Below are 110,024 nucleotides of genomic sequence, written 5' to 3'. Positions count from 1 at the left end.
CCGCGAGACTGCATTTCGAGCACGAGATCACTGTCATTACCCGTGATCTCGTGCGAGAGATGCAGTTTCGCGGTCCGCTGCCGCGCCCGGGGCGCAGAGGTGATCGGATGCAGGGCGCGTCGGATCCTGGGTCTCCCCTACCCCTCTTTCCCCGTCCCCTCCCCCGAGAATGCACTTCGAGCACGAGATCACTGTCATTACCCGTGATCTCGTGCGAGAGATGCAGTCTCGCGGAGAGTGACCGAGCGAACGCGCCGGAAGCGGGCCGAGCGAACGGGCGCTAGGCGCGGGGCGCGGCGTCGCCGTCGGCGGAGTCGGATGCGGGGCCGTCGCCGGATGCGTCCTCGGACTCCTCCTTGGGCAGCAGCACCGCGCGATCGACCGTACGGTTCACCTGCGCCGGGTCGACCGCGAGCATGAGCAGCGCGATGATCACGAGCGTCGCGATGAAGGTGATCCCCGCGACGATGCCGCCGACCATGAGGGCATGGCCCGACTGCCCGGCGACCCGGTTCTGGAAGAAGCCCATCGAGATGAGCGTGACGACGCCGGCGAAGACGGCGGCAGCGAGAGCGAGCCCGATCAGCTGAGCGGGCTTCATGAGGTCGCGACGGGTGGGCTTGTCTGTCATGCCGCCTCCTCGGGCGCGGGGGCGGGCTCGCGGCGCGGGGAGAAGCCCGCGATCCCCAGGTAGACCGCGACGATCGCCGCATAGCCGCCGAAGAGTCCGACAGCGATCGTGATGCCGGTGAGCGTGAAGGAGCCGGCCTCTTCGATGCTGTACTGCAGCGCGTAGGCGGGCTGGACGGCAAGGGTCCCGAGAGCGAGCAGCACGCCCACGATTCCGACCGTGAGCGCGTCACGCGCCTCGGAGCGAGCAGCGCTGCCGCGGTCTGCGGCGCGAAGGGCCCGCAGGCCCGCAATACCCTCGACGAGGCCCGTGACCAGGGCCCACGAGATCACGATCACGAAGAAGGCCAGCGTCGTGCGCAGCGTCGGGATGCCGGAGACTCCCCCGGCGATCAGGGTGAGAGCACCCAGCAGGATGGGCAACCGGCGCTGACCGGGTCCGTACACGAGCCATGCCGAGAGCAGCCAGACGATCGCCGACGCCATCGCGAAGCCGCTGAACACCGAGAGCCCCACGGCGGCCGAGTGGTCGGGCGAAAACGTGATCATCACGGCCGCAACAGCCGCGAAGAGGGCTCGCACCAACTGAACGTGGCGCGGCTCGAAGGCGCGCGCGGAAGAACTGCTGGTCATGGCTCGACTCGTGGGGTGGGTACGGCGGCGGAACGGATACCACCAGTCTAGGTCGTGCTGATGAGGAGCCCGCCGTGAACGGGCGACGACGGCCGCCACGCGCCACAATGAGGTGTGCCGATTCTCAACAAGGACATGACCCTGTGCATCTCGCTGGCCGGGCGCCCCTCGAACATCGGGACGCGCTTCCACAACTACCTCTACGACGAACTGGGCCTCAACTTCGTCTACAAGGCGTTCACCACCGACGACATCGCCGGGGCGATCACCGGAGTGCGCGCCCTGGGAATCCGCGGGTGCTCCGTGTCGATGCCCTTCAAAGAGGCCGTCATCCCCCTGCTGGACGAGATCGAGCCCTCCGCCGCTGCGATCGACTCGGTGAACACGATCGTGAACGACGGTGGCCGGCTGTCCGGGTCGAACACCGACTACGAAGCCGTCGCGCAGCTGCTCGCCGAGCACGCCGTCGACCCCGCCGCATCCGTGCTCGTGCGGGGGTCGGGCGGGATGGCGAAGGCGGTCGTGGCAGCGTTCCACGGCGCGGGCTTCCGCGACCTCACCGTCGTCGCCCGCAATGCCGAGGCGGGCGAGGCTCTCGCGGAGCGTTACGGTTTCCGCGCGGTCACGGAGGATCCGGCGCCCGGGCACGCGGTCATCGTGAATGTGACCCCGCTCGGCATGAACGGGGCGGATGCGGACGCGCTCGCCTTCAGCGCGGCGCACATCGAGGCGTCGCAGCGTGTGTTCGACGTGGTCGCCTTCCCGTCCGAGACCCCGCTCATCCGCGCCGCGCGCGAACGCGGCGTCGCGGTCATCACCGGCGCCGAGGTCATCGCGCTCCAAGCGGCTCGACAGTTCGAGCGCTACACGGGCGTCACACCCACGCCGGAGCAGGTCGCGCGGGCGTCGGAGTTCTCCCGGGCCTGAGTTCGACTCACGCCTCTCGGCGCATCGAAACGATCGCTGCGGCGATGCGCGAGATGAGCTCGATCGGCAGCTGCCGCGCGTGCGGGAGGACGAGCGAGTCCTTGCCGGAGCGCAGCGGGGCGACCTCGCTCTCGAGCGCTTCCGCGAGCGGCGGCACGGGATACAGGCCGATGTGCGCCTTCCATCCGGCGTAGTGCAGGGCGTACCGCCCACCGAGCATGACCGCGGCGATGCCGTAGCGCATCCGTTCCTCGGCGTCCGGTCCCACCGCATCCAGGAGCGCGACGCGGATCAGCCGCATCCGCGCCGCGACTTCCGGCGGGAAGCCGTCGATGTAGGCCGCGATGTCGGAGGCGCCGTCGTCCATACCGCCATGCTGGCAGCCGCGGCGCCCGCGGGGAACCAGGCGGCCACGCGTTGCGGATTGGACCCCGAGGCGACGAGCCGCGCGCGGGCAGACTCGGGGAATGACGCGATCCGCCGCATCCGGACTGCTCTGGGGAGCGCTCGGCGTGCTGGCGTTCTCGTTTACGGTGATCTTCACCCGCATCGCCGTCACCTCGCTGTCTCCGCTGTTCGTCGGGGCGGGACGTGCGGTCGTGGCCGCCGCCCTCGCGGCCGTCGCGCTGGCCGCGACCCGGTCGCACCTCCCACGCGGCGGACAGTGGATGCGGCTCGTCGTCGTCGCCGGCGGCGTCGTCGCGGGCTTCCCGCTGCTCACGTCGTACGCGCTCACGGTGGCACCGGCCAGCCACGGCGCCGTCGTGATCGCGCTCCTGCCCGCCGCGACCGCGGTAGCCGCGGTGCTGCGGGCCGGCGAGCGCCCCGGCCGGACGTACTGGCTTCTCACCGCAGCCGGCGCCGTCGCCGCGACGGTGTTCGCGGTCATCGGCGGCGGATGGGGCGGCTTCCACTGGTCGGACCTGCTGCTGCTCGGAGCGGTCGTGTCGGCGGCGATCGGGTACGCGGAAGGGGCGCTGCTGGCGCGCGAGCTCGGCTCGTGGCAGACGATCTCGTGGGCCCTCGTGGTGGCGGCTCCGGTGATGGCGGTGCTGACGGCGGTGTCGGCCGTCGCGGATCCGCCGACGGCGACGCCGGGCCAGTGGGCGGCATTCGGCTATCTCGCGGTGGTGAGCATGTTCCTCGGCTTCTTCGCCTGGTACCGCGGGCTCGCGATCGGGCCCATCACGCGGGTCAGCCAGCTGCAACTGGTTCAGCCGGTGCTCTCGATCGTGTGGGCGTCGTTGATCCTGGGCGAACCGTTGACCTGGGCGACCGTGCTCGGCGGAGCCGCGGTCATTCTGTGCGCCGCCGGCGCCGTGCGTAGCCGCGCCCGCTGAGTGGCTGGCATGATCGCCTCGTGGCGACGCGCGTCGAGGGTCCGGATCTGGCGACGATCGCGCAGCTGCGGCGAGCGCGCGACCGCATGGATCGCGACTACGCGAAGCCGCTCGACGTCGAGGCGCTGGCGCGCAGCATCCCGATGTCGGCCGGTCACTTCAGCAGACAGTTCCGTCGCGTGTTCGGCGAGTCGCCGTACCAGTACCTGATGACCCGACGCATCGAGAGATCGATGACGTTGCTGCGCCGCGGCGATCTGAGCGTGACCGAGATCTGCTTCGCGGTCGGCTTCTCCTCGCTCGGCACCTTCAGCACGCGGTTCACCGAGCTGGTCGGCGTGCCTCCCAGCGTCTACCGCACGCAGGACCCGCCGTTTCGCGAGGGGATGCTCCCCTGCATCGCCAAGCACCTCACGCGTCCGGTCAGGAATCGAGAAGCGTGACGGATGCCCGGCGCCCTAGCGTGAGCGGCATGGACATCACGATTCACTCCAGCTTCCTGCCGCACACCGATGCGGATGCGTCGCTGGCCTTCTACCGCGACGTGCTCGAGTTCGAGGTGCGACTCGATGTCGGCTTCGAGCAGATGCGCTGGATCACCGTCGGACCCGTCGGTCAGCCCTCGACCGCCATCGTGCTGCACCCGGCGAGCGTGGGGCGCGATCTGACCGACGAGGAGCAGGAGTTCCTGCTCGCGCTGATCGCCAAGGGCAGCTACTTCGGCGTCAACCTCGCCACCGACGATCTCGACGCCGTCTTCGCGCGCGTCGAGGCCTCCGGGGCAGATATCGTGCAGGAACCCATCGAGCAGGACTACGGACTGCGGGATGCGGCGTTCCGCGATCCCGCGGGCAACCTCATCCGCATCCAGCAGAACAAGGAGCAGCAGGCATGAGCACAGGATTCTCCGCGCAGGAGCGCGAGGCCATGAAGCAGCGGGCCGCCGAGCTCAAGGAGATGAAGGGCGTCAAGGGCGCCGCGAAGCGGGCCAAGGAGTACGACGCCTGCCTCGAGGCCATCGATGCGCTGACGGGCAGCGACCGTCAGATCGCCGAGCGACTGCACGTGATCGTCACCGAGGAGGCACCGGAGCTCGCTCCGAAGACCTGGTACGGGTTCCCCTCCTACGCGAAGGACGACAAGGTCCTGGTGTTCTACCAGCCCGCCTCGAGGTTCGAGACCCGCTACGGCTCGATCGGCTTCAACGAGACGGCGGCGCTCGACGACGGCGAGATGTGGCCGACATCCTTCGCCGTGCTGGAGATGACCCCGGCGGCGGAGAAGACGTTCCGCGAGCTCGTGCGTCGCGCCGCGGCCTGAGGCACAAGCGCCGCCTAACCTTCGTGGTGCCGGCTTCGCTCGGGGCATAGCCTGACGGCGTGAGCGCATCCGCCGCGTACGGGGTACATCCCGACGAACCGCACCGTCAGGGTCTGTCGCAGCGCCTGAACTGGCTGCGGGCGGGTGTGTTGGGAGCCAACGACGGGATCGTCTCGACCGCCGCCGTCGTGGTCGGCGTCGCAGGCGCGACCTCGGAGGTCGCCCCCGTGTTCCTCGCCGGCGCCGCGGCCCTCGTCGGAGGCGCCATCTCGATGGCACTCGGGGAGTACGTGTCGGTGTCGAGCCAGCGCGACTCCGAGCGCGCACTCATCGCGAAGGAGACGCGGGAAGCTGCGAGAGCAGCCCGAGGAGGAGTTCGACGAGCTCGTCGGGCTGTATCGCGCGCAGGGTCTCAGCGAGGAGACGGCGACCCGTGTCGCCACCGAGCTCACGGCGAAGGATGCACTGAAGGCGCACCTGTCGGCCGAGCTCAACATCGATGCCGACGACGTGGTGAGCCCGTGGCACGCAGCCCTCGCATCCGCCATCGCGTTCTTGGTCGGTGCGCTGCTGCCGATGGCCACGATCCTGCTCGCGCCGCATCCGCTGCGCATCGCCCTCACCTTCATCGCGGTGCTCATCGCCCTCGCCGTGACCGGCTACGTCGCGGCGTGGATCGGCGGGGCGAACCGCCCCCGAGCGATCGCGCGGACCGTGATCGGCGGCGCGCTCGCGCTCGCGGCGACCTACGCGGTCGGCAGCCTGTTCGGCACCACGATCGGCTGACGTCCCCGGCCCACCACCCCGGCTCGCCTGTCACAGATCGACGCGACGCCGTCGATCTGTGACAGGCGAAGTGGGTCCGGTACTGTCGGGGCAGTCGACCGAGGGGGAGAAGTGACCGCATCCGAGCAGCCGATCCGCCGCCGCAGACCGAAGCTGGATGCGTGGGGCACGACCGGCGTCGCGATGGCGGCGATCGCCATCCTGCCGACCGTCGGCATCTTCCTCATCGGCTTCATCCCCGACATGAACCCGATCTGGTGGCTGGGGATCCTGCTCATCCCGATGCTGGCCGTCATCGGCGCCCTCGTGCTGCTCCTGGGTGCCGTCGGGGCCGTCGTCGGCGCCCGCCGCGGTACCTCTTACGGGCTGTCGATCGCCTCGATCGTGCTCGGCGTCGTCATGATCGCCCCCATCGCTTGGCTCTGGTTCAGCGGCGCCTGACGGGGCTCCCCCGCATCCGCCGGTCACCGCCGGTCTCCCGCCGGTCGGAGATTCGCGCGCATGTCGGAGGATTCCCGCCGGATCCTCCGACCGGAGCGCGTTTCTCCGACGCCCGACGCGCGCCTCAGCCCGCAGTCAGCGCCGACCCCTGCGCGCCGCCGCGGATGCGGGCGAGAGCGCAGAGCCCGAGGGCGATCGCCGCGATCGCGGTCAGCACACTCGTTCCCGCCGCCAGCAGCAGGACGATGGCCGCGAGTCCGAGCAGCACGGCGTGAGAGATGCGGGCGACGGATGCGGTGGGCCGCGGCATCCGGCGCCGTTCCAGGCCCGCGAGCGCCCACGCCACCGCTGCGGTCAGCGACAGCGCGACGACGAACCACGGCAGACGGGTGAGCCACCAGGCGGGGCTCGAGGGCTCGGGCAGCGCGAGCCCGGTGGTGAGGGCGACGAGCGCCGACACCCCCGCCATGGCGAGCAGCACCGGCATGTGCCAGAGGTAGATGGTCATGGTGCGGGCCGTCACGAACCCGGTGAACGCCGCCACGGCCGGGCGCCGACTCGCTGCCGCGAGCGGCGCCCGCAGGAGCGAGAGCAGCGCGGTCTGTGCGATCCCCACCAGCAGCAGTGCCGTCGTGGGCGGGTTGAGGTTCTCGTAGAGATCCGCCGAGAACACGCCGCCGATCATGCTCGCCGCCAGCACGGCGACCGCGGCGACGCCGATGACGATGCGGGTGCGCCGGCGCAGCGCGTCGATCGTGCCGTCGGCCATGACGAAGCCGAGCTGCTGCAGCGCCAGCCACACGAACGCGAGGTTGAGCATGCCGATGGCGTCGATGCCGGTGGCAGCGCGCAGCGCGTCGACGGCGCCGGCGGCAGCCACCAGCAGGAGGATCGTCCGCAGCGGCGCGCGTTCGTGGGCGGCGAGCAGCGCGGGAAGCAGCGCCTGGCAGAGCAGGAAGACGGCGAGGAACCACAGCGGCTGCGCGTATCGGAAGCCGGCGATGCGCACGAGCTCGCCGTCGACGCCGGCGGCAAGCAGCGCGGCGAGCGCGACGGCGACGACCGCGAAGGTGAGAAGCGCGGGCACGAGCAGGCGGTGCACGCGTGCCGCGACGAACGCGCCCGCGGTTCCGCCGGTGCCGCGCATCCGCCGGTAGGCGAGCGCACCCGCGTAGCCCCCGATGACGAAGAACAGAGGCATGATCTGCGCGACCCATGTCAAGGGCGCGAACCAGGCGGTTCCCTCGGCGGCGTTCGCGAAGACGGGTCCTGCGGGAGTGACGGTCACGCCGACCATGACGGCGTGGAGGAGGACGACGATGACGACGCAGATCGCGCGTGCGAGATCGATCCCGGTGTCGCGGCCCGCGGCGGGTGCGATCGGCGTCCGCGGTGCGGTGAGCGTGATGACCATGCGTCCTCCTCGAGTGGGTCTCGAGAAGGCTATGGACGCCCCGGCGGGTGGGGCATCACACCCAGGGGTCGTCGTACCCCCTACCGCGGGGTGAGATTCAGGATGCGGGCTCGGCGAGGCCCGCGTCGTAGGCGAAGATCACGGCTTGCACCCGATCGCGTGCACCGATCTTGCCGAGCAGCTTGCCGACGTGCGTCTTCACGGTCTGCTCCGCGATGAACAGCTCGCTCGCGATCTCGGTGTTCGACATGCCCTTCGCGAGCAGCACCAGCACCTCGCGCTCTCGGTCGGTGAGCTCCGCCAGCTGCGCCCCGCCCCGTGGCGCGCGCGGTTTCTGGGTGGCGAACTGGGAGATCAGCCGGCGCGTGACGCGGGGCGAGAGCAACGCGTCTCCGGCGGCGACGACCCGGACGGCCTGCACGAGCTCCTCGGGCAGTGCGTCCTTGAGCAGGAAGCCGCTCGCTCCCGCCTGGAGGGCGTCGTAGACGTAGTCGTCGATGTCGAAGGTCGTCAGCATCAGAATGCGCGGCACGTGGGCTGCGGGATACGCGGGCCCGAGGATGCGGCGGGTCGCCGCGATCCCGTCGAGCTGCGGCATCCGCACATCCATGAGGATCACGTCGGGGTCGAGGCGCGCCGCGAGCGCGACCGCCTCTTGACCGTCGGCCGCCTGACCGACGACGCTGATGCCGTCCTGGGCATCCAGGAGCGCGGCGAATCCCGCGCGCACCATCGCCTGGTCGTCGGCGATCAGCACGGTGATGCTCATGGGGTCTCCTCGCCGGCGGTCGGCAGAGCCGCCGCCACGGTCCATCCTCCCGCGGGATCGGCGCCGACGGTGACCGTTCCGCCCAGCAGTGCGACGCGTTCGCGGATGCCGCGGAGCCCGTGACCTGCTCCGGAGGCGTCGACCGGCTGCTCGGGGGACGTGCTGTTGTGCACGCGGATCGTGACCTGCCCGTCGCGCGCCTCGACCCTGACCTCGATACTCGCCCCCGGGGCGTGGCGCACGGCGTTGCTCAGCGCCTCCTGCACGATGCGGTACACGGCGATCTGCACGCCCGCGGGCGGCGGGGTCGTCATGACGGCGAGCGACAAGCCCACCTGCACGCCCGCGCGACGGACGCTGTCGACGAGCCCGGGGATGTCCGCCATCCCCTGCTGGGGCATGAGCTCGGGAGTCTGCTCCTCGGTGCGGAGCACGCCCAGGAGCCGGCGCATCTCTCCCAGCGATGCACGGGCCGAGGCGGCGATGTCGTCGAACTCCTGCACCGTCTCGTCGGACAGATCGATGAGGCGGTATCGGGCCGTGGAGGCCTGCACCTGGATCACCGACATGCTGTGGGCGAGCACGTCGTGCAGCTCGCGGGCGATGCGCGTGCGCTCTTCGACGAGCATGCGCCGGGACTGTTCGGATGCGGTCAGCTCACGCTCGCGGGTCAGCTGCTCGTTCAACCGGATGCGGCCCGCCAGGAGCACCCCGATCAGCAGCACCGCGGTGGAGATCGACGCGGTCACGATGAGGTTGGCGGTGGCGGCGGGCGCCGCATCCGTGATCACCAGCGGCGCGACGAGCGAACCGAGGTTGCCGATGGCCCACGGCCACCGCCCGAGACGCCAGCCGTGCAGGGTCGTGATCACCAGGACCAACACGAGGAAGGCGATCATCGCGGGCACCGACCACGGCCAGGGCCACGCGCCGTCGTGCGGCACTCTCACTACCAGCGGGAGCATGAACGCGCTCACGCCGAAGACCACGATGGCGGTGCGTGGGCGGGTGATCGAGATCCACGGCGCCGCGCACACTCCCGCACCCAGGAGCATCGCGAGCGGCAACGGAGTGCCGTAGAAGACGGCGTGCAGCGGCACCAGCGTGCTGAAGAGGGCGACGCCCGTGACGGCAAGCGCGACGAGCCCGAGGATCTGCGAGCGCGAGCGTGGGCCGGAGCGCGAGATCTCGGTCATGCTCTCAGTGTGGCCGACACGGGCCCCGGCTCGATCGTCTCGGGGATCTCGCGCGCGCGGCGACGAAGTGCGGCGACGCGGTCGATGACGATCCCCACCCCGAGGGCGAGCGCGACGCCGATCACGGCGCTCAGCACCGGCTGATGTCCGAGCCATTGCCCCGCGAGGGTGCCGATGACGACGCTGTACAGCGCCCAGCTGATCCCGCCGACGATGCTCAGCGGAGCGAACCGGCGCCACGGGTACCCCAGCGCTCCGGCCGACATGTTCACCGCGACCCGGCCGACCGGGACGTAGCGTGCGCCGAGGATGAGCGGGGCGCCGCGCGTGGTGAGGGCCGCACGGGCCCGTTCGAAGGCCGCCGCGACGCGTCGCCGCCGCATCCAGCCGTAGCGGGTCGTGCCGACTCTGCGGCCGATCGCGTACGCGACGTTGTCGCCGATCGCGGCGCCGAGGGCGGCCACGAGGCACAGCGCGACGAGCGTGGGGACGTCGCCGGTGGCTGCGGCCACGGCCGCGGCAGCGACGAGCACGGTCTCGCTGGGCATCGGCGGGAAGAACCCGTCGATCACGGCCGCGGCGAACATGACCGGAAGCAGCCACGGCGAGGCGGCGGCCTGGAGGATGAGATCGGTGACGACGTCCACCCTTGGACGCTACGAACCGGGTCGCCGCCTCCGCATCCCCCGCAAGTATCGCCCGCGTGATACTTCCGAGGGGTTCCTGTGCCGGTTGTCGCCCCCCTCGGCTCCCGTCGGAGATTCGGCCCGATGTCGGAGGATTCCGGCCCGAACCTCCGACCGGAGGCCGATCCTCCGACGTCCGAGCGCGGCGCCCGGACCGGGCGCCGGCTGCCGCCGGTCAGCCCGCCGCGACGACCCGCGCGACCTCGCGCGCCAACTCCGGATGCCACATCGCACCCGTGGCGCTCATGACCGCATCCGCTCCCTCCGCGCGGTACGCCAGATAGTCGGCCGCGCTCGCCACGCCGCCGGTGCCCACGATCGCGAAGTCGGCGTCACGCAGCGTGCGGATGCGGGCGAGCCGGCGGGTCATCTCGAGCCCCGCCCACCAGATGGCGGCGCCGCACACGCCGGCGCTCTCGCGTCCGGCACCGAGCGCGGGCGCTCCGGATGCGGTCACGAGCCGGGCGGGAATCGTGTTGACCGCGGCGTAGCCCGCCACGAACTCCGCGGTCGCGTCGACGAAGCGTTCGAGGTCCGCATCCGCCTCGAAGTACGCGAGCTTGACGAGCAACGGGATGTCACCGATCTCGTCTTTCACGACCGCGAGGATGCGGCGCGCGCGCGGAGTGTCGAAGCAGAGCAGGGACGCGGCGCCCTCGTTCGGGCAGGACAGATTGAGCTCGAGCACCGGGGCGCCGGTCTCGACCACGAGCCGGGCGGCGCGGAGGTGATCGGCGACGAGCGCCAGCTCGCCGGCGGAACCGCGCGTGCCCTGGAAGCTGCCGACGAGCAGTTGACCGTCCCCCGCGGCGGCGACGGCCGCGGCCATGTCGGGCTGCCAGATGTCTGGATCCCGCGAGGGCACCCCGAACGAGTTGCTGATCGACAGGGGCTCGGTGAAGTCGCCGTCCGCGCGGACGGCACCGGCATCCGGGGAGAGGTCGCCGTCGACGTGCACGGCAAGCACGTTCGGATACGGGTTGCTCGGGTGCGCGCGCGTGCGCACCGTCTTGTAGACGGCGAGGTCGTAGCCGTGCGCGAAAGCCGCCGCCACGAAGCGGGCGTTCAGCAGGGGGCCGGCGGGGATGCCGAACGGGATGCCGACCGACCGGCCGACGAAAGTGCTCCCGAGGGATGGAGGCGCCGCATCCGCCACCGGATCGGCGAATGCGCCGAACGGCCCGCGCGCATAGTTCTGCTCGTAGGTCAGGGTCGGATCGTAGAAGGGGTGCACCGCCGACGAGCGTAGGCACCGGCGTCGGCGGAGCGATCCGGCGCGGGCCGTGAGAAGGGCGCGTTCTCCGTCGCGAGGGGGATCCGCAGGGCGGTGGAGCGCTCGTAGGCTCGCGACATGAGCGACCGGAAGCAGTCCTGGAACTCGACGTACCTGGCCGTGGCGATCCCGTTCCTCGCGATCGCGGTCACGTTCTGGCTCACGATGGACAACATCGCCCTCGCGCTGCCCTTCTTCGTGCTCGCGATGAGCTTCTTCGTCATCGGGATGACGCTGAAGGGCGGAGATTCCGAGGAGACCGACGGGGCCGACGACACCGAGAAGGAGTGATCGCGCGTCAGCTCTCCGGCACGATGGTGCCCTGGTGGAAGAGCATGCGCGGGCCTTGTGCGGTCAGCGTCCACAGGGACGAGTGTCGACTGACGGTCGTCGCCGCGCGCAGGCGATACGTCACGAGGACCGTGCCCGGTGCGACGTCGACGAACCGCCACTCGTCAGTGGACGGGGTACCCCGAACCGGTTCCGAGGCGAGCGCCTCAAGGATCTCCGCTCGCGTCCAGTGGCGTCCGGAGCGCCCGATCTCGGTGAAGTCGGGATGCAGCAGTCTCGCCGCCGCATCCCGATCACCGCGGATCTCGCTCGAGAGCAGGGCGGTCTCCGCGGCGCGGATCGCCGCGAAGCGTTCGTCCGAATCCGCCATGGCGAGAATCTAGCGCCCGCTCACGCCGACCGGGTCGTCGGCGAAGCGGGTGGCTAGCTCGTAGGCGTCGCGCCCTTCCTTCGTCCAGTAGGCGCCCGGGTAGACATGGAAGCCGTCGGGGGCGATGACCAGTCGCACGCGGCTGCCCGCCCGCTTCGCCTTCGCGGCGAAGAGCTGCGAGTCGGCGAGAAAGATGTCGCGCCCGCCTTGGAAGAGGAGAGTCGGCGGCAGATCGGCGAGAGAGTCGAAGAGAGGGCTGATCTGCGGGTCGTCGGTCGGCAGGCTCCCCGCCCACGCGATACCGGCCGCCCGCAGGCCCGCGCAGCGCAGCGACGGATCGCGGCGCTGAAGCCGCGCCGCCTCCGGATTGCGCATCGTCGGGTCGACCCACGGGGCGAGCAGGATGAGGCCGTCGATCGGCCTACGCTTCTCGTCGCGCACGCGCAGCGCCAGGGAGAGGGCGATGTTGCCGCCCGCGGAGTCCCCGGCGACGAACAGCTGCGTGGTGTCGGGGTCGTCGGCGACCTGCGCGTAGACCGCATCGACGAAGGCGCGCGCCTGTTCGTACGTGTGCTCGGGGGTGAGCGGGTAGTCGGCGATCGTGACGGCCGCGCGCGTGTGCGTCATGAGCCGGCGGATGATCCACCAGTGCGCCGTCGCGAGCGGGCTCACGAATCCCCCGCCGGGAAAGTAGATCAGCTCGCGGCCCGCGACATGATCGACGGGTCGCCACCGTCGGACGAGGCGGCCGTCGATCTCCTGTGCGGTCATCTCGCCCCAGCGCGCCGCGTCACGCGGGACGCGTGCGGGTGCGCGCGCTGGATCGAGGCTCTGCAGGTAGGCGCTGCCCGAGAGGTCCCGCCGCGTCTTGCCCGCCGTCAGCCAGAGCAGCCCGGAGGTGAGGGTCATCAGCAGCGTCACGTGCTCACCCTACGAGAGGGATCGTGTTCATCCCGGGCGCATCAGGCCGTCCTGCGGGACTCCACCGGCCGTCATCGCTTACCGCGGAACTCACCCGACGACCCCGGCTCTGGTCGTTGAGCGAGCTCCGCGAGACGAAACGCCGCCGCGCGATCAGCCGGCGTAGGGCGCCTGCACGTCGACGACCCAGGTCACGCCGAAGCGGTCGGTGAGCATGCCGAACCCGGGGCTCCACGCGGAGGCGGCCAGCGGCTCGATGATCTCGGCGCCGTCTGCCAAGCGCTCCCAGATCGTCGCCATCTCCTCGAGGGACTGGCCGCGCACGGACTGGAAGAAGGTGCGATCGGTCAGGGTCACGCCGTTCGCGCGGCTGGTCGTTCCGGCGTCCGCGGCGCCCGCATCCTGGCCCGGGATGTCATAGGCCATGACGTGGAACCCGTCGGCGCTCTCGAGCTGGCCGAAGACGATGCGGTCGGCGCCGGGCGCATCGCCGGGCATGCCCATCTCTGCGTAGGTGGCCACGATCAGCCGGCCGCCGAAGACGGACTGGTAGAACTCGAGCGCCTCGCGTGCGGCGCCGCGGAAGTTGAGGTGGGTGGTGGTCGTGATCGTCATGGTGTGTCCTCGGTCGATGGGATGCGGCGAGCGCCGCGAACTCCACGATCCGCGCCGTAGAGGACGCTTTCTGTCCTCTTCTCGAGCGAGAATAAAGACATGTCCGCGACGTCGTCCCGCATGCTCGCGCTGCTGTCTCTGTTGCAGGCCCGGCGCGACTGGCCTGGCGGGGTGCTCGCCGAACGCCTGGACGTCACCCCGCGCACGGTGCGGCGCGACATCGAGCGGCTGCGTGCGCTCGGATACGTGATCGACGCCACGAAGGGCCCGGACGGCGGTTACCGGCTCGCCGCGGGATCCGAGCTGCCGCCGCTGCTCTTCGACGACGAGCAGGCTGTCGCGATCGCCGTCGCGCTCCAGAGCGCTCCCGCGACGGGTGTGGATGTGGCCGAAGCGGCCGCGCGCGCCCTCGCCACCGTGCGGCAGGTCATGCCGTCCCGGCTGCGACACCGGATCGACGGCATCCGTTTCACCGACGCGGCGGGATCGGGTGCGGTGGACCCCGCCGTGCTGGAGGCCGTGAGCGCCGCGACCGAGCGACGGCGCATCCTGCGCTTCGACTACCGCGACGACCTCTCTCGCCGAGTCGAGCCGCACGCCGTCGTCGCCCGCGACGGCCGGTGGTATCTCGTCGCGTGGGATCTCGACGCCGACGACTGGCGCATCTTCCGCCTCGATCGGATGGTGCCCCGGATCCCGCTCGGGGCGGAGTTCGTCCGACGTCCGATCCCTCACGGGGACGCGGCGGCGTTCCTCTCTGCGCGAGCGAAGGGGTCCGACGATTCGGAGAGATGGCCCGTGTACGGCGAGGTCCTGGTGGAGCTGGCGCTTCGCGATGCCGCGCCGTGGCTCGCGGATGCGGAGGCCGTCGCGGTCTCGGACGGCACGTGCCGCATCCGAATCGGGTCCTGGTCGTGGGCCGGAGTGCTCGCGTGGGTCCTGCGTTTGGATGCGCCGTTCACCGTGCTCGGCCCGCCGGAGTTCACGGCTGCGGCGCGCTCTTTCGCCGCACGCGTGGCGGATGCCGCGACCGCCGGTCGTTGAACGAGGGTCACGAGTCGAAACGCCCGCGCGTCAGGACGGCGCGACCGGCTGGCGCAGGATCGTCCGCAGCTTCTCCGGCGCCGTGCGACGCGGATCCCCGAGGTAGATCTCGTGGTGCCGACCGTTCCACGTGAAACCGAGTTCCGGCATGAGCTCGTCGTGGAGGTGCGCCAGCACCGGCGCTTCGTCGTCGTAAGAACCGATGTGAAGTGTCTGGAGGCAGAGGCCTTCGGTCATCGTGAGGTTGGTCACGAGCGGCAGATCCGGCTTCTTCGCGGATGCGGCGGCGAGCCCCTCCGCGACATCCTCCGTGCTCACGGGGGCCGGCAGCGGGATCAGCATGGTCCAGTCCCAGTCGCTCTTCCTGCCCTGCACGAAGGTGGTGGGGTCAACGCTCGACCACAGTCCTTCGAGGGGTCCGACGACGAAGTCCGACTCGGTGCGTCTCTTTAGCGCACCACGGACCTGGTAGGCCGACACGTACAGCGCCTCGACCGCTGCCCGATAGGCAGGCTCCGTGTTGGGATCGCCGTGCCCGTCGATCGCGAGATATTGCATCTCCGGCACATCGACCTGGACGAACCGGCCCGTCGGAGGCCTGTACAGCGCCCCGAGATCCCGCTTGAGGTCGTACCGCATCCCCTGCTCCCTCGCCTCGGTCACGCGGTGGCGCTTCGTCTCGCGCCCTTCACTCAACGTACAGAAGCATCCAGACATCGAGTGCGCAGCAGGCACATGCCCTCGAGAATTGCGTGACCGTGCAATGACCCTGGGTATTTCCGGAGAGTTCCTTGGTCCCCCCGCAGCACCATGGCATCGTGGCTGCCGCGATCGCCTCCAATGCGAGCGCTATGCATACGCGATGAGAATATACGGAAAGTGTGATGATGCGAAAAAAGACGATAGCCGCAATCCTCGGGTCGACGGTGCTCGCGTGCACGGTCGGATTTTCAGGCACAGCGGTGGCCGCCGAATCGACGGTGGACGACGAGCAATTCGCGTGGTACGTCGACAATGGAGTGGAACCCGGCGTAGCGCAGGATTTGATCGAGAAGTTCAATTCCGGCGTTCTTCCCGACTCCATGACGGGAACAGAGCCGGTAAGCAGCACGACCAGCGATGAAGCCGGTTGGATTGTCACCCGGGACACATTCGCTGACGGGTCGATAAGCATTTCCAAGCTGGAGACCCCTCAGGCCGCGGAACCGTCGGGTGACGCCACGGCGAAGAGTGTCGGGTCATGTAGTTCTTCCGTCGGCGGGTCCGGGTTTGCGAATTACTACGACTGCGCCGTAACCGGTTCCAACGGCGTGTATCTGGATGTCGAGTTCCGCGCCGACTACACGAGAGTCTCGAATGGTGCAGGAATCATCAATGCGGTGCGTTCACCGTACGCTTACGCGATCGGCGGGCAAGCAACGACCCCGGTGTTGCGAATCGATCGCAGCAACGGCAACATGAGCGACCCCGCTCGCGCGACGGCGACATCCCAATACTCGTCGACCGCGACCTCTTTCACTACCGTTGTCACTCTCAAGGTGAACGGGCAGCAGGCATGGTCCGAGCAGAACTTCAACTGATAAAGAGCGGAGACCACAGATGATGAAGAAGAGAACGATCACTAAAGCTTGTTTGGCCGTCGCCACGGCGGGAGCCATGGTTTTCCTGGGTGCGACCTCAGCCAGTGCGACCAGCCCCACCACCGCCGACGCTGCAGCATTCGAGGAGTTCTACGACCGGTACGGCGTCGACGAAGCGACGCAGAACGAACTTCTCGAACAGCTCGCTGCCGGTGAGATCCTCGACTCGATGACGAGCGGCGCCGAGCCGGTCACGACGTATGAGAGAGATTCCGCCGAGCAGACAGAGTATGTCAGCGTGTTCGAGGACGGTTCAATCTCCGTGACCGGTTTCGAGAAGCCGGTCGAAGAGGTCAATGAGGGCGGAGTGGGAACACGGGCGGTTTCTGATTGCACGAGTTACAGCGGCGGCGGGTACGCGAGTTACGCGAATTGCCTCGTGAGTAACGGCAACGGAACTATGAGCCTTCAGTTCCGCGCTGACTATTCGCGTTGGGCAAGCGGGGCGAGCATCTCCAATGCCCGCGACGCGCAGGTCGTCGCTCACTATGGGACCGCGACCGCACCCACCCTCACCACGGTGCGGGCGAACGCGACACCGCAGCAGGAGGCAGTTGTCACCATGTACTCCCGCTTCACGTCTTGGAATGGCCTCTCCAGCGAAGATCTGTATCTGTCGTTGCGGGTCAACGCAACACAGGCCTGGACGACCACCTACTGATTGGGAATGGGCGCCTCCCGTGGCATGCATAGGCTTGCCACGGGAGGCTTCATATGAATGAGACAAGCGAAACCGCTCTTCATCGGCGGGGCCCCGTGGACGGTAGAGCGATTCTGGGGCTCGTCGCCGCCGTCGCGTCGATGGCTCTCATCGCCCTCCCTCTTCTCGCGGTAGCCGCTGCTGTTGTCGCCATCGCGCTGGCGATATCGTCGCGATCTCGGTTGCGCTCGCGGCCGGAATTGAGAGGGGCGAGAGTCGGAGTCGCGGCGATGCTTGTGTCGATCGTCACGCTCTGCCTCACCGCTATCCCTGCCTTGCTCAGTGTGATCATCGTCGCCACGGGCGCGAGATTCTGACGTTTCCCCAGTGGCGCGGAATCGTCCACAGCTTCTCTACGCCGTACGACGTGCTCGTCGACGGGATCACTCCCCTTCTCCGGTGTGACGCGCGGCACCCGCATCGACATCGGACCGCTTCCGTTCACCGGGAGTCCGCGTGTCGGTCACTGCGCCGGGGTGTGATCGCAGGGCGTGCGCCGTGCCCGCGAACCCCCTGGAGAAGACCCCTCATGCCCCGCATCCCCTCGCGGCGTCGCCGCGCAGCCGCCCTCACCGCTTCCACACTCGCCGGGCTGCTCGCCGTCGGCATCGCCGCGCCGGCGCACGCCGACCCGGTCGACCCGATCGCCGCGCACCCCGACGCGTGGGGCCGGTACTACGTCGACGCGTACACGACCAACACGAGCGACAACAAGACGCCGGAGACGAACGCGGCGATCGGGCTGCTGTCGCCGATGCTCGCCTACTGGACGCCCGCCGTCCCGCCGACGCCGGCGTTCGACGCGAACGGCAAGTTCCTGCCCGAGAGTGTCGGAACGATCCTGAACCACACCGTGCTGGACGCGAACATCGCCACGGTCGCCGAGATCACCCAGACGCGCACCGCCGCGCAGGCGCAGGCCGCCTACCTCTACGACCGGCGCAATCAGAACTACTCCGCCGTGCAGGGCCTCGGCCCGTGGGCCGATGCGTTCCGCGCCGGCACGAACGCCGGCACCAGCATCCCCGACCAGATCCCTGCGGACGCGACGAGCGTGAAGTATGACGACACGGGCAACGCGTCGGGGTCGTGGGCGGATCAGAACTCGACGTACGGAGCGATGGTCTCCCTCGTCGAGGTGTTCCGCGGCTCCTCGGCGTCGACGAACCCGTCGAAGGCGTACTACAACTATGCGCGGCCGTTCCGCTGGAGCTCCGACGTGCAGGTTCTGCCCACGCTCGTTCCCGCCAAGCAGCCCGACGCCAATGCGCTCAACGACGGCGGCTACCCCAGCGGTCACACCAACGCGGCCTACCTCGCGTCGCTCGCACTCGCCTATGCCGCGCCCGAGCGCTTCCAGGCCATGCTGACCAGCGCCTCCGAGATCGGCAACAGCCGCATCGTGGCGGGCATGCACTCGCCAGGAGACGTGATCGGAGGCCGCATCCTGTCGACCGCCGTTGCCGCCGCCGCGCTGAACGATCCGAAGAACGCGGAGCAGCTGAGCGCGGCGCGCACCGCCGCCGAGGCCCTGCTCGCCACACCGGGCGCGGGTGCGGATGCCTACGCGGACCACGACGCGAACGCGAAGCTCTACACCGAGCGGCTGACCTACGGGCTGCCCCGCACGGGTGACACGACCCTTCCCGTCACCGTGCCGAAGGGGGCGGAGGTGCTGCTAGCCTCCCGCCTGCAGTATCTCAGCGCCGACCAGCGCCGCTGGGTGCTGCAGACCACGGGGCTCGGTTCCGGCTACGCGTTCCTCGATGACGCAGAAGGATGGGGACGCCTCAACCTCTTCGCCGCCGCCGACGGCTACGGCGCGTTCACCACGGATGTGTCCGTCGACATGGATGCCGCGCAGGGCGGATTCAGCGCGGCCGACTCGTGGCGCAACGACATCACCGGTTCCGGCTCGCTGACCAAGTCCGGCACCGGTGCGCTCACGCTCACCGGCGACAACTCCTTCACCGGCGGGACGACGGTCAATGGCGGCACACTGGCGGCGGCGTCCGCCGACGCTCTCGGCACGGGCTCGGTCTCGGTCGCGGACGGCACCCTGGCCGACACGTCGTCCGCCCCGGTGCAGGTCGGCGGCGACCTGACCCTCTCGTCCGCGAGCACGCTCGACCTGACGGTCGACAGCCCGGCCCCGGCGCTCGTCGTGAACGGCACCGCGTCGGTCGCCGGTGCCGTGAAGATCTCGTTCGCGAACGGCGTCGTCCCCACCGATGACACCGTCGTCGCCACCTTCCACGGAGTCAGTGCGAGTACGACGTTCGGCAGCGTGCAGGTCGACGGGCTGCCCGCCGGCTACACCCCGGCGCTGCGGGTCGAGAACGGCGCGCTGCACCTCGTGAACACGACACCGGTGGGAGTCACGCTGACGGCCGGCACACCGGCGATCAGCGGAACGCCGGCCGCCGGACAGACGCTGACCGTGACGCCCGGCGACTGGGCACCGGCTCCGGTCGCGCTCTCCTACCAGTGGTTCCGCGGGAACATCCCGATCCCGGATGCAACGGCCACCACCTACACCGCGGGCTTCGCGGATGTCGGACAGACGCTCAGCGTTCAGGTCACCGGCTCGAAGGACGGCTACGCGCCGCAGACGCGGACGGCGACGGCATCCGGCGTGACGACCGCGGTCGTCTCTCTCGGCGACACGACCGTCACCGCCGGCGGCAGAGTCACGATCACGGGCGCGGGCTTCCAGCCCGGAGAGACGGTCACGATCGAGCTGCACTCGACGCCGGTGCAGCTCGGCACCGCGGTCGCCTCGGCGAACGGCACGATCGGGGCCACCGTCACCGTGCCGGCAAGCACCCACGCCGGGGCGCACACGATCGCCGTCACGGGTGCGGCGAGTGGGGTGACCGCGTCGACGCCGATCACCGTCACCGCGGCATCCCGCGCTGCCGCGCTGGCCACGACCGGCGGCGCGCCACTGCCCCTGGTCGTGCCGCTGCTCGCCGTCGGGCTCCTGATGATCGGCGCGGTCGCGCTCATCGTGCGGCGCCGGATCCGACGCGCCTGATCCATCTCCGACCCGCGGGTGGGGTCGCGTCGGCCGTATCGATCGGCGGCGCGGCCCCGCCCGCGTGTGGGCTCCACGGGGCGAGGCTGAGGGCACGCGCGTCAGCCTCGTTCGCCACCTCAGTTGGCGAGCTCGACGATCGTGTAGTTCCGCTCGATCCCCGCGGTTGCGGTACCCCATTCGCTCGCCGCCACGCGCTCCTGGTGGGCGCGAAACGCCTCCGCCGTGGCGAACAGCTCCGCCACCTCCCACACCAACGGGTCGGCCGTGGGCGTCACGTCGAATCGGATGCAGCCCGACTCCGCCCGCGTGAGCTCGATGTGACGCGAAAGGTGCGTCGCGACGATCGCCGCCTGCTCGTCATTCGTGCAGATCAGGGTTCCGGCCAGCTGGATGCGGGGCATTCGTCCATTGTGCTTGCGGGAAGGGATGGCGACGCGTCGACGTCTTACGAGTTCCGATCCCGCGCGAGCAGCCTCACAATGGCCTGATGACCCGTCGCGCGAAGAAGCCCACAGCCACCATCCCGTGGATCGTGCTGGTCCCGTTCGCGGTGTCGGGCGTCATCCATCTCGTACGGCCGGGCGTCTTCACGCCGATCATCCCCCACGCGCTTCGGCGGTGGGACACGGCGCTCGTGCTGGTCTCGGGCGTCGCCGAGCTCGCGTGCGCCGCCGGTCTCGCCATACCGGCGACGCGTGTGGCCGCGGGGCGCGCGAGCGCGGTGGTGCTCGCCGCCGTCTGGCCCGCCAACGCGCAGATGAGCATCGATCTCGGACGTCGCGCCGCTCGTCGGCGCACCCTGAAGGCGTGGGCCGCGTTCGCGGTGTCGCTCGTGCGGCTGCCGCTCCAGGTCACCCTGATGCGGCGGGCGGTCGGCCACTCGCGCTGATCGACGCCCGGGCTCACGCCCAGACGATGAACCCGAGTACCGCCGCGGCGACGGCCAGCAGCAGGAGCACGAGGTTCATCGGCACCACCTTCGCCTCGCCGCGGCGCAGGTGGAAGACGACGGCACCGAGCTGAACGAGCACGAGTCCGATCGCGGCGAGGGGCGCCAGGATCGGGGCGCTTCCGGTGAGCGGCGGCAGGATCAGGCCGATCGCGCCGAGCACCTCGACGACTCCGATCGCGCGGACGGCGGCGAGGGGAACGTCAGTGGCCCAGCCGATGCCCGAGGCGACAAGGGCGTCCGGGGAACGAAATGTCTTCATGGCCCCTGCGGCGAGGTAGGCGAGGGCGAGCAGACCGGCGACGATCCAGTAGGCGATCAACATAGGAGGGGTTCCTTCTCTTCAGTGTGGTGTCGTGTGGGTGCGGAGAGCACTCAACCGCGCGGTGCGCGGGCGTTCCAGATCAGCGGAGCCCGGCGCAGCCACGTGTCGTCCTCGAGGGCGTCCAGGAGGAATCGGGCGACCTCGGCGCGGCTGACGCTCATGCCCGGCTTCTCCGTGCCGGCGAGCGCGGCGCGAAGCGGCCCGCTCGGCGGCGCATCGCTCAGGGCGACCGAGCGGGCCAGCACCCACTCCGCGTCCGAGGAGCGGATCACCGCATCCACGCCATGGTGGTCGTTGTAGCCGTGACGAATGCCGGAGATCTTGATCAGTGCCTTGAAGAGCGGGTTGAGCGTCGGCCAGGAGTCGCCTGCGCCCACGGTGGATGCGACGGAGATCCGGCGGATGCCGTTCTCTTTCATCACCGTGAGCGTGTCGCGCGTCGCATCCGTCATGAAGCTCGGCGGGCTGACGGACTTCGCCCAGGGGTTGTCGCTGGCCCGCGAGTTGTTCAGGGCGCTGACGACGGCCTCGACACCGTCCGCTGCGCGGCGAATGTCGTCGATGTTCGCCGGCGTCCCCGCGATCAGTTCCACTCCGGCGGGGGCATCGAGTGCCTCGGGACTGCGCACGAGCGCGCGCACGCGGTGACCGCGCTCGGCGGCCTGCTGCAGCACGTGGATACCGGTGCGGCCGCTGCCGCCGAGAACGAGGAGGGTTGTTATTTACGGTCCTTTCAGCATGTTGCGCACTGATCGTGTGGCAACATGATGATGAATATGTCGGCTACAGAGGAGGTCGGAAGATGGCGTCACCGAGGACGATCAGCGGTCCGTGTCGGGCGTGGCCGGAGGAGAGCGGGTTCATCCGCGAGGTGCTCGATCGCATCGGCGACAAGTGGACGGTGCTGGTCGTGAGCACGCTCGGCGGGGGGCCGCTGCGCTACTCCGACCTGCAGGCGAGCATCCCGGGCATCTCGCAGCGCATGCTCACCGTGACCCTGAAGGCGCTGGAGCGGGACGGCCTGCTCACCCGTACGGCGTACCCCGAGGTGCCGCCCCGGGTCGAGTACGAGCTGACCGAGCTGGGGCGGTCGCTGCTGGATGCCGTCATGGCGCTGGCCGGGTGGGCGGCGACCCACCACCCCGCTGTCGCCGCCAGTCGTCGCGAGCACGAGATCACCGGGGTCGGACGAGGAACCGGGGCGCTCGCGCTGCGCTGACGAACGTCCCGCATCCGGTCACTTCTTGACGACCAGCTCGTGCACCGCGCGGGTGTGGTGCACATCCCAGTACAGGGGCGCGATGTCGTCGGCCGGGAGGAAGTCGACGCCGGGCGCGGGAGCCTGGTCGGCGATCATCAGCGCGATCGCGACGTGGGCCACATGCACGCCGGTTCCCGACAGCGCCTGGCCGAGGTTGAGCGCCCAATTGCGCAGCGCGGCTCCGTCGGCGGTGACATTGCCGTACTGGGCGACCGGATAGAGCGAGCCGGCGCCCGTGGTGAACAGCAGCGTGCCGGCGCCGGACGCGAGCAGGTCGGGCAGGATGACGTCGGCCGCCGTCATCGCGCCGTAGAGGTAGTACTCGATCTGCGGCTGGACGTTCTCGGGAGTCGCATCGCGGATGTCGACGGGCGCGAGAGGTCCGGCGGACGCATCGGAGGGCGAGTACTCCAGCACGTCGATGCCGCCGAAGTGCGCCTTCGCGGACTCGAGGGCTGCACGCAGCGCGGGACGGTCGAGCACGTCGGCGGCGAAGCCTGCCGCGGTGATCCCGTCGGAGGCGAGCTCAGCCACCAGGGCGTCGAGCTTGGTCTTGTTGCGTGAGATGAGCGCGACGCTGAAGCCCCGCGCGCCGAAGGTTCGGGCGAGGGAGAGTCCGAGACCGGTGCCGGCCCCGACGATGGCGATGGTGGGCATGATGTTCCTTGGTTCGTCGATACGTGTGGGTGCGGCGGTCACGAGTTCATGACAGCCGGGAGCGCGCAGGCATCCCCGTCGGGATCGCAGGCCGCCGCATCCGCGTCACCCACGGTCTGCAGTACAGGCTTGGCGCTGGCATCCGTGCTCACGCGGCATCCTCCGAGTTCTCCGCCGCGACGGTGTCGAGCACACGTGCGTACGCCTCGACGGACTGCGCGCCCGAAGCGGCGAAGCGGCGACCGAACACCGCGAACGGCACACCCTGGTCGCCGAGCTCTTGGCCTTCCCGAGTGTCGGCGCGCACCGCGTCGGCGTACTCGTCGCTCGCCAGGACCTGCCGGACACGCTCGCCGGACAACCCCACCTCTTCGGCGACCTCCGCGAGAACGTCGGCGTCGAACGGGTTGACCTCCCCGGCGAAGAAGCGGTCCTGGGCGCGGGAGAAGAACTCGAGACCCTTGCCCGCCTCATCCGCGTAGTGCGCGACGCGGTGGAAGTCGAAGGTGTTGGCGTTCAGCCGGTCGAGCGAGAACGGCAAGCCTTCCCGCTGCGAGAGCGCTTGGATCTGACGTTCGGCCTGCAGGACGGCGTCGGCGTTCCCACCATGCGAGCGGATGAAGGCGCTCTCGATCATCTCCGGCGTGTGCGGAGCGTTCGGGTTGAGTTCGAAGGATCGGATCTTCACCTCGAACCGATCGGCATCCGGGCGTGCGTCGATCGCTCGCTGCAGCCGGTGCTTGCCGACGTAGCACCACGGGCAGCCGAGGTCAGCCCATACTTCGATGACGATCGGGGCCTCATTGGATGACATGATCAATACCTCACTTCTGGTTCGTAACCAGATTGTGAGTCATCCGGATGGGCCTTACAAAAGGCACTTTGAAGTGCCTCGTGGAGGTTGCTGTTCTTAGCCGCAGTTCAGTGAGGCGGCATCCCGAGGTCGCTGAGGAGGCCGTCGAGCAGCGCGATCTGACGCTCCGGCGGATAGGCGGCGGGGTCGAGCACCGCCTGAACCGTCAGGCCGAGCACGAATGAGTGCAGTGTCTCGGTGACGCGGTCGACCCGCTCGTCGTCGCGTTCGCCTTCGGGAAGGAACTCGAAGACGAGGCCGGCAACCTTCGCCCGACTGGCCCGATAGCGATCGGCGTGCTCCGCGGCGTGATGCTCGTCGGCGAGAGCGGCGTCCCAGGAGGAGATCCAGATGCGATTCGAGGTCTGCGAAACAGCGTCGAGCGGGAGCATGTCGAGGAGCGCGGAGCGCAGGTCGGCGGGCCCCGTGGCGGTGGCGGGGCGTGCTCGTGTTGCCGATCTCTGGGCGAGGAGTTCGAGCGCGAAGCTCGTGAGCTCCCGCTTCGACGGGAAGTAGTGCGTCACGATGCCGGTGGTCGCGTCGAGTTCGCGGGCGACCGCGCGCATCGACAAGCCTGCGAACCCCGCTTGGTCGAGGACGCGCCAGACCGCCGCAGCCACGTCCTCGCGGCGCTGCCGGTACGCATCCGATCTCGTCACTCGCTCAGTCTGGACGACATAACACTCGTTATGCAACGCTGGTCTCATGTTCCGACATGAGCTCGATGCGACCGCCCACCTGAGCCCCCTCGAGATCTGGCAGGCCGAGGAGTTCGCTGACCATCTCGACCGGGCGCGAGAGTTCATCCGCCCCTGGGTCGGACCGTCGTTCGTGACGGATTCCATCGAGGGCGCCGCGGCGACCCTTACCCGCTACGCGAACTCGGCCGCAGCCGACGGCGGGCGTCTGTACGGGATCTGGGTCGACGGCGTGCTGCGCGGCGGCGTCATGTTCGTGAGTTTCAGTGCCGCAGCGGGAGTCTGCGAGATCGGGTGCTGGCTCGAGCCGGCCGACGAGGGACGAGGACTCGTCACGCGCGCGGTGACCGCGCTCCTCGACTGGGCGCTGCTCGATCGCGGGCTCAACCGCGCCGAGTGGCGGTGTCGCGCCGACAACGTCCGGAGCGCGGCGGTCGCAGAACGCGTAGGGATGCGGCACGAAGCCACCCTCCGCGGCGCGTGGCGGAACGGTGGCGTCTTCCACGACAAGCAGGTCTGGGCGATCCTGCGCTCCGAACACCTCGCCCGGCGGGATGCGGAAACCGCCGAGTAGGGAAAAGATGCTCCTGGTCTGGTCGATGCCGGACCCCCGGAGTACCGTCATCGCCATGACTCCAGCCGAACTGTTCCTGCACGCCGATGCCGCGCTGCGCGAGGTCATCGATCAGCTCGATCCCGCCGACTTCTCCGCGCCCGTGCCGAAGGAGTGGAGCCAGCTCGAGTCACCCACGCTGCTCGGCATCCTCGGGCGACATGCCTACGACGAAGCCTGGATTCCCGATGTCCTCGCCGGCCGCGCAGCCGCCGACGGCGACCCGTACGCAGACGCAGACCTCTTGGGTGACGACCCCATCGCGTCGTACGACGCACTCAACGACACGGCGACGGCCGCGGTGCGATCCGGCCAGATCGCCGAGACCTTCCGCTTCACCTACGGTGACTACCCGGCCGACGAAGGCTTCGCGCACCTCGCGACCTACCGCGCTTTCCAGGCGTACTCAATCGCAAAGCACTTCGGCATCCCGTTCCACCTCTCCTCCGAGTTGATCGCCGGGTTGAACGAGCACGTCACCCCGCACGCGGACGAGTGGCGGCAGTGGGGCGTGTTCCCGCCCGCCATCGAGCCGCCGGCGGACGCCGATGCGCGGACATCCGCACCGCGCTCGACTCGCTTCCGGAAGGCCGCACGCCGACGAAGAAGGACTGGGCCCGCCTGTCCCGCATGTGGCGTGAGGAACTCGACAGCCGCATCCGCTCACTCGAACGTCTGCGCAACGACCTCACCGGATGCATGGGCTGCGGCTGCCTGAGCTTGCGGACCTGTTCGCTGCAGAACCCCGCCGACGCCCTCGGCAGCGAGGGCGCCGGCCCCCGCCTCTGGGAGGACGAGGGCGCGAATCGCTGACTACCGGGGAGAGATGACCACGGCGCCGCTTCGTAGCGCTGATCGAACCCCGCTACATCCCCGCAGCCATGTCGGTGAAGCGCGAGAAGTGGCCCTGGAAGGCGATCTCGATCGTCGCGGTCGGGCCGTTACGGTGCTTCGCGATGATGAGGTCGGCCTCGCCGGGGCGCACGTCCTTGTCGTACACCGAGTCGCGGTGCAGCAGCATGACCATGTCGGCGTCCTGCTCGATCGAGCCGGACTCACGCAGGTCGCTCACCTGGGGGCGCTTGTCCTGACGCTGTTCGGAACCACGGTTCAGCTGCGACAGAGCGATGACGGGAACCTGCAGCTCCTTCGCGAGCAGCTTGAGCGCACGCGAGAACTCGCTGACCTCCTGCTGGCGCGACTCGACCTTCTTGCCGCTGGTCATCAGCTGCAGGTAGTCGATGATGACCATCTTGAGCCCGACGCGCTGCTTGAGGCGTCGGCACTTGGCGCGGATCTCGACGAGCGTCATGTTGGGGCTGTCGTCGATGTACAGAGGCGCGTCGTTGATGCGGCCACGGGTGGCGGCGACCGTGGTCCAGTCGCGCTGGTCGAGGGTGCCCTTGCGCATGTTCTGCAGCGGGATGGCGCCCTCGGCGCTCATCAGACGCATGGCGATCTCGCTGCGGCCCATTTCGAGCGAGAAGAAGATCGCGGGCATGTTGTGCTTGATCGCGGCCGCGCGGGCGAAGTCGAGCGCGAGGGTCGACTTACCCATGGCGGGGCGGGCGGCGACGACGATCATCTGACCGCCGTGCAGGCCGTTGGTCAGCTCGTCGAGCTGGGCGAAGCCCGTGGGCACACCCGTCATCGAGCCGTCGCGACCGCGAGCGGCCTCGATCTCCTCGACGGCCGCATCCACCGCCGTTGTCAGGGGAACGTAGTCTTCGGTGGTCTCGGTTCCGGTGACCGAGTAGATCTCGGCCTGAGCCGAGTTCACGATCTCGGTCGCCTCACCCTGACCGGCGTAGCCCATCTGCACGATGCGCGTGCCCGCCTCGACGAGGCGGCGCAGCAGTGCCCGCTCGGAGACGATCGAGGCGTAGTAGCCGGCGTTCGCCGCGGTCGGAACGATCGAGGTGAGCGTGTGCAGGTAGTCGGCGCCACCCGCGCGCTGCAGGTCACCGGTCTTGATGAGCTCGTCGGTCACGGCGATGACATCGGTCGGCTCGCCGTGCGAGTAGAGCGTGAGGATGGCCTCGAAGATCAGCTCGTGCTTCGGGACATAGAAGTCCGCGCCGCGCAGGCTCTCGATGACGTCGGCCACCGCATCCTTCGAGAGGAGCATGCCGCCCAGGGTGCTCTGCTCGGCGAGCACGTCATGCGGGGGCGTTCGTTCGTACTCGCGTCGGGGCTCGAGGCGGTCCGCTGGGATGTCGGCGATGGACACGAGTGCCCACACTCCCCTCTGGCGCCGGAAGGCGTCGCTGTTCGAACGTGATCGACCCGCGTTCCGCGCGCCCGCGCACACGAAAACGGACGATGCGTAAGCACATCACCCGCCTCCGACATCGCGTCTCCCCTGACGCACGCGGGCCCTTTTCTCGGGCCGGCTCTGAAGCCTCCCCCACGCTAAAGTCGGCTCATTCGACACGCAAACGGCCCTGTGGATAACCCTGTGGGGAAATTGCGCGAAACGCCGCGCACCCTGTGGACGGATACTGTGGATAAGTGGATAACCTCGGTCTCGTGCTGCGAGTTTTATTGCTTCTGACCGGGGTATTCTCGTTACCCACACCCGCGGAATGTCATGTGGTTGAAGTCATGCTTTAAGGTTGCGAATCGACCCGAGTTGTGCACAGGAGCAGCCGCCCGATGACCTGTTCGAAGAGAAGCCGACTGCCACTTTTTCCGCCGTTGCGCAAGCCCCCCTGCGACACGCCGACGTACCAGTAAGTTGCCGGGCACAACTGACCTGCCAGTGACGCACAGGGGGTGACGTGGACGAGTCAGTGAACGGATCATCGCGACGCGCGGGCCGGATTCTCCTGCTCGCCGCCGGCGTCGGCCTGCTCTGGGCGGGCGTCTCCGTGCTGACCTCCACCTCCTCCGCGCACGCGGACGACGACGATCGCGGCGGCCTCATCGGGCTCGTGGGCGGCATCACAGGCGCGGCGTCAGACCTCGTCGGCGCGACGACGGGCGCCGTCGGCGACATCCTTCCGCCCGTCGCCCCCGTGACGGATGCGGCCTCGCAGACGGTCTCGACCGTGACGACCGCCGTGTCGGACACCGTCGCCTACGTGCCCGAGGTCGTCCCGGAGCTTCAGCCCGTCGTCGAGCCCGTCGTCACAGAGATCGTGCAGCCCGTCGTCACCGACGTCGTGCAGCCGGTCGTCGACGGGGTGGGTGGGATCGTGGAGCCGGTTCCCGTCGTCTCCGACGTCGTCGGCGCGATCGACCTTCCGAGCGTGGTGGGCGTCGTTTCCGGCGTGGTCGGCGCTGTTCCCGGTGTGGTCGGCTCGGTGGACGACACGGTCGGCACCGTCATCGGCACGCCCGGTCAGCCGACGAACGGGGGAGTCGTCCCGTCCGTTCCCCTTCCGGGCACGGATGAGGTGGCCGAGCCCGGCGCGAGTCCTCACCCGACGCAGGAAGCGGCCACCGCAGCCCTCGTGGCCGCGCTGACAGCAACGGTGGACGCGCGCCATGCGAGCGTCGCGGGAGCCGGCGGAGCCGCGTTCGCCACGCCGAGTGCGGCCGCGCCCGCCCGCAGCCTGGATCTCTTCGGCGCACCGCCGCTTCCCGGACACGCGGCTCCCTGGGAGAGCTCTGCGCCCTCCGGCTCGTCTTCTTCGGGCTCCTCCTCTGGCTCGTTGAGCTTCGCCCTCGGATGGGTGGAGAGCTCCGCGTGGCCTGGTTCTGCAGGCTCGGCCGTCGCTCCCCGCGACGGCGACGATGATCTTCCCTCATCCCCGGTCTTCGACACCGACGTCGCCCCCGACTGACCGATTCGGGTCGCGTCTCGCACGCGACACATCCCTGCACGCTCGCGTGCATCCGCGCTTGCGCGCGGTCCGAATCGATCAATCAGGAGACAGAATCATGCGTACATTCGCAAAGCGAGTGCTCCTCGGAGCGCTCATCGGCGGCGGCATCGCCATCGCCGGAGCAACGGTCGCCAACGCGGCCGAGACAGACGGGCAGGACGGCCTGCTCTCGGGCACCCAGGGCCTGATCAACGTGGCGGTCCCCGTCACGGTCAGCGGCAACGCCATCTCCCTGCTGGGAGACTCCGCGTCGCAGGATGCGGCGACCGAGGTGGCCGCGCCCACGGCCAGCACGGGCTCGAACGAGACGTCAGGCACCGACGGGATCGCCAGCGGCACTCAGGCGCTGGTCGATGTGACGATCCCCGTCACCGTCAGCGGCACGAGCATCTCGCTCACCGGCGACAGCACGTCGTCCGGCGCCGAGACGGCTCCCGCCGCGCCGACGTCGGATGCGGGATCGCCCGCCACCACCGACGGAACCGACAGCGTCGCCGGCGGTACCCAGGTGGTCGCACCCGTCACCGCCCCGGTCACCGTCAGCGGCAACGCCATCTCGCTGCTCGGTGACAGCGACACCACGGACGCCACCACCGCCACGGGAACCACCGAATCCGGCAGCGCGGACGGCGCGATGACCGGCGGCTCCGACGGTGCCGTCAGCGGCACCCAGGTCGTCGCACCCGTCACCGCCCCGGTGACGGTCGGCGGCAACGCCATCTCGCTGCTCGGCGACAGCACGAGCAGCGACGCCGCCACGGCACCCGCATCCACCGGGTCGGGCAGCGCGGGCGGCGCGATGACGGACGGCACCGACGGCATCCTCGGCGGCACGCAGGCGGTCGCCCCGATCGCGGCTCCCGTGACCGTGGGCGGCAACGCCATCTCCCTCACCGGAGACAGCACCACCGCCGACGCCACCACGGCTGCCGGAACCACCGGTTCCGGCAGCACCGACGGCGCGATGACGGACGGCACGGACGGCATCCTCGGCGGCACGCAGGTGCTCGCACCCATCGCTGCTCCGGTCACCGCGGGCGGCAACGCCGTCTCGGTGACGGGCGACAGCACCTCCACCGACGCAGCAACGGTCGCTCCGACCGGCAGCGGCACGGTCCCGGCGCTCACCTCGGGTGAGGACGGCATCCTGGGCGGCACCCAGCTGGGTCTGCCCATCACCGCGCCGATCACCCTCGGCGGCAACGCCATCTCGGTGACCGGCGACTCGACCACCGAGAACCCGGGAACCACGCCGGGCACCCCCGGCGAGCCCGGAACGCCCGGTGAGCCGGGCACCCCCGGTGAGCCCGGCACCCCCGGAGAGCCCGGCACGCCCGGAGAGCCCGGCACGCCCGGCACCCCGGGAACGCCCGGAACCCCCGGTACCCCGGGAACGCCCGGTGCGAACGGAAGCCCCGCTGCGGTGACCGGTGTCGTCAGCGCCGGCGCCCGGACGGCTGACGGCTCGCTCGCGATGACGGGCGGAGCGGATGTGACGGGCCTCGCGCTCGGCGCCTTCCTCCTGGCAGGGCTCGGCGCGCTCATCGCGCTCATCGCCCGCCGCCGTCACGCTCGGATCTGAGGGTGGCAACGGCGGATGGCGGGGAGTCTCATCGACTCCCCGCCATCCGGCATGCCCTGAAGGCGTTACTTCGCGGCGACCACCTGGAGGGAGATCACGGCGGTCACGTCGTCGCGCAGACGAACCGTGGCCTCGTGCACACCCACCGACTTGATCGGCGACGTGAACTGCACCTTGCGCTTGTCGATCTCGCCGATACCGGCGGTCTTGACGGCGTTGGCGACGTCCTCGGTCTTGACCGAGCCGAACAGACGACCCTCAGCGCCCGCCTTGACGGTGAGCTTGACCTTGTCGGCCTCGAGAGCGTTCTTCAGTGCGACGGCGTCCTCGTGGTCGTGGATCGCGCGAGCCTCGCGGGCAGCGCGGATCGACGCGACCTGCTTCTCGCCACCACGGGTCCACGCGACAGCGAAGCCCTGGGGGATGAGGTAGTTGCGGGCGTACCCGTTCTTGACCTCGACCACGTCACCGGCGCTACCGAGCCCGGTGACCTCGTTCGTGAGAATCAGCTTTGCCATGTCGGTACCCCTTACCGGCCTGCGCCAGCGTAGGGCAGGAGCGCCATTTCACGGGCGTTCTTGATCGCGCGGGCGATCAGACGCTGCTCCTGCACCGAGACACCGGTGATACGACGGGCGCGGATCTTTCCACGCTCCGAGATGAACTTGCGAAGCGTGGCGACGTCCTTGTAGTCAATGACGCCGACGCGGATCGCCTTCGCGGGAGCAGCGTTCTTCGCGCCCTTCCGCGGCTTGCGGCGGTCGCCGCTCGACTTTCCAGCCATGTTGTTTCCTTAAAAAGAAGTGTGTTGTCAGAACGGGGTGTCGTCGCCGTAGGCGCCGGGGGCGCCCCATGCGTCGGCACCGTTCGCCGTGTTGTTGCCGCCGGCAGGCGAGCCGGGGGTCGCCCACGGCTCGTCGGCGACCTGGGCACGCGGCTGTCCGCCGCCACCACCGCTGTTGCCACCGGCCGCGCGCGTCACCTGAGCGGTGGCGTAGCGCAGGCTCGGGCCGATCTCGTCGACCTCGAGCTCGATGGAGGTGCGGTTGTTGCCCTCACGGTCCTGGTAGGAGCGCTGCTTCAGGCGGCCGGTCGCGATGACGCGGCTTCCCTTCGTCAGCGAACCCGCAACGTGCTCGGCGAACTCACGCCACACCGATGCACGAAGGAACAGCGCTTCGCCGTCCTTCCATTCACCCGACGCGCGATCGAAGTTGCGCGGCGTGGAGGCGATCGTGAAGTTCGCGACGGGGAGCCCGTTCTGCGTGTAACGCAGTTCGGGATCGGCCGTGAGGTTACCCACGACGGTGATGACGGTTTCGCCGGCCATGAGCCTTAGGCCTTTGCTGCCTTCGCGGGAGCGGCGGCCTTGCGGGCTGCCTTCTCCTCGGAGCGCTTGGCTTCGGCGGCGACCTGAGCGATCGCCTCTTCGGCGCGGAGGACCTTGGTGCGCAGGATCGACTCGTTCAGCTTCAGCTGACGGTCGAGCTCCTGGGTGGCCTCGCTCGTGGCGACGAAGTTGACGACGGCGTAGATGCCCTCGGACTTCTTCTGGATCTCGTACGCGAGACGACGACGGCCCCAGACATCGACCTTGTCCACCGAACCGCCATCGTTGGTGATGACCTTCAGGAACTTGTCGAGGTTGGGGGCAACCTGACGCTCGTCGATCTCGGGGTCGAAGATGACCATGAGCTCGTACTGGTGCGAGTGCGTCACTAACCCACCTCCTTCGGACTAGAACGGCTGCCGGGCACTTCCCGGTAGCAGGAGGGTGTAATGCACGTGCCGGGACACAGACGTATCCAGACAACCTCAGAAGTCTAGCGGATGCGGCTCGCCGCCGCATCCGGGCCTGATCGCGGCCGGTAGCGTGGCGGCATGGAGTGGACCCCGGACGTCTCTGTCGGCGATTGGCTGCGCGAGCGGACGGACGATCCGTGGCAGGGGACGATGCACGACGTCGTTCCCCGCGGCTTCGCCGCCTATGCCCGCGTGTTCCACCCGACGACCCGGTCGCGTCCGGTCGGGATGGCGTGGCCGCCTCTTCCGCAGGACGAGCATCGTCGTGCGTGGGACGCCTTCGCCGACGCCCAGCCCGAGATCGACACCGAGACCGCCCGGTGGCGTGACGCCGCCGCATCCTTCGGCACAGAACTACACCCGACGGCGCAGTGGGGCGCGCTGGTCGGCCGCGCACCGGTCGACGGGCCGGTCTACGGCGCGCGCTCGCGCTCCGACGACGGGTGGGAGTACGACGCCCCGCGCGAGGGCGAGCTGGATGCGGCGACACTCGCCGTGATCGGCCGGCACCTCAACGCCCGCGGCACCGCCGTCGGATACGCCGCGGTATGGGAGGGCTGGGGCGGCCTGGTCGGCCATCTCGGGATCGCACCGTCGCGAGCGTTCCTCTCCTCCTCGTCCGACGAGCCGGACCTCGAGCGACACCAGGAGATGCTGGCCCACGCGATACACGACCCCTTCAATCGCCCGTACGCGAAGGAGAAGCTGGCAGCCCGGCATCCTCGACGACGGCGTCTCGCGTGGGCCACGGTTGTCGCTGCCCGGACGCGACTACGTGCTGTTCTGGGGCCCGCTGGACGTCTTCGCCGATCCCACCTGGCCGCACGAGGTCCCGTGGCGCGATACGGAGCTGGAGCGCGCCGGATTCGCGCAGTTCGCCGCATCCCCGTCGCTGATGTGGCCGTCGGACCGGTCGTGGGTGCTGGCCACCGAGGTGGACTTCGACTCCACGATCGTCGGCGGCGACACGGAGCTGATCGAGGCCCTGTGCGCCGACCCCGCGCTCGAAGCGCTCCCGCTGCCGGCGGGCTCGTCGCTGCAGTGGGATGCGGATGCGGTCAACCGATGACCCTGGACACGACGCCGCTCACCGACCCGATCGACCCCGCCCAGCTGAAGGAGTTCACCCGGAGGAATCCCACCAGGACGGGGCCCGACGACGGGACCCTCGGCAACGCGATGTTGCTCGTCGGAGTGGGCGGGACCGCCTTCGCGCTCTTCGTCGTCTTCGTCGGTCTCGTGGGCGAATCCCTCGAGGTCACGCTTCTCTGGGGAGTGCTGCCGTTGATCGGTGCCGTGCTGCTCGCTGCCGGCGGGTGGAGATTGGTCGGTGAAGCTGTCGAGCGGCACCAGGTGTTCAAGTACCGGACCGACATGTTCGCGCGGGCCAACGGGCTCGTCAACGAGTGGAAGGAGATCGACCGCGATCTTCCGGGCGTCATCTTCCACCTGGGCAAGTTCCGCGCTGCTTTCCCGGTCCTTCGCCGCGAGAGCGGGCGCTTCGTCGAGTTCGCGAACTATCGTTACTCGACGCAGCCGGGTTCCAGGTATCCCTGGGGCTACGTGGCCATCAAGCTCGACACCGTGTTGCCGAACATCGTGCTCGACGCACTGGGCAACAACGGCCTGTGGGGACAGTCCAACCTGCCCGTCACGCTCGGCCCCGAGCAGCGCCTGAGCCTCGAGGGCGAGTTCGACCAGTACTTCGCGTTGTACTGCCCAGAGGGTTACGAACGCGACGCGCTCTATCTCTTCACGCCGGACATCATGGCGCGCTTCATCGACAACGCGGCCCAGCTGGACGTCGAGATCGTCGACGACTGGCTGTTCCTGTACGCGAAGCGACCCCTGGTCACGACGGACCCGGAGACCTGGACCTGGTTGATGACCACTGTCGACGCCGTCACGCAGAAGCTCGACCGGTGGACGCGCTGGCGCGACGACAAGCTGCCGGAGACCGCATCCGCCGAGCCGCTGCCTCCTCTGGTCACCCCGCCGACCGCCGTCGCCGCCGGCGGTCGGCGCCTGCGGCAGAAGCGGGAGCTCGTGAAGGGCCTACTCATCCTGGCGGCTTTCGCCGGCGCCTACGTGCTGGCGCTCGTCTTCCTCTTCTCCCTCCCCCGCTGACCCCAGACCGCAAGACGTGCCCCTCGAACCCGCCCTCTCCCTGTTCGAGGGACCCGAAGTGCGGGCTTTCCGGCCCCGGGACCGCAAGACGCGTCCCTTCAACGCACCCACCCCCCGTTCAAGGGACCCGAAGTGCGGGCTTTCCGGTCCCGGGACCGCAAGACGCGTCCCTCGAACAGAAGAGTCGGTCCCTCGAACGCACGTCGGTCCCTCGAGCGGAGGTGATCTCCTCGAGCGCACTCAAGTCGCGCGCAGGGCGGCGCGGGTCAGGCGAGGGCGCCTCCGCGGCGTTCGCGCTCGAGGAACCGGATCGTCTCCGGATGCTGCGGAGCATCGAACACCTGCGCGGGGGTGCCCTGCTCGATGATCGTGCCGCCCTGCATGAACACGATCCGGTCGGCCACCTCGCGTGCGAACGACATCTCGTGCGTCGCCATCAGGATGGTGGAGCCGCGGGTCTTGAGCTCGCGCACCAGATCGAGCACCTCGCCGACGAGCTGCGGGTCGAGCGCGCTCGTGATCTCGTCGAGCAGCAGGAGCTCGGGATCGGTCATGATCGCGCGCACGATCGCGACGCGCTGCTGCTGCCCGCCCGACAGGCGGTCGGGGAACTCACGCGCCTTCGCGCCGAGACCCAGCGTCTCGAGCAGCTCCATGCCGCGCGCACGCGCCTGCTCACGCGGCACCCCGTGAACGCGGCGCGCAGCAAGCGTGACGTTGTCGATCACGCGGAGGTGCGGGAAGAGGTTGAAGTGCTGGAACACGACGCCGATGCGGGCGCGCACCGCATCCTGATCGACCGTGGGATCGGTGATGTCGTCGCCGCTGAGCAGGATGCGGCCGTCGTCGACGCGCTCGATGAGGTTGATCGTGCGCAGCAGTGTCGACTTGCCGGAGCCGGAGGCGCCGATGAGCACCACGACCTCGTGCTGGGCGAGGCTGAGATCGATGCCGCGCAGCACCTGGTGGTCGCCGAAGTCCTTGCGCACGCCGATGACGTCGAGAACGCTCACACGACACCTCCGGTCTGCTCGCGGCGGGCGAGGCGGGCCGAGACCCAGTCGGTGAGCCGGATCATCGGCAGGCTCATGGCGACGAACAGGAGCCCCGCGACGATGTACGGGGTGAAGTTGTAGGTGGCGGCGACCTGGATCTGGGCGGCACGCACGGCGTCGACGGCGCCGAGGACGGAGATGAGTCCCACATCCTTCTGCATCGACACGAAGTCGTTCATGAGGGCCGGCACGACTTTGCGCACGCCCTGGGGGATGACGACGATGCGCAGGGTCTGTGCATGGCTGAGTCCGAGCGAGCGGGCGGCGATCCGCTGCGAGGGGTGCACCGCCTCCATACCGGCGCGCAGCACCTCCGCCACATACGCGGAGTAGGTGAGCACGATCGCGATGGTGCCCCAGAGAACCACCGGCACGCGCCCGAAGATGCCGAGGGCGGGGATGCCGAACCCGACGAGGTACAACACGATCAGCAGCGGCATGCCGCGGAACAGGTCGGTGTAGACGGTCGCCAGCGCGCGGAGCGGGAAGAAGACCGGCCCGCGCAGCGAGCGCATCACCGCGAGCAGGGTGCCGATCACGGCGACGGCGAGGGCGGCGACCAGCAGCACCTGGATGTTGACCCACAGCCCGGCAAGCACCGAGGGGAAGGCGGCGAGCGCGATGTCGACGTCGAAGAAGCTGCGGCGCACGTCCTCCCAGCCGGGGCTGGAGACGACCGCGTAGCCGACGATGCCGACGAAGACGACGGTGCTCGCGAGCGCGATGAGCACCGATTTCGTGGACTGCCGGCGCCGCGTGGCGCGCCGGGCGAGCTCGAGCTCGCTCGGCTGCCACGCGGCGTCGGTCGTGGTCATGTTCAGCCGAGGACCGGAACGTCGACGGCTTCGCTGAGCCAGGTCTTCTGCAGCTCGTCGAGCGTGCCGTCCGCGCGGAGCTCGTCGAGCGCCTTCGACACGGGGTCGGTCAGCTCCGAACCCTTGGGCAGCACGTAGGCGAGCTGGTCGCCGCCGGTCGTGTCGGCGAACTGGCCGAGGATCTTGCCGCCGTCGAGCTCGGCGTTCGCGAGGTAGAAAGCGGTGGGCAAGTCGATCACGAAAGCGTCGATCTGGCCGGACTGGAAGGCAAGCACGACGTCGTCGTTGTTGTTGAAGACGCTGAGCTTGTCGGTGCCGAGCTCCTCGGCGGCGACGGTGTAGCTGGTCGTGCCGCTCATGACGCCGACCGTGTAGCCCTTGAGCTGGTCGATCGTCGTCGCGTTCGCTGCGGCGGAGGTGTCCGAGGTCACGACGGCCTGCGATGTCGTGTAGTACGGCGACGAGAAGTCGACGGCCTGCTTGCGCTCGTCGGTCACCGAGAACTGCTGGATGTTGAGGTCCCAGTCCTTGGGCCCGGGCGCGATCGCGCTGTCGAACGTGGAACGCACCCACACGACGTCGTCGGCCGAGAAGCCGAGCTTCTCCGCCAGCGCGTAGGACACGGCCGACTCGAAGCCCTTCTGGTTGGAGGGGTCGTTGTCGACGACCCAGGGGTCGTACGCCGGCTCACCGGTCGCGATGGTGAGCTTGCCCGCGGTGAGGGTCGGCAGAGATCCGTCCTCGGATGCGGCCGGAGCGGACTCACCGGCGAAGGCGCAGGCGGTCAGGGCGAGCGCTGCGACGGCGCCGAGGGCGGCGCCGACGGTCAGACGCCGGAGGCGGGAGGTCGTGATCACGGGGACTCCAAGCAGGAAGAGGGGGTGTCGGGTCGGGCGTCGGCGGGTTGCTGTGTCCGACGCCGCGCTCAGCCTAAATCACGGGCGAGGCGCCAGTCCTCGAAGCTGAAACCTGGCGAAACGACACAGCTGACGAGCACCTCGACCTCGCCGCCGAGACGGGCCGACTGCCACACGCCGGCCGGCACCGTCACCTGCGCCAGGTGTCCCGCCGAAAGGTCCGGGCCCAGGGTGACGGTGCGCTCTGCGATCGGCTCCTCGCCGTCGCCCCCGAAGCTCAGCTCGAGGGTGCCGGGTCCGTGCCAGAGCCAGATCTCGTCGCTCGTCACGACGTGCCACGCGCTGTGCTCGCCGGGGGTCAGCAGGTAGTGGATGCAGGTGGCTGCCGGCCTCGGACCGGCCGGCGTCTCCACGCCCGCGGTCGCGGTCCACATCCGACGGAACCAGCCGCCCTCGGGATGCGGGGCGAGATCGAGGGTGACGGCGGTGGCGGGGCGGGTGCTCATGCGCTGACTCCGGTGTGCTCGGTGAAGGACGGGGTCGTGTGCCGGAACCCGCCGCTGATCACGGTGGCGGCGGCGTGACCCGCGCCATCGGTGGCGAGGTGCTCGATCGTGTCGTCGATCGTCGTCACGGCGATGTCGATGAAGGCGAGGTCCGCGAGGGCTCCGACCGCCAGGTAGCCGGTGCGATCGGGGCCGGTGTCGATGCCCATCGCGTGTGCACCGCCGAGGGTTGCCGCCCGGAGCAGCTGCGCCGCGAGTCCGCGGTCGGAGTAGCCCTGCGCCCGGGCGATGCGGTGCAGCGCCGCCACATCCGCCAGCAGGTCGAGCGAGGGACTCGAGGAGAGCGAGTCGGTGCCGACGGCGATGCCGTTGCCCTCGGCGAGGTAGGCCGCCACGGGAGGCTCGTCGAGGCCGATGACCGCGTTGGAGCGGGGGCACAGCGCCACCGAGGTACCGCGGGCGCGCAGCAGCGCGCGATCGCGCGCGGTCATGTAGACGCCGTGCGCGATGTGACAGTCCGGCCCGAGCACACCCAGCTGGTCGACGAACTCCGTGGCGCCCGTGCCGAAGCCGTCGCCGCGCAGCTCGCGGAAGCTGCCGGCGCGACGTTCCTGCCACGGCATCGGATGCGGAGCGCCCGACTCGCGCTCGAACGCGGCCTCACCGAGGTGCAGATGGATGCGGCCGCCGCGCTCGCGCACGATATCGGGGATCTCCAGCAGCGGCTCGACGTCGAGCGAGTACGGCGCGTGGGGCGAGAGCCCGGTGCCGGGCGGGGAGGGAAGCGCGTCCAGCGCCGCCTCGACCTGCGCTCTGCCGGTCGCCGCCCAGTCGGCGTTCGTCCAGCTCATCACCTCCCAGTAGGTGATGCCGTGAAGGCCCGCGTCGTGCAGCACACCGGCGGCGGGCGCGTCGGTCACGATGTCGGCGACCGCCGTCGTGCCCGCCTCGATCACCTGGCGCGCTCCGGCTGCCGCATCCGCCTTCCAGTCGTGCCCGCGCTCGTAGACCGGGTCGAAGGCCGCCGCCCAGTCCTCGAAGCCGCGGTAGCTGCCGCGTCCGACCTCGGCCATTCCCGTGTACTGCAGGTGCGAATGGGCGTTGACGAGTCCCGGCAGGAGCACGCCCGGCCAGTGCACCTCGGTGAACGAGGCGCCGCGGGCGGTGAGCTCGCGACGCACCCAGTCCCGGTCTCCGACGTGGCGGATGCGGCCGCCGCTGACGGCGATCGCCCCCTGCGGGATCGGCGGGGCGGTGATGGGCAGCACCAGATCGGCCGAGTACAGCACGACGCTCATCCGCGGGTCCCCTCGTACCGGGCCGAGCGCCAGTCTGCCTCGGTACCCGCGATCGCGGTGGACTCGTCGATCCGCACGCCGCGGGCGGCGAGCGCCGCCAGGCCCACACGCTCGTCGATCTCAGGCGGGAGGGCGTGCACGCCGACCCCGGGGCGGGTGCGCAGCAGGTGGTCGAGGGCGGCGAGCTGCACCGCGAATGACAGGTCCATGATCTCGATCGGGTTGCCCTCGGCGGCGGTGATGTTGATCGCTCCGCCACCGCCGAGCATGAGCGCGGCGGATGCGGCCGCTGCCGCCGTCACCTCCCCCGGGACACCACCCGCGACGGCGACCGCCACCGCACGCTCGGCGATCGCCGCATCGATCGTGCCCGCGACGCCCGTGGCCGACACGACGAGCGCGCCGTCCGCCAGCTCGGATGCGGGGCCGACCGCATAGCCGTCGTGGCGCGCGGTGAGGGCCCGCACCGGGTCGATCTCGGCCACCGCGACGGTCGCGCCCAGGGCGCGCAGGTATGCCGCGACGCCCTCGCCGACGGGGCCGTAGCCGATGACGAGAGCCGGTTGATCGCGAACCGTCAGCCCGCGCTGCTCGAGAAGATCCGCGATCGCGAGAACGCAGGAGAACCCGGTGCCGTACCGGTTGTCGAACCGGGTCTTGGCGGCGGCATCGTTGACAGCCAGGACCGGGGTGCGCAGCAGCCCCGCCGCATCCATGCGCCGCAGCGGCGTGAGCCCGGAGGTCGTCTCCTCGTTCGCACCAATCCAGGATGCGGCGATCGCGGGGTCGATCTCGTGGGCGAGGCGGATGAGGTGCGAGCCGTCGTCGATGAGAATGTCAAAGCCGCGGCGCAGGAAGCGCTCGGCCGCCGAGCGCTCCTCGAGACCCGAAAGATCGGCGCCGCCGTCGACCGGGATGCCCATCGACGCGAGCGCCGCGGCGACGGCCGCATCCGTCTCGTCGGGGTGCCCGTAGACCGCGACGTCGGCTCCGCGGGAGCACAGCAGAAGCGCCAGCTGGGCCGTCTTCGGCTCGAGCACCATGCACACGCCGATGCGGAGGCCGGTGAGGTCGATCTGATCCGCGAGGGCGGCGGAGACCGGCATGTGGGCCGCGGCGAAGGCGATGCGTGCGGCGGCATCGGGCCGTTCGGGCAGCGGCGCACCGCCCAGGAGCACGGGCACGTCCGTGGGGTCCGCGTCGGCGGCGAGCGCCGTGAAGTCGAACCGCAGCATCCCCGCATCCGAGGCCGAGCCTGTCGTGACGACCGCACCCAGATCGTGCAGCAGAGTCGTGAGTCGCTCGGCGACGGCGCGATGTGCGGGCGACGCGTCGACCCGCACGGTGCGCGAGGCGATCATGAGATTCGTGCGGCGGGCGAAGCGGCGCACGATCGCCTCCGCGATGCGCGTCGTATCCACCGCCATAGCCTACGTCGATCCTTAGCACAGAATGAGATCCCTCTCACGGGGGGACGTCGGGCGGGGGCCGCCGCTTAGCGTGAGGAGCGGGGGCGTCTTCCGTGACGGAGGCGGACCCACGTCCGCACACGCAGCACACGGAGGAACCTCATGCGCAAACTCGCCCCCCTCGCCCTTTCGGCCATCGCCCTTCTCGCCCTCGCCGGTTGCGCGGGCGGCGCCAACGGCGGCGGAGACGCCGGCGCCTCGTCCCAGTCCGTCCAGGAGGCGTGCTCCATCGCCCAGGACAAGCTCAGCGACGCCCAGAGCAAGCTGAGCGAGTCGATGTCGGCAGCGGCCTCGGGCGACAGCGAGGCCACGACCGATCTGTTCGAGACGGTCCAGAAAGGGCTCGACGACGCCCTTGCCGAGATCACGAACGCCGACGTGAAGAAGCCGCTGCAGGCGGTCTCGGACGAGTACAAGACGATCGGTGAGTCGATGTCGGCTCTCGCCGCCGCGGGCTCCGACCCCTCCAAGATCGACGAGCTCACCAAGATCAACGATGACGTGCAGGCCTCGAGCGAGCGCCTGAAGACGGCATCCGACGAGCTCACGAAGCTCTGCGCCTGAGTCTCGCGCTCCACACGACGAAGGGATGCGGCCCGCCGGGGTCGCATCCCTTCGTCGTTGTCGTCGGTGACCGTTCGTGCGGCGGAACCGACAGATTCTGCGCCCGTGGACGTCAAAGCCTCCCCCGCCTGATGGACTCCCTGCGGCTTCGTCGCGCGGGACCGGGATGCAGGTGCGCGGCGGAGCCCTCGGAAGGAGTCACGGATGTTCGCAGGAATCCGACGGGGATGGACCCGTTTCGCCGACGCCCGCCCCACGTGGGCGCAGCTGATCGTGTTCTCGCTGCTCAACGTCGGTATGACCGTGCTCCAGCTCGTGCTGATGCCCGTGTTGAAGGCCGTCTTCGCCCTCACGCCGCTCGTCGACACCGGCTTCCAGGCACTGCCCGTCGGCTCGGACTACTTCATCTTCGACTACGCGGCCGGCGCTCTGCCGGCGGGCGGGGGCGGGCTCGCCTACTTCCTCGCCGTCCAGCTCACGCTCGCGATCGCGCAGGTCGTGAACTTCTTCGCGCAGCGCAACATCACCTTCAAGTCCAACAGCAACCCGTGGTGGGCGGCGCTCTGGTACACGCTCGCCTACGTCGTGATCACGTTCGGCGCCGCCGCACTGCAGGGCTTCTACAAGGCGCCGGTGTACGACCTGTTCATCACGGTGTGGGCGATGGGAGCGACCGGCGAGACGCTGGCCGACGTCGTCACGATGCTGATCAACGCCCTCATCTCCTGCGCCGTGTTCTTCCCGATCTTCAAGATCATCTTCCGCCGCGATCCCGACCCCGAGATCGTCGTCGCGCCCGCACCCACGCGCGAGCGCGTGAGCGTCTGATCACCTCGCCGCGAGGCCGAAGGCTTCGAGTTCGGCGGGCTCCAGCATCCGAGAGCGGATGAGGAACCGCATGCCCGTCGGCGCCTCCACGCTGAATCCGGCACCGCGCCCCGGCACCGCGTCGATCGTCAGGTGCGTGTACTTCCAGTACTCGAACTGCGACTCGGACATGAAGACCTCGATCGGCGCGAGGTCGGCGACGCGCAGCGCGCCGAGTCGCACGTCGCTCGGTCCGGTGAGGAACATGCCGACGGGGTAGCACATGGGTGCGGAGCCGTCGCAGCATCCGCCGGACTGGTGGAACATGAGCGGCCCGTGTTGCGCGGTCAGCTTCACCAGCAGGGATGCGGCCGCATCCGTCACCGCGACGCGCTCCGCCGCCGGCTCGATGGGCGTCTCATCCATCCCTCTCCCCTTCCCTGCATGTCCCACTTCCCGCATCCCGTGTCCCACTTCCCGCAGGTTTCACCCCTGATTTCTGCAGAAAGTGGGACACGGATGCGGCCAGCCTGCGCGAAGTGGGACATGCACCCGCGCGGGTGGGCCCGACTCAGAAGAAGCCCATCGGCCCTTCGGCGTAGGAGACGAGCAGGTTCTTCGTCTGCTGGTAGTGATCGAGCATCTTCAGGTGGTTCTCGCGTCCGATGCCCGACTGCTTGTAGCCGCCGAAGGCGGCGTGCGCCGGGTACTGGTGGTACGTGTTCGTCCACACGCGCCCGGCCTCGATGCCGCGCCCGGCGCGGTACATCGTGTCGGCCGAACGGCTCCAGACCCCGGCGCCGAGCCCGTAGAGGGTGTCGTTGGCGGTGTGGATGGCGTCGTCGAAGTCTTCGAAGCTGGTGACCGAGACGACCGGGCCGAAGATCTCCTCCTGGAAGATGCGCATGCTGTTCTGGCCCTCGAACACCGTGGGCGCCACGTAGTAGCCCTCCGACAGATCGCCGCCGAGGTCGACACGCTCTCCTCCCGCGAGCAGCTTCGCGCCCTCTACCTTGCCGATCTCGATGTACGACAGGATCTTCTCGAGCTGGTCGTTCGAGGCCTGCGCGCCGATCATGGTCGCCGGATCCAGCGGATTGCCCTGCACGATCTTGCCGACGCGCTCCAGGCCGTCGCCGAGGAACTCCTCGTAGATCGAACGCTGGATAAGGGCACGGCTCGGGCATGTGCAGACCTCACCCTGGTTCAGGGCGAAGAACGTGAACCCCTCCAGTGCCTTGTCGTAGTACGCGTCGCGGTCGCGGGCCACATCCTCGAAGAAGATGTTCGCGCTCTTGCCGCCGAGCTCCAGCGTGACCGGGATGAGGTTCTGCGAGGCGTACTGCATGATGAGCCGGCCCGTCGTGGTCTCACCCGTGAACGCGACCTTGCGGATGCGCTTGTGCTGCGCCAGCGGTGCCCCCGCCTCGATGCCGAACCCGTTGACGATGTTCACGACGCCGGCCGGCAGCAGGTCGCCGATGAGATCGAAGAGGAAGAGGATGGATGCCGGTGTCTGCTCGGCGGGCTTGAGCACGACGCAGTTGCCGGCGGCGAGGGCGGGCGCGAGCTTCCAGGTGGCCATGAGGATGGGGAAGTTCCACGGGATGATCTGGCCCACCACGCCCAGCGGCTCGTGGAAGTGGTACGCGACGGTGTCCTCGTCGATCTGGCTGAGCGAGCCCTCCTGCGCCCGCAGGACCCCCGCGAAGTACCGGAAGTGGTCGACGGCGAGCGGGATGTCGGCGGCGAGCGTCTCGCGCACCGGCTTGCCGTTCTCCCACGTCTCGGCGACGGCGATCTTCTCGAGGTTCGCCTCGATGCGGTCGGCGATCTTGTTGAGGATGACGGCGCGGTCGGCGGGTGTCGTCTTCTTCCAGCTTCTCGAACGCCTGCCATGCCACATCCACGGCGCGATCGATGTCCTCGCTCGTGCCGCGGCCGACCTCGCAGAACGGCTTACCCGTGACGGGGGTGATGTTCTCGAAGTACTGGCCCTTGATCGGCTCGACGAACTCGCCGCCGATGTAGTGGCCGTAGCGGCTGCGATACTCGGCGACCGATCCACGGGATCCGGGGGCGGCGTAGACGCTCGAGACGCCGTCTTCAACGATGGTCATGTCATCTCCTTCGACGATCAGGACGGAGGCGGCATCCACGCCGCGCTCGTTGCCCGACACCGTAAGCGCGCCCGGGTTGCATCGGGTTGCGCGTCGGGACGACTACGCGCCGAGCTGCTCCAGGCGCGCGACGATCGGCGCGCGCCGCGGCGAGCGCGGGGCGAGCATCTCGAGGCAGAGCCGCAGCGCGTCCGCATCCTCTCGTCCCTCGTCGGTGTCGACATAGGCCAGCAGCACGTCGAGCCCCGCCCCGGCGAGGAGGGATTCGCGCAGGGCGGCCTGCACGCTCTGCCGGAGCTCCTCCACACCGGGCGCGCGGGAGTCCGGCAGCACGGGGCCGCGATACGCCGTGAGGGCCACACGGTGCGCGCCGCGATCGAGCAGCGACACGACGTGGTCGGCGTCGGTCTGCAGGGCGCTCGTGAGCCGGTAGGGCCGGGATGCGGGGATCAGCGCGGGGGCCACCGCGTCGAGCACCCGGCGTAGGCGCACCATCTCGGGGCGCAGGGTCTCCACGGGCGCGCTCTCGCCGTACACCAGGGCGGCCAGTCGCTCCGCGGAGAGTCCCTGCTGGTGCACCGCCAGCATGAGCAGGATCTCCGCGTGCCGCGCGCTCAACTCGGTCACGGTGGCGCCCCGGTCGTCCACGACGTCGAGCACGGCGAGGTCGCGCCCGAGCACGCGGAGCGTGGCATGTTCGGCCGCCCCGCGCGTGCGCCGTGTCGAGTGGCTCTTCGCGGCCGGCTCGGCGCGCGCCCGCAGCCTGGCCACCAGCAGCTCCCCCTCGATCGCCCGCGCGGTCGCGTCGACGAGCAGCTGCGCCTGCGGCGTCGTGGCCTCGGCGCCACCGGTCACATCGATGACACCGAGCACGCGCCGGCTCTCGGGGTCGCGCACCGGCGCCGCCGTGCAGGACCACGGCTGGACGAGCCGGTTGAAGTGCTCGGCTCCGCGGATCTGCACGGAGCGCTCGAGCGCGAGGGCCGTGCCCGGCGCCGAGGTGCCCACGGCGTCCTCCGACCAGTTCGCCCCCGCGACGAAGCCCATATCGCCGGTGAGGTCGCGGATGCGGCGATCGCCCTCGACCCACAGCAGGCGGCCCGCCGCATCCCCCACCGCGACGACGACGCCCGACTCGTCCTCGTCGCCCGGCAGCAGCAGCTGGCGGATCATGTCCATGACGCTCGCGAGGGGATGCGTGCGGCGGTACTCGTCGAGTTCGTCCGAGATGAGATCCAGGGGAGGCACGGCCTCCACGCCGACCAGGTTGCGGGCCGAGCGTTGCCAGCTCTCGCGGACCAGACCGCGCACGGCCCTGACCCGTGGATCCTGCGCGTTGCCGCCGACGAACTCCTCGTGCGCGCGCTCGATGAGCAGGCGCGAGCTCTCGGCCGACGCCTCGCGACGCAGGGACCAGGGCGAGGGCACAACGACTCCGATCGACGGTGATCAGGTGGCTTCAGTGTAGGCACGCCGCGCAGGAGACGACAGGGCGGTTGTGCGACACACGGTACCGTACTGCTCGCACTACTGTGCAGTGCGTGGTACCTTGCTTCGCAGACGAGAGAGGGGCGCGGATGGACACCACGCAGCTGTTGAAGGGGGTGCTGGATGCCGCCGTGCTCGCGGTCGTCCAGCACGAGGACGCCTACGGGTACGACATCGTGCGTCGCCTGCGCGACGCCGGCCTCGGAGAGGTGGGAGACGCATCCGTCTACGGCACGCTTCGCCGGCTCTACAGCGCCGGCTCGCTCTCGAGCTACGTGGTGCCCTCTGATGGCGGTCCGCACCGCAAGTACTACGCCATCAATCCGCAGGGGCGCGCGGCCCTCGATGCGCAGCGCGAGGACTGGGCCTCGTTCTCGCTCGCGCTCAGCACGCTGCTCGACGCCTCTCGTAAACCCGCCGCGCTGCGCACGATCGGAGAAGGACGATGAACGCCACGACTGAGCCCCGGGTCGACATCCCGGCCTTCGCCGCCGCCGTGCGTGCGGAGCTGAACGATCTACCCGCCGAGGAGGTCGACGACCTGATGGACGGTCTCGAGGCAGACCTGTCCGAGCAGGCCGAGGACAGCGGCGAGGCATTCTCCCTGCCGGATGCCGCGACCTACGCCGCGGAGCTCCGTGCGGCCGCGGGACTTCCCGAGCGCAGCGCCGGTCGGGCCGTGAAGGTGCCGGTGCGCGAGCGGCTGGAACGCGTCCGGCGGGCGGCGGCGACCCGCATCCGCGCCTCCCGGCTCGGATCGGCGACGCTGGACCTGCTCGTGTCGCTGCGTCCGGTCTGGTGGATCGCACGCGGGGTGGCGTTCTACCTCTTGCTGGTGTTCTTGACCGTGCCGTTCACCGGCGGCGCGAACTACGTGCCCGCGAACGTCGTGGCGTGGGTCGTCCTCGCCGCCCTGGTGCTCGTCAGCATCCAGTGGGGTCGCGGGATGTGGCTGCCGCATCGCTGGGTGCGGGGTCTCCGCGGGGCGCTCAACGTCGTGGCGAGCATCGTGGCGGCGATCGCTCTCATCGCGGCGCCGACCGTCCTGCCGCAGTACTTCGCCGCACAGGCTGCGTACGCCTACGCGTACCCGGCCGACACGAGCCAGCCCGGTCTCGTGCTCGACGGCCAGCGTGTGCGCAACATCTTCGCGTACGACGCCGCGGGCAACCCGATCACGGACGTCCAGCTGTACACCGATCAGGGCACACCGTTGACGACCGTGGGCAGCGAGGGGCTCGCGAACGGATGGTGGTGGGACGAGTACTTCCTCGGCGGCGGCGGTCCGGTCACGTCCGCCTACCAGGGCACCGGGCGCTCCCCGCTGTGGAACGTGTTCCCGCTGCGCGAGTCGGTCGGAGTCAGCTCGTGGGATGTGAACTCGGCGATCCCGATCGAGCCGAAGGAGCCGTTCGCCCAGGTTCCCGCGGTGCCGGCGCAGCCGGAGTCGGATGACGCCTCGACCCCGGAACCGAGTCCGACGCTCGGGGCCAGCACCGGGACGGACACGGCACCGGTTCCCGAGCCCGCTCCCGAGACGGAGGTGACGCCGTGAGCATGATCGGGCAGGGACGTCCGGATGCGTCCGCCAACGGCGACGCACCTGCGGCTCCGCCGCCGGCCCCCGCGGGACCCGCGCGGATCGTGAGCATCGACATCAGTCACCTGGTGCGCGAGGCCCTCGACTCCTCGCCCCGCGACTGAGAAGCCTCCCGCCCCGGGTCCCTTCCGGCGCCGAGGGCCTCCCTCCCGAGGTCCCACCACCCCTGTTCCCCTGTCATAGATCGACGTCTTCCCGTCGATCTATGACGGGGAACAAGGGTGTGTGCGGGTCATCGACGACCATGTCCCACTTTCCGCAGTTTCGGGCCCCGATTCTTGCGCCAAGTGGGACATGCCCTGCGGGAAGTGGGACATGCTGACAGCGGGCGTGCGCACTGGCGGGAGGCGGACATGCGCACCGCACCGGGCGAACCACGGGCAGGCGCACCCGGAGGAAGCCGGGGTAGGCGCACCGGCGGGTGCGGAGGGCGTGGGGGGCGGGGTCAGCGGGAGGCGGAGAGGTTGCCGTCGGCCCAGGCACCCAGCTGGGCGAGGATCGGCACGAGGCGAGCCCCGGCATCCGTCAGCGTGTAGGAGACCGCGACCGGCGGGCCCGCATCCACCTCACGGACGACCAGCCCGGCATCGGCGAGCTCGACGAGACGATCCGAGAGCACGGCGTCGCTGATGCCGGTGACGGCCCGGCGCAATCCCACGAACGACAACGCCCCCTCGCCCAGAACGTCGAGGATCATGCCGTTCCAGCGCTTGCCGAGAACAGAGAAGGCGCGCGAGACGGCGGCGTCGCACTGACGCTCATCGTGCTGGTCTCCGGCCACGCCCCTCAGTCTAGTCGTGCTAGCGTACACGTAGTCACTCTCTTTTTCATAGCCGCTAGGTCGATTGGAGCATTATGTCCCTCTTCCGTCTGGATGCGAGCATCCTTCCCCCACCTCCGCCAGCCGCGCCCTCGGCGACATCGTCGAGACCGAGTGGCTCGCCACGCACACCGACCAGACCGTCGTCCGCCGCGACCTGTCTGCCGAACCGATCCCCGCCACCGCATGGGCGGCAGCGGTCACCGGCAGGAACCTCCCCGAAGCCGACCGCACCGCCGAGCAGCGCGAGGCCCTCGCCCTGGCGACGCGTCTCGCCGACGAGCTCATCGACGCCGACGCGCTCCTGCTGACGATCCCCCTCTACAACTACGGCGTCTCGCAGCACGCGAAGACCTGGTTCGACCTGGCCTACACCGACCCGCGCATCGACCCGCAGGGCACGGCGCTGCGCGGCAAGCCCGCCGTGCTGGTCACGGTGCTCGGCGGCAACTACGACGCCGGCACGCCCAAGGAGGGCTGGGATCACTCCACCGCGTGGCTCCGTCGCGTGCTCGAAGACGTCTGGCGCCTCGATCTGCGCGTCGTGCAGCGCTCCTTCACCCTCGTGGGCGTGAACCCCGCGCTCGATCAGTTCTCCGAGGTCGCCGCCGACATAAAGTCCGCCGCCGAGGAGGCCGCGCGCGAGGGCGGTCGTGCCATCGCAGAGGCCGCGTCCGCCACGGTCTGACCCGCCGCATCCCTCCCGCCGGAGATCTCCGCCCGTCAGGACGATTCACGTCAGATCGTCCTGACGGGCGGATATCTCCTGTTGAGCGGATGCGGCCACGTCAGCGGATGCGGCAACGCACCCGCCGCGGCCACACGCCCGCCGCGACGGGTCAGCCGCGCGCGGCCCACCAGTCGCGCAGACGGCGCTCGCTCTCCTCGGGCCCCAGCACGCCCTCATCCAGCCGCAGATCGAGGAGGAATCGGTACGCCTCGCCCACCTCTCGGCCGGGTGAGATGCCGAGGATGCGCTGGATCTCGTTGCCGTCGAGCTCCGGACGGATGGCGTCCAGCTCCTCCTGGGCCCGAAGCTCGTCGATGCGCCGCTCGATGTCGTCGTATGCCAGACGCAGCCGCGTCGCCTTGCGCTTGTTGCGCGTGGTCACGTCGGCCCGGGTCAGGATGTGGAGCCGCTCCAGCTCGTCGCCGGCATCGCGCACATAGCGGCGCACCGCCGCATCCGTCCATGCGCCCTCGGCGTAGCCGAAGAAGCGCAGATGCAGCTCGATCAGCAGGGCGACGGAGTCGATCGTCGCCGAATCGAACCGCAACTCGCGCAGGCGCTTGCGCGCCATCCGCGACCCCTTCACGTCGTGGTGGTGGAAGGTGACCGCACCGCCCGGCTCGAGCCGGCGCGTCGCGGGCTTGCCGATGTCGTGCAGAAGGGCCGCGAGCCGCAGCGGCACGTCGGGCGCGGTGTCCGGGTGTCGGGTGCGCTCGAGTTCGATCGCCTGCCGGAGCACGGTGAGCGAGTGCTCGTAGACGTCCTTGTGGTGGTGGTGCTCGTCGACCTCGAGACGCAGCGCCGGCACCTCCGGAAGGAACTGGTCGATCAGCCCCGTCTCCACCAGCAGCCGCAGGCCGCGGACCGGATCGTCGGTCTGCAGGAGACGCACGAGCTCGCTCTGGATGCGCTCCGGGCTCACGATCCGCAGCGTCTCACGCAGCTCGGTGATCGCCGCGACCGCGTCGGCGTCGACCGTGAAACCGAGCTGCGACGAGAAGCGCGCCGCACGAAGCATCCGCAGGGGGTCGTCGCCGAAGCTGATCCGCGCATCGGCGGGGGTGCGCAGCACACCCGCGACGAGGTCCTCGATGCCGCCGTGCGGATCGACCAGCTGCGGTCCGGGCACCCGCAGCGCCATCGCGTTGACGGTGAAGTCGCGGCGGACGAGATCGGACTCGAGCGAGTCGCCGAACGCGACGACCGGCTTGCGCGTCTCGCCGTCGTAGGCGTCGGCGCGGTAGGTGGTGATCTCCACCTGCTCGCCGCGGATGCGGGCGCCGATCGTGCCGAACGCCCGGCCGATGTCCCACTGCGCGGTCGAGATCGGCGTGACGATGCGCAGGATCTCGTCGGGGTCCGCATCCGTCGTGAAGTCCAGGTCGTGTGTCGTGCGACCCAGCAGCGCATCGCGCACCGGGCCGCCGACGACGGCGAGCTCGCGCCCCGCAGCGGTGAAGGCGTCGGCGAGCACGACGACGACGGGTGAGGAGGCGAGAGTGCCCAGCCGCGCGAGACCCTCGGCCATATTGAGCATGCAAAGAGCCTAATCGGCCACGTCGTGCGGCACTTCCAGCATCCCGGTCAGCACGAGCTCGCGAACCCGCGGAAGCAGGTCCGCACGGAGTGCTGCGGCATCGACCTCGAGCAGATCGGCGATCGCGTCGATGAGCACGCCCACGGGCAGTTCCCCGTCGCTCGCTCCCACGAGTGCGGCGAGCGCCGGATCGGCGGACACCGTGCGCGCGAGGCCGCCTCCCTGTCGCAGCTCGATCACGCTCGGCGCCTCCGCACCGGGAAGGTGATGCCGCGCCTCCGTGACGTCGGTGGACACGCGCAGCACGGATGCCGCGAGCAGCATGTCGTCGGCGCGATCCAGCCACGCCGCCGCCCGCCACACCGCGGCGGTGTGCGCGGCGAGCACGGCGGTGTCGACCGCCTGCGCCACTCTCTCGAAGCGGCGCAGCCTCGAGCCGCGCATGAGCTGCACCCACCCCAGCCCCACGCCCTCGACGCCGCGGGTCTCGAAATCGTCGAGCCAGGCGCCGATCAGCGCCTCATGCTCCTCGCTGCCGGGCCTCGTGCCGCCATCGCGCACCCAGAGCTCTGCGTACCGGGCCGGATCGAGCTGTTCGCGCTCGATCACCCACGCGCCGACGCCCTCCGTCCACGCGCGTACCCGCTCCAACCCGGCGAGAGAGTCGCGCTCCTCCCAGTTGCCCAGCATGATCGCCCGGCCTCCGTCGACGAGATGGGATGAGGCGCCGGTCACGACCTCGCGCATGAGTTCGTCCCCTGCCCTGCCGCCGTCGCGGTACTCGTAGGCGGGCACGCCGCCGGCACGCGGGGTGATGACGAACGGCGGGTTCGATGCGATCAGCTCGAAGCTCTCGTCGCCGACGGGCTCGTACAGACTGCCCTCGCGGACGTCGATGCCCTCCAGGTGGTTGAGCGCCGCGCCCAGCTTCGTGAACCACAGCGCGCGCGGCGAGATGTCGGTCGCGACGACGTCGAAACCCCTCCGATGCAGCTCGAACGCCACCAGCCCGCAGCCGCATCCGAGGTCGAGAGCGCGCCCGCTTCCGACCGCCGGCAGCAGTGAGACGAGCGTCCGACCCGCACCCCCGACGCCGAGCACATGGTCCGGACGCAACGGGAACACGCCTGCCAGCTCGTCCAGATCGCTCGCGATCCACCCCTCGCCGCCGTCGGCGAAGACGTGCGGGCGCACCGCCACCGTGGGCGCCGCATCCTGACCACGCCGCTCGATGACGCCGAGCCGTTCCGCATCCTCGAGTCCCGTGCCGGGCAGTGCCGCAGCGACGGATGCGGCGTCGACGACGTCCCCCAGCACGAACAGGCGCGCGAGCACGGCGACGGCATCGTGCGGATGCCGCGCGAGGGCCCGTCGGGCCGGCACGGCGACAGCCCGCGCGAGCGCCGACTCCGCGTCCTCGCCGATGAGCGAGCGAAGAGCCTCGGTCGTGAAGCCGGCAGCGCGCAGATCGTCGGCGAGGCGGTGGGCGATGGCGGTGTGCATGAGTCCATTCAACCCGGGCGTGCGCTCGGTGAATCCCAGGCCGGGGCCCGTAGACTCGCTCCCGACCCTGCGGACTCTCCGCACAGGAGCCTGCTCAGCTACGAATGATTCCGACTTCGGCCCGCACGGGCACCCCCGCGTTCCGGCGGCGACGACTTCTGCTCGCGCCGCTCATCGCCGTCGCGATCGTCCTGGGGATCGCCGCTCCCGCAGCGGCCGCCACCCCGACCCCCTCGCCCTCTTCGACCGGGACCGTCGACGTCTCCGTGGCACCGCTGTCCGGCGGGGTGCTGGCGGTGGGCGAGGCGCTCACGGCCCTCGTCTCGCTCGAGAACAGCACGGCTTCACGAACTCCGGCGTCGACGGCGGAACTGATGCTCGGAGATGCACCGCTGGACGGGTCCGCGGCTCTCGACGCCTGGCTGTCGGGGTCGGCCGATGCCCCGGCGGGGCGCGTCGTCGGATCCAGCGCGGTCGAGGAGACCCCACCCGGGCAATCGAGCTCGGCGAGCGTGATCGTCGCGGCCGACGACCCCGCGCTCGCGGGTCGCGGCGCGGGGGTATATCCCCTGTGGGTCAGCCTCGCGGGCAAGACGGCACGCTCCGTGGTCACGATCGGTACCGGCCCCTCGGGTACCGTCGCGGTCGTCGTGCCCGTCACGGCTCCGGCCCTGACGGCGGGGATGCTGTCGACCGATCAGTTGGCCTCCCTCACCGCATCCGACGGCGCACTCACGGCACAACTGGATGCCGTCGCGGGAACCTCGGCGATCCTCGCGGTCGACCCCGCGATCGTGGCCTCGATCCGGGCGCGCGGAACGTCCGCTCCGGAGTCCGCCCGGGCATGGCTGCAGCGGCTCATGGACCTGCCGAACTCGCGGTTCGCACTGCAGTACGGCGACGCCGACGTGAGCACGCAGTTCGCGGCGGGGCTCGGCGCACCGCTCGCGCCGACGTCGTTGAACGCGTACGTGGATCTGAAGGCGCAGCCGGTCGCTCCCACACCGGCGCCGACGGACCAGCAGCAATCCGCGTCCACGCCCCCGACCCTCGAGGCGCTCCTGGACGTGGGTGCCGACGCAGGAACGACGATCTACTGGCCGCCGTCGGGCACGGCCTCACCGGAGCTCGTCGGATGGCTCACCGCGGCGACGCCGGACGCGCTCACGATCGTCGACAGCACGCAGGTGTCGGCAGCATCCCCCTCGCACGCGCGAACCGGCGGCGGAGAGCTGCTCGTCGCGTCGGCCGGCGCGTCCGCCGCACTGCAGGCCGCATCCACCGCCACCGAACCCACCACGCGTGCAGCGGATGCCGCGGCCGCGGCCGCGCATCTGACGTTCGCGTCGGCCTCGGCGCAGGGCTCCCCCGTTCTCGTCACCCTGGGACGATCGGCCACGCGCGACCCGCAGGGCCTGCGCGGAGCGATCTCCGCGGCGACCACGGGCATGACAGCGGTGGGGCTGTCGAGCGTGCTCGGCGCCTCCCCGACCGACATTGAGGTCTCGGCGGGCGCGGTCGACCCGGCGCGCCCGGCAGCGCTGACGAGCATGCTCGCCGGTGCGGCACAGATCGACAGCTTCGCCACGATCCTCGACGACCCGTCGTTGCTGACCGGCCGTGAGCGCGCCGCCATCCTCCAGGTGCTGGGCGGTGCATGGCTCAGCGATCCGTCGGGGTGGCAGAGCGCCGTCGACGCACACGCGGAGGCCACCACCACGACGCTCGACTCGGTGTCGATCGTGCCATCGACCGCGCTGAACCTGCTCACCGCGGGAACCAATCTGCGCTTCTGGGTGCGCAACGATCTGCCCTATCCGGTGAACGTCGTCCTCGTCGCCACCCCGGATGATCTGCGCGTCGACGTCGAACGTGAGAACGCCGTGGTCGCCGCCGCGGCCGCCAACACGCTCGTCGAGGTGCCCGTGAACGCACGGATCGGCAACGGGGACGTCAAGATCGATCTCAGCCTGCGCAGTCCCGCGTACGTGCCCATCGGACAGACGCAGACGGTCGACGTCAACGTGCGCGCGGACTGGGAGGGAATAGGTCTGGTCGTGCTGGTCGTGCTGGCCACGGGCTTCCTCACGATCGGCATCGTCCGCACCATCCGCCGCCGCAGACGAGACAAGGCGGATGCGGCGCGCACCGACGAGGACATCGAGGAGAACGCGTGAGCGGTCTGGGCCGGGCGAGCGTGCTGCTGGGAGCGGGAACGCTCGTCTCCCGCCTCACCGGACTCATCCGCACCATCGTGCTGGTCGCCGTCCTGGGCACGATGTCATCCCGGGCGGGAGATGCTTTCGCGCAGGCCAACCAGCTGCCGAACAACGTCTACGCCATCATCTCGGCGGGTGTGCTCACGGCAGTCATCGTGCCGCAGATCGTCCGCGCGAGCGCGAGGGAGGATCGGGGCCAGCACTTCATCTCCGCCCTGTTCACCGCGGGGATCGTGGTCCTGCTCGCCGTCACGGCCGTCGCGATGCTGCTCGCGCCCGTGCTCATCACTCTGTACGCCCCCGCCTACACCCCCGAACAGCACGCCCTGGCCACCGCGTTCGCCTACTGGTGCCTGCCGCAGATCTTCTTCTACGGTCTGTACTCGCTCCTCGGAGAGACGCTCAACGCCCGGCGCATCTTCGGACCGTTCACCTGGGCACCGGTGCTCAACAACGTCATCTCCATCGCCGGGTTCCTGCTGCTGATGCTCGTCATCGGCGGAGATCGTTCCGCGGTCTCGGACTGGAGCGCCGCCTCCATCGCCGCCCTGGGGGGCACCGCCACCTTCGGCATCGCGGTGCAGGCGTTGATCCTGCTCGTCTCGTGGCGACGCACGGGGCTCCGGCTACGCCCCGACTTCCACTGGCGCGGGCTCGGATTTCGGAACATGGGCCGTCTCGCCGGCTGGACCGCGGCAATGGTCGTCGTCGGCCAGATCGCCGGCCTCATCCAGAGTCGAGTGATCTCCGAGGCGACCGGCGACGGTGCCTCGACGCTCGCCACCCAGACCGCGTGGCTCATCTTCATGCTCCCCTACTCGGTGATCGTCCTCTCGATCGGAACGCCGTACTTCACGCAGATCAGCGAGCACGCCTCGGCCGGCCGCGACGACGAGGTGCGCGGCGACGTGTCGCGCAGCATCCGCATCATCAGCCTGCTGATCGTCGTGGCGACGGCTGCTCTCGTGGTGGCGTCCGTCCCCGCATCCCGCATCATCGTGAACAACGCGGCGGATGCGGCCGAGCTCGCCCCTGTGCTCATCGCCTACCTCGTGAGCCTGCTGCCGCTGTCGGTGCTCTTCGTGCTGCAGCGCACGTTCTACGCGTACGACGACACGCGCACCCCGTTCGTGTTCACCACTGTCCAGGCCGTCCTCGTCATCGTCACCGCATTGGCGGCCGCGTGGCTCGCGCCCACCCCCTGGCTCGCGGCCGCGGTGGCTCTGGGACAGTCGATCGCCATCACCGTGCAGGCCGTACTCGCCGCCGTCCTGCTGCGCCGACGCATCGGTTCGCTCGGCATCCGATCGTGGTTCGCGGCGATCGGGCGGTACACGATCGCTGCAATCCCCGCTGCCGCAGCCGGATGGGGGGTCTACCTTCTTCTGGGCGGCGACACCGGATGGACGACCTCCGACAAGGTCTACGGCGCCATCGGCACCGCCATCATCGGGGCCGCCACCCTCGTCGTCTACCTGGGCGTGCTCGCGGCACTGCGCACCCCTGAGCTCGCCCCGGCGCTGCGACCGCTTCGCCGCATCCTTTCCAGACGCTGACAAACGGACCGCGGGAATGTCCCGCGGATACCATATGTTGAGCACTTTGAAACCACGAGGGAGAACGCACGTGCGTCAGCTCATCATCATCGGCTCCGGCCCCGCGGGCTACACCGCCGCCATCTACGCGGCCCGGGCCAACCTCAAGCCGCTGGTCATCGCCAGCTCCGTCGAGGTCGGCGGTGAGCTCATGAACACCACCGAGGTGGAGAACTTCCCCGGCTTCCCCGAGGGCATCCAGGGCCCCGAGCTCATGACGAAGATGGAGGAGCAGGCGCGCAAGTTCGGCGCCGAGATCCTCTACCAGGACGTCACCGAGCTCGACCTGACAGGTCCCGTCAAGCGTGTGCAGCTGGGATCGGGCGCGGTCGAGGAGGCCGCCGCCGTGATCTTCGCGACGGGTTCTGCCTACCGCAAGATCGGCCTGCCGAAGGAAGAGCACCTCTCCGGACGCGGTGTGTCGTGGTGTGCGACCTGTGACGGCTTCTTCTTCCGTGAGCGCACGATCGCCGTGGTCGGTGGCGGCGACTCCGCGATGGAGGAGGCCACGTTCCTCACGCGCTTCGCGACGAAGGTCTACGTCATCCACCGTCGCGACGAGCTTCGCGCCTCCAAGATCATGCAGGAGCGCGCGATGGCGAACGACAAGATCGAATTCGTCTGGAACAGCGAGGTCGTCGACATCCTCGGCGACGAAGCGGTCAGCGGTGTGGTCCTGAAGGACACGGTCGATGGATCGACGCGCGAGCTCGACCTGCAGGGTGTGTTCGTCGCGATCGGCAACGACCCGCGCACGAAGCTCGTCCACGGCCAGCTCGACCTGACCCCCGAGGGCACGATCTGGGTCGACGGTCGCTCCTCGCGCACCTCGGTGCCCGGCGTCTTCGCCGCCGGCGACGTGATCGACCCGACCTACCGCCAGGCGGTCACCGCCGCAGCATCCGGAACCATCGCCGCTCTGGACGCGGAGCACTTCCTCGCGGCGCTCGACGAGGCGGGCGCGCCGCAGTCCGACGCTGACCAGATCGAGGGTCTGCCGGTCGTCTGAGGGAACATCCGGACCCCGTCGGGTGTTCGGTACGAGTAAGACTTACGAAGGGAAATGACAATGAGCGCGAAGGCGACCAGCTCGAGCACCTGGAACCAGGACGTCCTCGAAGCAGACGGTCCTGTCCTGGTGGACTTCTGGGCGGAGTGGTGTGGCCCGTGTCGGATGGTGGCCCCGGTTCTCGATGAGATCCAGGCGGAGAACCCCGAGAAGATCACGGTCCTCAAGCTCAACGTGGACGAGAACCCCGATCTCGCGATCAAGTACCAGATCACCTCCATCCCGGCGATGAAGGTGTTCCAGGGTGGCGAGGTGAAGACCACGATCATCGGCGCGAAGCCGAAGTTCGCTCTCGAACAGGATCTGGCCGCCTTCATCGGCTGACCCTCCCCTCACAGAGAAAGGCCCCCGGAGATTCTCCGGGGGCCTTTCTCTGTTCTGTTCAGGACGCTTCGGGGCGGACGGTGGCGTCCCAGCGACGTGAGGTGTTCGTCTCGCCGAGGAGACGCCAGACGGCGCGGGTCAGCGGCGGATAGTCCAGCGCGATCTGACGGAGCACACGGTAGTGACGTGCTTCGGACGGCTTGCTGCCGCCGGCTTCGGCGATGTTCTCTGCACGCAGGAGGAACACGACCAGTTCATCGACCGTGGGGAGGTCCTCCATGAAGTCCCACGGATCCTCCCCCTCGCGAAGTCGCTCGTGGATGAGCGCCGCCAGTTCGTCCGCCGCTTCCGCCCGCAGCAACTCGAGACTCGCTCGACGGCGTGGGGATTCGGAGGTCATGATTCCAGCCTACGTTTCGCTCGGCGCGTCGGGGCCCCGAGCGCTTCGTTTCGTCTCGTCGCTGCGCTCCTCGCTCAACGACCGGGGTCGCCACCGTTTCGTCTCGTCGCTGCGCTCCTCGCTCAACGACCACACAGCCCCTACCGATCGTGGAGCGAGCGAAGCGAGTCGAAACGCAGAGTCGAGACGCGACAAACCGACCGATTTCGGTTCGTCAGGAGCGATTCTGCGCTCCGATCAGCGCGAAGTGCCGAGCTCTTCTTCGCCGAGTTCGCTGAGGATGCGATTCAAATCCTGAATGGTTGCGAAATCTATCGCGATCTGGCCTTTTCGTGCAGAGATGGAGATCTTCACGCGCGTGTTGAGGCGATCACCCAAGCGCTCCGCGATCTCATCGAGATGTGCGCGACGCGCGCCCGCCTTCGGCGCTGGGCGCTTCACCGCGGCGGCACCCTTGGCCGCGGCCTCAGCCGCACGGACGGAGAGATCCTCGTTCACGATCTTGTCCGCGAGGCGCTGCATGCTTTCGCCGTCCTCGACGGAGAGGATCGCGCGGGCATGGCCCGCGGACAGGACACCGGCGGCGACGCGCTGCTGCACCGGCACCGGCAGGCGCAGCAGCCTGATGGTGTTGGAGATCTGAGGGCGCGAGCGTCCGATGCGTGTGGCGAGCTGCTCCTGGGTGATGCCGAAGTCTTCCAGCAGCTGTTGGTAGGCGGACGCCTCCTCGAGTGGGTTCAGCTGTGAGCGGTGAAGGTTCTCGAGCAGCGCATCCCGAAGCAGATCCTCATCCGCCGTCTCGCGGAGGATGGCGGGGATGGTCTCCAGGCCCGCTTCGCGTGCGGCGCGGGTACGCCGCTCCCCCATGATCAGTTCGTACGTGCCGTCTCCCGTATCGCGCACGACGACCGGCTGGAGAACGCCGAACTCGCGCACGGAGTGCACCAGCTCCGCGAGGTCGTCGGGGTCGAAGTTCGTCCGGGGCTGACGAGGGTTCGGGACGATGGCGTGGGGATCCACCTGGATCAGGCGCGCACCCGGGACGGCCAGAAGCTCCTCCTGGGGAGCTTCTTCCTTCGCCGCATCCGACTTCGGTGCGGAGGCACCGGGGAAGAACACGTCGACCGGACGCGCCTCCGACGCCTCCGACGTCGGAATGAGAGCGCCGATTCCTCGACCGAGTCCCGTTCGCTTGGCCATCAGTGTTCTCCTTCGTTCGTGGTCGAGGCAGCCTCATCGGCTTCGCGTGCCAGCAGTTCGACGGCGGCTTCTCGGTAGGCGACCGCGCCCGCCGACTGGCCGTCGTAGGCGATGACGGTCTGACCGAAACTCGGTGCTTCGGACACGCGCACCGAGCGCGGGATCACCGTGTTCAGCACTTCTTTCGGGAAGTGCGCGCGCACTTCCTCGGCCACCTGCTGCGCGAGCCGGGTGCGCCCGTCGTACATCGTCAGCAGGATGGAGGAAACATGAAGCGGCGGATTCAAGTGCTTCTGGATCATCTGAACGCTGCCGAGCAACTGGCTCAGACCCTCGAGAGCGTAGTACTCGCACTGGATGGGGATGAGAACCTCGTCCGCCGCCGTGAAAGCGTTGATGGTGAGCAGCCCGAGTGAGGGCGGGCAGTCGATGAGAACGACGTGCGGCGTCTCTTCGGCCGTGGCGAGATACTCCTCGAGCGCCCGACGCAGTCGATGTTCGCGCGCAACCTGCGAGACGAGCTCGATCTCTGCGCCCGCGAGGTGAATGGTGCTCGGGGCGCAGGTCAGCAGCGGAGACTCGGGGCTCGTCTGAATGATGTCGGCGAGAGGAAACTCGTCGATCAGCACGTCGTAGACGCTCGGGATGTCGGCGGTATGCGGCACACCCAGAGCGGTGGATGCGTTGCCTTGCGGATCGAGATCGATCACCAGCACACGAGCGCCGACGCTGGCCAGCGCGGCCGCCAGATTGACGGTGGTCGTCGTCTTACCGACGCCGCCCTTCTGATTCGACACGGTCAGCGTGCGTGTCCCGGTCGGCAGGGTTACGGTGGAGTCCTCGAGCGCACGCCGTCGCGCGCGCAAGTCCGCGAGTTCGCGGGCAAGAGGGGTGTCGTCACCGAAGTCCGTCGCGGTGTCGTCGGATTGTTTCACGTGAAACACTTCGCCTTTCGCCAGCATCGAACTCTGTCCACTCTAATCGTCAGCATCGACAGCCACGGCGCGATGTTTCACGTGAAACATCGCGTCAGGAACGCTGTATCCGTCCGCGGACGACGCGGGTCGGCGTTTCCAGGATGCCTTCACCGACGACCTCTACACGCAGATCGACCACGCGGTGAGAACGGGCCTGCTTTACCGCCTTCTCGATCTCTGCGTCAGCCGCAGCCCCCTTGAGGAGAATCAGCTCTCCACCATCACGGACGAGTGGTGCCGTGATCGGAAGAAGGGTGCGCAAGGCGCTCACCGCGCGGGCGGTCACGGCATCGAGAACCGCTCCATGCGTCCAATCCTGCGACCGACCGCGGAACACCTCCACATTGCGCAACGCGAGGTCATCCACCTGCTCCTGCAACCACTGGGTGCGTCGCTCCATCGGCTCGATCAGCACCCACTCGACATCAGGTCGGGCGATCGCTCCCACGATCCCTGGCAACCCCGCGCCGGACCCGACATCTCCGATCCGACCCGCCGGAACGAGCGGTGCCATGACCGCACTGTTCAGAATGTGGCGTGTCCACAGCCGTGGCAGCTCCAGCGGACCGATGAGCCCGCGCAACTCGCCTTCCTTCGCCAGGTTCCGCGTGAATGCGCGGGCGCGATCGATCCCGTCACCGAAGATCGCGGCCGCCGTATCCGGCTCCTGCTCGAGATCGTCCATCAATGTTTCACGTGAAACACTCACGCGCGCCGAAGCACCGTATGACGCTGAGCGCCCTCGCCATAGGACTCGGACACCAGGCCGCGCTCGGCCGCGATGTCGTGCACCACCTTGCGCTCGTAGCTCGACATCGCGGGAAGCGAGGCCTGAGATGCGCCGTCCTCCAGTCGCGAAGCAGCGCGGTCGACAAGCGCCTCGAGCTCTCGGCGCCGCGCGTCGCGCGAACCACTGACATCGAGGATGAGGCGCGAGAACCGACCGGTGCGGTTCTGCACAGCGAGGCGGGTCAGATCCTGAAGAGCGCTGACCGTGTCCGGGTCCGCCAGCACGCGAAGCGAGTCGTCACCATCCGATTCGATGGACACGTACGCGCGGTCGTTACGAACATCCAGCGCCAGGTCGCCGCCGATGTCAGCGATATCGAGCAGACCCTCCAGGAAGTCGGCGGCGACGTCGCCCTCCTGCTCGAGCTGCTCGACCGAGTCGGTCGCGGTGGGGGAGAGATCAGAGGTCATGGCGGGTTCCTCAGCTGGACGGTTCGGAATCGGAGGTGCCGCTCTTGGCGGCGGGCGGCTGCTTGCCGGCCTGCTTCTTCGCGCGCTGCTTCCCGACGGGCTGCTGACGCTTGGGAGCGGCGGCGCGCTTGCGCTCCGCCTCCTCGAGGAGACGCTGCTGCTCGGCCTGGTACTTCTCCATGGGAACGACCTTGCCGCTGCTGTCGATGGCCTTCCCGCGGCGCGCGAGACGCTCCTCGCGAGCCTTCGCGGCCTCGGAGCCGGGCGTCGGCAGGTTTCGAATGACGAGGAACTGCTGCACCATCGTCCAGATGTTGCTGATGAACCAGTACACGACGACGCCGAGCGGGAAGAAGATGCCGGAGAAGACGAAGGCCAACGGCAGGATGTAGAGCATGATGCGCTGCATCTGGTACGCCTGACCCGTCTTGGCCTCGGGCGAGAGATTCTTCGAGATGATCTGCAGCTGCGTGAAGAACTGCGACGCGATCATCAGGACGACAAGAACCAGCAGGATGACGACCGTGACGGTGCCGTCCGGACGGCCCCACGCGCCGACCAGGTTGTCGTGCAGCGACGCACCGAAGAGATTGGCGTTGTAGAACTGCGCCGTCAGATTCGGATCCAGAAGTCCGACACCGCCGACGCCGAGCGTGGCGTGCTTCGCGACATCGTTCAGCACGCTGTAGAGGGAGAAGAAGATCGGCATCTGCACGAGAAGAGGCAGGCAACCGGAGATCGGCGTCGTCCCGTGCTTCTTGTACAGCGCCATCGTCTCGCGGCTCATCGCCTCGCGAGAGAGCTGGTCGCGCTTACCGCGGTACTTCTCCTGCACCTTGCGCAGCTCTGGAGCGATCTCCATCATCTTGCGCTGACTCTTGATCTGCTTGACGAAGAGCGGGATGAGAGCCGCGCGCACGACGATCACGAGGCCGACGATCGACAGAACCCAGGCCAGACCCGAGTCCGCGGGCAGGCCGACGAACGTCCAGATCGCGTGCCAGGCCACGAGCACCAGCTCGACGACCCACTTGAGCGGCCACAGGATCGTCCCGATCAGGTCGAAGCCGCCCGATGATTGCGTCGCGGTCGCAAGTACCAGATCCACGGGGATCAGTCCTTTCTCAGTGGCACGACGAATCCGTGCCGGGTCAGTGCGTGGGAGAAGTTCGCGTGGGCAGGCGGATCATCGATCCCGCCCTCGGCCCAGGGGTGGCACCGCGCGATCCGAGCGGCAGTCAGCGCCGCGCCCTTCACCGCACCGTGCTGCTGAACCGCCCCCACCGCGTAGGCGGAGCAGGACGGGTAGTACTTGCAGACGTCGCCGTACGTATGCGAGATCGTCGCACGGTAACCATGGAGAAGACCGAGCATGAGGTTGCGCGGGAGCAGCGGAATCGCGCGGACCCAGCCGTGCTCCGGCATCGTCGCCTCGCCGACGGACGCCATCGGCAGCGTCGAGGTGCTCACGACGCCCTCCGGGCGAGGCATCGCTTCACTTCTGCGTCGAGCTCCGCGAAGGAGGCATCTGCTCCACCGGGCAGAACGCGCACGACAACGTCCGCGCCCCTGACCACTGTCGGGAGCGCGGACGCGCAGATTGCTTTGAGTCGCCGGCGGACGCGATTGCGAGCGACCGCCGTGCCGACCTTCTTGCTCACGATGAATCCGAACCGTGCGGCACGATCGTCACCGGATGCCACCACGTACGTGACCGTGTGGGGACCGGAACATCGCACGCCGCGACGGACGACAGCCTTGTACTCGGCGCCGTCGGTCAGTCGGTTCGGCCGCGAGAGCAACGGAAGGATCAGGCCGAGAGCTCGGTGCGGCCCTTGGCGCGGCGTGCCGAAAGGATGGCGCGGCCGGCGCGGGTGCGCATGCGAGCGCGGAAGCCGTGCTTCTTGGCGCGACGGCGGTTGTTGGGCTGGAACGTACGCTTGCTCATGGGATCTCTCCGGGAAACGGTTGCCACCCGAAGGCGAAGCCTTCAGACGTGGTCGGGGACTGCCTCGAGGGCATAAGTCAACCGACTAAGACTAAGGCGCGAACCCCCAGAACTCAAACCGCGCAGCTCAACCCGCCATTATCCACAGCGCTGTCCCCGACACCCTGAATCGACACACCCCCGGAACGACGCCGGAGTTTGCTCTCTGGAGCCTCGCTGACTAGCGTGGCTCGCGCAGTTATCCACAGGTGTCGCGCACCGGCGCGTTCTCGCCGGGCCAAGAAGGGGACCATGACCGCGCAAGACACTCCCGACGTCCCGGTGTGGTCGGCGGCTCTCGAGATCCTGGGCGCCGACGCCCGAGTCTCGCCGCAGATGCACGGGTTTCTCAACCTGGCACTCGCCCAGGGCGTGATGTCGGGGTTCCTGTACCTCGACGTCCCCAATGACCTCACCGCCGCACAGCTCAACAAGCGGCTTCGTCCGATGATCCTCGAAGCCCTCGCGCAGGCGTCGACGAACGAGGTCACCGGCTTCAGAGTCGTCGTCAATCCGGAGCTGATCGATGCGCACCTCACGGCGGAGGTACCGGTGCAGACGATGGTCATCGAGCAGCCCGTCGCCGCACCCGCGCCGGCGGCCGAGCCCGCGGATCCCGCATCCGCTCGGGCAGACACTCGTCTGAACCCGAAGTACACCTTCGACCGGTTCGTCATCGGCCAGTCGAACCGCTTCGCCCACGCGGCGGCGGTCGCCGTCGCGGAAGCACCCGCCAAGGCGTACAACCCGCTGTTCATCTACGGCGACTCGGGACTCGGAAAGACGCACCTGCTGCACGCCATCGGCGACTACGCCCTGAGCCTGTATCCCGGTATCCGCGTGCGCTACGTCTCGAGCGAAGAGTTCACGAACGACTTCATCAACTCCATCGCCAACAACCGAGGCTCCGCGTTCCAGGCGCGCTACCGCGACGTCGACATCCTCCTGATCGACGACATCCAGTTCCTCCAGGGCCGCGCCGAGACACAGGAAGCCTTCTTCCACACCTTCAACACCCTCCACGATCACGACAAGCAGGTCGTGATCACCAGCGACGTCCCGCCCAAGCACCTCACCGGCTTCGAGGATCGGATGCGGAGCCGGTTCGAGTGGGGTCTGATCACCGATGTTCAGGCTCCTGACCTCGAGACCCGCATCGCCATCCTCCGCAAGAAGGCGCAGAACGAGCGGCTCCAGATCCCGCCGGAGGTCATGGAGTACATCGCGACCGTCGTCTCCAGCAACATCCGCGAGCTCGAGGGCGCCCTCATCCGCGTCTCGGCCTTCGCCAGCCTCAACCGGTCGACGCTCGACATGTCACTGGCACAGCAGGTGCTGCGAGACATCGTCGACCAGGACGACACCAACGTCATCTCGCCGACGGACATCATCACGGCCACGGCGCAGTACTTCAAGCTGTCGGTCGACGACCTCTACGGATCGAGCCGTTCGCAGGCGATCGCGACCGCTCGGCAGATCGCTATGTATCTGTGCCGGGAGCGCACGAACCTCTCGTTGCCGAAGATCGGTCAGCTCTTCGGCAACCGCGACCATACGACCGTCATGTACGCCTACAAGAAGATCAGCGACCTCATGAAGGAGCGTCGTTCGATCTACAACCAGGTCTCTGAGATCACCACCCAGCTCGGTAGAGCAGGGCGTTGACACCCCTCGAACCCCACGGCCCCGCGCCGTGGGGTTCGTCGTTTGCTGCGCGCGAAGACTCTCATTTGACAATCGCTCCGCGCGGCCTCATCCTCCGCTTTCACACATGTGGACAACTTGTGGATAACTGTGCGAAACGCCGACGGCCGATGTGAACGACACGGCGATGGCGTGTGGAGAACGTTCGAGCCCGAGGAATGACACGATGCGTGTTCGACAGCTCCGTCCGCAGCGCGTCCACATCTCACACGTGTGTAGTTCCCATGCGCCGAGAGTCATCCACGGACTTATCCACAGTTTGCACAGCTGTTAACAAGATGAATCTCACATCACTCTTCATTGACGTGCGATCACCTCTGGGGGCGAGGAGCGTGTTCTTCGCCTGGACCATTCGCAGCACTAGCATGGGTAAGCCCAGCCCGCCGGAGAGGGAGCACTGTGAAGTTCCAGGTCAATCGCGACGTTTTCAGCGAAGCCGTATCGTTCGTCGTCAAGCTCCTGCCCCAGCGCAACCCGCAGCCGATCCTGGCGGGCGTGCTCATCGAGGCAGGGTCCGAGGGGCTCTCCCTCTCGGCGTTCGACTACGAGGCATCCGCGCGCACCACGATCGAGGCTTCGGTGGATGCGCCCGGCACGATCCTCGTCCACGGCCGTCTGCTCTCCGACATCGCCAGCCGCCTGCCCAACGCCCCCATTCAGATCGAGGTGGACGACGACGGCATCCTGCTCACCTGTGGATCGGCTCGATTCACGCTGGCATCGATGCCCGTTCAGGAGTACCCCGCGATTCCCGAGGTCTCGGGCGAGTCCGGTCTCGTGCCCGCTGAGGAGTTCGCGACGGCGATCGCTCAGGTCGCCTTCGCCGCATCGCGCGACGATGTGACGCCGGTGCTCACGGGTGTGCAGCTCGAAGTGAGTGGCACACAGCTCAGCCTCGTGGCCACCGACCGGTACCGGGTCGCCTTGCGCGAGATCCCGTGGGACGGTCCCGCCACGACCGACGGCGAGAGCACGACGGCTCTCGTTCCGGCGCGCACGCTGCAGGAGGTCGGCAAGACCTTCTCACACGGCGAGAACATCTCGATCGCGTTCTCCGGCTCGGGCGATCGCGAGATCATCGCCTTCACATCCGGCAACAAGACCGTGACCTCGCTGCTGATCAAGGGCAATTTCCCTCCCGTGCGTCGCCTGTTCCCGGAGCAGACCGCGCATCACGCGGTGGTCAACACGGCCGAGCTCGCCGAGGCCGTGCGCCGTGTCGCGCTCGTGCTCGACCGCTCCGCACCGCTGCGTTTCACGTTCACCTCAGAAGGCGTCGCGATGGAGGCGTCGGGTACCGAACAGGCCCGTGCCTCCGAGTCCGTCGACGCGACACTGACCGGCGACGATGTCACTCTGGGCCTCAACCCGCAGTACCTGCTCGAATCGCTCTCGGCCGTGCGCAGCGAGTTCTCGCGCATCACGTTCACCTCCAGCGACAACGCGAACAAGCTCAGCCCGATCCTCGTGACGCCGCAGACGTCCGTCGAGCGCGCCGGCGAGGGCGAGTTCAAGTACCTGCTGCAGCCGAACCTGCTGCTGCGCTGACCGCGTCGCACCGTCGCCGTAGGGTTGTCCGGTGATCGTGGAACGCCTGAGTCTCGTCGACTTCCGTAACTACGAACACGCCGACCTCGAGTTCACCCGCGGGGCGAACCTGCTCGTCGGGCGCAATGGTCAGGGCAAGACCAACCTGGCCGAGGCCGTCACCTACCTCGCGACCCTCGGCTCGCATCGTGTGTCGGCCGACGCACCGCTGGTGCGTTCGGGAGCGGATGCGGCCTTCGTCCGTGCCCGGCTCGGTCACGGAGAGCGTCACATCCAGCTCGAGATCCAGATCAACAAGCAGGGATCGAACAAGGCCCGCGTCGGCGGGGCACCGGTGCGCTCCGCGGAGCTGCCCCGCTACGCGCAGGTCGTGTTGTTCGCCCCGGAGGATCTGCAGATCGTGCGGGGAGATCCCTCCGCGCGCCGGAGATTTGCCGATCAGCTCCTCGTACAGCCTCTCCCCGCCTCGCCGGCGTCATCGCCGACTACGACCGCGTGCTGAAGCAGCGCACCGCGCTGCTGAAGTCCGCGAGAGCCCGGGGGCTGCGCGGCGATGCGCTCCCGACCCTCGACGTCTGGGACGACAAGCTCATCGCTCTCGGGACCGAGATCATCGAGGCTCGCGCACGGCTCGCCGCCGACCTGCATCCGCATCTCGTCGCCGCCTACGCCGCGATCGCGGGCGCCGATCACTCGCCCGAGCTCGAATGGGCCAACTCCATCGCCGGCTTCGATCCGGAGGAGGGCGATGATCAGCGCGTGGCGTCGGGGGCCGTGACGGCCGAGGCCTTCCGCGCGGCCCTCGCGGCGAAGCGCGCCGCGGAGTTCGACCGCGGCGTGACGCTCGTGGGTCCGCACCGCGACGACCTCATGCTCCGCATCCGCTCGCTTCCCGTGAAGGGATACGCGTCGCACGGCGAGTCCTGGTCCGTGGCGCTCGCGCTGCGACTGGCCTCTGCGCAGCTGTTGCGCGCCGATTCGCTGCTGGGGGACCCGATCGTCATCCTCGACGACGTCTTCGCCGAGCTCGACGCCGACAGACGGATGCGGCTCGCCTCCCTCGTGGCGGACTTCGAGCAGGTCGTGGTGACCGCCGCGGTCGAGGCGGATGTCCCGGAGGAGTTGCGCGGACGCACGGTCCGCGTCGAGGCTGGACGCATCCTCGAGGTCAGCGACGATGAGTGATGAGGACGAGGTCCCGGAGACCCTCAGCACCTACCTGCGTCTCCGCGGTCTCGAGCCGACGTCGCGTCGCGGGGCGAAGAGGCGCACGCGTCGCGGCACAGGCGACGAGGATGCGCCGTTCACCCCCGGTCGAGATCCCCACGGCGTCGGTGACGTGCTCGCGCACTGGACCAAACAGGCCGGATGGGACCCGCTTCTCGCGCGCGCGGACCTCGTCCGGCAGTGGGAGGTCGTCGCCGGCGAGGAGACCGCCAGACACACCCGCCCGGTGGGCCTGGATGCGGGCGTGCTCACTGTGCAGTGCGACTCGACCGCCTGGGCGAAGCAGTTGCGGTTGATGCGCACGCACATCGTGACCACCATCGCTCAGCGCTTCCCGGATGCGGGTGTCCAGAACGTCCGCTTCGTCGGCCCGGACGTCCCCTCCTGGAAATGGGGTCCCAGAGCCGTTCCAGGGCGCGGTCCCCGAGATACCTACGGATAAGGCATCTACGGACGTATCCGGCGTCCGTTTACGACGGCACACGGGCGTACACGCCCCGTGAAGAGCCTCCGCTTGATAGACTGGGGAGGTCCGTCTACTAGAACCGGAGCGCTCGAAACCTATGACGTCCCCCACCCCTTCCAGCGTTCCCGACGACGAACAGAACACCCCCGAACCGGTACGGAACGAGTACGGGGCAGACGCGATCCAGGTTCTCGAAGGACTCGAGGCCGTTCGCAAGCGCCCCGGCATGTACATCGGTTCCACCGGCCCGCGCGGACTCCACCACCTGGTCTATGAGATCGTCGACAACTCCGTCGATGAGGCACTCGCGGGGTACTGCGACCGCATCGAAGTGACGATCCTCGCCGATGGCGGCGTGCGCGTCGTCGACAACGGTCGCGGCATCCCCGTCGACATCCACAAGACCGAGGGTAAGTCCACCGTCGAGGTCGTGCTCACCGTCCTCCACGCCGGCGGCAAGTTCGGCGGCGGCGGATATGCGGTCTCCGGCGGTCTGCACGGCGTCGGCTCCTCGGTCGTGAACGCGCTGTCGACGCGGCTCGAGGTGAGCGTCAAGCGCCAGGGCTACGAATGGAACCAGTCGTACGCCAACGGCGGCGTGCCCCAGGCCCCGCTCGCGCAGGGCTCGGCGACCGACGCGACCGGAACCACCATCACCTTCTGGCCGGACCCCGCGATCTTCGAGACGGTCGACTTCGACTACGACACGCTGCGCACGCGCTTCCAGCAGATGGCGTTCCTGAACAAGGGCCTGACCATCACTGTGCGCGACGAGCGAGCAGACCACACGGTCGACGAGGAGGTCGACGGCAAGGTCGTCGCCGTGCAGCCCCACGATGAGTTCCTGTACGAGCGCGGTCTGGTCGACTACGTCGAGTACCTCAACCGTGTGCGCAAGGCGGATGCGGTCAACGACGAGATCATCGACTTCGAGTCCGAGGACACCGAGCGGCACATCGCGCTCGAGCTCGCGATGCAGTGGACGACCTCCTACACGGAGAACGTGTTCACCTACGCGAACACGATCAACACGCACGAGGGTGGAACCCATGAAGAGGGCTTCCGTGCGGCACTCACGACCCTCGTGAACAAGTACGCCCGCGCGCAGAACCTCCTCAAGGAGAAGGACGACAACCTCTCCGGCGACGACGTGCGCGAGGGCCTCACGGCCGTCATCTCGGTCAAGCTCTCCGAGCCCCAGTTCGAGGGTCAGACCAAGACGAAGCTCGGCAACACCGAGGCGAAGGCGTTCGTGCAGAAGGTCGTCGGCGATCAGCTCGGCGACTGGTTCGACCGCAACCCGCAGCAGGCGAAGAACATCGTCCGCAAGGCGATCGACGCCGCGACCGCACGGATGGCGGCCCGCAAGGCCCGCGAGACCGCGCGCCGCAAGAGCGTGTTCGAGTCGGCCTCCATGCCCGACAAGCTCAAAGACTGCACGAGCAAGGACCCCTCGATCAGCGAGATCTTCCTCGTGGAGGGCGACTCGGCCGGCGGTTCCGCCGTGCAGGGTCGCGATCCGCACACGCAGGCGATCCTGGCGCTGCGCGGCAAGATCCTCAACGTCGAGCGCGCCCGGCTCGACCGCGCCCTCGGCAACAACGAGGTGCAGGCGATGATCCAGGCCTTCGGCACGGGTATCGGCGAGGACTTCTCGATCGAGAAGGCGCGCTACCACAAGATCGTGCTGATGGCCGATGCCGACGTCGACGGCCAGCACATCACGACGCTGCTGCTCACGCTGCTGTTCCGCTACATGCGCGGGCTCATCGAAGCCGGCTACGTGTACCTGGCACAGCCGCCGCTCTACCGCCTGAAGTGGTCGAACTCGCCGCACGAGTACGTCTACAGCGACATCGAGCGCGACGCACTGCTGGCCGAGGGGCTCGCGGCGGGTCGCCGCATCCCGAAGGACAACGGGATCCAGCGCTACAAGGGTCTCGGAGAGATGAACGCCAAGGAGCTCTGGGAGACAACGATGGACCCGTCGACCCGCACCCTTCTGCAGGTGACGATCGACGACGCCGCCGCGGCCGACGAGATCTTCTCCACGCTCATGGGCGAGGACGTCGAATCCCGCCGCCACTTCATCCAGCGCAACGCCAAGGACGTCCGGTTCCTCGACATCTGATCCACCCGGATGCGGCGCGAGCCGCATCCGTCAGATGACACGACACCGACGCAGAGAAGAAGAGACGAATGACTGACGAAGAGCGTCCGACGACGGAGCCCGCCGAGCACGACCACGGTCGCATCGACCAGGTCGACCTGCAGTCCGAAATGCAGCGCAGCTACCTCGACTACGCGATGAGCGTGATCGTCGGCCGCGCGCTGCCGCGCGTGGAAGACGGCCTCAAGCCCGTGCACCGTCGCGTGATCTACGGCATGTACGACGGCGGCTTCCGCCCCGACAAGTCCTTCTCGAAGTGCGCCCGTGTCGTCGGCGAGGTCATGGGCCAGTACCACCCGCACGGCGACTCCCCCATCTACGAGGCGCTCGTGCGCCTCGTTCAGCCGTGGTCGTTGCGCTACCCGCTGGCTCTCGGCCAGGGGAACTTCGGCTCCCCCGGCAACCAGGGCGCGGCGGCCCCCCGGTACACCGAGACCAAGATGGCTCCGCTCGCGCTCGAGATGGTGCGCGACATCGAGGAAGACACCGTCGACTTCGTCGACAACTACGACGGGCAGACGCAGGAGCCTGTCGTGCTCCCGGCGCGCTTCCCGAACCTCCTCGTCAACGGCTCCGTCGGTATCGCCGTCGGCATGGCCACCAACATCCCGCCGCACAACCTCCGCGAGGTCGCCGACGGCGTGCTGTGGGCGCTGGATCACCCCGAGGCCACGCAGGAGGAGCTGCTCGAGGCGCTCATCCAGCGCATCAAGGGCCCCGACTTCCCGACCTCCGCGCAGATCCTCGGCACGCGCGGCATCATCGAGGCGTACCGCACCGGTCGCGGCTCGATCACGATGCGCGCGGTGGTCAACATCGAGGAGATCCAGGGCCGCACGTGCCTCGTGATCACCGAGCTGCCCTACCAGGTGAACCCCGACAACGTCGCCGTCAAGATCCGCGACCTCGCCCGCGACGGCAAGATCACCGGCATCGCCGACATCCGCGACGAGTCGAGCGACCGCACCGGTCAGCGACTCGTGGTCGTCCTCAAGCGGGATGCGGTCGCCAAGGTCGTCCTGAACAACCTGTACAAGCACACGCAGCTGCAGGACAACTTCGGCGCCAACATGCTGGCGATCGTCGACGGCGTGCCGCGCACCCTGTCGCTCGACGGCTTCGTCTCGCACTGGATCACGCATCAGATCGACGTGATCGTGCGTCGCACGGCGTACCGCCTGCGCAAGGCCGAAGAGCGCATGCACATCCTGCGCGGGTACCTGAAGGCGCTCGACGCGCTCGACGAAGTCATCGCCCTCATCCGTGCGTCCGCGACGGTCGACGATGCGCGCGGCGGGCTGAAGAAGCTGCTCGATATCGACGACATCCAGGCTGATGCGATCCTCCAGATGCAGCTGCGTCGTCTGGCTGCCCTCGAGCGGCAGAAGATCATCGACGAGGCCGAAGGCTGCAGGCGCAGATCACGGACTACCAGGACATCCTGGCAACGCCCGCCCGTCAGCGCACGATCGTGCGCGAGGAGCTGACGGAGATCGTCGCGAAGTACGGCGACGAGCGTCGTACGCAGATCCTCTACGGGTTCGACGGCGACATGTCCGTGGAAGACCTCATCCCGGAAGAGGAGATGGTGCTCACCATCACCCGCGCCGGCTACATCAAGCGCACGCGCAGCGACAACTACCGCTCGCAGCACCGGGGCGGTAAGGGCGTCAAGGGCGCCCAACTGCGCGCGGACGACGTGGTCGAGCACTTCTTCGTCACGACGACCCATCACTGGCTGCTGTTCTTCACGAACAAGGGACGCGTCTACCGCGCCAAGGCCTACGAGGTCCCCGAGGCCGGCCGCGACGCGAAGGGTCAGCACGTCGCGAACCTGCTCGCGCTGCAGCCGGACGAGGAGATCGCGCAGATCCTCGACATCCGCGACTACGCGGTCGCGACCTACCTCGTGCTCGCCACCCGCGGCGGCCTCGTGAAGAAGACGCGCCTGTCGGAGTACGACACGAACCGACAGGGCGGCGTCATCGCGATCCGCCTGCGCGAGGAGGACGAGCTCGTCAGCGCGCTCCTGGTCGACGAGAGCGACGACATCCTGCTGGTCAGCCGTCACGGTATGTCGCTGCGCTTCACGGCGACGGATGCGTCGCTGCGCCCCATGGGCCGCTCCACCGAGGGCGTCAAGGGAATGTCGTTCCGCGGCGACGACAGCCTGCTGTCGGCATCCGTCGCCTCCGTCGACGGTGACGTGTTCGTGGTCACCGAGGGCGGCTACGCCAAGCGCACGGATGTGGACCAGTACCGCGTCCAGAGCCGCGGTGGACTGGGCATCAAGGTGGCCAAATTGCACGAGGATCGGGGCGATCTGGCGGGCGCTCTGATCGTCGGAGACGACGACGAGGTCCTTGTGGTTCTTGCCAGCGGCAAGGTGGTACGCTCTGCCGTGGCCGAGGTCCCTGCGAAGGGTCGCGACACCATGGGCGTCGTTTTCGCCCGACCGGATGATGACGACCGGATCATCGCGATCGCCCGCAACAGCGAGCGGCGCCTTGCGGATGCAGCGGACACCGATGCATCCCAGGAGACCGAGCCGGCCGCCACCGTTCCCGAGGAGAGTACTGACGCATGAGCACGGTAGCCGACAAGCTCGCCAAGAAGTCGAGCAGCAAGACGAGCGCCAAGCAGGTTCGTCTCCGCCTCGTCTACGTCGACTTCTGGTCGGCGGTGAAGCTGTCGTTCCTGGCGGCTGTCGCTCTGGCGATCGTCACCGTCGTGTCGTTCCTGCTGGTCTACCTGGTCGTGCAGACGACGGGGCTCATCGGCCAGGCCGACGAGTTCTTCAAGTCGTTCTCGGACGGCTCGCTCGCGCTCAGCCAGTTCGTGGGGCTCCCGCAGGTGATGGCGTTCGCGGCCGTCGTGGCCATTCTGAACCTCATCGTCGTGACGGTTCTTGGTGCGGTCATCGCGGGCATCTACAACCTCGCGGTCAAGGTCACCGGCGGTCTGCTGGTCGGCTTCACCTCCAACTGACTGCGATTGGTCAAACCGGTCCGCATCCGGTAAAGTCTTGGAGGTTGGCGCCGCGAGGTGCCGAGGGGCTATAGCTCAGGCGGTTAGAGCGCTTCACTGATAATGAAGAGGTCCCAGGTTCAAGTCCTGGTAGCCCCACCACCCTTCTCACGGGGCCTTAGCTCAGTTGGTAGAGCGCCTGCTTTGCAAGCAGGATGTCAGGAGTTCGAATCTCCTAGGCTCCACAGTTTCCCCGCCTCCGCGTCACACGCGGAGGCTTCTGCGTCTGGGCGGTCGTTCATTCTGCCAACGTGTCTGAATCGGCCAAGCCGTCCACGAGCAACGAACGAACGCCCCCGTACCGACCGGCACAGGGGCGTTCGAGGGAGGACTCAGTCGCGCTCTGCGGTGGCGAGCTCTTCCTCGCCCGCATCGGCTTCGATGACGATCTCGCGGACCACCTGACGGATGCCGAGACCGCTGCGCTGCCCGCCGTCGCGGCTGGCGCCGCCCATCATGCCGCCCGGTGTCATCGTGCGAGAGCCAGCGGCCGCGGCGTGAGAGCTGCCGACACTCGCCGCCGTGGCGGCGGATGCCGCAGCACCCGTGCCCATGATCGATGACGGGGTGCTCGTGCCGGCGCCGCCGCCGGACGCGCCGCCGCCGGATGCGTACGCCCCGCCGGCACCGATGCTGCCGCCGTCGACGGAACCGTGCGCGCCGCCGACGGCGACTGCTCCCACGCCCGCGGCGCCGAGCGTCGATCCGTCGGCGGTGAGCGTTCCCTCCGCACCGATGCCCGTGGAGACCACCGCGGTCGGCGTGAAGTGCCAGTTGTCGGCCTTCTGCCCGGCATTCACGAGGTTCGCCTGTGCGGTGTTGCCGAGGCGGGTGGCTCCCGACGCGTCCACGACGGCTCCCGCGTTCACGGTGGCCGACTTCGCGCCGCCGCCCAGCAGGGTCGAGCTGAGGCGCTCGGTGCTCTTGAACAGCGAGCCGAGCTGCTGCACGAAGCCCACGAGGGACTTCACCGAGCGCACGACCTGCGTGAGGGGGCGCACGACCTTGTTCACCAGCTGGTTGACCTTGGTGACGACACGGGCGATCGCGTAGCCGATGCCGAGGCCGAAGGATGCGGCGACGACCGCCATGGCCTCGATCGCTGTGGCGACCACCTGCGAGATGGCGTTCTTCACGACACCCTGCATCTTGGCGACGAGTGACGAGGCGCTGCGCAGACCGCCGGCCGCGGCATCGGCCCAGTCCCCGGTCGCGGCGATGTGCTTCGCGGTGTCCTGCGCGAAGCGCACGTAGGTGCGCACGGTGTCACCGCTGAGGCCGTCGAGATCGGACAGGCGCGTCACGAGGGTGTTGCCCGTGTCGCGCAGCGCACTGCCGGCGTTGGTCCACTGCTGAGCGACGGCGGCCACGTTGGCCTCACTGCCGGCCAGCTGGTCGAGCCAGGTGCTCAGCGGCTTGAGGTACTTCATCACCCAGCCGAGCCCGATGCTCGCGAGCGTCCCGATCGGATCCGCGAGCGCGGCCGCGGCGTTGCCCAGCGTGTCGAGGAAGGCGAGTCCGCCCACGAGCCAATCGCCGTTGCGCACGGCCTGCGAGAGCGCGTGGCCGGAATCGAGGAGCTTGCTGCCGGAGTAGGGCGAAGCGAAGGAGGAGCCGGATGCGGCGAGGGCGGCGGGAGTGGTCATCACAGGCCCAGCGCATTCTCGAGGTCGCGGAGGGTGGTCACCGTGTCGTCCTCGAACTGCTCCCACTGCGCGGCGGTGCTGCGCAGCTCTCCTGCCGTGCGAAGCAGCAGAGACTGGTCCGCACCGAAGAGGCCGGTCGCCGCCGCGGACATCGCCATCGACGGGGGAACGAGGAAGGCACACAGGATGCCGAAGGCGTTGGAGGCGAGATCGCCTCCCTTCAGCATCGAGATGGCGCCGGTGACGTCATCGGCAAGCGAGGTGACCAGCGCGGCATGCTGCCGGAGCCGATCGAAATCCAGGGCGATGTTCTCGGTCATTCGAGGCTCTTTCAGACGTATCAGGGGGTGTCGGTGGAGCGGAGCTGTTCGGTGATGGGGTCGTCGTCGCCCAGGAGCTCGGAGACGGCGTCGATCGTCGCCGCGTGAGCGTTCTTCTCGGCCGAGACGATCGTGGCGAGGATGTCGGAGGCGAGTCGTTGTGCGCCGCGCGCGAGAGCCGACTCGCCGAGGCGGAGCGTCTGGACGCGGCCGGTCGAGTCGACCTGCACGTAGACGTCGCGCGCGGACGACCACGCGGCGCCGCGGATCGCGGAGACGGTGGCTTCGAAAGCGGGCATCTTGGCGGCGCGGTCAGCGCTCTGACGGACGTCGCGCTCGATCTGCGCGAGGGATTCTTCGGGGTCCAGAGGCACGCGGTCACGCTAGCGAAGCATCGTGAACGGCAGCGCGAGTTATCCACACCCCGGTAAAGTCACGTCATGGATATGCGTGTCGCCGCCTACGCGATCATCACCGACGATGCCGGACGCATCCTGTTGGCCCACTGGAACGAAGGTCGTCGCAGCGCCTGGACGCTCCCGGGAGGTGGGCTCGAGGAGGGCGAGGATCCCGAGCGGGCAGTGCGACGCGAGGTGCGTGAGGAGACCGGCTACCGAGTGATCGTCGACGAGCTGCTCGGCATCGACTCGCGCGTGATCCCTGCCACGAAACGCCTCGCGGAGACCGCATCCGCGCTGCACACGTTGCGCATCGTGTATCGCGCGCACATCACAGGCGGGCGCCTGCGCAACGAGGTGGGGGGATCCACCGACCGCGCCGAGTGGTTCACGCCGGAGGAGGCCGACGCTCTCCGCCGCGTACGGCTGGTCGACATCGGACGCCGGATGGCGGGATGGAACACAACGTCGACGCAGCCGTGATCTTCGGCACGTATGATCGCCGGACGTGCAGTGAGGATGATCAGTGGTGCGATGGCGTGTTCTGTCTGCTGCGGCCGTGATGGTCGCGGCTCTCGGGATCGGTGGGTGTACGGCGAGCGGGCAGCAGACCCCCGCTCCGACGAGCGAGAACACATCCCCCGCCGCACCGCCGAACACGCTCGCCGCAGACGATGTCCAGACCATCGTCGATCGCTGCTCCACGGGACTCGGGATCGACGCAACTGCTCTGGGCGCTCAGATCGCGGCGGCGCCCCAGCCGGCGGCGGAGGCGGCGCTCTTCTTCGCGTCGTCGGATCAGTGCGCAGACATCCCGTCGGCTCTGGGACGGACGGATGTGGCCTCCTTCACCTCGCCGCTGAGTTTCATCGAACAGCCGTGTGCGGGCCGCACGGTCGTCTCCTTCTGGGCTCACTACGACGACGACCTGATCTTCGGCAATCCGGTCATCGACGATGAACTGGGCAGCGGTGCCTGTGTGCGCACCTTCTTCTTCACCTACTCGGATGCGGGAGAGGGTGAATCCACCTACGCCAGCGAACGCGAGAAGGGCATCCGTGCGGCCTACGACGCCATGCTCGGGCGCAGCGGGGAATGGATCGACCGCTCGGTCACGCTCGCCAGCGGCATGACGGTCACGATGACCAGGCCGAGTGACGACGACCGCGTGTCCCTCCTCTTCCTGCGGCTTCCGGACGGCGGACTCAGCGGGACGACGTTCATCTACACAGGTCAGCAGACACTCGAGAAGCTGCTCAGCGGCGCACTCCCGTCGCTGCGCACGATCGACGCGGGGCGATCCGTATCGGTCGCGACGCTGGAGAAGTCGATCGCCGAGATCCTCGCCGGCTACGCGCCGGATCGTGTGCTCACACACCTGCCCAAGGAGGCGCCGGACTCGGCAGGCGATCACCCCGACCACTCGTCCGTCGGAACGCTCGTCTCTCGCGCCGTGGATGCGGGCGCCGCGCCCAGCGCGCAGGTCGAGTACGCGGTCGGCTATCCGTCGGCCGAGCGAGCGGCGAACATCACCGGAGCACAACTGGAGCGCAAGGCCTCGCTGTTCGCGGTGTACGCCGCACACGACCCCGTGATCGGTTGTTCTTCGGCTCAGAGCTGCCTCGCCCGCGCGCACTTCGGAGACTGGCTGCAGCGGGAGTATCTGATCCCGCAGGCGGACCTCGCGCGCGGCTGAAACGGCCGCGGCCGCTCAGAGTGGCTGGGAGATGTCCGCCACGGTGGCGTCGAGCGCCTGCAGGAGGGCGTCTGCGTCGACGAAGAGACTGAATCCATGGGCACCCGCACCGAGCGCGATGCGGCGTCCGCGGATCGACTCGTCGGCGAAGACGGGCCAGGCTGTCGTGCTGCCGAGGGGAACAATCGTCCCGCGCTCGTAGCCGGTCGCAGCGAGAGCGATGTCGGCATCCGGCAGCTTGAGCTTGTTCACGCCCACGAGTTGGCGCAGCTTCGGCCAGGCGATGGCCCGGTCGCCCGGGATCAGGGCGAAGAGGAATGTGTCGTCGCTGCGCTTGACGACGAGCGTCTTCACGATGTCGACGGGCGAGATCCCCAGGAGCCCGGCCGCCTCAGGCAGACTCCGTGCTTCGGGGCGCTCGCGCACCTCCACCGAAAGACCGAGGGCGGATGCGGCTTCCCGCACCCGCCTCGTCGGATCCTCGTTCACGCGTCGGGCGCGCTCAGCGGGTCGTCCGCGACCCACAGCTCGTCGTCCGCGCGCAGCGTCTGCCAGGCGGCGTAGAGCACGCCTGCGGCCGCGGCGACACCGAAGATGAGCGCGATCACGCCGCCGGCGCCGATGCCCCGCTTCTTCGGGGACTCGACGGCGAGGCGCTTGGCGAGCTGCTTCGACGCCTTCGCGCCGTACTTGGCCGCCTTCTTCTTGTACGTGGCGGGGTCGAGGTCGATGCCGCGTCCGGCAGCGATGCGCGCACGGGTGTCGCCCGCCGCATCCCACACCGAGAGGGCGCCGCCCACGAGCGCACCCGCGGCCGGAACGACCTTGTCGCTGAGCACGTGCTTCGAGATGTTGACGCCGCGGTCCACGTACGGTGCCGCGTAGCGGTCGTACCCTTCGCGCACCGCGGGCACCACGTGCTCGCGGTTGTAGTTGCCGAGCTGGCGGCCGGCTTCGCGAGCGATGTCCGCCGCTTCACCGACCAGCACCTGCTGCGATTCCCACACCTTGTTGGCGTGGCCCTGGAGCTTCCGGAGCTCCTTCTTACGCTTGCGGCTGAGGCTCATGCGAGATCCCCCTAATCCGTGGGTAGTCGTGAGCCCATCTTGCCAGAGGGATCGGCCCCGAACGGCAGGGCTTGCAGCGAACTCTGAGACAATGACAACATGCCTCAGCACACCGCCGTCGCCACCATTCACACCAACCACGGCGACATCGTCGTCAACCTGTTCGGGGATCACGCACCCCGCACGGTTCAGAACTTCGTCGGCCTCGCCGACGGCACCGGAGAGTGGACCGACCCGTCCACCGGTCAGCCCGGTTCCGGCCCCCTGTACAACGGGGTCATCTTCCACCGCATCATCCCCGGTTTCATGATCCAGGGCGGCGACCCGCTCGGTCAGGGCGTGGGCGGCCCCGGCTACACGTTCAACGACGAGATCCACCCGGAGCTCACCTTCCAGAAGCCCTACCTGCTGGCCATGGCCAACGCCGGTCAGCGCCGCAACGCCATCACGGGAGCCGTCGAGGGCACGAACGGATCGCAGTTCTTCATCACGACCGACCCGACCCCGTGGCTCCAGGGCAAGCACTCGATCTTCGGCGAGGTCGCGGACGACGCGTCGCGTCAGGTCGTCGACGCCATCGCCCAGGTTCCGACCGGAGCCGGCGACCGGCCGGTCGAGCCCGTCGTGATCGAGTCGATCGACATCGCGCAGGTCTGACCACCCGCATCCCGTGACGAGCGAGAGCTTCGCGAACAACCGCGAGAACTTCTGCTACCGGCATCCCGACCGTCAGAGCTTCGTGCTCTGCCAGCGGTGCCTGCGAACCATCTGTCCCGAGTGTCAGACGCAGGCACCGGTCGGGGTGATCTGTCCGGAGTGCATGGCCGAGCAGCGACGTGCCGCGACGCCCGCACAGAAGAAGGCGCAGCGTCGGTGGGGCCGGTCGGCGCCTGTGGCGCTCGCCGCGGGCGGCGGTCGGCCGATCGTGACGTACACGATCATCGCCCTCTGCGCCGCGGTGTTCGTCCTCTCGTTCGGACTCCCCCTCACCCAGTGGCTCGGCTTCAGCGCCGGGTACCTCTATCCCCAGTTCACGGGCGAGTTCCAGCCGTGGCGACTGCTCACAGCCAGCCTCGTGCACTCCGGCTTCTGGCACGTCGGCCTGAACATGCTGACCTTGTGGATGATCGGACGCATCCTCGAGCCCGTGCTCGGTAGCGCCCGCTTCCTCACCCTCTACGTGATCAGCGCGCTGGGCGGTTCCGTCCTCGTCGACCTCATCGCCCGCGACTCCTTCGTGGTGGGGGCATCGGGGGCGATCTTCGGACTCTTCGGTGCTCTCATGGTCATCGCGCGCCGACTGGGCAACGACATCACCGGCATCATCATCGTGCTGGCGATCAACCTGGTGATCGGATTCGTGCCTGACTTCAACATCTCCTGGCAGGCGCACGTCGGTGGCCTCGTTGCCGGCGCCGTCGTCGGCCTGATCTACGTCATGACGCGCGAGCGTCGACGGCGCGCGCTGCAGATCGCCCTGTTGACCGGATGGTCGGTCGTTCTCATCGGGCTACTCGCTCTGGCGCCTGCGATCTGGTGACGAGCGGGAGAGTTATCCACAGGTTCATCCACACGTGGGGATGAATCACACGGATGTAATTCTTCGGCTTCGAGCCGTCAGCGCCACCGAGTGGTCATGAGGAAGCCGACGAAGGCGATTCCGAAACCGATCACGAGGTTCCATGCCTCGATGCCCGGAATGGGGAACTGCATTCCGCTGAGGTAGAACACCAGAACCCACACGAGTCCCACGAGCATGAGACCGATCATGATGGGCTTGAACCACACGGGGTTGGGAGCGGGCTCACCGGCGCCAGCGGGGGTGAGGTCCTCGTCGTTGTCGGAGCGTGCCATGTGCACATTCTAGGGGTCAGGCTTTTGCGTCACCTGCGACGGTTAGACTCCCCTTGTGACCGACACCCCGCCCGCCGCGACGCGGCGTTCGCGCCGGAGCGCCGCCACGCGCCCGCGCAGGCGCATCAGCGCGCTCGGGGTCATCGGAGAGATCTTCATCACCGTCGGTGTGCTCGCCTTCTTGTACGTCGGTTGGCAGCTGTGGATCGGTGACTGGATCCAGGGCCAGCAGAACAATGCCGCGGGCCAGGCGATCGCTGAGCAGTGGGCGCAGGACTACGGTTCGTCGTCACCCTCTCCTTCGACGAGCGCGTCGAGCACCCCCGAGGCGGAAGCGCCGACGGTGGGCACCGCAGAGCCGGTCGTGCGCCCGGATGCCGGGAGCGGCGAGGTCTTCGGCATCATGCACATCCCGCGCTTCGGTCCCGACTACGCCGTGCAGATCGCGGGCGGCGTCGGTCGCTCGGAGAGCTTGGACCTCGGAGCCATCGGCCACTACTCCAGCACGCAGATGCCGGGCGCTGTCGGTAACTTCGCCGTCGCCGCGCACCGCGGCAGCCACGGTGCACCCTTCATGAATCTGCCCGACCTCCATGTCGGGGATGCCATCGTGATCCAGACGCAGGACGGCTGGTACACCTACCGCTACCGGAGCATGGAATACGTGACCCCGGACTCGGTCGACGTGCTGCTTCCCGTCCCGCGCGAACAGGGCATCGAGGCCAACGGACGCTATCTGACCATGACGACCTGCAGCCCGCGCTACGGGTTCTCGGAGCGTCTCGTCGCCTACGCCGTGTTCGAGTCCTTCACGCCGGGAGCCGAGGGCCCGCCGGCATCCCTGAGCGAGGCGGTGACCTGATGTACGCGGCGTTCTGGCGCATCCTTCCCGGCCCTTGGTGGGTGCGACTGCTCATCGTGCTCGTCGTTGCAGCGGCCGTCCTCTACGGACTGTTCTGGTACGTCTTCCCGTGGATCTCGTCGATCGTCGACCCGCAGGAGTCGACCGTTCAGTGACCGCAGCACGCGTGCTGGTCGTCGACAACCACGACAGTTTCGTCCACACGCTCGTGGGCTACCTGCGTGAGCTCGGGGCCGACACCGTGATGCGCGAGTCGGACGAGATCGACGCGGATGCGGCACCGGCGGCTCTCGCGGGATTCGACGGAGTCCTCGTCTCACCCGGCCCCGGTGCGCCCGAAGGTGCCGGATCGTCGCTCGCCGTGGTGGCGGCGGCCGCCGAGTCACGCACCCCGCTTCTGGGAGTTTGTCTCGGACACCAGGCGCTGGCGGTGGCCTTCGGTGCCCGCGTGGCGCAGGCGCCCGAGCTCATGCACGGGATGACGTCGCCGATCATCCACGACGGGAGCGGCATTCTCCGGGGACTTCCCTCTCCCTTCTCCGCCGCCCGGTATCACTCGCTCGCCGTGGCGGCGGAGACGATTCCCGACGTGCTGCGTGTCACCGCCCGCACGCCCGAGGGAACGGTCATGGCGCTCGAGCACCGCCGGCTGCCGCTGAGCGGGGTCCAGTTCCATCCCGAGAGCGTCCTGACCGAGTACGGCTATCGGATGCTGGCCACCTGGCTGGCCTCACTCGGCGCGAAGGACGCTCCAGAGCGCGCGCTGACCCTCACGCCCCATCGGGGAGCGAGCGCTCAGCCCGCGCAGTAGGTGAGGGTGATCTCGGAGCGGATCGGCACTTCACCCGGCGCGAGCGACATCACCCGGACGGTCGGGGTCGTCCCCGTCGCCTTGCAGCCGGGATCGGCGCTGGGCACGACGGTCAGGCCCAGCGCCTCGAGGTCGCGTGTCGCGGCCTCGATCGTGTAGCCGGTCACGTCGTTCAGGACGACGCGGCCACTCGCGACGCGCAGGTTCACGGTCGTTCCGACCGGGATCTCGCTGCCCGCGGTCACGTCGCCCGCCGAGGTGCTCGCGCTGAGCACCTCGCCGGCGGGTGCCTTGGCATCGTTGACCGGTGTGATGGTGCCCACGGCGAGGCCCGCCGTCGTCAGCGCATGGCGTGCATCGGTCTCGTTGAGACCGACGATCGTCGGCGCGGCGACGCTCTCCTTACCCGTCGAGACGTAGAGCTTGATGGTCTGACCGACCTGCACCGAGTCGCCGGCGGCAGGTTCACTGCGCACGACGCTGCCTTCGGCGACCTGATCGTCTGCGACGGGGACGCGGTCCGAGAGCAGATCGTTCTCCTCGAGGACGTCGACCGCCTGGTCGTACGTCATCGTCGTCAGATCCGGCACGATGCGCGCGCTCTCGGGTACGGCGTCGCCGGGGCGGATGGTGACGACCCAGAACAGCACCGAGACCAGCAGCACGGCGAGCACGGCGACGCCGGACCAGATCCACGCGACCGGCGGCCCCGCCTGGGTGCGACGCATCGTCGTGTCGGTCGACAGCTGTCGCAGGGATCGCGCGGTCTCGGCCGCCTGACGCGGATTCGCGCCGTACAGCTCGCTCGTGAGTGCCCCGAGCTGACGCTTGCTGGGTGCCTTTCCGCCCACGGCTGCGGACAGGGCGGAGCGGAACGAGGCCGCATCCTGGAACCTCTGGAAGGGATCCTTCGCGAGCGCCCGCATCACGAGGGCATCGAGCCCGCGGGGGATGCTCTCTGTGTGCTCGCTGGGCGGAACCGGAGTCTCGCTGACGTGCTGGTAGGCGACGGCGACCGGAGTCTCGCCCCGGAAGGGAGGCCGACCGGTGAGCAGCTCGTAGAGAACGACACCGGTCGAGTAGAGGTCGGCGCGCGCGTCCACCGGCTCGCCCTTGGCCTGCTCGGGGGAGAAGTACGCGGCCGTGCCGATGATGGCGGTCGTCTCGGCGACCGTCGAGGAGGAGTCCGAGACCGCGCGCGCGATCCCGAAGTCCATCACCTTGACCTGGCCCGCGGCGGTGACCATGACGTTGCCCGGCTTGATGTCGCGGTGCACCACGCCGGCGCGGTGGGAGTACTCGAGCGCCTCGAGGATGCCGTCGACGTAGCGCACCGCATCGGTCACGGGCACGTCGCCACCGGCGATGATGTCCTTCAGCAGATCCCCGTTGACGAGCTCCATGACGATGAACGGCACGGGGTGCACGACGCCGTCGGGAGTCGTCTCGGTGTCTTCGCCGGCATCGAACACCCGCACGATCGTCGGGTGCGACATCCGGGAGGCGGCCTGTGCCTCCAGCCGGAAACGCGTACGGAAGGCGGCGTCGTCAGCGAGTTCGCGGCGGAGCACCTTGAGAGCGACCTCGCGGTCGAGGGTCAGGTCGTAGCCTCGGTACACACTCGCCATGCCGCCGCGACCGATGAGCTCATCGATGCGGTAGCGGCCGGCGAGTACGCGTGGATCATCTGACACGGCGACTCCCTGGGTGCAACAGATGAAAGCCTAACCGACCCGCCCTGGCAGAATCCGGGGCGAGTCGGCGGCTTGCGCTCAGTTCCCGCCCAGGAGGGGGTTGGTGGGTGTCGGGGACGGCGACGAAGACTGCACGTTGGCCTGGGCCTGCGGCGACGTCTCCGAGTTGCGGGTCGTGCCGTCGCCCGAGCCGGAGCAGGTCACCGTGTAGCTCACGATGAGCGCCTGTCCCGTGTTCGTCCCGACCTCGAGGGGGATCGGACGCTGGTTCGGACCTGCGGCGGCCGTGGACTGACCCGTCGAGGTGAAGATGCCGTTGACCGCGGTGAAGTTGTAGCTGACCACAGACCCCGTGCCCGACGGGCAGGTGAAGCCGTCCCAGTTGATCTGCACGGTGGAGCCGGCGGTCACGGTGGAGGCCTTCGAGCCGTTGACCTCGATGCGGGGCTCGGTCGGCGCACCGATCGGAGTCTGGTCCGCGTAGACGGTCAGGGTGAGCTGCGAACCCTCGGGTGCGTTGCCGGTCGGGCTCACGCTGTAGACCAGTCCGACCTGGTCGGGGCTCGGGGCGGGGTTGCCCGGGGTGCACGAAGCCTCGAGCCCGGCCTGCTGCGCGACGCCCGTCGCCTCTTCACACGTCTTGCCCACCAGCTCGAGCGAGGCGACATCCACCGTCGATGTGGTCGGAGAGGGAGTGGACGACGGGCTCGACGCGGTCGAGCGCGTGTTCGATCCGGTCGGGCCCGGGTCGGAACTCTGGTTGCCGAAGATGGCCCAGAGGGTTCCGCCCAGCACGATCAGCAGCAGCACGATCAGCGCGACGAGCGGCCACGTCCAGGGGCTGCGCTTGCGCGTTGCCGGCTCGGCCACAGGGGATGCAGCGGTCGAGGCGCTCAGCAGCTGCGTCGCCGCCTGCGTCTCGCCGACCCCGAGCAGCTGCGTCGCGTCGTCCGCGCCCACGGCGCCACCGATGGCGGGCACCGCAACCGTCGCAGCCGTCACGTCGCCGCGGCGCAGCGCGCTGGCGGCGCGGGCGACGGCCGCAGCGGATGCCGGACGCTCTTCGGGCTTCTTGGCGATCATCGCCATGACGAGGTTCTGCACGGGAACCGCCACGGTGGGCGGCAGGGGCGGCGGCTGCTCGTTGATCTGCGCCATCGCGATGGCGACCTGCGACTCGCCCGTGAAGGGGCGCTTTCCCGCGAGGCACTCGTACGCGACGATGCCCAGCGAGTAGATGTCGGTCGCGGGGGATGCGGGGTGCCCCGACGCCTGCTCGGGCGAGAGGTATTGCACCGTGCCCATGACCTGACCGGTCGCCGTCAGCGGGACCTGGTCGGCGATGCGCGCGATCCCGAAGTCGGTGATCTTCACACGCCCGTCGGGAGTGATGAGCAGGTTTCCCGGCTTGATGTCCCGGTGCACGAGGCCGGCAGCGTGCGCGGCCTGGAGGGCGGATGCGGTCTGCGCCACGATGTCGAGCGTCTTGTCCGTGGACAGCGACCCCTCGCGCTCGAGGATCGTCGAGAGGGCCTCGCCGGGCACGAGCTCCATGACGAGGAACGCGGATCCGTTCTCCTCGCCGTAGTCGAAGACGCTGGCGATCCCCTCGTGGTTCACGAGTGCGGCGTGGCGCGCCTCCGCGCGGAACCGCTCGAGGAACCCGGGGTCCCCCATGTACTCGTCCTTGAGGATCTTGATCGCCACCGTGCGCCCGATGACGTGGTCAGTGGCTTCCCAGACCTCGCCCATACCGCCGATGGCGATGCGCGAATCCAGCTCGTAACGCCCACCGAACGTCGCTCCCTGTGTCGGCCTCATCGTCCCAGCACCGCCTCCATGACCTTCTTTGCAATGGGCGCTGCGATGGAGTTACCGCTGCCCGACTGACCTTGCCCGCCGCCGTTCTCGACGACTACTGCGACCGCGACCTCGGGGTCTTCAGCGGGCGCGAATCCGGTGAACCAGAGCGTGTACGGGTTGGTCCCGCCGTTCTCCGCCGTACCCGTCTTACCGCCCACGTCGACTCCGTCTATTCTTGCATTCGACGCCACGCCGTCACTGACATTGGCGACCATGGCGCTGGTCAGCTGGTTCGCGAGATCCTCATCCAGCGCCCGACCGAACTCGGTCGGCTCGAACTTCTGCTGCACCGAGAGATCCGGCCCGATGACCTGGTCGACCATCTGGGGGTTCATGACCATTCCCCCGTTCACGATCCCGGCCGAGACCATGGCCATCTGCAGGGGCGTCGCCCGGACATCGCCCTGGCCGAACCCGGTGAGGGCGGTCTTGTCGTCGCTCAGCGCGGCGGTGGGATAGACCGACGGTGCGGAGTCCACGGGCGTCGCGAACGAGGTGTTGAAGCCGTACTTCTCCGCCTCGGCGCGGATCGCGTCGTCGCCGAGTTGCACAGCGAGCTCCGCCATCGGGATGTTGCAGCTCAGCCGCAGCGCGTCGGCGACGGTCACCGTCTCGCCCGGGCCGCACGCGCCGCCGCCGGCGTTGCTGATGGAGGTCGAGGTGCCCGGAAGCGTGTAGCTGGCGACATTCGGCAGTGTCGACTGGAGGGTCCAGTCGCCCGAGGCGAGGGCCGCGGAGGCGACGACCAGCTTGAAGGTGGATCCGGGCGGGTTCATCCTGCCGGAGATGGCGCGGTTCGACATCGGCTGCAAGGCGTTGTTGATGAGGTCGTCGTACGACGCCTGCACCGCCTTCAGGTCGTGCGAGGCGAGCAGGTTGGTGTCGTAGCCGGGCTTGGAGACCATGGCCAGGATGCGGCCGGTCTTCGGCTCGATGGCCACCACGGCACCCTGCAGGTCGCCGAGCGCGTCGTACGCGGCCTTCTGGACGTTCGCATCGAGAGAGAGGACGACATTGGAGCCCTGCGGGGGCTGGCCGGTGAAGATCTGCTCGACGCGGGAGAAGAACTGGCCGCCGCCGGTGCCGGAGAGCTCGCGGTTCATGGCCTGCTCGATGCCGGTCGCCGACCCCAGCGCCGCATTGATGTACCCGGTCACGGGCGACCACATGTCGGCATCCGTATAGCTGCGCTGCCAGCTGTAGACGTCGTCGCTGGGGCTGGAGGAGGCGATCGCCGCGCCGCTGGCGATGATCGAACCGCGCTGGATCTCATACGAGTCGTACAGCGCGCGCCGGTTCTCACCGTTCTCGGCCAGCGCCGACGCCTGGAACACCTGGATGACGCTGGTCGAACCGAACAGCACCAAGAACATGGCCAGCATCACGAAGCTGAGCCGGCGGACTTCGCGGGTCATCCGATCACCACCCGGGGCTGATTGCGCACCGCATCCGAGATGCGCAGGATGAGCGCGACGATGATCCAGTTCGCCACGAGGGAGGAGCCACCGGCGGCGAGGAACGGCGTCGTCAGGCCGGTGAGCGGGATGACGCGCGTCACACCACCGACCATGATGAACACCTGCAGGGCGATCGTGAACGAGAGCCCGGTCGCGAGCAGTTTTCCGAAGTCGTCCTGGCCCGCCACTCCGACGCGGAGGCCGCGACTGGTGAAGACCATGTAGAGACAGAGGATCGCGAAGACGCCGATCAGCCCGATCTCCTCGCCCAGGCTCGGGAAGATGTAGTCGCTCTGCGCCAGCGGGGTGATCGAGGGGCGACCCTGTCCGAGGCCCGTGCCGAGCAGACCGCCGTGCGCAAGACCGAAGATCCCCTGCACGAGCTGGTAGCTGCCGCCCGTGCGGTCGATGATGTCCGGGTTGAACGCGTCGAGCCAGTTGGCGAAGCGCCAGCCGACGTAGGTGAGCACCTGGGATGCGGCGACGGCGCCGGCGACGGCGAGACCCACGCCGAGCAGTACCCACCCGGTCTTTCCGGTCGCGACGTAGAGCATCGCGACGAACATCCCGAAGATCAGAAGTCCCGTGCCGAGGTCGCGCTGGAGCACGATGATGCCGAGCGAGACGAGCCAGACGACCAGGATGGGGCCCAGGTCGCGGGCGCGGGGCCAGGTGATGCCGAGGAACTTCTTGCCGACGGAGGTCAGGCTCTCGCGCGTGCGCACGAGGTAGCCGGCGAAGAAGATGGCCAGCGCGAGCTTCGCCAGCTCACCCGGCTGGAACGAGAAGAAGCCGAGCCTGACCCAGACGTCGGCGTTCTGGTTGGTGCCGAGGCCCGGCACGAAGGGGAGGAGCAGGAGCGCGACGCCGATGAAGCCCGAGACGTACGTGTAGCGGAACAGCACGCGGTAGTTCCGCAGGAACAGCACGACGGCGATCGCCGCGGCGATCGCGATGGCCGCCCACACGATCTGACGCGTGGACGCGGCGGCCCACCCTTCGCTGTCGATCTCGATATCGATGCGGTAGATCATCGCGAGACCGAGTCCGGTCAGCACGGTCGCGATCGGAACCACGAACGGATCGGCGTCGTGCGCGACGAAGCGCAGCACGATGTGCAGGGCGAGGGCGAGCAGGCCGAGCCCGCCGGAGTAGTAGAGGAAGCTCGGGTCGATCGCGCCCTTCGCGCCCAGCTGCACGAGTGCGACAGCGGCGCCGTTGATCGCCAGGGCGAACAGCAGCAGCCCGAGCTCGCGGTTGCGCTGCTTCTGCGGCATCCGGATGCGGCGCAGTGCCCGCATCACGGACGTGTCGGTCGTGGGGGCTTCGGCGGTCATCACTGCCCCTCTGCCTGTCGGAGTCGGTCGACGATCAATTGGGCGTCCGCGAGCGAGCGGGCGGAGATGGTGGACTCCACGCTCTGCCGGTCGAACGGGCTGAGATCCGCCAGTGCGATGTCGGTGTCTTCGTAGACGCTGGAGAGGGAGATCGGTCCGATGCCCTGCTGCACGCCCTGGTAGATCACGACGGAGTCGTCGTCGGCGCCCACGTAGTAGCGCGTCTGCGTCCAGCTGTAGCCCGCGAAGGCGGCGCCGGCGAGGGCGGCGAGCACGAGCAGGAGCCCGACGAGCCAACCGATGCGGCGGCGGCGGGCGCGGCGGCGGTCCTCCTGGATGAGCTCCTCGAGGAACTCCGGGGCCGGCTCGAAGTGGGTGGGTTCGTTCGCGGCCTGCCGTCCGGGGTGCAGCCACGACGAGCGCCCGGGGCGAGCGGCGGGTACGACGACGCCGGTGGGGTTCGACGCCGAGCCGACGATGGTGGGCGTTCCCGAGAAGACCGGGTGGTGGCCGCCGATGTCGACGATCACGACCGTCACGTTGTCGGGAGCACCCGCATCCAACGCCTGCTTCAGCAGCAGATCCGCGGTGCGGGCGGGCGCCTGCCCCGCGGCGAGGGCCTTCTGCGTATGGGCGTCGTCGACGACGCCGGACAGGCCGTCGGAGCACAGCAGCCACCGGTCACCCGGACGCGTCGGCATGATGAACGTGTCGATCTCGGGATCGGGATCCATGTCGCCGAGCACCCGCATGAGCACCGAGCGCCGGGGGTGGTAGCGCGCCTCTTCCGGTGTGATGCGGCCGGAGTCGACGAGGCGCTGGACGAACGTGTGGTCCGTCGTGATCTGCGTCATCGCGCCGTCGCGGAACAGATAGATGCGGGAGTCGCCGATGTGGGCGATGACGGCGTAGTCGTCGACCATGAGCAGCGCGCTGACCGTCGTACCCATGCCGGCGAGGGCAGGACGCACGCGGACCGTGTCGATGATGTCGCCGGCGGTGTCGGTCACGGCCTGCTGCAGCGCGCGCTCGGCATCCACCGTCGAGGCGAACGGGCGGTCGAGCTGGGCGATGCGGGCGATCGCGAGGCTGGAGGCCACGTCACCGCCGGCGTGGCCGCCCATGCCGTCCGCCACGACGAACAGGTTGGAGCCGGCGTACCCGGAGTCCTGATTGTTCGAGCGCACCTTTCCGGTGTGCGAGAGTGCGGCGCTCGAGCCCTGGAAGACCATCTCGACGGATCAGCCCTGGAGCTCGAAGGTCGTCGCGCCGACCTTGATCGGGGCGCCGACCAGCACCGGGACGGGGCTCGCGACGCGCTCGCCGTCGTGCCAGGTGCCGTTGGTGGAGTCGAGATCCTGGATCATCCACTGGTCGCCCCAGAGCATGAGGCGGGCGTGGTGGCTCGAGGTGTAGTCGTCGCGGATGACGAGACCCGACTCGCTCGATCGACCGATCGTCAGCGGCTCGGTGCCCAGCGGAAGCTCGAGGCCCGCCTTCGGACCGCTCGTGATGACGATGCGGGAGACCGCATCCGTCGTCGCCTTCTGGCCTTTGGAGGACTTGCGCGGCGACGCCTTCGGAGCGACCGGGGCGGTGGCTGCCGCGGCGGGTGCCGGGGCTGCGGCGGCGGCCTGTTCGGGCATCTTGCGCACGCGTACGCCGAAGAGGTCGGCGCGCAGCGAATACACGACCGCGAAGACGAAGAACCACAGCAGCAGCAGGAAGCCGATCTGCAGCAGCAGAAGCGGGAGCTCGTTCATCAGGCCTTCCCCCAGCGGTCGATGTCGTCGAGCGAGAAGGCACGCGTCGCATCGTCGTCGACGCGTGCCGCACGACCCCCTGTCGCCTGGGCGACGATGCGGAAGACGATGTCGGTGCGTCCGATGGAGACGGTCGCGTCGGGAGGCAGCGGCGCCTCGTCGATCTTGCGGCCGTTGAGCTTCGTGCCGTTGGTCGATCCGAGGTCGCGCACCATCGCCCGCTCGCCGTCCCAGAGGATCTCGACGTGCTTGCGGCTCGTGCCCGAGTCGGCGATCGTGATGTCGGCGTCGCTCCCGCGGCCGATGACGGTGCGGGAGGCGGTGAGCGGATGCCGCTTGCCGGCGATGTCGAGCACGGCGCTCCACGCGACCCGGCCCGCCGCGGTCGACGACTCCACGCGGACCTGCCCGGTCGACAAGCTCGTGTTGTTGGCCAGGGAGATCGACAGGGCCCCGGCGAAGGTGTAGCCCTGCGCGCGGGCGTGCTTGTTCACCAGCGCGTCGAGCTCGTCGGTCAGTGATGGGCCGAGTGCCCGCATCCGCTCGAAGTCTGCCGGCGCCAGCTGCACCGTGAGGGTGTTGGGCGCCAGGATGCGCTCGCGCGAGACGACGGCGGCCTTCGTGTCGAGTTCGCTGCGCAGGGCGGAGGCGATGTCGACCGGCTGGACACCGCTGCGGAAGGTCTTGGCGAACGCGCCGTTCACGGCGCGTTCGAGACCTCTCTCGAAGCTGTCAAGTAGTCCCACGCGACTCCTCAGGCGGCTGGACGGGTGGCACCATCGTAGTTGTACGGGCTGAACAGGCCATGCAGGACTTCCGCAGGAGGGGTGCGCCGCCGACTTCTCGGGGCACGATCGGGCGTGATACGATCGGCAGGTTGAGTTCGCGAATCCACGATGAGCGACTCGCGCGAGTGGCGGAATAGGCAGACGCGCTGGCTTCAGGTGCCAGTGCCCGAAAGGGCGTGGGGGTTCAACTCCCCCCTCGCGCACAGACAGAACCGGTCGGGATTCATCCCGGCCGGTTCTCGCGTTTCTGCGGGCTCGTTCGTGCTCCTCGGCGCCGCGCTCGAGGGATCCGACGTGTCGCTCTGCGGCGCATCTCACCTCTCTCGAAGGCGCGATGGATGCGTCGCCCCGCTGTTCAAGGGACGCCACGTGCTGCCGCAAGGGGTGCAGGAGCGCGGTTCTCGTCCCTCGAACCGCCGGGTCGCCGATCGAGCGTGGACCTCGCCGCGAACGCGCGGGTTGCCGCGCTGGACGGGCGGTGCTCAGGATGCGCTCTGGCGGCAGCGCAGCGGGACCTCGAGCTCGACGACGTCGCCGGTCAGCGGCGGGAGGCCTTCGGCCATCTCGATCTCGTCGCCGACGAGCGCGGCGATCGCTGCGACCAGGGCGGCGGGCACGTCCTCGGCGCGGGTCGCTCGAAGTTCGACCTCGCGGCGGGCGACGGCGTCGCCGTCGCCGTTGATGAATCGGAGCGTGGCGCGCCAGGCAGCGCCCGCGTGAGATGGTGCGCTCAGGCGCGCACGGATGTAGCCGGTGTCCTCCACGATGTCCCCCTGATGTCGTGAGAGTGCGTTGCCCTTCCTTCCTACACTGCCCACGTTTCGCGCAGCAGCGACGGTACCTGGCAGTGCGCTGGGTCTCCGGGGGCGTTTCGTCTCGCTTCGCTCGCGTGGCGACGGGGGCGACGGGATCCGACTGCGGGACGAGGGCAATTCATCCGAACGGATGATGACGGCCCGCATCCGATCCGGTTGTCTGGAACCGTTGCCGCGGATGCGGCGGTGTCCCTCTGGGGGAGAGCTCGTCATCATGCCGCGTCGGGCGGTCGTGACGGGATCGCCGACACCGCCCCCGCTGCCTCGGTGGGCGCCGCTCGGGTGGCGGCGCCCACCACCTCTCGCGCGCCGCATCCGATACTGGGGGCAGCGACGCGGAGGATGGGCACATGCAGGAATCAGCGCACACGGCGGAACTCGGTTTCGGTCTCGCGGCCGTGGGACGCCCCGCCTACATCACGAGCGATCGCGAACACGATCTCGGATCCCCCGCCGCGCGCTCCGTCGCCGCGATGGAGCGCCGGGTCCACGCGCTCCTGGACACCGCGTGGGCGCTCGGCATCCGCTATCTGGATGCGGCGCGCTCCTATGGCCGTGCCGAGGAGTTCCTCGGCACCTGGCTCGCCGCGCACCCCGATCGCCGAGCGTCGCTGACGATCGGCTCCAAGTGGGGCTACGAGTACGTCGGTGGCTGGGACCCCGCCGCAGCGCTCCATGAGCGCAAGGAGCACACGCTCGCGATGCTCGACCGGCAGTGGCCCCAGACACTCGCGGCGCTGGGCGGGCCACCGGACTTCTATCTCATCCACTCGGTCACCCCGGAATCACCGGCGCTCGCCGACGTGGCACTGCTGGAGCGGATCGGCGAGATCCGCGACACCGGGGTGCGGGTGGGGATCTCCACGAGCGGACCCCGCCAGGCGGAGGTCGTCGACCGGGCGCGGAACGAGCACGGCGACCTCTTCTCCGTCGTGCAATCCACGTGGAACGTCTTCGAGCCCTCGGCGGGACCGGCGCTCGCGCGGGCGCACGATGCGGGCTGGACCGTGGTGCTGAAGGAGGTGCTGGCCAACGGCTGGCTCAGCGACGCCCATGCGCCGACGGTCGTGAGGGATGCGGCGCGCACCGCATCCCTCAGGGGCGACGAGTACGCGTTCGCGGTGGCCCGTCGGCAGGAGTGGGCCGACATCGTGCTCAGCGGTGCCGCCACCGACGACCAGCTGCGTCGCGGTGCGGAGCGCAGTGATCCGGCCGATCCTCTGCACATGCCGGTGTTCGCCATCGATCCGGAGACCTACTGGCAGAGGCGATCCGCGCTCGACTGGGCGTGACGGTCGTCGCGGGAGAACCTGAGTGTTGCTTATGCGATGACATCGATTTGTCCCCCATATGGGGGACAGGGGTACTCTAGGTGCACGAGCCCTTCACCTCCCCCAATCGAAGGGCTCCTCGGCCCCCTCCGCTCCCCCCAGCAGGAGGGGGCCTTTCTCATTCCCCGCGTTCGCGCTGGTATGCGCGCAGGATGGCGTCGCCACGCGCGGCGTTGCGGCTGAGAAGGGCGCGGCGCAGAGCATCGCCGGCGCGGCGTCCCGCGTCGGACGCGATGTCGATGAACGCCCAGCCCTGCAGATTCCGCTCAAGCGTGAGCGACGTCTCGCGGATGAAACGGCCGAGCACGATGTTGCCGGTGGCCATCGACAGCGTCCGGAAGAAAGCGGTCGACGCCTCGGTGTGGCTGCCCGTTCCGAGGGGAGTCGCGAGCATGCGGTCGTATGCGGTGACGAGGATGCCCAGCTGTTCGTCCGAGCAGGTGGGCAGCGCGGCGCGCAGGGCCTCCGCCGTGAAACCGACGATGAAGGCGCGGGTGTCCGCGATGAGGCGCTCGGTCGGCACGGTGACGCGGGTGAACCTGTTCGCCGAGATCTCCACGAGACCGATGCGCTCCAGCCGTTGCAGCGCCTCGCGCACCGGTGTGCGCGAGATGCCGAAGCGCTCGGCCAGTTCGACATCGCGCAGGGACTGTCCGGGGGCGAGCTTTCCGTCGCGGATGGCGCGACCGAGCATCTCGAAGACCTCGTCTCCGAGCATCCGGCGACGGCGCGGCGGCCGCGATGTCGGGTGGTCGGCCATGGCGTGACCAGTCTACGGCGCGGCCTTCCGAGCGACCGCGGAGTTTTGCCCTGTCGCCGGGGAATATCTGTGGCGATTCGTCGGCGACACAGTAGAGTGATCGCTGTCGCGCTCCGCGCGACGTATCCGGGGGGATCCGTCGACGCCCGGGCCTATGAGCTCTGCTCGGCCCGGGCGTCGAATGGTTAACGGCCCGCGTCGCGCGTGCAACGATTTCGTCACCATCTGCAACTCTTCCCCACTGACCACTCCGCGCCGCTACGGTGGGAGGTCACTGGCGCAGAGGGTGCCGGACGCACAAGAAGGCAAGGCATGAGCACGACGGGTACGGTCAAGTGGTTCAACTCCGAGAAGGGCTTCGGGTTCATCGCTCCCGATGAGGGGGGCGCGGACGTCTTCGCTCACTTCAGCGCGATCGACGGCAACGGATACCGCTCGCTCGAGGAGAACCAGCGGGTCGAGTTCGAGGTCGAGCAGGGCCCCAAGGGTCTGCAGGCAGCGAAGATCCGCGCTCTCTGAGGCGCGAATCGACAAGAGGGACGGGATGCGCGGCATCCCGTCCCTCTTGCGTTCGCGTCAGGAGGTGCCGCGGACGAGTTCCAGACCCGCGCCGGCGAACTGACGCAGCGTCGCCGTCGGCAGGAACGCCCGCGTGAGCGCGAGAGAGATGCGCGTGAGGTCGCTCTCGTCGCGGTAGAGCAGGTACATGGTCTCGTACCGCGGGTGGAACTTCTCCTTGAAGCGATGCAGGGACTGGAAGCCGTAGACGGGCTCCAGCGCCTCGGCGAGCTTGCCGCTCAACTCGGCGATGAGCCCCGCATCCGGTGGATAGTCGTGCGCGAGCGGCGCTCCCGACAGAGACATGATCTGCGCCCCCTCCCCGGAGAAGGCCTTGGCGGACGAGCCGATGAGGAACTCCATCACAGGCCCGAACCCGCCCTCGCGTCGACGCATGAGATCCAGCGTCCATCCGTGGATGGCGCCACCCGGCGCGTAGACGGGCAGCCACGACAGGAACCCGTCGACATCCCCCGCGGGCGAGATCGCGAGTGCGAGCCGCACCTCGGGATCCTCCGCCTCGACGAGGGTGCCGAGGGTGAAGCTCATCTCCGGCAGGCCCTTGTCGCCCACCCAGCTCTCGGAGATCGCGCGCAGTTGAGCGCGGATCCCCCACGGCTCATCGGCGAGCCGCGTGAGTCGGAACGTCATCTCCTCGCGGCCGGCGCGGTTGAACGAGGTGCGGACGGCGTTCCACGCCTTGCCGGTGAACTCCAACCCGGGAAGATCCACGATCGTGTCGTCGGCCACCACGAGGCTGCGCCAGCTCTCGGGCACCGCGTCACGGGTTCGTTCGCTCGCGCTGAAGAAGCAGGGGATGAGGCCGGCACGCTCCGCCGAGTCGATGAACGCCGACACGGCGGGACCGGCGTCGGCCTCCGGACCGATGGGATCGGCCAGCACGAGCGCGACGGAAGCGCGACTCTGGAACGCGACGATGCTCTCCGACACCCGGGCGTAGTGGTTGCCCTCCCAGGTCGTCATCCACGACAGCGTTCCGCCGCCGAAGCGGCGCAACTGTTGGCGAAGCGCCACCTGATCCGGCGCGGGCGGCTGACCGATGCGGGTGCGCCTGCGGGCGCGGAAGGCGCCGCGCACCCAGACGAGGTAGATGAGAACGAGCAGCCAGAGCACACCGGTCGCCAGCGACAACGACGGATCTCCCGAGAGGACGTCGGCCGCTTCGCTCCACCCCGCCAGAGCGATTACGACGACGAGGAGAGCGAAGGACAGAAGGTTCAGGCCCGTCAGCACGAGCCCGAGGACCCAGGCCCACCGGCGACCGCGCCGGAGCCCGTCGGCGATGAGGGCGACGACCGCGACGTCGACCACCACATCCCAGATCGATCCCGATCCGGGCGTTGTCGATCCGAAGGGCCCGTTGGTCGGGACCACGAAGACGATGATCTCGAGGACCGCGAGGATGGCGAGCCCGAGGAAGGCGACGAGTCGCTGCTCTCTCACTGTGGTGCGCTGCGGGCGCAATGAGCGGTCCACGAAGAGCACGAGGACCACCGCCAGCAGGTGCTCGATGTCGTCGAGATTTCCCCAGAACAGCATCGTGACGAAGACGTATCCGAGCAGGAGCAGCCAGATCCGCATCCGCCACGGCGCTCGAAGCAGCCCCACGGCGGCGGCGATGGCGGCGAACGCGCCGCCCGACGGGCCGACATCCAGTGCGCCCGCCTGCGTGAGTGCCCACTGCCAGCCGGTGAGCGAGAGCGCCCAGACGAGAAGGGCCGCCGCCAGCACCGCGAACAGTTGGCCGATCGCGAAGTAAGCGAGCGCCACGCGGGTGCCGCGTCGGAACTCGAGGTAGGCCATCCCCGCGAAGCTCGCCACCGCGAACAGGTAGAGGCCGGGGTGTCCGACGATGAACGTGCCGGTGAACGGTGTCCACCAGCGGCCGGCCTCGAGGGCGGGCCAGCCATAGGCCCACAGCTCCATGCCGGGGTTCCGATGGAAGGGATGCCAGAGGGCGCCGGTGACGACACCGATGACGAGCAGCGCGGCGACCAGGACGAGAGTGGCGGGCACGCGACGAGCGATGCGCATCGCCGTGCGGGGTCGTGGTCGGCCGGCGTCGTCGTCCGTCGTCATGCGCTCACGATAGCGACGCGGAGGGCTCAGGCGTCGGAGTCGACCAGCAGCAGCGCGTGGAGCTCGTCCGCGTTGTCGACGACGGCCTGGGCGCCCTCGGCCTCGTGCGGCCAGCTGAAACCCCACCGCACGAAGATCACGGGCACGCCGTTGGCCGTCGCGCCGTCCACATCGTGGTGCCGATCGCCGATGAGCACAGGGCGCGAGGTGTCGACGCCGGCGGCCCGCATCCGTCGGAGGGCCTCGGCGACGATGTCGGCCTTCGTCGCAAGCGTCTTCTCATCGGGCGTCGCGCCCGTGATGGCCGTCATGTGCTCCGCGAGGTCGAAGTGCAGCATGAGCGCCTGCACCTGGTTCTCGGGCTTGGAGCTCGCCGTGCCCTGGGGAACGCCCGCGGCGGCCAGATCGTCGACGATCTGCTTGACGCCGGGGTACAGCTTGACGTCTGTCGTGTAACCGTCCGCCTTGCCCAATGCGCGGTAGAAGGTCACCGCATCCGTGGCGCCCTCCGGCGTCATCCCGGCGTGGTGCTGGAAGGACTCGTACAGGGGAGGTCCGATCCAGTGCACCAGCTCGGCGCGCGTCGGCGCCGGAAGTCCGAAGTGCTCGAGCGTGATCGTCAGGCGGCGCAGAATCCCATCGGATGCGTCGACGAGCGTGCCGTCGACGTCCCAGAGGACGCAGGAGAACGGGGATCCGACGGACATGAGTCCCACGCTATCGTGCGCCGGGCAGCCGATCGCCGCCGCGGGGTCCGCGCGGGCTCAGAACAGCGTCGGCAGGCCGCTGTCGATGCCCTTCATGGCCTCGTAATCGAGCACGACGCGATCGATACGTCCGCTACCCGCCGCTACCTCTGCAGGCCCGTTAGCCAGTCTCACAATAACGTGAGCGTGTGCCGAACTCTCTCGACCGAATGATCTACATCGATGACTCGGGACACCCAGCATCGGGACTCGTGGTGTACGGATGGGTGGAGTTCTCTCCAGATCATTGGGCTTCGGTGCTGAAGTCGTGGCTCGACACCCGCAAACGCCTCTGGCGTGAGTATGGAATCGCGGTGACCGAGGAGTTGCACACGACCCAATACGTAAACGGCCGAGGCAGAATTTCGAAGGCCGTCCCGGAGCGTCACGTCCACGACGGCGTCCAGTACTGGAAAGACTTCGGGCGCGAAGTCGCTGTCGAGTGTCTCGAGACCCTGCGTTCGACGGAAGGCCTATCGGTCGGCGCGGTGTGGAGACGAGGCGCACCGGCTGAGATCGCGAAGACTCGGCGAGATGCGTACGCGGCGCTGGTCGCGCGGTTCGAACGCGAACTAGAGGATTCCGGCACCCTCGCCATCGTTTTCATGGATGGAGACGGAAGCGACACGTCTTACAGATCCACCCACAGGAGCTTGCGTCTCGCTGACCGGCGAGTGATCGAGGACGCTATCCATCTCGACTCGCGTTCATCGCAGTTGGTTCAGATGGCTGATCTCGTTGCCTGGAGCGCGAACGCGAACGTGGACCCTGCCAGTGGCAACGAGTTCGCATGGCGATGGTACGCGGACTACCTATCTGAGCGAGACCGCAGTCGCTCGCCTCAGGGGATCTAGAAACAGCAAGACCCCCTTATCCACGAGTGTGGGGGGGTCTGCGTTCGTAGTCTACTACCTTTACAGCGTTGCGTCGACTTTATCCGTGAAGCCGAGGCGAGTTCGCTCACACTCAGAAGAGTGTCGGTAGGCCGCTGTCGATGCCCTTCATGGCCTCGTAATCGAGCACGACGCAATCGATGCCGCGGTCGGTGGCGAGGGTGCGCGCCTGGGGTGCGAAAGCTTGCGCCGCCAGCACGCCGCGCACGGGCCGCAGGTGCGAGTCGCGGTTGAGCAGGTCGAGATAGCGCGTGAGCTGCTCGACCGCGTCGATCCCCGCTCGACGCTTGACCTCGACGGCCACGTGCAGGGCACGGGGGGTCTCGTCCTCCAGGGCGACGACGGTGGCCGCATCCGGATCGCGCAGCATGAGATCCACCGGTCCGATCGCAGTGGGGAACTCCCGACGCACGAGCGTGAGGTGTTCGCCGATGACCCCGACCTGCTCGGCGAGCAGGCGCTGCAGGTCGGCCTCGACGCCGTCCTTCTGCAGACCGGGGTCGACGCCGAGCTCGTGGCTGGAGTCGTGGAGAACCTCGTAGAGACGCACGAGCAGCGCGTCGCCGGTCTTGGCGTGCGTGACGCGCCACTGCTCGATGACGCCGGCGCTCGCCGCATCCTCGTCGGGCTCCTCGACCGCCAGCGAGCACGGCGGGCTCATCCAGTTGAGGGGCTTGTAGGAGCCGCCGTCGGAGTGCACGAGGAGGCTGCCGTCGCCCTTGTGGACGAGGAGGCGAGTCGCGAGGGGCAGGTGGGCGTTGAGGCGGCCGGTGTAGTCCACGGAGCAGCGGGCGATGACGAGACGCACCCGAAGAGCCTAGTTGCCGCCGAGGCCGTCTTCGACGTTCACAGCAGATCGAACAGGCCGAGCTCGGTCGCCGCCGCGCGGGCCAGCAGGAAGCCGATGACGCCGAGGATCCACGAGGTGGTCTCGCCGGCCGTGCGCGCGAACCATCCCGCGAGACGCTCGAGGGGGCGCTCGATCAGGCGCGCTGCGACGATCCGTAGACCCAGCAGCACGAGCGCCGGCAGGATCATGACGAGGCAGTATGCGGCGAGGGCCCCCACCTGCATCGGCAGCGCGAGCGAAGACTCGGCCAGCAGGGTCATGCCGATCAGGTACGGGAGCATCGTCGCCAGCTCAACGATCCCCGCCGCGATCGCCACGGCGATGACCGTGCGCGCCGGCACGCCGTCGGCGACCAGCCGGTCGCGCCACCGGACGATGCGCCCGGGGCCGGCGTCGGGACGCTCCCGCATCCGCTTCTCGTGCGCGGGGATCGCGAAGGCGGCGATCAGCAGCGCGGCGCCGACGACGAGACGCACGACGGCCCCGGCAGTCGAGGAGAAGAAGTAGCCGACCACATCGATGACGTTCATGAGCCCGAGCAGGAACAGCACGCCGACCGCGAGGTAGAAGAGCGAGATGGTCGAGAGGTAGAGCAGGTGGCGGCCGACGCGCACCTTGCCCGGGACGATCATGAGCAGCAGGGGGATGACGAGGGTGCCGACGCTCAATCCGTCGACGAGGGCGAGCACGAACAGGGTGAGCGGCAGAGGGGCGCCGGGAAGGAGGTCCACGCTCCGAGTCTTCGGCGAGGGTGGGATTCGCACATCGGGCGAAGGACGCAGTCCCTCCCCGGCGCCTCCATCCTTCGACGGATGCCGCGGGCGCATGCCTGTGCTTGCATGAACGCATGGGCGAAGCAGACATCTCCCGGCTGCGCGGCTGGGTGCGCCGGCACCGCGGGCCCGCCGACGCGCTCATCTATCTGCTGATCGCCGTCGCCGCCGGCGCGCTGGGACTCACCGTGTCCGGCGCCATCGTGCCGAGCGTGTTCGCCGCCGCATCCCCGTGGTGGACGCTGATCCCCGCCCTCGCCGCCGGGGCCATTGTGCTCGTGCGGGAGCGGTGGCCGATCCTCGCGCTGATCGCGGCGACGATGGTGATGGCCGTCGACGTCTTCGTGTTCGGCGGACTCGTGCCGCTGATCGTCGCCGTCGACGTGCTGTACGTCGCCACCCGCGAGACCGAGCACCGCCGCCCGATCCTCGTGGGCACGGTGTCGGTCGTCGCGGTCATGTCGATCGCGGCCGGGTGGATCACCGGCGACGCGCGCGCCGCCTTGCTCGTCGCTCTGCAGCTGGGCGCCCTGGCCGGGTTGGGGTACTGGTACGGCACCGCAGTGGCGCAGTCGCGGGAGCTCGTCGCACTGCATCGGCAGCAGGCGGAGGATGCGCGCCGCGAGGGAGAGCGCGAGCGGGATGCGGCGGTGCAGGGCGAACGCGACGCCATGGCGCGCGAGCTGCACGACGTCGTCGCCGGTCACGTCGCCGCGATGGCGATCCGATCCGAGGCGGCGCTGTCTACGTCCCCGGCTCTGGATGCTGATCGGGCGGCGCTCCGAGCGGTGCGCGACTCGTCGCGGGAGGCGCACGACACACTCCGCACGATGATCGCGGTGCTCCGCGACGGCGGCGCGCAGATCGCGGCGCCGGCGGGGGTCGCGTCGATCGAGGACCTCGCCCAGTCCGCGCGCCGGTCGGGGCTGGAGGTGTCGCTGGAGAACGAACTCGGTACCGATCTGAGCACTCCCGTGGACCAGGCGGTCGCCCGCATCGTGCAGGAGTCGCTGGCGAACTGCGTCCGTCACGCACCCGGGGCCGAGGTGCGCATCCGTCTTGTCAAGGAGTCGGGGGAGGTCGCGGTGCGGGTGGACTCCCGTGGAGCCTCCGCACCACCCGCTCGGCTCGTGGGGAACGGCTGGGGCCTCGAGCTGCTGCGCGAGCGGGCGAAGACCCTGGGCGGGTGGCTGGAGGCCGGTCCCCGTGGCGACGGGTGGCGCGTCGAGGCCCGCATCCCCGCGGCGGTGCCGGGGTGAGCGCGCCACGGGTGCTCCTCGCGGACGATCACGCCGCCATCCGCGAGGGACTGCGCATCATGCTCGTCGCCCACGGCATCGAGGTGGTCGGCGAGGCTGCCGACGGCGCCGTGGCGGTGCGCAACGCGCACGCCCTGCGGCCGGATGTCGTGCTGATGGACCTGCGGATGCCGGGGGTGGACGGCGTCGAGGCGACCCGCCGCATCCGGGAGGACGACACGAGCGAGGTACTCGTGCTGACGAGTTTCGACGAGGACGAGCTGGTGGATGCGGCGCTCGACGCCGGCGCCGTCGGATTCCTGCTGAAGACGGTCTCGGCGGCGGCGTTGGTGGATGCGGTGCACAGCGTCGTCCGCGGCGACGGGGTGCTCGACCCGCGGGTCACCCGCCGTGTTCTGGCGCGTCGCATGTCGCGTGCAGAGCCCTCCCCCGTCCCTGCGGCCCTCGACGCGCTCACGCCGCGCGAGCGCGAGGTGCTCGCCGCCCTGTCGGAAGGGTGCTCCAACGGCGAGATCGCGTCGCTGCTGAGAATCTCCGTGCCGACGGTCAAGACGCATGTCTCGAGCGTGCTGACGAAGCTGGCGGCGCGCAGCCGTTCGCATGCCGTAGCGATCGCTCGGGACAGTGCGAGCCGGTGACCGCGCACTCGCTGCGAGTCAGTGACCGCGCGGCGCCTTCTCGTCGGAGGCGATGGCCAGCGGGCGGGCGGCGCCCGAGAAGAAGCCCGACGCCACGATCAGCACGACGATGATCAGCAACGTGTTCAGCAGGCCGATGTGCTCGCTGATGAAGCCGAGGATCGGTGGACCGCACAGGAACGCGACGTAACCGATCGTCGCCGCCGCACTCACTCGCGCCGCCGCGTGCTGCGGGTCGTCGGCCGCGGCCGACATGCCCAGCGGGAAGCCGAGGGATGCGCCCATCCCCCACAGCGCCGCACCGATGAACACGAGCGGCATGTTCGGGGCGAAGATGAACAGCACGAGTCCCACGGCCGCCGTGATGGCGAGCGAGCGCAGCACGACGACGCGGCCGAAGCGGTCGACGAGCGGCCCGCCGAACACCCGCACGACGGTCATCGCCACCGAGAACACCGTCAGCGCTGCGGGTCCGAGCGCCGGGTCGGCTCCGTGGTCGTCGACGACGGCGAGGGAGAGCCAGTCGTTCGCACCGCCCTCGGCGAAGGCCATTCCCAGGATGATGACGCCCAGTGTGTATGTGCGGGGCTCCTTCCAGGCGCTCAGCGCGAGACGGATGCGTTCGCCCCATCCCTTCGGGGCATCCTCCGCGTCGACGTCCATTGCGACGTCGCGAACGGGCACGCTCGACGCGGTGACGACGGCGAGGACCGCGATCGCGCAGGCGACGATCGCTGTGTGTCCGACCACACTGAACGCGGTGGCGGCGGCCGCCGTGCCGAGCCCCGCGCCGATGACGGTCCCGAAGCTGAAGAAGGCGTGGAAGAGCGGCAGGATCGTCTTGCCGGTCTGCTTCTCGATCGCCGCGCCCTCGACGTTCATCATCACGTCGAGCGAACCGTTGCCGAATCCGAAGAGGGCAAGACCCGCGAGCACGACGCCGTAGGTGTGCAGATAGTCGGTGCCGACGCCGATGAGAACGAGCCCGAGCACGACGAGGAGAAGTGCCCCGAGCATGCCCTTGCGCGCACCGAAGCGCGCGAGGATCGCGGAGCTCGCGGTCAGGCCGAGGATGGAGGCGACGCCCATGCCCAGCAGGAGCATGCCCACCTGGATGTTGTCGATGCCCAGCGCCGTCTTGATCGCGGGCACGCGCGAGGCCCAGGTGGCGATGCTCAGACCGCTCGCGAGGAAGATGGCGAAGACGGCGGTGCGCCACCGCACGACCTGGGAACGGGGCAGCACTGTTTCCATGAGCACACCCTACCGAATCGATTCGATCCGTGTGACGGCGCGGGGGGTTAGCATCGAGGGACCATGAACGCACGCCGTGCCACCATCGCCGACGTCGCCCGTCAGGCGGGGGTCGCCGCCTCGACCGCGTCGGTGGTGTTCAGCGGCAAGACCGCGGTCTCCGAGGCGACCCGCTCACGCGTGCTCGCCGCCGCCGCCGAACTCGGCTACGCCGGGCCCGATCCGCGGGCGGCGTCGTTGCGTCTCGGACGCTCGGGCGTCGTCGGCGTCGTCATCGGCGATCGGCTGCGCGCCGCGTTCCGCGATCCCGTCACCACGATCATGCTCGACGGGCTCGCCGAGGGTGTGGCCGAGCGCGGCAGCGGTCTGCTGCTGCTCCGCGACGACGAGTCGGGAGGTGCCGCCCTGCCCGCGGCCCCGGCCGACGCGTTCGTGCTGATCGGATGCAGCACACGACTGCGCTCGGACCTGGAGGTGCTGCAGCGGCGCGGTGTTCCGGTCGTCGTCGTGGAGGGGGATGCCGGCGAGGGGATCCCCCGCATCCGCCTCGACAACCACGACGCGCAGGCCGTCATCGGCCGGCACGTGCGAGAGCTCGGCCACCGTCGCGTCGTCGTGGTCGCCCTTCCCGTCGGAGGCGGACACGGCACGGGATGGTTCGACCCGCAGTCGGTCTCGCAGATCACCGTCGACGTCACCCGCGAACGTCTTGAGGGCGCCCTCGACGTGTTCGAGGACGCCCGCGTCTACGCGGCGGGGGCGAGTCTCATCGACGAGGGCTACTCGGCGGGCCGAGCCATCCTCACAGCACCGGGCGAGCGGCCGACGGCGATCCTCGCGCAGAGCGATGTGCTGGCCGCGGGCATCATCCGCGCCGTGCACGATGCCGGGCTCCGCGTGCCCGAGGACGTCAGCGTCACCGGATTCGACGGGGTCTCGGTCGACGGCGTCGCTCCCCTCACGCTGACCACGATGGTGCAGCCCGCGGCGGAGAAGGGACGAGCGGCGGGCATCGCCGTGTCGGCCATGCTCGAAGGCGTCGTGCCCCCCGACATCCTGCTCACCTCTGTGTTCCGCCCGGGTAATACGACGGGACCGGTTTCGTCGGACGTGGCGCCGAGCGCGTAATCCGCCCCTTAGAATAGAGAGCGACACCCCGATCGCCTGGGTGGTTCCGCCTGCCGCGGAGCCCCGACGACCACGAGGAGGCCGCTTTGCTGGTGCTCCTCGCTGCGTTCGCCCTCGTTCCTCTGCTGTTGCCCTGGCTCGTGTCTCGCCTGGGGGCTCGTGCGTTCGCGGTGGCGGCGGTGCTGCCGATCATCGCTTTCGGTCACACTTTGTGGCTTGCGCCGCAGGTTCTGTCGGGCGGCATTCCGTTCGAGACATACGAATGGATGCCGTCGCTCGGCATCGAGCTGTCGATGCGCATGGACATGCTCAGCTGGGTGCTGACGCTCATCGTCACCGGTGTCGGCGCGCTCGTCATGCTCTACTGCCGCTGGTACTTCGCCGGAAAGCGCGAGGGCCTCGGTCAGTTCTCTGCCGTGCTCCTCGCCTTCGCGGGCGCGATGTACGGACTCGTGCTCACCGACGACATCGTCGTGCTGGTCATGCTGTGGGAGATCACGAGCGTGCTGTCGTATCTGCTCATCGGCTACTACCACGCACGTGGTGTCAGCCGCCGTGCGGCACTGCAGGCTCTGCTGGTCACCACCCTCGGCGGACTCGTCATGCTGATCGGCGTCGTGCTGATCGTCGTCGAGGCGGGCACGACCAGCATCTCGACGATCCTCGCCGAGGCCCCGACCGGTCCCACCGTCAACGCCGCACTCGTGCTGCTGCTCGTGGGAGCGCTGAGCAAGTCCGCGATCTTCCCCTTCCACTTCTGGCTCCCCGGCGCCATGGCCGCGCCGACGCCCGTCAGCGCCTACCTGCACGCGGCGGCGATGGTCAAGGCCGGCATCTATCTGATCGCCCGCTTCGCGCCCGTCTACGCGGAGGCCGATCCGTGGCGTCCGATCATCGTGTGCCTCGGCGTGTTCACGATGCTGCTCGGCGGCGTGCAGGCGCTTCGCGAGTCGGACCTCAAGCGCATCCTGGCCTTCGGCACGGTGAGTCAGCTCGGGTTCTTGACCGTCGTGCTCGGCTTCGGCACGAGGGAGGCTGCGCTCGCCGGTCTCGCACTGCTGCTGAGCCACGCTCTCTTCAAGTCGTCGCTGTTCCTCGTGGTGGGCGTCATCGACCGTCAGCTGTCCACCCGCGACATCAACGAGCTCTCCGGAGTGGGGCGGCAAGCACCGACGCTCGCGACCTTCTCGATCATCGCCGTCGCGTCCATGGCCGGCTTCATCCCCACCATCGGCTTCGTCGCGAAGGAGTCGGCACTGGCGGCGTTCCTCGACGACGGATCGGTGTGGGCGACGGTCGCGCTCATCGGCATCCTCATCGGGTCGGCGCTGACGGCGGCGTACGGCATCCGCTTCGTCTGGGGCGCGTTCTGGACCAAGAAGGATGCTGCGGGCGCGCCGCGCGAGCGCACCGAGTGGCCCGACCCGCCCGTCGGCTTCCTCGCGGCGCCCGTCATCCTCTCCGGCCTCACGCTCGTGTCGGGGCTCGCCGCACCCTGGGTCGACACCGCGTTCGCGCGATACGCCGAGCTCGCCCCGGCCGCCGGTGAGAAGGCCACGCACCTCGCTCTGTGGCACGGCCTGGAGCCCGCGCTGTTCCTCTCGCTCGGCACGCTGGCGGTGGGAGCGTTCCTGTTCTGGTTCGCCTTGAAGGTGCGGTGGGCCGAGCGTCGCCGCATCCTCCCGTTCACCGCCGCCGACGCCTACAACGCGGTCCTGCGTCTCATCGCGCGCATCTCGGTGTGGACGACGACTCTGACGCAGCGCGGGTCGCTGCCGGTCTACGTGGGAACGATCTTCGTCGTCTTCGTCGTCTCGCAGGGGGTCACGCTCCTGGCGACGCCGGAGTGGCGCGCGCAGCTGGATGCGTGGCAGTCGCCGACCCAGGTGTTCGTCGCCCCGATCATGATCGTCGCGGGCATCATCGCGGTGCGCGCGCGCAAGCGCTACACGGGCGTCGTGCTGGTCTCGGTGACGGGGCTCGGCATGGTCGTGCTGTTCGCCACGAGCGGCGCCCCGGATCTGGCGCTGACGCAGATCCTCATCGAGACCGTCACGCTCATCGCGTTCGCCCTCGTGCTGCGCCGCATCCCGGCGCGGATGGGCGATCACAACGCCTCGGTCGCGCCCCTCGCCCGCGCCGTGCTCGCGGCAGGCGTCGGTCTCACGATGGCGCTCGTCGCGATCGTCGCGACCTCTGCGCGCGTCGAGGCGCCGATCTCGCTCGCCTTCCCCGAGCTCGCCTACGAGATCGGCCACGGACGCAACGTCGTCAACGTGGCCCTCGTGGACCTCCGCGGCTGGGACACGATGGGCGAGCTCTCGGTGCTCATCCTCGCGGCCACCGGCGTCGCCTCACTCGTGTTCGTCACCCACCGCTCCGACACGCTCTCCGATTTCACCAAGCCGCTGCCCCGTCTTCCCCGCCGTCGTCCGCTGCTCGAGACGTCGGAGGGCCTTCGTCCGCAGGGCGCGGGCGAGAGCGGGCGTCGCGCCTGGCTCGTCGGGGGCGCGAAGGTCAAGCCGGAGAATCGCTCGATCCTGCTCGAGGTCGTCGTGCGGATCCTGTTCCACTCGATCATCATTGTGTCGCTGTACGTGCTGTTCGCCGGTCATAACCTGCCCGGCGGCGGGTTCGCCGGCGGCCTCATCGCCGGCATGGCCCTTGTCATGCGCTACGTCGCGGGCGGCCGCTACGAGCTCGGCGCCGCGGCGCCGACGGATGCGGGGCGCCTGCTCGGGGTGGGCATGCTGCTCGCCGTCGGAACCGCCGTCGTACCGCTGTTCTTCGGCGTGGACCCCCTGACCAGCACCTGGGTCGACGCGACGATCCCCGTGCTCGGCCACGTGGAGTTCGTGACGTCGACGATCTTCGACATCGGCGTGTACCTCGTCGTCATCGGACTCGTGCTCGACGTGCTCCGCAGCCTCGGCGCCGAGGTCGACCGCCAGAAGCTCCAGCTCGAGCAGCAGGGGGCCGGTGCCCGATGAGTGTCTCCGTCGTCCTGATCGCCGTCATGGCCGTGCTCTTCGCGTGCGGCGTGTACGCGATGCTCGAGCGGAGCCTCACGCGGGTGCTGATCGGTTTCCTGCTGCTGGGCAACGCCGCGAACCTGCTGCTGCTCATCGTGATGGGCTTCCCCGGAACCGCGCCCTTCTTCGCGAAAGGCGCCGACTCGGCCCAGTTCTCCGATCCTCTCCCCCAGGCGCTGACGCTGACGGCGATCGTGATCACCTTCGCGGTCTCGGCGTTCCTGCTCGCGCTCATCTACCGCTCCTGGCAGTTGGGTCAGGCCGACACGGTCGAGGACGACGTCGAGGACATCGCGCTTCGCGGTCGTGCGGTCGAGGACGAAGAGGCCATGGAGGACGAGATCACCACCGACGACGCGACGACGGACTTCGTGGATGCGGCGAGTGTGCCCATCACGGTGCTCGGAAGCCTCGACGTGCCCGGCATCCGCGACGACGCGCCGACCGACCGACCGACCGCGAGGCGCACCGATGACGAGGAGGGTGAGCGATGAACGCGTTGGTTCCGCTTCTGGTCACCCTGCCGCTCATCGGCGCAGCCATCGCGCTCGTGTTCGGTCGGCGTCGGCGCGTTCAGGTCGCCGTCTCGATCACGACCCTCACAGCGGTGCTCGCGATCGCGGCGGTGCTGCTCGTGGTCGTCGACTCGGGCCAGCCGATCGCGGTCGCCGTCGGCGGATGGCCGATCCCCTTCGGCATCGTGCTGTACGTCGACCGGCTGGCGGCTCTGCTGGTGGTGGTCTCGAGCGTCGTGCTGCTCGCGGTCCTGCTCTTCTCGGTCGGCCAGGGAGCCGCCGACGGCGACGAGGAGACCCCGGTCTCGATCTTCCACCCGTCGTACCTCATCCTCGCGGCGGGCATCTTCAACGCGTTCATCGCGGGCGACCTCTTCAACCTCTACGTGGGCTTCGAGATCCTGCTCGTCGCGTCCTACGTGCTGATCACCCTCGGCGGGACCGAGTCCCGCATCCGTGCCGGCATCGTCTACATCGTCGTCTCGCTCGTCTCCTCGATCCTCTTCCTCGCCTCGATCGCCATGATCTACGGCGCCCTCGGCACCGTGAACATGGCGCAGATCGCCGAACGGATGGGGGAGCTGCCGCAGCACGTACAGCTCACGCTGCACCTCATGCTGCTGCTCGCCTTCAGCATCAAGGCGGCTGTCTTCCCGCTGTCGTTCTGGCTGCCCGACTCCTACCCCACAGCCCCCGCGCCGGTCACGGCCGTGTTCGCGGGGTTGCTGACAAAGGTCGGCGTCTACGCGCTCATCCGCACCGAGACACAGCTGTTCCCCGACAGCAACGTGAACGTGCTGCTGCTGATCGTCGCCCTCGCCACGATGATCGTCGGCGTGCTCGGTGCGGTCGCCCAGGCCGAGCTCAAACGAATCCTGTCGTTCACCCTCGTGAGCCACGTGGGCTACATGGTGTTCGGGCTCGCGATCGCGACCCCCGCGGCGATCGGCGCGACGATCTACTACATGGTCCACCACATCGTGGTGCAGACGACCCTGTTCCTCGCCGTCGGACTCATCGAGCGTCGCGCCGGGAGCACGTCGATCCTCAAGCTCAAGGGGCTCATGCGCGCGGCTCCCGTGATCGCGGTGCTGTACTTCATCCCTGCCGTGAACCTGGGCGGGCTTCCCCCGTTCTCGGGCTTCATCGGCAAGTACGGACTGTTCGACGCCGCGGCCCAGGTCGGCACCCCGCTCATGATCGTCCTGATCGTCGCGGGCATCGTCACCTCGCTCCTCACGCTCTACGCGCTCATGCGCGCCTGGAACCTCGGATTCTGGCGCGAGGACGACACGGAGGAGCCCGAGGTCGAGGCCCGTGTGGAGTACCTCGGTAACGCCCCGGCCGCCGGCATCCAGACCGAACGCCGCGTCATCCCCCGCGTCATGACCGCGGCCACCGCGGGGATGGTCGCCGTCACGGTGGCTCTCACGGTGTTCGCCGGCCCCCTCTACGACATGTGCACCCGCATCGGCGACGCGCTGCTGCAGCCCGTTCAGCTCGTGCAGCTGGAGACGCAGTCCGGGGAGGTCGATCAGTGATCCGACACCTTCGCGGCCCCAAAGGACTCATCGCCCAGACCTGGCGGCAACTGCCGTTCTTCCTGTGGCTCGTCGCCCTGTGGATGCTGCTGTGGGGTCAGTTCACGGTCATCGCGTTCCTGACCGGACTCGTGGCGGCGATCCTCGTCACCCGGGTCTTCCGGCTGCCGCCGGTGGAGCTCTCCGGGCGGGTCAACCTCTGGTACGGCCTCGTGTTCGTCCTCGCCTTCCTCGGCGCGCTCGTCAAGGGCTCCCTGCTCGTGGCCTGGCAGGTGGTGAATCCTCGGCGCTATCCCGGGGTCGCGGTCATCGCCGTGCCGCTCGCCACGAACGACGAGCTGATCCTCGCGCACACCGCGGTCACCGCATCCCTCATCCCGGGATCGCTCGTGATCGACATCGACCGCGACGAGAGCATCCTGTACCTGCACGTGATCGGCGTGAACTCGGATGCGGACGTCGAGGCGCAGCGCCGCCAGGTGCAGCGCTGGGAGCGGCGGATCGTGCGGGCGGTCGGCTCGCGCGCGCAGCTCTCGCAGGTCGCGCCGGCCCGCAGGGGTGGCGCACAGGCGAAGGAGGCCGGCCGATGAACCCGCTGCTCGTGGCGATCTACCTCGTCTTCGCCGTGGCCGCACTGCTCACGCTCTGGCGTGTCATCAAGGGGCCCTCGATCCTCGATCGGGCCGTCGCCAGTGACGTGCTGCTGACCGAGGTCATGTGCGTGCTGGGCGCCGAGATGGCGATCAACCACCACACCCGCACGCTGCCCGTGCTGCTCGTGATCGCCGCGGTCGGCGTGTTCGGATCGATCTCGATCGCGCGGTTCGTCGCGAGGAAGGACGCGAACCAGCGATGATCGCTCACGTCCAGGCGGATGCGGGATTCCCGATCGATGCCGTCCTCGACACCACAGCTCTCGTGCTGATCCTCCTCGGCGCGCTCCTGTGCCTGACGGCGGCGATCGGCCTGCTGCGCTTCCACGACGTCCCCACGCGCCTGCACGCCGCGACCAAGCCGCAGGTGCTCGGGTTCCTGCTGATCTGCCTGGCGATCGCCCTGTCGGTTCGCAGCTGGGCCGCGGTGGCCTTCCTCATCCCGATCGCCCTCATCCAGCTCGCCACGGCCCCGCTGTCGGCGCACATGGTCGGCCGACAGGCGTACCGCAACCGCACACTGGACGAGGACGCGATGTACGTCGACGAGCTGCGCGACAAGGACACCGACCCGCGCTGAGCCGCTCGGGCGGAACCCCTCCCACG

Annotated in this window: 116 protein-coding genes, 3 tRNA genes and 4 pseudogenes; 59 read left to right on the top strand and 64 right to left on the bottom strand. The window is 68.9% G+C overall.

Translation table 11 applies throughout. The features are described 5' to 3' along the window. Positions 1–280: 280 nt before the first annotated feature. Both AC1VNH_RS11170 and AC1VNH_RS11165 read right to left on the bottom strand, forming a co-directional pair. A complete protein-coding gene (locus AC1VNH_RS11170) occupies positions 281–631 on the bottom strand; it encodes an amino acid transporter (protein WP_483111442.1) in 351 nt (116 codons plus the stop codon). Further along, positions 628–1,263 (bottom strand): acyl-CoA synthetase, encoded by a 636-nt coding sequence (locus AC1VNH_RS11165; protein WP_483111440.1) that lies wholly within the window; start codon positions 1,261–1,263, stop codon positions 628–630. Before AC1VNH_RS11165 ends, AC1VNH_RS11170 begins: the two co-directional genes overlap by 4 nt. 114 nt (positions 1,264–1,377) lie before the next feature. Between AC1VNH_RS11165 and AC1VNH_RS11160 the strand changes: the two genes are divergently transcribed. Next, on the top strand, positions 1,378–2,190 hold the full coding sequence (locus AC1VNH_RS11160) for a shikimate 5-dehydrogenase (protein ID WP_483111438.1): 813 nt from the start codon (positions 1,378–1,380) through the stop codon (positions 2,188–2,190). Positions 2,191–2,197: 7 nt separating this feature from the next. On the opposite strand, the gene AC1VNH_RS11155 is transcribed toward AC1VNH_RS11160, so the two are convergent. Then, entirely contained in the window at positions 2,198–2,557 is a 360-nt protein-coding gene (locus AC1VNH_RS11155; protein WP_483111436.1) for an iron chaperone, read from the bottom strand. A gap of 100 nt (positions 2,558–2,657) precedes the next feature. Between AC1VNH_RS11155 and AC1VNH_RS11150 the strand changes: the two genes are divergently transcribed. The 6 genes and pseudogenes from AC1VNH_RS11150 (at position 2,658) to AC1VNH_RS11125 (ending at position 6,077) form a co-directional block, all read left to right on the top strand. Beyond that, a complete protein-coding gene (locus AC1VNH_RS11150; RefSeq protein WP_483111434.1) occupies positions 2,658–3,530 on the top strand; it encodes a DMT family transporter in 873 nt (290 codons plus the stop codon). A gap of 20 nt (positions 3,531–3,550) precedes the next feature. Further along, positions 3,551–3,973, top strand: a complete 423-nt coding sequence (locus AC1VNH_RS11145; RefSeq protein ID WP_483111433.1) for a helix-turn-helix transcriptional regulator — start codon at positions 3,551–3,553, stop codon at positions 3,971–3,973. 29 nt (positions 3,974–4,002) lie between these two features. Then, positions 4,003–4,425, top strand: coding sequence for a VOC family protein (locus AC1VNH_RS11140; protein WP_483111432.1), 423 nt, complete (start codon positions 4,003–4,005; stop codon positions 4,423–4,425). Continuing rightward, positions 4,422–4,850 carry a hypothetical protein gene (locus tag AC1VNH_RS11135; RefSeq protein ID WP_483111431.1) on the top strand — a complete coding sequence of 143 codons (429 nt, stop codon included), beginning with the start codon at positions 4,422–4,424 and terminating at the stop codon, positions 4,848–4,850. Before AC1VNH_RS11140 ends, AC1VNH_RS11135 begins: the two co-directional genes overlap by 4 nt. Before the next feature lie 59 nt (positions 4,851–4,909). Further along, positions 4,910–5,636: pseudogene (locus AC1VNH_RS11130) on the top strand (VIT1/CCC1 transporter family protein). A 111-nt stretch (positions 5,637–5,747) separates the two neighbouring features. After that, positions 5,748–6,077 (top strand): hypothetical protein, encoded by a 330-nt coding sequence (locus AC1VNH_RS11125; RefSeq protein ID WP_483111430.1) that lies wholly within the window; start codon positions 5,748–5,750, stop codon positions 6,075–6,077. 124 nt (positions 6,078–6,201) lie between these two features. Here AC1VNH_RS11125 and AC1VNH_RS11120 read toward each other — a convergent pair whose 3' ends face one another. The 5 genes from AC1VNH_RS11120 to AC1VNH_RS11100 all read right to left on the bottom strand — a co-directional run bounded on the left by AC1VNH_RS11120 (position 6,202) and on the right by AC1VNH_RS11100 (position 11,376). After that, the gene (locus AC1VNH_RS11120; RefSeq protein ID WP_483111429.1) at positions 6,202–7,491 is read right to left on the bottom strand and encodes an acyltransferase family protein; all 1,290 of its coding nucleotides are present in this window, start codon (positions 7,489–7,491) and stop codon (positions 6,202–6,204) included. A gap of 97 nt (positions 7,492–7,588) precedes the next feature. Beyond that, complete coding sequence (locus tag AC1VNH_RS11115) at positions 7,589–8,260, bottom strand: response regulator (protein WP_483111428.1); 672 nt, start codon at positions 8,258–8,260, stop codon at positions 7,589–7,591. Further along, complete coding sequence (locus AC1VNH_RS11110) at positions 8,257–9,456, bottom strand: sensor histidine kinase (RefSeq protein WP_483111427.1); 1,200 nt, start codon at positions 9,454–9,456, stop codon at positions 8,257–8,259. Before AC1VNH_RS11110 ends, AC1VNH_RS11115 begins: the two co-directional genes overlap by 4 nt. Next, the gene (locus AC1VNH_RS11105) at positions 9,453–10,103 is read right to left on the bottom strand and encodes a DedA family protein (RefSeq protein ID WP_483111425.1); all 651 of its coding nucleotides are present in this window, start codon (positions 10,101–10,103) and stop codon (positions 9,453–9,455) included. Before AC1VNH_RS11105 ends, AC1VNH_RS11110 begins: the two co-directional genes overlap by 4 nt. 214 nt (positions 10,104–10,317) lie before the next feature. Then, positions 10,318–11,376, bottom strand: coding sequence for a beta/alpha barrel domain-containing protein (locus tag AC1VNH_RS11100; protein WP_483111424.1), 1,059 nt, complete (start codon positions 11,374–11,376; stop codon positions 10,318–10,320). Positions 11,377–11,493: 117 nt separating this feature from the next. On the opposite strand from AC1VNH_RS11100, the gene AC1VNH_RS11095 reads away from it, so the two are divergent. After that, positions 11,494–11,706, top strand: coding sequence for a hypothetical protein (locus AC1VNH_RS11095; RefSeq protein WP_483111423.1), 213 nt, complete (start codon positions 11,494–11,496; stop codon positions 11,704–11,706). A gap of 7 nt (positions 11,707–11,713) precedes the next feature. Here the strand turns inward: AC1VNH_RS11095 and AC1VNH_RS11090 are convergent, their stop codons facing one another. The 3 genes from AC1VNH_RS11090 to AC1VNH_RS11080 all read right to left on the bottom strand — a co-directional run bounded on the left by AC1VNH_RS11090 (position 11,714) and on the right by AC1VNH_RS11080 (position 13,612). Beyond that, the gene (locus AC1VNH_RS11090) at positions 11,714–12,076 is read right to left on the bottom strand and encodes a nuclear transport factor 2 family protein (protein ID WP_483111421.1); all 363 of its coding nucleotides are present in this window, start codon (positions 12,074–12,076) and stop codon (positions 11,714–11,716) included. Between the two features lie 9 nt (positions 12,077–12,085). Then, complete coding sequence (locus AC1VNH_RS11085; protein ID WP_483111420.1) at positions 12,086–12,997, bottom strand: alpha/beta hydrolase; 912 nt, start codon at positions 12,995–12,997, stop codon at positions 12,086–12,088. A 153-nt stretch (positions 12,998–13,150) separates the two neighbouring features. Continuing rightward, positions 13,151–13,612, bottom strand: a complete 462-nt coding sequence (locus AC1VNH_RS11080; RefSeq protein WP_483111418.1) for a VOC family protein — start codon at positions 13,610–13,612, stop codon at positions 13,151–13,153. Between the two features lie 99 nt (positions 13,613–13,711). Between AC1VNH_RS11080 and AC1VNH_RS11075 the strand changes: the two genes are divergently transcribed. After that, positions 13,712–14,656, top strand: coding sequence for a helix-turn-helix transcriptional regulator (locus tag AC1VNH_RS11075; RefSeq protein WP_483111417.1), 945 nt, complete (start codon positions 13,712–13,714; stop codon positions 14,654–14,656). 30 nt (positions 14,657–14,686) lie between these two features. On the opposite strand, the gene AC1VNH_RS11070 is transcribed toward AC1VNH_RS11075, so the two are convergent. Then, positions 14,687–15,319 carry a GyrI-like domain-containing protein gene (locus tag AC1VNH_RS11070; RefSeq protein ID WP_483111416.1) on the bottom strand — a complete coding sequence of 211 codons (633 nt, stop codon included), beginning with the start codon at positions 15,317–15,319 and terminating at the stop codon, positions 14,687–14,689. A gap of 224 nt (positions 15,320–15,543) precedes the next feature. Here AC1VNH_RS11070 and AC1VNH_RS11065 point away from each other — a divergent pair, with 224 nt between their 5' ends. The 3 genes from AC1VNH_RS11065 to AC1VNH_RS11055 all read left to right on the top strand — a co-directional run bounded on the left by AC1VNH_RS11065 (position 15,544) and on the right by AC1VNH_RS11055 (position 20,033). Beyond that, positions 15,544–16,236 carry a hypothetical protein gene (locus AC1VNH_RS11065; protein WP_483111415.1) on the top strand — a complete coding sequence of 231 codons (693 nt, stop codon included), beginning with the start codon at positions 15,544–15,546 and terminating at the stop codon, positions 16,234–16,236. Positions 16,237–16,255: 19 nt separating this feature from the next. Further along, on the top strand, positions 16,256–16,957 hold the full coding sequence (locus AC1VNH_RS11060) for a hypothetical protein (protein WP_483111414.1): 702 nt from the start codon (positions 16,256–16,258) through the stop codon (positions 16,955–16,957). Between the two features lie 568 nt (positions 16,958–17,525). Next, on the top strand, positions 17,526–20,033 hold the full coding sequence (locus tag AC1VNH_RS11055; RefSeq protein WP_483111412.1) for a phosphatase PAP2 family protein: 2,508 nt from the start codon (positions 17,526–17,528) through the stop codon (positions 20,031–20,033). Positions 20,034–20,152: 119 nt separating this feature from the next. Here AC1VNH_RS11055 and AC1VNH_RS11050 read toward each other — a convergent pair whose 3' ends face one another. Next, positions 20,153–20,437 carry a putative quinol monooxygenase gene (locus AC1VNH_RS11050; protein ID WP_483111411.1) on the bottom strand — a complete coding sequence of 95 codons (285 nt, stop codon included), beginning with the start codon at positions 20,435–20,437 and terminating at the stop codon, positions 20,153–20,155. A gap of 86 nt (positions 20,438–20,523) precedes the next feature. Here AC1VNH_RS11050 and AC1VNH_RS11045 point away from each other — a divergent pair, with 86 nt between their 5' ends. Continuing rightward, positions 20,524–20,925, top strand: a complete 402-nt coding sequence (locus tag AC1VNH_RS11045) for a DoxX family protein (RefSeq protein ID WP_483111409.1) — start codon at positions 20,524–20,526, stop codon at positions 20,923–20,925. Positions 20,926–20,938: 13 nt separating this feature from the next. On the opposite strand, the gene AC1VNH_RS11040 is transcribed toward AC1VNH_RS11045, so the two are convergent. Together AC1VNH_RS11040 and AC1VNH_RS11035 are read right to left on the bottom strand one after the other, a co-directional pair. Next, positions 20,939–21,310, bottom strand: a complete 372-nt coding sequence (locus AC1VNH_RS11040) for a DoxX family protein (protein ID WP_483111407.1) — start codon at positions 21,308–21,310, stop codon at positions 20,939–20,941. A 50-nt stretch (positions 21,311–21,360) separates the two neighbouring features. Then, complete coding sequence (locus AC1VNH_RS11035) at positions 21,361–22,032, bottom strand: NAD(P)-dependent oxidoreductase (protein ID WP_483112721.1); 672 nt, start codon at positions 22,030–22,032, stop codon at positions 21,361–21,363. Positions 22,033–22,112: 80 nt separating this feature from the next. Between AC1VNH_RS11035 and AC1VNH_RS11030 the strand changes: the two genes are divergently transcribed. Further along, positions 22,113–22,529: a winged helix-turn-helix transcriptional regulator gene (locus AC1VNH_RS11030; RefSeq protein ID WP_483111406.1), complete on the top strand. Its 417-nt coding sequence runs from the start codon at positions 22,113–22,115 to the stop codon at positions 22,527–22,529. Between the two features lie 18 nt (positions 22,530–22,547). Here the strand turns inward: AC1VNH_RS11030 and AC1VNH_RS11025 are convergent, their stop codons facing one another. The 3 genes from AC1VNH_RS11025 to AC1VNH_RS11015 form a co-directional block, all read right to left on the bottom strand. Further along, positions 22,548–23,228 (bottom strand): SDR family NAD(P)-dependent oxidoreductase, encoded by a 681-nt coding sequence (locus tag AC1VNH_RS11025; RefSeq protein WP_483111404.1) that lies wholly within the window; start codon positions 23,226–23,228, stop codon positions 22,548–22,550. Between the two features lie 148 nt (positions 23,229–23,376). Next, positions 23,377–24,042 (bottom strand): DsbA family oxidoreductase, encoded by a 666-nt coding sequence (locus AC1VNH_RS11020; RefSeq protein WP_483111403.1) that lies wholly within the window; start codon positions 24,040–24,042, stop codon positions 23,377–23,379. 107 nt (positions 24,043–24,149) lie between these two features. Next, the gene (locus AC1VNH_RS11015; RefSeq protein ID WP_483111401.1) at positions 24,150–24,740 is read right to left on the bottom strand and encodes a TetR/AcrR family transcriptional regulator; all 591 of its coding nucleotides are present in this window, start codon (positions 24,738–24,740) and stop codon (positions 24,150–24,152) included. 46 nt (positions 24,741–24,786) lie between these two features. Between AC1VNH_RS11015 and AC1VNH_RS11010 the strand changes: the two genes are divergently transcribed. After that, entirely contained in the window at positions 24,787–25,353 is a 567-nt protein-coding gene (locus tag AC1VNH_RS11010; RefSeq protein ID WP_483111399.1) for a GNAT family N-acetyltransferase, read from the top strand. Positions 25,354–25,887: 534 nt separating this feature from the next. After that, positions 25,888–26,205 (top strand): MerR family DNA-binding protein, encoded by a 318-nt coding sequence (locus AC1VNH_RS11005; RefSeq protein ID WP_483111397.1) that lies wholly within the window; start codon positions 25,888–25,890, stop codon positions 26,203–26,205. A gap of 52 nt (positions 26,206–26,257) precedes the next feature. Here the strand turns inward: AC1VNH_RS11005 and dnaB are convergent, their stop codons facing one another. Beyond that, complete coding sequence (gene dnaB, locus AC1VNH_RS11000) at positions 26,258–27,622, bottom strand: replicative DNA helicase (protein ID WP_137418539.1); 1,365 nt, start codon at positions 27,620–27,622, stop codon at positions 26,258–26,260. 550 nt (positions 27,623–28,172) lie between these two features. Between dnaB and AC1VNH_RS10995 the strand changes: the two genes are divergently transcribed. Continuing rightward, entirely contained in the window at positions 28,173–29,180 is a 1,008-nt protein-coding gene (locus tag AC1VNH_RS10995) for a hypothetical protein (RefSeq protein WP_483111395.1), read from the top strand. Between the two features lie 97 nt (positions 29,181–29,277). Further along, on the top strand, positions 29,278–30,804 hold the full coding sequence (locus AC1VNH_RS10990) for a hypothetical protein (RefSeq protein WP_483111393.1): 1,527 nt from the start codon (positions 29,278–29,280) through the stop codon (positions 30,802–30,804). A gap of 65 nt (positions 30,805–30,869) precedes the next feature. On the opposite strand, the gene rplI is transcribed toward AC1VNH_RS10990, so the two are convergent. From rplI to rpsF, 4 genes are read right to left on the bottom strand one after another with little or no spacing between them, the layout of a single operon-like run. Then, entirely contained in the window at positions 30,870–31,322 is a 453-nt protein-coding gene (gene rplI / locus AC1VNH_RS10985) for a 50S ribosomal protein L9 (RefSeq protein ID WP_137418537.1), read from the bottom strand. An 11-nt stretch (positions 31,323–31,333) separates the two neighbouring features. After that, positions 31,334–31,588 (bottom strand): 30S ribosomal protein S18, encoded by a 255-nt coding sequence (rpsR, locus tag AC1VNH_RS10980; RefSeq protein WP_137418536.1) that lies wholly within the window; start codon positions 31,586–31,588, stop codon positions 31,334–31,336. A 27-nt stretch (positions 31,589–31,615) separates the two neighbouring features. Then, complete coding sequence (locus AC1VNH_RS10975) at positions 31,616–32,134, bottom strand: single-stranded DNA-binding protein (protein ID WP_137418535.1); 519 nt, start codon at positions 32,132–32,134, stop codon at positions 31,616–31,618. 5 nt (positions 32,135–32,139) lie between these two features. Then, positions 32,140–32,496 (bottom strand): 30S ribosomal protein S6, encoded by a 357-nt coding sequence (gene rpsF, locus AC1VNH_RS10970; protein ID WP_137419238.1) that lies wholly within the window; start codon positions 32,494–32,496, stop codon positions 32,140–32,142. An 862-nt stretch (positions 32,497–33,358) separates the two neighbouring features. Between rpsF and AC1VNH_RS10965 the strand changes: the two genes are divergently transcribed. Further along, positions 33,359–33,676: a hypothetical protein gene (locus AC1VNH_RS10965; RefSeq protein WP_483111390.1), complete on the top strand. Its 318-nt coding sequence runs from the start codon at positions 33,359–33,361 to the stop codon at positions 33,674–33,676. Continuing rightward, on the top strand, positions 33,673–34,734 hold the full coding sequence (locus tag AC1VNH_RS10960) for a hypothetical protein (protein ID WP_483111388.1): 1,062 nt from the start codon (positions 33,673–33,675) through the stop codon (positions 34,732–34,734). Before AC1VNH_RS10965 ends, AC1VNH_RS10960 begins: the two co-directional genes overlap by 4 nt. 266 nt (positions 34,735–35,000) lie before the next feature. On the opposite strand, the gene AC1VNH_RS10955 is transcribed toward AC1VNH_RS10960, so the two are convergent. The 6 genes from AC1VNH_RS10955 to AC1VNH_RS10930 all read right to left on the bottom strand — a co-directional run bounded on the left by AC1VNH_RS10955 (position 35,001) and on the right by AC1VNH_RS10930 (position 40,686). Next, entirely contained in the window at positions 35,001–35,747 is a 747-nt protein-coding gene (locus AC1VNH_RS10955; RefSeq protein WP_234074058.1) for an amino acid ABC transporter ATP-binding protein, read from the bottom strand. Then, the gene (locus tag AC1VNH_RS10950) at positions 35,744–36,604 is read right to left on the bottom strand and encodes an amino acid ABC transporter permease (RefSeq protein WP_243226310.1); all 861 of its coding nucleotides are present in this window, start codon (positions 36,602–36,604) and stop codon (positions 35,744–35,746) included. The genes AC1VNH_RS10955 and AC1VNH_RS10950 overlap by 4 nt, the downstream gene beginning before the upstream one ends. Before the next feature lie 2 nt (positions 36,605–36,606). Further along, a complete protein-coding gene (locus AC1VNH_RS10945) occupies positions 36,607–37,461 on the bottom strand; it encodes an ABC transporter substrate-binding protein (protein ID WP_483111385.1) in 855 nt (284 codons plus the stop codon). 68 nt (positions 37,462–37,529) lie between these two features. Beyond that, complete coding sequence (locus AC1VNH_RS10940) at positions 37,530–37,967, bottom strand: cupin domain-containing protein (protein WP_243226308.1); 438 nt, start codon at positions 37,965–37,967, stop codon at positions 37,530–37,532. Continuing rightward, entirely contained in the window at positions 37,964–39,265 is a 1,302-nt protein-coding gene (locus tag AC1VNH_RS10935) for an amidohydrolase family protein (RefSeq protein ID WP_483111383.1), read from the bottom strand. The genes AC1VNH_RS10940 and AC1VNH_RS10935 overlap by 4 nt, the downstream gene beginning before the upstream one ends. Then, a complete protein-coding gene (locus AC1VNH_RS10930; RefSeq protein ID WP_483111381.1) occupies positions 39,262–40,686 on the bottom strand; it encodes an adenosylhomocysteinase in 1,425 nt (474 codons plus the stop codon). Before AC1VNH_RS10930 ends, AC1VNH_RS10935 begins: the two co-directional genes overlap by 4 nt. 150 nt (positions 40,687–40,836) lie before the next feature. Between AC1VNH_RS10930 and AC1VNH_RS10925 the strand changes: the two genes are divergently transcribed. Together AC1VNH_RS10925 and AC1VNH_RS10920 are read left to right on the top strand one after the other, a co-directional pair. Then, positions 40,837–41,298 (top strand): BAR domain-containing protein, encoded by a 462-nt coding sequence (locus tag AC1VNH_RS10925; RefSeq protein ID WP_137418529.1) that lies wholly within the window; start codon positions 40,837–40,839, stop codon positions 41,296–41,298. A 204-nt stretch (positions 41,299–41,502) separates the two neighbouring features. Beyond that, positions 41,503–42,126, top strand: a complete 624-nt coding sequence (locus AC1VNH_RS10920) for a hypothetical protein (RefSeq protein WP_483111379.1) — start codon at positions 41,503–41,505, stop codon at positions 42,124–42,126. Here AC1VNH_RS10920 and AC1VNH_RS10915 read toward each other — a convergent pair whose 3' ends face one another. The 3 genes and pseudogenes from AC1VNH_RS10915 to AC1VNH_RS10905 form a co-directional block, all read right to left on the bottom strand. Next, positions 42,127–42,531: a DUF779 domain-containing protein gene (locus AC1VNH_RS10915; RefSeq protein ID WP_483111378.1), complete on the bottom strand. Its 405-nt coding sequence runs from the start codon at positions 42,529–42,531 to the stop codon at positions 42,127–42,129. Positions 42,532–42,676: 145 nt separating this feature from the next. Continuing rightward, a pseudogene (exaC, locus tag AC1VNH_RS10910) lies at positions 42,677–44,225 on the bottom strand (acetaldehyde dehydrogenase ExaC). A 102-nt stretch (positions 44,226–44,327) separates the two neighbouring features. Next, positions 44,328–45,653 carry a GAF domain-containing protein gene (locus AC1VNH_RS10905; protein ID WP_483111376.1) on the bottom strand — a complete coding sequence of 442 codons (1,326 nt, stop codon included), beginning with the start codon at positions 45,651–45,653 and terminating at the stop codon, positions 44,328–44,330. 149 nt (positions 45,654–45,802) lie between these two features. On the opposite strand from AC1VNH_RS10905, the gene AC1VNH_RS10900 reads away from it, so the two are divergent. Genes AC1VNH_RS10900 through AC1VNH_RS10890 form a run of 3 tightly spaced genes read left to right on the top strand, consistent with a single transcriptional unit; the run spans position 45,803 to position 47,417 of the window. Then, the gene (locus AC1VNH_RS10900) at positions 45,803–46,162 is read left to right on the top strand and encodes a PadR family transcriptional regulator (protein WP_320433625.1); all 360 of its coding nucleotides are present in this window, start codon (positions 45,803–45,805) and stop codon (positions 46,160–46,162) included. Continuing rightward, positions 46,159–47,268, top strand: a complete 1,110-nt coding sequence (locus AC1VNH_RS10895; protein WP_483111374.1) for a hypothetical protein — start codon at positions 46,159–46,161, stop codon at positions 47,266–47,268. The genes AC1VNH_RS10900 and AC1VNH_RS10895 overlap by 4 nt, the downstream gene beginning before the upstream one ends. Next, the gene (locus AC1VNH_RS10890; protein ID WP_483111372.1) at positions 47,265–47,417 is read left to right on the top strand and encodes a hypothetical protein; all 153 of its coding nucleotides are present in this window, start codon (positions 47,265–47,267) and stop codon (positions 47,415–47,417) included. The genes AC1VNH_RS10895 and AC1VNH_RS10890 overlap by 4 nt, the downstream gene beginning before the upstream one ends. Positions 47,418–47,758: 341 nt before the next feature. Here the strand turns inward: AC1VNH_RS10890 and AC1VNH_RS10885 are convergent, their stop codons facing one another. Then, positions 47,759–48,094, bottom strand: a complete 336-nt coding sequence (locus AC1VNH_RS10885; protein ID WP_344226972.1) for a winged helix-turn-helix transcriptional regulator — start codon at positions 48,092–48,094, stop codon at positions 47,759–47,761. 64 nt (positions 48,095–48,158) lie between these two features. On the opposite strand from AC1VNH_RS10885, the gene AC1VNH_RS10880 reads away from it, so the two are divergent. Continuing rightward, the gene (locus tag AC1VNH_RS10880; protein ID WP_483111371.1) at positions 48,159–48,821 is read left to right on the top strand and encodes an FMN-dependent NADH-azoreductase; all 663 of its coding nucleotides are present in this window, start codon (positions 48,159–48,161) and stop codon (positions 48,819–48,821) included. Positions 48,822–48,972: 151 nt separating this feature from the next. On the opposite strand, the gene AC1VNH_RS10875 is transcribed toward AC1VNH_RS10880, so the two are convergent. Then, positions 48,973–50,400: a CCA tRNA nucleotidyltransferase gene (locus tag AC1VNH_RS10875; protein WP_483111370.1), complete on the bottom strand. Its 1,428-nt coding sequence runs from the start codon at positions 50,398–50,400 to the stop codon at positions 48,973–48,975. A gap of 9 nt (positions 50,401–50,409) precedes the next feature. After that, positions 50,410–51,903 carry a DUF7059 domain-containing protein gene (locus AC1VNH_RS10870; protein ID WP_483111369.1) on the bottom strand — a complete coding sequence of 498 codons (1,494 nt, stop codon included), beginning with the start codon at positions 51,901–51,903 and terminating at the stop codon, positions 50,410–50,412. Positions 51,904–52,007: 104 nt separating this feature from the next. Between AC1VNH_RS10870 and AC1VNH_RS10865 the strand changes: the two genes are divergently transcribed. The 4 genes from AC1VNH_RS10865 (at position 52,008) to trxA (ending at position 57,110) form a co-directional block, all read left to right on the top strand. After that, entirely contained in the window at positions 52,008–54,080 is a 2,073-nt protein-coding gene (locus AC1VNH_RS10865) for a DUF6049 family protein (protein WP_483111368.1), read from the top strand. Beyond that, on the top strand, positions 54,077–55,678 hold the full coding sequence (gene murJ / locus AC1VNH_RS10860; RefSeq protein WP_483111367.1) for a murein biosynthesis integral membrane protein MurJ: 1,602 nt from the start codon (positions 54,077–54,079) through the stop codon (positions 55,676–55,678). Before AC1VNH_RS10865 ends, murJ begins: the two co-directional genes overlap by 4 nt. 70 nt (positions 55,679–55,748) lie before the next feature. Next, a complete protein-coding gene (gene trxB / locus AC1VNH_RS10855; RefSeq protein ID WP_483111366.1) occupies positions 55,749–56,726 on the top strand; it encodes a thioredoxin-disulfide reductase in 978 nt (325 codons plus the stop codon). Between the two features lie 60 nt (positions 56,727–56,786). Beyond that, complete coding sequence (trxA, locus tag AC1VNH_RS10850; protein WP_483111364.1) at positions 56,787–57,110, top strand: thioredoxin; 324 nt, start codon at positions 56,787–56,789, stop codon at positions 57,108–57,110. A gap of 58 nt (positions 57,111–57,168) precedes the next feature. Here trxA and AC1VNH_RS10845 read toward each other — a convergent pair whose 3' ends face one another. The 9 genes from AC1VNH_RS10845 to rpmH form a co-directional block, all read right to left on the bottom strand. Then, positions 57,169–57,510, bottom strand: a complete 342-nt coding sequence (locus tag AC1VNH_RS10845; RefSeq protein ID WP_309734142.1) for a tryptophan synthase subunit alpha — start codon at positions 57,508–57,510, stop codon at positions 57,169–57,171. 237 nt (positions 57,511–57,747) lie between these two features. After that, entirely contained in the window at positions 57,748–58,710 is a 963-nt protein-coding gene (locus AC1VNH_RS10840; protein ID WP_483111362.1) for a ParB/RepB/Spo0J family partition protein, read from the bottom strand. Next, positions 58,710–59,654, bottom strand: a complete 945-nt coding sequence (locus AC1VNH_RS10835; protein WP_483111360.1) for a ParA family protein — start codon at positions 59,652–59,654, stop codon at positions 58,710–58,712. The genes AC1VNH_RS10840 and AC1VNH_RS10835 overlap by 1 nt, the downstream gene beginning before the upstream one ends. A gap of 85 nt (positions 59,655–59,739) precedes the next feature. After that, positions 59,740–60,372 carry a 16S rRNA (guanine(527)-N(7))-methyltransferase RsmG gene (gene rsmG, locus AC1VNH_RS10830; RefSeq protein WP_483111359.1) on the bottom strand — a complete coding sequence of 211 codons (633 nt, stop codon included), beginning with the start codon at positions 60,370–60,372 and terminating at the stop codon, positions 59,740–59,742. Positions 60,373–60,392: 20 nt separating this feature from the next. Beyond that, positions 60,393–60,887 (bottom strand): Jag family protein, encoded by a 495-nt coding sequence (locus tag AC1VNH_RS10825; protein ID WP_344226949.1) that lies wholly within the window; start codon positions 60,885–60,887, stop codon positions 60,393–60,395. Positions 60,888–60,897: 10 nt separating this feature from the next. Beyond that, on the bottom strand, positions 60,898–61,995 hold the full coding sequence (gene yidC / locus AC1VNH_RS10820) for a membrane protein insertase YidC (protein ID WP_483111357.1): 1,098 nt from the start codon (positions 61,993–61,995) through the stop codon (positions 60,898–60,900). Between the two features lie 5 nt (positions 61,996–62,000). Continuing rightward, positions 62,001–62,378, bottom strand: a complete 378-nt coding sequence (yidD, locus tag AC1VNH_RS10815; RefSeq protein WP_483111356.1) for a membrane protein insertion efficiency factor YidD — start codon at positions 62,376–62,378, stop codon at positions 62,001–62,003. Then, positions 62,354–62,626, bottom strand: coding sequence for a ribonuclease P protein component (rnpA, locus tag AC1VNH_RS10810; RefSeq protein ID WP_460739875.1), 273 nt, complete (start codon positions 62,624–62,626; stop codon positions 62,354–62,356). Before rnpA ends, yidD begins: the two co-directional genes overlap by 25 nt. 71 nt (positions 62,627–62,697) lie before the next feature. After that, a complete protein-coding gene (gene rpmH, locus AC1VNH_RS10805; RefSeq protein ID WP_022879826.1) occupies positions 62,698–62,835 on the bottom strand; it encodes a 50S ribosomal protein L34 in 138 nt (45 codons plus the stop codon). Positions 62,836–63,126: 291 nt separating this feature from the next. On the opposite strand from rpmH, the gene dnaA reads away from it, so the two are divergent. From dnaA to AC1VNH_RS10760, 9 genes and pseudogenes are all read left to right on the top strand, one after another. Next, a complete protein-coding gene (gene dnaA / locus AC1VNH_RS10800; protein ID WP_483111355.1) occupies positions 63,127–64,539 on the top strand; it encodes a chromosomal replication initiator protein DnaA in 1,413 nt (470 codons plus the stop codon). Positions 64,540–64,977: 438 nt separating this feature from the next. Further along, positions 64,978–66,126 carry a DNA polymerase III subunit beta gene (dnaN, locus tag AC1VNH_RS10795; protein WP_483111354.1) on the top strand — a complete coding sequence of 383 codons (1,149 nt, stop codon included), beginning with the start codon at positions 64,978–64,980 and terminating at the stop codon, positions 66,124–66,126. A 31-nt stretch (positions 66,127–66,157) separates the two neighbouring features. Further along, positions 66,158–67,311, top strand: a pseudogene (recF, locus tag AC1VNH_RS10790) (DNA replication/repair protein RecF). Further along, positions 67,304–67,795: a DciA family protein gene (locus AC1VNH_RS10785; protein ID WP_460739214.1), complete on the top strand. Its 492-nt coding sequence runs from the start codon at positions 67,304–67,306 to the stop codon at positions 67,793–67,795. Before recF ends, AC1VNH_RS10785 begins: the two are co-directional and overlap by 8 nt. A gap of 121 nt (positions 67,796–67,916) precedes the next feature. Further along, positions 67,917–69,950, top strand: coding sequence for a DNA topoisomerase (ATP-hydrolyzing) subunit B (gene gyrB, locus AC1VNH_RS10780; protein ID WP_483111352.1), 2,034 nt, complete (start codon positions 67,917–67,919; stop codon positions 69,948–69,950). Between the two features lie 68 nt (positions 69,951–70,018). Then, positions 70,019–72,576, top strand: a pseudogene (gene gyrA / locus AC1VNH_RS10775) (DNA gyrase subunit A). Continuing rightward, positions 72,573–72,977: a DUF3566 domain-containing protein gene (locus tag AC1VNH_RS10770; protein ID WP_483111350.1), complete on the top strand. Its 405-nt coding sequence runs from the start codon at positions 72,573–72,575 to the stop codon at positions 72,975–72,977. Before gyrA ends, AC1VNH_RS10770 begins: the two are co-directional and overlap by 4 nt. Before the next feature lie 64 nt (positions 72,978–73,041). Beyond that, positions 73,042–73,118: transfer RNA gene (locus AC1VNH_RS10765), tRNA-Ile, on the top strand. A gap of 10 nt (positions 73,119–73,128) precedes the next feature. Beyond that, positions 73,129–73,201 (top strand) — tRNA-Ala (locus AC1VNH_RS10760). A 147-nt stretch (positions 73,202–73,348) separates the two neighbouring features. Here AC1VNH_RS10760 and AC1VNH_RS10755 read toward each other — a convergent pair. Genes AC1VNH_RS10755 through AC1VNH_RS10745 form a run of 3 tightly spaced genes read right to left on the bottom strand, consistent with a single transcriptional unit; the run spans position 73,349 to position 75,356 of the window. Next, complete coding sequence (locus AC1VNH_RS10755) at positions 73,349–74,662, bottom strand: hypothetical protein (protein WP_483111348.1); 1,314 nt, start codon at positions 74,660–74,662, stop codon at positions 73,349–73,351. Then, on the bottom strand, positions 74,662–74,982 hold the full coding sequence (locus AC1VNH_RS10750; protein ID WP_234074093.1) for a type VII secretion target: 321 nt from the start codon (positions 74,980–74,982) through the stop codon (positions 74,662–74,664). Before AC1VNH_RS10750 ends, AC1VNH_RS10755 begins: the two co-directional genes overlap by 1 nt. A gap of 20 nt (positions 74,983–75,002) precedes the next feature. Beyond that, positions 75,003–75,356 (bottom strand): hypothetical protein, encoded by a 354-nt coding sequence (locus tag AC1VNH_RS10745; RefSeq protein WP_243226274.1) that lies wholly within the window; start codon positions 75,354–75,356, stop codon positions 75,003–75,005. Positions 75,357–75,422: 66 nt separating this feature from the next. Here AC1VNH_RS10745 and AC1VNH_RS10740 point away from each other — a divergent pair, with 66 nt between their 5' ends. Next, positions 75,423–75,863, top strand: coding sequence for an NUDIX hydrolase (locus AC1VNH_RS10740; protein WP_483111346.1), 441 nt, complete (start codon positions 75,423–75,425; stop codon positions 75,861–75,863). 79 nt (positions 75,864–75,942) lie between these two features. Beyond that, positions 75,943–77,076 (top strand): PIG-L family deacetylase, encoded by a 1,134-nt coding sequence (locus tag AC1VNH_RS10735; RefSeq protein WP_483112720.1) that lies wholly within the window; start codon positions 75,943–75,945, stop codon positions 77,074–77,076. A gap of 15 nt (positions 77,077–77,091) precedes the next feature. Here the strand turns inward: AC1VNH_RS10735 and AC1VNH_RS10730 are convergent, their stop codons facing one another. Beyond that, positions 77,092–77,565, bottom strand: a complete 474-nt coding sequence (locus AC1VNH_RS10730) for an aminoacyl-tRNA deacylase (protein ID WP_483111344.1) — start codon at positions 77,563–77,565, stop codon at positions 77,092–77,094. After that, positions 77,562–78,143, bottom strand: coding sequence for a DNA helicase (locus AC1VNH_RS10725; RefSeq protein WP_460739197.1), 582 nt, complete (start codon positions 78,141–78,143; stop codon positions 77,562–77,564). Before AC1VNH_RS10725 ends, AC1VNH_RS10730 begins: the two co-directional genes overlap by 4 nt. Positions 78,144–78,242: 99 nt before the next feature. On the opposite strand from AC1VNH_RS10725, the gene AC1VNH_RS10720 reads away from it, so the two are divergent. Beyond that, positions 78,243–78,800, top strand: coding sequence for a peptidylprolyl isomerase (locus tag AC1VNH_RS10720; protein ID WP_243226270.1), 558 nt, complete (start codon positions 78,243–78,245; stop codon positions 78,798–78,800). A 13-nt stretch (positions 78,801–78,813) separates the two neighbouring features. Beyond that, positions 78,814–79,683, top strand: a complete 870-nt coding sequence (locus AC1VNH_RS10715; protein ID WP_483111343.1) for a rhomboid family intramembrane serine protease — start codon at positions 78,814–78,816, stop codon at positions 79,681–79,683. Positions 79,684–79,760: 77 nt separating this feature from the next. On the opposite strand, the gene AC1VNH_RS10710 is transcribed toward AC1VNH_RS10715, so the two are convergent. Then, positions 79,761–79,997, bottom strand: coding sequence for a cell division protein CrgA (locus AC1VNH_RS10710; RefSeq protein ID WP_137418491.1), 237 nt, complete (start codon positions 79,995–79,997; stop codon positions 79,761–79,763). A 55-nt stretch (positions 79,998–80,052) separates the two neighbouring features. On the opposite strand from AC1VNH_RS10710, the gene AC1VNH_RS10705 reads away from it, so the two are divergent. From AC1VNH_RS10705 to AC1VNH_RS10695, 3 genes are read left to right on the top strand one after another with little or no spacing between them, the layout of a single operon-like run. Next, the gene (locus AC1VNH_RS10705; protein ID WP_483111342.1) at positions 80,053–80,859 is read left to right on the top strand and encodes a class E sortase; all 807 of its coding nucleotides are present in this window, start codon (positions 80,053–80,055) and stop codon (positions 80,857–80,859) included. Then, positions 80,859–81,014 carry a hypothetical protein gene (locus AC1VNH_RS10700; RefSeq protein ID WP_274286761.1) on the top strand — a complete coding sequence of 52 codons (156 nt, stop codon included), beginning with the start codon at positions 80,859–80,861 and terminating at the stop codon, positions 81,012–81,014. Before AC1VNH_RS10705 ends, AC1VNH_RS10700 begins: the two co-directional genes overlap by 1 nt. Continuing rightward, on the top strand, positions 81,011–81,670 hold the full coding sequence (locus AC1VNH_RS10695; protein WP_483111341.1) for an anthranilate synthase component II: 660 nt from the start codon (positions 81,011–81,013) through the stop codon (positions 81,668–81,670). Before AC1VNH_RS10700 ends, AC1VNH_RS10695 begins: the two co-directional genes overlap by 4 nt. On the opposite strand, the gene pknB is transcribed toward AC1VNH_RS10695, so the two are convergent. The 7 genes from pknB to AC1VNH_RS10660 form a co-directional block, all read right to left on the bottom strand. Beyond that, on the bottom strand, positions 81,655–83,364 hold the full coding sequence (gene pknB, locus AC1VNH_RS10690; protein ID WP_483111340.1) for a Stk1 family PASTA domain-containing Ser/Thr kinase: 1,710 nt from the start codon (positions 83,362–83,364) through the stop codon (positions 81,655–81,657). The two genes, AC1VNH_RS10695 and pknB, sit on opposite strands and share 16 nt — an antisense overlap. 78 nt (positions 83,365–83,442) lie before the next feature. Continuing rightward, positions 83,443–85,185, bottom strand: a complete 1,743-nt coding sequence (locus tag AC1VNH_RS10685; protein WP_483111339.1) for a serine/threonine-protein kinase — start codon at positions 85,183–85,185, stop codon at positions 83,443–83,445. Beyond that, complete coding sequence (locus AC1VNH_RS10680) at positions 85,182–86,642, bottom strand: peptidoglycan D,D-transpeptidase FtsI family protein (RefSeq protein ID WP_243226262.1); 1,461 nt, start codon at positions 86,640–86,642, stop codon at positions 85,182–85,184. The genes AC1VNH_RS10685 and AC1VNH_RS10680 overlap by 4 nt, the downstream gene beginning before the upstream one ends. After that, on the bottom strand, positions 86,639–88,021 hold the full coding sequence (locus tag AC1VNH_RS10675) for an FtsW/RodA/SpoVE family cell cycle protein (RefSeq protein WP_483111338.1): 1,383 nt from the start codon (positions 88,019–88,021) through the stop codon (positions 86,639–86,641). Before AC1VNH_RS10675 ends, AC1VNH_RS10680 begins: the two co-directional genes overlap by 4 nt. After that, entirely contained in the window at positions 88,021–89,253 is a 1,233-nt protein-coding gene (locus AC1VNH_RS10670) for a PP2C family protein-serine/threonine phosphatase (protein ID WP_483111337.1), read from the bottom strand. Before AC1VNH_RS10670 ends, AC1VNH_RS10675 begins: the two co-directional genes overlap by 1 nt. 9 nt (positions 89,254–89,262) lie before the next feature. After that, complete coding sequence (locus AC1VNH_RS10665; RefSeq protein ID WP_274286754.1) at positions 89,263–89,784, bottom strand: FHA domain-containing protein FhaB/FipA; 522 nt, start codon at positions 89,782–89,784, stop codon at positions 89,263–89,265. After that, positions 89,784–90,530 carry an FhaA domain-containing protein gene (locus AC1VNH_RS10660; protein ID WP_483111335.1) on the bottom strand — a complete coding sequence of 249 codons (747 nt, stop codon included), beginning with the start codon at positions 90,528–90,530 and terminating at the stop codon, positions 89,784–89,786. The genes AC1VNH_RS10665 and AC1VNH_RS10660 overlap by 1 nt, the downstream gene beginning before the upstream one ends. Positions 90,531–90,691: 161 nt before the next feature. Between AC1VNH_RS10660 and AC1VNH_RS10655 the strand changes: the two genes are divergently transcribed. Further along, positions 90,692–90,775 (top strand) — tRNA-Leu (locus tag AC1VNH_RS10655). Positions 90,776–91,054: 279 nt separating this feature from the next. On the opposite strand, the gene AC1VNH_RS10650 is transcribed toward AC1VNH_RS10655, so the two are convergent. Next, the gene (locus AC1VNH_RS10650) at positions 91,055–91,336 is read right to left on the bottom strand and encodes a hypothetical protein (RefSeq protein ID WP_483111333.1); all 282 of its coding nucleotides are present in this window, start codon (positions 91,334–91,336) and stop codon (positions 91,055–91,057) included. Positions 91,337–91,737: 401 nt separating this feature from the next. On the opposite strand from AC1VNH_RS10650, the gene AC1VNH_RS10645 reads away from it, so the two are divergent. After that, a complete protein-coding gene (locus AC1VNH_RS10645; RefSeq protein WP_483111332.1) occupies positions 91,738–92,679 on the top strand; it encodes an aldo/keto reductase in 942 nt (313 codons plus the stop codon). 157 nt (positions 92,680–92,836) lie between these two features. Here the strand turns inward: AC1VNH_RS10645 and AC1VNH_RS10640 are convergent, their stop codons facing one another. Continuing rightward, positions 92,837–93,478, bottom strand: a complete 642-nt coding sequence (locus AC1VNH_RS10640) for a GntR family transcriptional regulator (RefSeq protein ID WP_483111330.1) — start codon at positions 93,476–93,478, stop codon at positions 92,837–92,839. 312 nt (positions 93,479–93,790) lie between these two features. Here AC1VNH_RS10640 and AC1VNH_RS10635 point away from each other — a divergent pair, with 312 nt between their 5' ends. Beyond that, the gene (locus AC1VNH_RS10635) at positions 93,791–93,997 is read left to right on the top strand and encodes a cold-shock protein (protein ID WP_137418469.1); all 207 of its coding nucleotides are present in this window, start codon (positions 93,791–93,793) and stop codon (positions 93,995–93,997) included. Positions 93,998–94,054: 57 nt separating this feature from the next. On the opposite strand, the gene AC1VNH_RS10630 is transcribed toward AC1VNH_RS10635, so the two are convergent. Both AC1VNH_RS10630 and AC1VNH_RS10625 read right to left on the bottom strand, forming a co-directional pair. After that, complete coding sequence (locus AC1VNH_RS10630) at positions 94,055–96,136, bottom strand: bifunctional lysylphosphatidylglycerol flippase/synthetase MprF (protein WP_483111328.1); 2,082 nt, start codon at positions 96,134–96,136, stop codon at positions 94,055–94,057. A 26-nt stretch (positions 96,137–96,162) separates the two neighbouring features. Then, on the bottom strand, positions 96,163–96,843 hold the full coding sequence (locus tag AC1VNH_RS10625; protein ID WP_274286740.1) for an HAD hydrolase-like protein: 681 nt from the start codon (positions 96,841–96,843) through the stop codon (positions 96,163–96,165). A gap of 209 nt (positions 96,844–97,052) precedes the next feature. Between AC1VNH_RS10625 and AC1VNH_RS10620 the strand changes: the two genes are divergently transcribed. Next, on the top strand, positions 97,053–97,736 hold the full coding sequence (locus AC1VNH_RS10620) for a DUF3800 domain-containing protein (protein ID WP_483111326.1): 684 nt from the start codon (positions 97,053–97,055) through the stop codon (positions 97,734–97,736). Between the two features lie 112 nt (positions 97,737–97,848). On the opposite strand, the gene nucS is transcribed toward AC1VNH_RS10620, so the two are convergent. Next, on the bottom strand, positions 97,849–98,583 hold the full coding sequence (nucS, locus tag AC1VNH_RS10615; RefSeq protein ID WP_344226809.1) for an endonuclease NucS: 735 nt from the start codon (positions 98,581–98,583) through the stop codon (positions 97,849–97,851). Positions 98,584–98,621: 38 nt separating this feature from the next. Then, complete coding sequence (locus AC1VNH_RS10610; protein WP_483111324.1) at positions 98,622–99,356, bottom strand: GAP family protein; 735 nt, start codon at positions 99,354–99,356, stop codon at positions 98,622–98,624. A 116-nt stretch (positions 99,357–99,472) separates the two neighbouring features. Here AC1VNH_RS10610 and AC1VNH_RS10605 point away from each other — a divergent pair, with 116 nt between their 5' ends. Continuing rightward, positions 99,473–100,657, top strand: a complete 1,185-nt coding sequence (locus tag AC1VNH_RS10605) for a sensor histidine kinase (RefSeq protein WP_483111323.1) — start codon at positions 99,473–99,475, stop codon at positions 100,655–100,657. After that, a complete protein-coding gene (locus AC1VNH_RS10600; RefSeq protein WP_483111322.1) occupies positions 100,654–101,295 on the top strand; it encodes a response regulator in 642 nt (213 codons plus the stop codon). Before AC1VNH_RS10605 ends, AC1VNH_RS10600 begins: the two co-directional genes overlap by 4 nt. Before the next feature lie 18 nt (positions 101,296–101,313). Here the strand turns inward: AC1VNH_RS10600 and AC1VNH_RS10595 are convergent, their stop codons facing one another. Beyond that, positions 101,314–102,549 (bottom strand): MFS transporter, encoded by a 1,236-nt coding sequence (locus AC1VNH_RS10595; RefSeq protein ID WP_483111321.1) that lies wholly within the window; start codon positions 102,547–102,549, stop codon positions 101,314–101,316. Positions 102,550–102,612: 63 nt separating this feature from the next. Between AC1VNH_RS10595 and AC1VNH_RS10590 the strand changes: the two genes are divergently transcribed. The 7 genes from AC1VNH_RS10590 to mnhG all read left to right on the top strand — a co-directional run bounded on the left by AC1VNH_RS10590 (position 102,613) and on the right by mnhG (position 109,998). After that, positions 102,613–103,677 carry a LacI family DNA-binding transcriptional regulator gene (locus AC1VNH_RS10590; protein WP_483111320.1) on the top strand — a complete coding sequence of 355 codons (1,065 nt, stop codon included), beginning with the start codon at positions 102,613–102,615 and terminating at the stop codon, positions 103,675–103,677. An 86-nt stretch (positions 103,678–103,763) separates the two neighbouring features. Next, a complete protein-coding gene (locus tag AC1VNH_RS10585) occupies positions 103,764–106,667 on the top strand; it encodes a Na+/H+ antiporter subunit A (RefSeq protein ID WP_483111319.1) in 2,904 nt (967 codons plus the stop codon). Further along, positions 106,664–107,203: a Na(+)/H(+) antiporter subunit C gene (locus tag AC1VNH_RS10580; protein WP_483111318.1), complete on the top strand. Its 540-nt coding sequence runs from the start codon at positions 106,664–106,666 to the stop codon at positions 107,201–107,203. The genes AC1VNH_RS10585 and AC1VNH_RS10580 overlap by 4 nt, the downstream gene beginning before the upstream one ends. Next, entirely contained in the window at positions 107,200–108,765 is a 1,566-nt protein-coding gene (locus AC1VNH_RS10575; RefSeq protein ID WP_483111317.1) for a Na+/H+ antiporter subunit D, read from the top strand. Before AC1VNH_RS10580 ends, AC1VNH_RS10575 begins: the two co-directional genes overlap by 4 nt. Continuing rightward, positions 108,762–109,355 carry a Na+/H+ antiporter subunit E gene (locus AC1VNH_RS10570; RefSeq protein ID WP_483111316.1) on the top strand — a complete coding sequence of 198 codons (594 nt, stop codon included), beginning with the start codon at positions 108,762–108,764 and terminating at the stop codon, positions 109,353–109,355. The genes AC1VNH_RS10575 and AC1VNH_RS10570 overlap by 4 nt, the downstream gene beginning before the upstream one ends. Further along, complete coding sequence (locus tag AC1VNH_RS10565; protein WP_243226241.1) at positions 109,352–109,621, top strand: MrpF/PhaF family protein; 270 nt, start codon at positions 109,352–109,354, stop codon at positions 109,619–109,621. Before AC1VNH_RS10570 ends, AC1VNH_RS10565 begins: the two co-directional genes overlap by 4 nt. Further along, positions 109,618–109,998, top strand: a complete 381-nt coding sequence (gene mnhG / locus AC1VNH_RS10560; protein ID WP_483111314.1) for a monovalent cation/H(+) antiporter subunit G — start codon at positions 109,618–109,620, stop codon at positions 109,996–109,998. The genes AC1VNH_RS10565 and mnhG overlap by 4 nt, the downstream gene beginning before the upstream one ends. The last annotated feature ends 26 nt before the right edge of the window (positions 109,999–110,024 follow it).

This window comes from Microbacterium sp. KU4F, from assembly GCF_056868075.1.
Note: the sequence above shows the minus strand (reverse complement) of the source record. Positions and strands in the feature narration are given on the sequence as shown.

What these genes read in the sequence shown, in the direction of transcription:
- AC1VNH_RS10840 (WP_483111362.1), bottom strand. Translation starts at nt 58,710, where the DNA reads ATGGCCAAGCGAACGGGACTCGGTCGAGGAATCGGCGCTCTCATTCCG.
- rpsF (WP_137419238.1), bottom strand. Translation starts at nt 32,496, where the DNA reads ATGGTCATCTTCGACCCCGAGATCGACGAGCGTCAGGTTGCCCCCAAC.
- AC1VNH_RS11065 (WP_483111415.1), top strand. Translation starts at nt 15,544, where the DNA reads ATGCGAAAAAAGACGATAGCCGCAATCCTCGGGTCGACGGTGCTCGCG.
- AC1VNH_RS10580 (WP_483111318.1), top strand. Translation starts at nt 106,664, where the DNA reads ATGAGTGTCTCCGTCGTCCTGATCGCCGTCATGGCCGTGCTCTTCGCG.
- AC1VNH_RS10750 (WP_234074093.1), bottom strand. Translation starts at nt 74,982, where the DNA reads ATGACCGAGAACATCGCCCTGGATTTCGATCGGCTCCGGCAGCATGCC.
- AC1VNH_RS11030 (WP_483111406.1), top strand. Translation starts at nt 22,113, where the DNA reads ATGGCGTCACCGAGGACGATCAGCGGTCCGTGTCGGGCGTGGCCGGAG.
- AC1VNH_RS10575 (WP_483111317.1), top strand. Translation starts at nt 107,200, where the DNA reads ATGAACGCGTTGGTTCCGCTTCTGGTCACCCTGCCGCTCATCGGCGCA.
- yidD (WP_483111356.1), bottom strand. Translation starts at nt 62,378, where the DNA reads ATGCCTCGCCCGGAGGGCGTCGTGAGCACCTCGACGCTGCCGATGGCG.
- AC1VNH_RS10735 (WP_483112720.1), top strand. Translation starts at nt 75,943, where the DNA reads ATGGTCGCGGCTCTCGGGATCGGTGGGTGTACGGCGAGCGGGCAGCAG.
- AC1VNH_RS10785 (WP_460739214.1), top strand. Translation starts at nt 67,304, where the DNA reads ATGAGTGATGAGGACGAGGTCCCGGAGACCCTCAGCACCTACCTGCGT.
- AC1VNH_RS11170 (WP_483111442.1), bottom strand. Translation starts at nt 631, where the DNA reads ATGACAGACAAGCCCACCCGTCGCGACCTCATGAAGCCCGCTCAGCTG.
- AC1VNH_RS10915 (WP_483111378.1), bottom strand. Translation starts at nt 42,531, where the DNA reads ATGGATGAGACGCCCATCGAGCCGGCGGCGGAGCGCGTCGCGGTGACG.
- AC1VNH_RS10635 (WP_137418469.1), top strand. Translation starts at nt 93,791, where the DNA reads ATGAGCACGACGGGTACGGTCAAGTGGTTCAACTCCGAGAAGGGCTTC.
- AC1VNH_RS10670 (WP_483111337.1), bottom strand. Translation starts at nt 89,253, where the DNA reads ATGGTCTTCCAGGGCTCGAGCGCCGCACTCTCGCACACCGGAAAGGTG.
- AC1VNH_RS11135 (WP_483111431.1), top strand. Translation starts at nt 4,422, where the DNA reads ATGAGCACAGGATTCTCCGCGCAGGAGCGCGAGGCCATGAAGCAGCGG.
- AC1VNH_RS10740 (WP_483111346.1), top strand. Translation starts at nt 75,423, where the DNA reads ATGGATATGCGTGTCGCCGCCTACGCGATCATCACCGACGATGCCGGA.
- AC1VNH_RS10675 (WP_483111338.1), bottom strand. Translation starts at nt 88,021, where the DNA reads ATGACCGCCGAAGCCCCCACGACCGACACGTCCGTGATGCGGGCACTG.
- AC1VNH_RS10920 (WP_483111379.1), top strand. Translation starts at nt 41,503, where the DNA reads ATGTTCGCAGGAATCCGACGGGGATGGACCCGTTTCGCCGACGCCCGC.
- AC1VNH_RS11025 (WP_483111404.1), bottom strand. Translation starts at nt 23,228, where the DNA reads ATGCCCACCATCGCCATCGTCGGGGCCGGCACCGGTCTCGGACTCTCC.
- trxA (WP_483111364.1), top strand. Translation starts at nt 56,787, where the DNA reads ATGAGCGCGAAGGCGACCAGCTCGAGCACCTGGAACCAGGACGTCCTC.
- rsmG (WP_483111359.1), bottom strand. Translation starts at nt 60,372, where the DNA reads ATGGACGATCTCGAGCAGGAGCCGGATACGGCGGCCGCGATCTTCGGT.
- AC1VNH_RS10755 (WP_483111348.1), bottom strand. Translation starts at nt 74,662, where the DNA reads ATGACCACTCCCGCCGCCCTCGCCGCATCCGGCTCCTCCTTCGCTTCG.
- AC1VNH_RS10825 (WP_344226949.1), bottom strand. Translation starts at nt 60,887, where the DNA reads ATGACCTCTGATCTCTCCCCCACCGCGACCGACTCGGTCGAGCAGCTC.
- AC1VNH_RS10900 (WP_320433625.1), top strand. Translation starts at nt 45,803, where the DNA reads ATGGACACCACGCAGCTGTTGAAGGGGGTGCTGGATGCCGCCGTGCTC.
- AC1VNH_RS11010 (WP_483111399.1), top strand. Translation starts at nt 24,787, where the DNA reads ATGTTCCGACATGAGCTCGATGCGACCGCCCACCTGAGCCCCCTCGAG.
- AC1VNH_RS11110 (WP_483111427.1), bottom strand. Translation starts at nt 9,456, where the DNA reads ATGACCGAGATCTCGCGCTCCGGCCCACGCTCGCGCTCGCAGATCCTC.
- AC1VNH_RS11050 (WP_483111411.1), bottom strand. Translation starts at nt 20,437, where the DNA reads ATGCCCCGCATCCAGCTGGCCGGAACCCTGATCTGCACGAATGACGAG.
- AC1VNH_RS10710 (WP_137418491.1), bottom strand. Translation starts at nt 79,997, where the DNA reads ATGGCACGCTCCGACAACGACGAGGACCTCACCCCCGCTGGCGCCGGT.
- AC1VNH_RS10725 (WP_460739197.1), bottom strand. Translation starts at nt 78,143, where the DNA reads ATGAGCCTCAGCCGCAAGCGTAAGAAGGAGCTCCGGAAGCTCCAGGGC.
- AC1VNH_RS10665 (WP_274286754.1), bottom strand. Translation starts at nt 89,784, where the DNA reads ATGAACGAGCTCCCGCTTCTGCTGCTGCAGATCGGCTTCCTGCTGCTG.
- AC1VNH_RS10640 (WP_483111330.1), bottom strand. Translation starts at nt 93,478, where the DNA reads ATGGCCGACCACCCGACATCGCGGCCGCCGCGCCGTCGCCGGATGCTC.
- AC1VNH_RS10895 (WP_483111374.1), top strand. Translation starts at nt 46,159, where the DNA reads ATGAACGCCACGACTGAGCCCCGGGTCGACATCCCGGCCTTCGCCGCC.
- AC1VNH_RS10845 (WP_309734142.1), bottom strand. Translation starts at nt 57,510, where the DNA reads ATGACCTCCGAATCCCCACGCCGTCGAGCGAGTCTCGAGTTGCTGCGG.
- rplI (WP_137418537.1), bottom strand. Translation starts at nt 31,322, where the DNA reads ATGGCAAAGCTGATTCTCACGAACGAGGTCACCGGGCTCGGTAGCGCC.
- AC1VNH_RS11140 (WP_483111432.1), top strand. Translation starts at nt 4,003, where the DNA reads ATGGACATCACGATTCACTCCAGCTTCCTGCCGCACACCGATGCGGAT.
- AC1VNH_RS11090 (WP_483111421.1), bottom strand. Translation starts at nt 12,076, where the DNA reads ATGGCGGATTCGGACGAACGCTTCGCGGCGATCCGCGCCGCGGAGACC.
- AC1VNH_RS11080 (WP_483111418.1), bottom strand. Translation starts at nt 13,612, where the DNA reads ATGACGATCACGACCACCACCCACCTCAACTTCCGCGGCGCCGCACGC.
- AC1VNH_RS11115 (WP_483111428.1), bottom strand. Translation starts at nt 8,260, where the DNA reads ATGAGCATCACCGTGCTGATCGCCGACGACCAGGCGATGGTGCGCGCG.
- mnhG (WP_483111314.1), top strand. Translation starts at nt 109,618, where the DNA reads ATGATCGCTCACGTCCAGGCGGATGCGGGATTCCCGATCGATGCCGTC.
- AC1VNH_RS11055 (WP_483111412.1), top strand. Translation starts at nt 17,526, where the DNA reads ATGCCCCGCATCCCCTCGCGGCGTCGCCGCGCAGCCGCCCTCACCGCT.
- AC1VNH_RS10990 (WP_483111393.1), top strand. Translation starts at nt 29,278, where the DNA reads ATGCGTACATTCGCAAAGCGAGTGCTCCTCGGAGCGCTCATCGGCGGC.
- dnaA (WP_483111355.1), top strand. Translation starts at nt 63,127, where the DNA reads ATGACCGCGCAAGACACTCCCGACGTCCCGGTGTGGTCGGCGGCTCTC.
- AC1VNH_RS11040 (WP_483111407.1), bottom strand. Translation starts at nt 21,310, where the DNA reads ATGTTGATCGCCTACTGGATCGTCGCCGGTCTGCTCGCCCTCGCCTAC.
- AC1VNH_RS11165 (WP_483111440.1), bottom strand. Translation starts at nt 1,263, where the DNA reads ATGACCAGCAGTTCTTCCGCGCGCGCCTTCGAGCCGCGCCACGTTCAG.
- AC1VNH_RS11155 (WP_483111436.1), bottom strand. Translation starts at nt 2,557, where the DNA reads ATGGACGACGGCGCCTCCGACATCGCGGCCTACATCGACGGCTTCCCG.
- AC1VNH_RS11075 (WP_483111417.1), top strand. Translation starts at nt 13,712, where the DNA reads ATGTCCGCGACGTCGTCCCGCATGCTCGCGCTGCTGTCTCTGTTGCAG.
- AC1VNH_RS10645 (WP_483111332.1), top strand. Translation starts at nt 91,738, where the DNA reads ATGCAGGAATCAGCGCACACGGCGGAACTCGGTTTCGGTCTCGCGGCC.
- AC1VNH_RS10935 (WP_483111383.1), bottom strand. Translation starts at nt 39,265, where the DNA reads ATGAGCGTCGTGCTGTACTCGGCCGATCTGGTGCTGCCCATCACCGCC.
- AC1VNH_RS10870 (WP_483111369.1), bottom strand. Translation starts at nt 51,903, where the DNA reads ATGCACACCGCCATCGCCCACCGCCTCGCCGACGATCTGCGCGCTGCC.
- AC1VNH_RS10680 (WP_243226262.1), bottom strand. Translation starts at nt 86,642, where the DNA reads ATGACCCGCGAAGTCCGCCGGCTCAGCTTCGTGATGCTGGCCATGTTC.
- AC1VNH_RS10960 (WP_483111388.1), top strand. Translation starts at nt 33,673, where the DNA reads ATGACCCTGGACACGACGCCGCTCACCGACCCGATCGACCCCGCCCAG.
- AC1VNH_RS10630 (WP_483111328.1), bottom strand. Translation starts at nt 96,136, where the DNA reads ATGACGACGGACGACGACGCCGGCCGACCACGACCCCGCACGGCGATG.
- AC1VNH_RS10720 (WP_243226270.1), top strand. Translation starts at nt 78,243, where the DNA reads ATGCCTCAGCACACCGCCGTCGCCACCATTCACACCAACCACGGCGAC.
- AC1VNH_RS10590 (WP_483111320.1), top strand. Translation starts at nt 102,613, where the DNA reads ATGAACGCACGCCGTGCCACCATCGCCGACGTCGCCCGTCAGGCGGGG.
- AC1VNH_RS11095 (WP_483111423.1), top strand. Translation starts at nt 11,494, where the DNA reads ATGAGCGACCGGAAGCAGTCCTGGAACTCGACGTACCTGGCCGTGGCG.
- AC1VNH_RS11060 (WP_483111414.1), top strand. Translation starts at nt 16,256, where the DNA reads ATGATGAAGAAGAGAACGATCACTAAAGCTTGTTTGGCCGTCGCCACG.
- AC1VNH_RS10950 (WP_243226310.1), bottom strand. Translation starts at nt 36,604, where the DNA reads ATGACCACGACCGACGCCGCGTGGCAGCCGAGCGAGCTCGAGCTCGCC.
- AC1VNH_RS10770 (WP_483111350.1), top strand. Translation starts at nt 72,573, where the DNA reads ATGAGCACGGTAGCCGACAAGCTCGCCAAGAAGTCGAGCAGCAAGACG.
- AC1VNH_RS10700 (WP_274286761.1), top strand. Translation starts at nt 80,859, where the DNA reads ATGTACGCGGCGTTCTGGCGCATCCTTCCCGGCCCTTGGTGGGTGCGA.
- rpsR (WP_137418536.1), bottom strand. Translation starts at nt 31,588, where the DNA reads ATGGCTGGAAAGTCGAGCGGCGACCGCCGCAAGCCGCGGAAGGGCGCG.
- AC1VNH_RS11045 (WP_483111409.1), top strand. Translation starts at nt 20,524, where the DNA reads ATGACCCGTCGCGCGAAGAAGCCCACAGCCACCATCCCGTGGATCGTG.
- AC1VNH_RS10975 (WP_137418535.1), bottom strand. Translation starts at nt 32,134, where the DNA reads ATGGCCGGCGAAACCGTCATCACCGTCGTGGGTAACCTCACGGCCGAT.
- AC1VNH_RS10865 (WP_483111368.1), top strand. Translation starts at nt 52,008, where the DNA reads ATGATTCCGACTTCGGCCCGCACGGGCACCCCCGCGTTCCGGCGGCGA.
- AC1VNH_RS10875 (WP_483111370.1), bottom strand. Translation starts at nt 50,400, where the DNA reads ATGCTCAATATGGCCGAGGGTCTCGCGCGGCTGGGCACTCTCGCCTCC.
- AC1VNH_RS10625 (WP_274286740.1), bottom strand. Translation starts at nt 96,843, where the DNA reads ATGTCCGTCGGATCCCCGTTCTCCTGCGTCCTCTGGGACGTCGACGGC.
- AC1VNH_RS11020 (WP_483111403.1), bottom strand. Translation starts at nt 24,042, where the DNA reads ATGTCATCCAATGAGGCCCCGATCGTCATCGAAGTATGGGCTGACCTC.
- AC1VNH_RS10595 (WP_483111321.1), bottom strand. Translation starts at nt 102,549, where the DNA reads ATGGAAACAGTGCTGCCCCGTTCCCAGGTCGTGCGGTGGCGCACCGCC.
- rpmH (WP_022879826.1), bottom strand. Translation starts at nt 62,835, where the DNA reads ATGAGCAAGCGTACGTTCCAGCCCAACAACCGCCGTCGCGCCAAGAAG.
- gyrB (WP_483111352.1), top strand. Translation starts at nt 67,917, where the DNA reads ATGACGTCCCCCACCCCTTCCAGCGTTCCCGACGACGAACAGAACACC.
- AC1VNH_RS11120 (WP_483111429.1), bottom strand. Translation starts at nt 7,491, where the DNA reads ATGGTCATCACGCTCACCGCACCGCGGACGCCGATCGCACCCGCCGCG.
- AC1VNH_RS10940 (WP_243226308.1), bottom strand. Translation starts at nt 37,967, where the DNA reads ATGAGCACCCGCCCCGCCACCGCCGTCACCCTCGATCTCGCCCCGCAT.
- AC1VNH_RS10565 (WP_243226241.1), top strand. Translation starts at nt 109,352, where the DNA reads ATGAACCCGCTGCTCGTGGCGATCTACCTCGTCTTCGCCGTGGCCGCA.
- AC1VNH_RS10925 (WP_137418529.1), top strand. Translation starts at nt 40,837, where the DNA reads ATGCGCAAACTCGCCCCCCTCGCCCTTTCGGCCATCGCCCTTCTCGCC.
- AC1VNH_RS11150 (WP_483111434.1), top strand. Translation starts at nt 2,658, where the DNA reads ATGACGCGATCCGCCGCATCCGGACTGCTCTGGGGAGCGCTCGGCGTG.
- AC1VNH_RS10620 (WP_483111326.1), top strand. Translation starts at nt 97,053, where the DNA reads ATGATCTACATCGATGACTCGGGACACCCAGCATCGGGACTCGTGGTG.
- AC1VNH_RS10685 (WP_483111339.1), bottom strand. Translation starts at nt 85,185, where the DNA reads ATGAGGCCGACACAGGGAGCGACGTTCGGTGGGCGTTACGAGCTGGAT.
- AC1VNH_RS10605 (WP_483111323.1), top strand. Translation starts at nt 99,473, where the DNA reads ATGGGCGAAGCAGACATCTCCCGGCTGCGCGGCTGGGTGCGCCGGCAC.